Origin of the sequence: Caballeronia sp. GAFFF1 (assembly GCF_023630705.1) — a bacterium.
GTDB lineage: Bacteria > Pseudomonadota > Gammaproteobacteria > Burkholderiales > Burkholderiaceae > Caballeronia.
In genome coordinates, this window is sequence record NZ_JALQEM010000020.1 from 1 (window position 1) to 115,343 (window position 115,343).

Consider the following 115,343-nt stretch of genomic DNA (forward strand, 5'->3'; position numbering starts at 1 on the left):
CCAAGGGAACGCGGATACAAGCTGCACGACCACGCGCTCGCGCTCTACGGCGCCTCCACGAAGGAAAACTGCCCGCACCGAAAGCAGTGAGCGGCAGGCGCCCGGCCGGGCGCGCGAATGCAAAAACCGCCGTCTGTCGGCTTCGATAGACGGCGGTTTTGTTTCGTCCATTCTCGTCCCTGTGCGGCGCAATCCGATAACGACGCTCATCGCCTCTGAAACAGGCACTTCCCGCGACAGCCGCTGTCATAGCAACGGTCGCCAGCGATCACTAGCCCTCTGTGGCTTTAATCAGCTTTCCGCGGACCTGCAATCAGCGAACGTCAAAAGGAGTAACGTCAATGGACGTGCAACAACTCGTATCAGAATTTCTGTCTTCGTCGCACGGGGCGCAAGCCACGCAGGCGCTGACCGATCAGGGCTTCAGCCAGGAAGACAGTCAGCAAATGCTTAGTACGGCTGCGGAAACGGCGCACGCGCACGCCGAAGAGCAGAGCCAGGGCTTGCTGGGCGACCATCCCGGCAAGAGATTCTTTGCAGCGTTCGCGGCGGGGCTCGTGCGCGGCGACGGCTTCTTCAAGTCGCTGGAAGAAGGCGGCGAAGGCGTGCTGACCGGACGCATCGCGGAATCCATCGGCGCGCGCATGGGCATCGACCCGGGCACGGCGTCGACCGTTGCGGCTGCCGCGACGCCGTATGTCATATCGTTCCTGCGCCAGCGGTTCGCATAACGCCGCGCAAAAAACAAAGCCGCTCCGAGGAGCGGCTTTGTCGTTGCAGCGGACCGAACGTTACTTCGCGTTCGCGAGCGCGACCGCCGTATCCAGCATGCGGTTCGAGAAGCCCCACTCGTTGTCGTACCAGCTCGACACCTTCACGAGACGGCCCGACACCTTCGTGAGCGTCGCGTCGAACGTCGACGAAGCCGGGTTGTGGTTGAAGTCGACCGACACCAGCGGCGCGTCGTTGTAGCCGAGAATGCCCTTCAGCTCGCCTTCCGACGCTTCCTTCATGATCTTGTTGACTTCTTCGACCGTCGTGTCGCGCGCCGCGATGAACGACAGATCCACCACCGACACGTTGATGGTCGGCACGCGGATCGCGTAGCCGTCCAGCTTGCCGTTCAGCTCCGGCAGCACGAGGCCGACCGCCGACGCCGCGCCCGTCTTCGTCGGAATCTGGCTGTGCGTGGCCGAGCGCGCGCGGCGCAGGTCTTCGTGATACACGTCGGTCAGAACCTGGTCGTTCGTGTATGCGTGGATCGTGGTCATCAGGCCGTTGACGAGGCCGATCTTGTCGTTCAGCGGCTTGACGAGCGGCGCGAGGCAGTTCGTCGTGCACGAAGCGTTCGAGATGACCGTGTCCGATGCCTTCAGCACGTTGTGGTTCACGCCGTACACGACGGTCGCGTCCACGTCCTTGCCGCCCGGCGCGGAAATGATGACCTTCTTCGCGCCGCCCTTGATGTGCGCGCTCGCCTTTTCCTTCGTCGTGAAGAAACCGGTGCACTCCATCACCACGTCGACGTTCAGTTCGCCCCACGGCAGTTCGGCCGGGTTGCGGTTCGCCAGCACGCGAATCTTGTCGCCGTTGACGACGAGGTAGTCGCCGTCCACCGACACGTCGCCGGGGAACTTGCCGTGCGCGGTGTCGTACTGCGTCAGGTGCGCGTTCGTCTTGGCATCGCCGAGATCGTTGATGGCGACGATCTCGATGTCGTGCTTCTTGCCGTTCTCGTAGAAGGCGCGCAACGTGTTGCGGCCGATCCGGCCGTAGCCGTTGATTGCAACGCGAATCGTCATGGTCTATCTCCTTGGCTTAAAAAAACCTGCTTCGCTGCACGCGGATGCTCACGCGGCCAGAACGGCCTTCGCCGTTTCGACGACGTGCTCCACCGTGAAGCCGAAGTGCTTGAAGAGCGCACCGGCCGGCGCGGACTCTCCGAACGTGTCGATGCCGACCACGCCGCCTTCGAGGCCCACGTACTTGCGCCAGAAATCCGTCACGCCCGCTTCGATCGCTACGCGCGCCACGCCCTTCGGCAGCACGCGCTCGCGGTACTCGGCGTCTTGTTTGTCGAAGAGGTTCGTGCAGGGCATCGAGACGACGCGCGCGCCGATGCCTTCTTTCGCGAGCGCCTCGACGGCCTGCATCGCGAGCTGCACTTCCGATCCCGTGGCGATCAGGATGATTTTGCGCGCAGGAATGTCGTCGTTCCAGTCGACGAGCACGTAACCGCCCTTCGCGATGTTTGCAATCTGAATGTCGTTGCGCGGCGAGTACTGCAAGTTCTGGCGGCTGAAAATGAGCGTCGACGGGCCTTCGTGCTCGATGGCATGCGTCCACGCGACGGCCGTTTCCACAGTATCCGCCGGCCGCCACGTCTGCAACTGCGGAATCAGGCGCAGGCTGGAGACGTGCTCGACCGACTGGTGCGTCGGACCGTCTTCGCCGAGGCCGATGGAATCGTGCGTGAACACGAAGATCGAGCGCGCCTTCATCAGCGCGGCGACGCGCAGCGCGTTGCGGCTGTAGTCCGAGAACGTCAGGAACGTGCCGCCGAACGGACGGAAGCCGCCATGCAGCGCAATGCCGTTGATGGCCGCGCTCATGCCGAATTCGCGCACGCCGTAATTGATGTGATTGCCCCACTGGATGCCCGCATGGCCCGCGTTGGCGTTTTCCGCGTCGCCGGCGGCGCGCACCGCTTTCGACGCCTTCCAGTTCGTGAGATTCGAGCCGGTCAGGTCGGCCGAACCGCCGAGCAGTTCCGGCAGCGCGGCGGCGAGCCCTTCGATGGCCTGTTGCGATGCCTTGCGCGTCGCGACTGTTTCCGCACGCTGGTTCGCATCTTCGATGATCTTCGCGGCACTTGCCTTCCAGTCGGCGGGCAGTTCGCCCTTCATGCGGCGCGCGAATTCGGCGGCCTGTCCAGCGTACTTGGCGCGATAGGCGTCGAACGCCTTGTTCCACTCGCCTTCCACGCGCGCGCCCTGCTCCTTCGCGTCCCACGCTGCATAGACTTCCTGCGGAATCACGAACGGCTCGTATTGCCAGCCGATCGCGGCGCGCGTGGCCGCGATCTCGTCGCCGCCGAGCGGCGCGCCGTGCGCGTCGTGGCCGCCCGCCTTCGTCGGCGCGCCCTTGCCGATGACCGTGCGGCAGCAAATGAGCGTCGGCTTGTCGGATTGCTTCGCCTGAGCGATGGCGGCATCGACTGCGTTGACGTCATGGCCGTCCACGGCGCGAATCACATTCCAGCCGTACGCTTCGAAGCGCTTCGGCGTGTCGTCGTGGAACCAGTGCTCGACGTGGCCGTCGATGGAAATGCCGTTGTCGTCGTACAGGGCGATCAGTTTGTTCAGCTTCAGCGTGCCCGCGAGCGAACAGGCTTCGTGCGAAATGCCTTCCATCAGGCAGCCGTCGCCCAGGAACACATACGTGTAGTGATCGACGATCTTCGCGTCGGCCTTGTTGAACTCGGCGGCGAGCAGCGCTTCGGCGAGCGCCATGCCGACCGCGTTGGCGACGCCCTGGCCGAGCGGGCCGGTGGTCGTCTCGACGCCCGCCGTGATGCCCACTTCGGGATGGCCCGGCGTCTTCGAATGCAGCTGGCGGAAGTTCTTGATCTCGCTCATCGGCAGGTCGTAGCCGGTGAGGTGCAAAAGCGCGTACAGCAACATGGAGCCGTGACCGTTCGACAGAACGAAACGATCGCGGTCGAACCAGTGTGGATTCGACGGGTTGTGCTTCAGATGGCGCGACCACAGCGCGACGCCGATCTCGGCCATGCCCATGGGCATGCCGGGGTGACCGGAATTGGCTTGTTGCACGGCATCCATGGCGAGCGCGCGAATTGCGTTGGCCATGAGGGCGGTCGGGCTGGAAGTCGGGATCGTCATGTCGGGTGTCGGCGGCTACGGAAGCGTGAGGCAGTGCGTCGAGGCAGTACGTCGAGGCAGTGCTGAAATGATCCACGGTGCTTCTTGACGCTGCGTCTAGCCGGTACTTCGCACCGGACGCCGGACCCGCGGCACGCCGCGTTTTCAGTACCGGAACGACGAGAAACGACGAGGATCGGGAGGCGGTCATTCTAACAGACCGGTCCGTTCGACAGGCGTGCGACACGGCGCCGAACGTGCGGCTTCCGGCGTTCGCGGGCATGTTCCGTGCAGCCGGGCGAAGCCGTTCATCGCGTTGAAACGCCATCACGCGCCGCGGGCGGTTCGCGCCTCATGGCAAAATGCCCCTCACTGGTACGAGCAAAAGGCTTCAAGGAGTGCTTTCGATGACTGACCCTCGCCCCGCCGACGTCCCCTGGCTCACGCCCTATCTGACCGTGCGCGATGCGCGCGTGAGCATCGCGTTCTACGAGAAGGCGTTCGGCTTCGTGGTACGTGACAGCGTGAACGACGACGGCACCATCATCCACGTCGAGATGACGTATCGCGGGCAACTGATTCTGATGTTCGCGCCGGAGGGCGCGTACGGATCGCAGGCGCGCACGCCGAAGAGCACGGGCCAAATGGCGCCGCAGTCGTTCTATCTCTATGTCGACGATGTCGATGCCACCTTCGCGCATGCGCTCGCCGTCGGCGCAAAGCCGCTCATCGAGCCGCAGGACCAGTTCTGGGGCGACCGTTTCGCGCAGATCGAGGACCCGGACGGCTATCGCTGGGCGATTGCGCGCCATCTTCGTTGAACCCGCCGCAAGGCGCTATCCGCGGACAGGCGTCCGTGATCGATCTCCATGCCACGCTTTTTCGTTGACGGCCCGCTCGCGGCAGGCCAGACCATGTCTCTTCCCGACGACGTCGTGCGCCACGTGCACGTGCTGCGCTTGCAGAACGGCGACGCCATTACGCTCTTCGACGGCACCGGAGGCGAATATAACGGCGCGCTCGTCGAGATCGGCAAACGGGCGGCGCTCGCGCGCATCGACGCGCACAGCGAACGCGAAGCGGAGCCGCCGTATCGCGTGACGCTCGCGCAGGGCGTCGCGGGCGGCGACAAAATGGACTGGCTGATCGAGAAGACGGTGGAACTGGGCGTCGCGCAGATCGTGCCGCTCACGGCCGAGCGCGGCGTCGTGCGGCTCGCGGGCGAGCGCGCGTTGCGGCGTCAGGCGCACTGGCAGGCGCTCGCGCGCGCCGCTTGCGAGCAATGCGGGCGGAATCGCGTGCCCGAAGTGGCCGCGCCGCGCGACCTGAGCGCGTGGCTGGCGTCACTGCCAGCCGCTGCGGATGGCGACCTGCGGCTGCTGCTTTCGCCTCGCGCCGACGTGTCGTTCGCCGCGCTGCCCCCGGAGCCGCCGCGCGGCCGCGTCACGCTGGTGATCGGTCCGGAAGCCGGCTTTTCGCCGAAAGAAGAGCGCGAGATCGTCGCGGCGGGCTTCGCTGCGCTCGGTCTCGGGCCGCGCGTGCTGCGCACGGAAACGGCGGGAATCGCGGTGCTCGCGGCGCTGGCCGCGCGCTGGGGCGGATGGTGAATCCGCGTCCGGCCGCCACAAAAGCAAACAGCCCGATGACGGGCTGTTTTGCTCACGGCTGACGCGATGAAACGAATTCAGACGAACGAATAGAACACGCGGAACGCCACGCGCCGCTCTGCCCAGAATTCGGCGGCATCGCGGAAAACGTCGAGCAGCGTTTCGCGCCCTTCCTTGTCGAACTTCTGCGCGATGGGCAACTGCTCCAGCACGATCACGAAGCCCGGCTGCGAACCCGCGCGGTGCACGAGGTCGGTCAGGCAGTCGTAGAGCGCGTCGTAGTTCTTGCCGAAGTGCTTCGGAAACAGGAACGAGGTCGCGATGGTTTCCAGCACTTCCTGTTTGCTCTGCGCCTGGCCGAGATACGCATACAGAAAGTGCTGGCCGAGGCGATTGGCCTCGTCGGCGAGTTCCTGCACGCGAAACGCGCGGATGGACTGCACGATGTTCGGCCGCACCGTCGCAAACAGAGACTCCGACTCGTCCTGCGGATGCGCCGCCGGATGCTCGTTCGAATGATTCGGCTCGTCATCGGGTCTGTTGTCGTGTTCTGTCATGCGTAGCCGCAATACTCGCTGGAACAGGTTGCCGTCGCCGGTTGCGAAAAAATCACCCGCGACGCCGTTGTCGTGCGCGTAGATGTTGTCGCTCATGCCGTTAATCCCTCGTTATCCCGCAATGCGTTTAAAACTGGCGTAGTGGTCGTCCGAGTAGTAACAATCGTCGATCTGCCGCTTGAGGCCGCCGCATACGATCCGGCGTGGGCCGCGATCCCGCGCTCGCGGCGTGGGGACTGTGTATTCGTGGTAATAGCCGCGCGCATGCCGTGGCAGCAAGCGTTCGCGGTTGCCGAACACGACGCCGTCTTTCTCGTAAGGGAAAGGCCCGCCCGCCTGGATCAACTGCAGTGTCTCGACCGCCTGTTTCGGCAACTCCGCGACGGCCACGGTTGCGAAGTCGTCGTTGCGCGCTTGCCGGGTCTGCGCTGCGGACGACCGGCTGGCCTCCGGCGGGATCTTCGCCGAAGCGGCCTGATTCGCCGGCTTCGCGGGCATGACCGTGTCTGCCGCGCTTCGGGATTCGTCCTTGCCGCAGCCGCCCAGAAAGACGCCGAGTGCGACGATGCAGGCAAGTGCCGTAGCGCGCTTCACGAAACGATTGTCCCCGCGATGAACCGAAAAATGCGACAACCCCGAAAGATGTAAGGGTATCGCTAATGCCAAAGCGAAGCAACGTTCGGCGGGATTTCGGAAATTTTTTCTCAACTTCGCGAGCGCATGCACCGATTTGCGGAGAAAAGGCAGCTACATCTAGCCCAAATCTGAGAGACATTTCAACTGCGCAAGATAATAATTTCACGCGCTGGGAATCGAAACCCTTGGACAAGCCGCCTCACTTGTCGCCAGTTTCACGGCATGCGCTCCATGCCGGACGCCCTGCGCTTTTAGGGAACAGCAAACTTCCCCCTTGCTACTGCCCCAGCGTGCCGCCTTCGCGGCACGTTTTTTTTCGCCGAAAAAAAACGCGGCGGGAGAACCCGCCGCGTCGCGCTTGCGCTGTGAGCGATGCGCCTTAGCGCGCCGCCGATGCGTCCGCCACGAGCAGCGCCGTCATGTTCACGATGCGCCGCACCGTGGCCGAAGCCGTCAGCACGTGCACCGGCTTGGCCGCGCCGAGCAGGATCGGCCCGATCGCGATGTTGTTGCCCGCTGCCGTCTTAAGCAAGTTGTACGAGATGTTCGCCGCGTCGATGTTCGGCAGGATCAGCAGATTCGCGTCTCCTTCGAGCGTCGACTCGGGCAGCACTTCCTTGCGCAACCGCGCGTCGAGCGCCACGTCGCCGTGCATTTCGCCGTCCACGTCGAGATCGGGCGCGCGCTCTTTCAGAATGGCGAGCACGTCGCGCATCTTCTGCGCGGTCGGCGCGTTGCTCGTGCCGAAGTTCGAATGCGACAAGAGCGCGATCTTCGGCATGATGCCGAAGCGCTTCACTTCTTCCGCCGCGAGAACCGTGATTTCGGCGAGCTGCTCCGGCGTCGGGTCCACGTTCACATGCGTATCGACGATGAAAATCTGGCGGCCGGGCAGCACGAGCGCGTTCATCGCCGCGTACACGTTGCAGCCGTCCTTCTTGCCGATCACCTGATCGATGAAGTGCAGATGCCGATGCGTCGTGCTCACCGTGCCGCAAATCATGCCGTCGGCTTCGCCCTTCTTCACCAGCATGGAACCGATCAGCGTGGTCCGGCGCCGCATTTCCAGCTTCGCCATCTGCTGGCTGATGCCCTTGCGCGCCATCATCGCGTAATAGGTCTGCCAGAAGTCGCGATAACGCTCGTCGTGGTCCGTGTCGACGACCGTGAAATCGACGCCCGGCGTGAGGCGCAGGCCGAACTTCGTAATGCGCTGCTGAATGACCGCCGGACGGCCGATGAGAATGGGCTTCGCGATCTTCTCGTCCACGGCGATCTGCACCGCGCGCAGCACGCGTTCTTCCTCGCCTTCCGCAAACACGATGCGCTTTTTCTCCGGCTCCACGCTGCGCGCGAGCTGGAAGACGGGCTTCATCGTCGTGCCGCTGTGGTAGACGAACTGCTGCAAGTGCTGCTCGTAGGCGTCCATGTCTTCGATGGGACGTGTCGCCACGCCGGATTCCATCGCCGCTTTCGCCACCGCAGGCGCAATCTTCACGATGAGACGCGGATCGAACGGCTTCGGAATCAGATATTCCGGCCCGAACGACAAGTCCTGAATGCCGTACGCCGTCGCGACGATATCGCTCTGCTCCTGACGCGCGAGTTCGGCGATCGCGTTCACGGCGGCGATTTCCATTTCCTTCGTGATCGTCGTCGCGCCGGCATCCAGCGCGCCACGGAAGATGAACGGGAAGCACAGAACGTTGTTGACCTGATTCGGATAATCCGTGCGGCCGGTGGCGAGCACCGCGTCCGGACGCACTTCCAGCGCGAGCTCCGGCAGGATTTCCGGCGTCGGATTGGCGAGCGCGAGAATCAGCGGCTTCGCGGCCATGCCCTTCACCATGTCCTGCTTCAGCACGCCGCCCGCCGAGAGGCCGAGGAACACGTCCGCGCCTTCGATCACTTCGGCAAGGGTGCGCGCGCTGGTTTCGCGGGCGAAGCGTTCCTTGTCCGGGTCCATGAGTTCAACGCGGCCCCTGTAGACCACGCCCGCCAGATCCGTCACGAAGATGTTCTCGAGCTTCATGCCGAGATCGACGAGCAGGTCCAGACACGCGAGCGCCGCCGCGCCCGCGCCCGATGCAACGAGCTTCACTTCGCCGATGTTCTTTCCGACCACCTTCAGGCCGTTCGTGATGGCCGCCGCGACGACGATGGCCGTGCCGTGCTGGTCGTCATGGAAGACGGGAATCTTCATGCGCTTGCGCGCCTCGCGCTCGACGATGAAGCAGTCCGGCGCCTTGATGTCTTCCAGATTGATGCCGCCGAAAGTCGGCTCCAGCGCGGCGATCACATCGACCAGCTTGTGCGGGTCGCTTTCGTTCAGCTCGATGTCGAACACGTCGATGCCGGCGAACTTCTTGAAGAGCACGGCCTTGCCTTCCATGACCGGCTTCGAGGCGAGCGGCCCGATGTTGCCGAGCCCGAGCACCGCCGTGCCGTTCGACACGACGCCGACGAGATTGCTGCGCGCGGTGAAGCGCGCGGCGTTCAGCGGATCTTCGACGATCGCTTCGCATGCGAACGCCACGCCCGGCGAGTACGCCAGCGCGAGGTCGCGCTGGTTGATCATCTGCTTGGTCGGGGCGATCGCGATTTTGCCGGGCGTCGGAAACTCGTGATAATCGAGCGCGGCTTCGCGCAACTTCGTATTGGCGGGAGTCGTCATAAGGCGGGCTAGCAGTGCGGGAATTAGAATGGAACCTCGAACGCATTGTAGCGCCAATCAAGCCCCGCTTTTGCGCGCAGTCCATGCAATTCGGCTACAAGTGCCATGACCGGAGAATGCCTGATCGCTCGGCTGGGCAAGGCTTTCGACACATCATTCCGTTTTTTCGAGACGTGCGGCGGCGCCTGAAGGCGCGGTTGTTGCCGCGCCGTCTTTCTCTTGCACTGCACAAATAACTCACTTCCCCGACGATGCTTTCCGAGTTCTCCCTGATCGATCGATACTTCGCCCGCCGCGCCAAAGCGCCCTCGCCGAGACAAGGCGACGCGCCGCTCGGCATCGGCGACGACTGCGCGCTGATCGCGCCGCCCGCCGGCCTTCAGCTTGCGATCTCGACGGACATGCTCGTCGCCGGCCGTCACTTTTTCCCCGATGTCGATCCGTACGCGCTCGGTCACAAGGCGCTCGCGGTGAATCTGTCGGATCTCGCCGCGATGGGCGCGAAGCCGCACGCGTTCACGCTCGCGCTCGCCTTGCCGCGCGCCGACGAAGCGTGGCTCGCCGCGTTCAGCGACGGCATGTTCGCATTGGCCGAACGCTTCGACTGCGCGCTCGTCGGCGGCGACACGACAAGCGGGCCGCTCAACATCTGCATCACCGTATTCGGCGATGTCGCGCACGGCGCGGCGCTGCGGCGCGACGCAGCCAGACCCGGCGACGACATCTACGTGTCGGGCGTGCTCGGCGATGCCCGCGCGGGGCTCGGCGTCTTGCGCGACGAATGGCGCGCGCCGGACGAAGCGAGCGCATCGGCATGGAAGCAGGCGCTCGAACGCCCGGAGCCGCGCGTGGCGCTCGGGCTCGCGCTCGCCGGCATCGCGCATGCGGCGCTCGATATCTCCGACGGCCTCGCGGGCGACGTCATGCATATCCTCTCGCGCTCGGGCGTGCGAGCAACCGTCGATGCCGACGCCGTGCCGTGTTCCGACGCGGTGCGCGCGATGCCTGAAACCGCGCGCCGCCGGTGCACGCTCGCGGGCGGCGACGACTACGAGCTGTGCTTCACCGCGCCGCAGGACGCTCGCGATGCGGTGGCGCGCATCGGCGAGCGCGTGGGCGTGGCGCTCACGCGCATCGGTACAATCGACTCCGCGGGCGCGCCTGCCATCGCCTGGCGCGACGGCGCGGGCGCGCCGCTTCCCCTGACGTTGCAAGGCTTCGATCACTTTCATGCAGACTGACCCCACCGCCGCGAGCGAATCCGCGCCGCCGCGTTCGCCGTCCCCCGCCAAACCGCGCAAGGCGAGCGCGCGTTTCATGCTGACGCACCCGCTGCACATTCTGTCGCTCGGCTTCGGCAGCGGCCTTTCGCCCATTGCGCCCGGCACGGTCGGCACGCTCTTCGCGTGGGCGTCGTTCGTGCCGCTCAACCGGCATTTGACCGTGGCGGAATGGGGCGCGCTGATCGCCGTCGGCTTTATCGCCGGATGCTGGTTCTGCGGCTTCACCGCGAAGAAGATGGGCGTCGCGGACCCGTCGCCCGTCGTGTGGGACGAGATTGTCGCGTTCTGGCTCGTGCTGCTGGTCGTGACGCCCGCGACGTTCACCGGGCAGTTGTGGGCGTTCATCGTGTTCCGCTTCTTCGACATGGTGAAGCCGCCGCCGATCCGCTATTTCGACCGCCATCTGAAAGGCGGCTTTGGCATCATGTTCGATGATCTCGTCGCCGCGTTCTTCAGCCTGCTCGTGATTGCGCTGTGGCGCATGACCGTCTGACGTTTCACTCCTTCGTCTGCGAGACACCGTCATGCCAACCGATACCGTCGTTCATCAACTTGCGATCCGCGTCGGCAACAAGCTGCGCGACGAACGGCTCATGCTCGCCGCCGCCGAATCGTGCACGGGCGGCATGGTGGCGGCCGCGATCACGGACATTTCGGGCAGCAGCGCGTGGTTCGAGCGCGGCTTCGTCACGTATTCGAATCTCGCCAAAACGGAGATGATCGGCGTGCCGGCCGCGTTGATCGAGCAGCACGGCGCGGTGAGCGAGCCGGTTGCGAAAGCCATGGCCGAAGGCGCGCTGCGCAACAGCCGCGCGCAGGTGTCGGTGTCGATCACGGGCGTCGCCGGTCCCGCCGGCGGCAGCGAAGCGAAGCCGGTCGGCACCGTGTGCTTCGCCTGGAGCAATCGCCTGCATACCGCGTTCGAGACGCAGCATTTCAAAGGCGACCGCGAGCAGGTGCGCACGCAGGCGGCGGCGCACGCTTTGAGGAAGTTGCTGGAGTTTCTGGAACAGCGCGAGCGATAAACCCGCGCCGCGCTCATCACCGATACGCGTTGATCGTATCCCGCGTTTTCTTCGCGGCTTCGGCCGCCGCGTTCGCGTAATCGTCGCCCTTGCCGGCGTACAGAATGGCCCGCGACGAGTTGATGAGCATGCCCGTGCCATTCGCCGTGCCGCCTGCGCGCACGGTCGCCTCGACATCGCCGCCTTGCGCGCCGATGCCCGGAATCAGCAGCGGCATGTCGCCGACAATGCCGCGCACCGCTTCGATTTCCTTCGGAAACGTCGCGCCGACGACGAGACCCAGTTGCCCGCTCGCGTTCCACTTCTCCGCTGCCAGTTTCGCGACGACCTGATACAGCGGCTTGCCGTCCGTCGTCAGGAATTGCAGGTCTGATCCGCCCGCGTTCGACGTGCGGCACAGCACGATCACGCCCTTGCCTTCATGCGCGAGATACGGCTCGATGGAATCGAAACCCATGTACGGATTCACCGTCACGGCGTCCGCTTTGTAACGCTCGAACGCTTCCTTCGCGTATTGCTCGGCCGTGCTGCCGATATCGCCGCGCTTCGCATCGAGAATGACCGGCAGCCCCGCGTGCTTCTCGTGGATATGCGCGATCAGCGCTTCGAGCTGATCTTCCGCGCGATGCGCGGCGAAGTACGCAATCTGCGGCTTGAACGACGACGCGTACGGCGCGGTGGCATCGACGATGGTTTTGCAGAACTCGAAGATCGCGTCGGCGCGGCCCGCGAGCGCGCCCGGAAACTTCGACGGCTCCGGATCGAGGCCGACGCACAGGAGCGATTGCGTGCGCGACCACGCGGCGTTGAGCGACTGAATGAAAGACATGGGAAAAATCGGCGGAAAGGGATGCCACGCATTTTAACGTGCGCGGCATCGCTTTCCTGTTCGGGCGTTTGGCGCGTTCAGCGCGCGAGCGCCGCGCGGCCGCGCGCCTTCGCTCCCGCACGCGTGCGCGGCCGGCCGCGGCGCGCGGCCTCGCCGGTGCGCTCGACGGTGAAACGGAATTCGCGCGAGAGCCGCTCGCCGGGCGCGAGCACCGTCATGCCGTTCGCCTCGCCGCCGCCCGGCAGGTTCACCGCGTTGATCGGATGATCGACCGGCTCGAAGCAGAAGAAGTCTTCGCCGGGAGGCGCGTAAAGCACGTAGTAGTCGGTGTCGGCGGCAATCGTCAGCGAGAGACGGCGCTTCGGCCAGAGCACGCTCGTGCGTCCGCTCCAGCCGGTGAACGCGTTGTTCACCATCTCCGATGGCATCGGATACGCGACGCCGAACTGCCACGCGGGCGGCGCGGGCACGTGGCGCACCGGAAGCCAGTCGTCGCCGCAGAGCCACAGGCCGCCCGCCGCCGCCGAAAGCTCGGTATCGGCTTCGCGCATCAGAAACGGATGCAGGCCGAGACCGAAGGGCAGCGCCTCGTCGCCGGTGTTCTGCACGTCGAGCGTGACGACGAGCGTGGCTTCGTCGAGCGCATACGTCTGCGACGCTCGAAACGAGTACGGCTTGCCGTCGCTGCGCTCGAACGCGAGCCGCACGCGCGTCGCTTCTTCTTCCTCGACGCTCCACGCGCCGAGCCAGCCGTCGCCGTGCAGCGGCAGCGGCTCATCCGGGCGGTTGCGCGGCACGTCGATAGCGCGTCCGGAGAATCGAAAATGCCCGTTGCCGATGCGGTTCGAATACGGCAGCAGCGGATAACACGCGAGCTGGTCCGGATCGGTGTCGGGGCCCGGTTCCGCGCACGGCCGGAAAATCGGCACGAGCGCGCCTTCGTGACGCCAGTCGAAGCGCGTGACGCCGCCGCCGAGCGCCGGCGCGACATCGAGCCTCAAGTGCGCGTTCGCGAGGGTGATGCAGCCTTCGACGGCCGCGCCGCCGATTGCGACGACCGCCGTGCTCGGCCCCGGCCGGATCGGCGGTTCAGCGGCGGCGGCGAGCCGCGAGCGGCGCGCGTTCGCCTGCGCCGTGGACGCGGACGGCGGATTCACCCTTTGCTCATTGCGCGCAACCGTCATGACCTGTGCTCCATCGAGAGGCGAAGAACCCGGCGCGGCCGCGGCCGGGGGCTGGACGGGCGGCGCGTCGGATCGCGCGCCGCCTCGGTTTCTTATGCTCGCGGCTTGCCGGCGAAAACCGGCTCCGCGATGCCGCGCACGCCGGGCCGCGCGGTGAAGATACCGCCCGCGTGGGCGTCGGTCTTGAGCGCGTCGTCGGAAAGGCCGATGCGCGCCGTCGTTACGAAGAGCGTATCGAGCGACGCCCCGCCGAACGCCACGCAACTCGGCTGCGCGCTCGGCACCTCGATGCGCGCGGTCTCGCGGCCGTCCGGCGCGTAGCGCACCACGCGCCGCCCGCCCCACTGCGCGTTCCAGAGGCAGCCTTCTGCGTCGACCGTGGAGCCGTCGGGCGCGCCGGTATCGTCCGTCAATTCGACGAACACGCGGTCGTTCGAGAGGCTCGGGTAATCGCAGACGCGAATATGGCGCGTCGGCGTATCGCAGTAGTAGAGCGTCGTGCCGTCCGGACTGAACGCGGTGCTGTTGTTGATCGCGCACTGCCCGAGCGGCAGGCGCTCCAGCGACAAATCCAGGTTCAGCCGATAGTAACCGCCGAGCGGCTCTGCATCGTCCACGTCGTGCTTCGTGCCGAACACGAAGCGTCCTTCGCGGTCGCAGCGGCCGTCGTTCAGGCGCGTCGGCAGGCCGGCTTCCACTTCCGTGATCGTCTCGATCTTGCCCGTCGAGAACTGGAAGAACGCGAGCCGCGACGCCAGGCCGAGCAGCACGAAGTCCGGGTCCGCGCAGAGCGCGAAGCACGCGAGGCGCTCCGGCATGTCGAAGGCTTCGGTCGATCCGTCGCGCGGATCGTAGCGCAAGAACCGCTTGCCTTCGATATCCGTCCAGTAGAACCGCCCGCTCGCGGCGCACCACGTCGCGCCCTCGCCGAGCGCGCACCGGCTGTCGATCAGAAGCCGTGCCTCGGTTGCTTCGCTCGCGCCGCCTTGGTTCATTAGACCCATCCTCCGTCGATGATGATTTCCTGCGCCGTCATCATGCTGCTATCGTCCGATGCCAGAAAGAGCGCCGCGCGCGCCAGATGCTCCGGCAGCACTTCGGCGTCGATGCACTGTCCCTGCTTGAGCGCGAGCTTGCCCGCCTCGTCGAGCCACAGGCGCTTCTGCTTTTCCGTCATCACCCAGCCGGGCACCAGCGAATTCGCGCGGATGCCGAACTTGCCGAGGTCGCGCGCGAGACCGCGCGTCAAGCCCTGCACCGCCGATTTCGCCGTCACGTACACGGGCAGATTCGGGTTCTTGAGCATCCAGCTGACGGAGCCGAGATTGATGATCGAGCCGCCGCCGAGTTGCTTCATGTCGTCGACGACCGCCTGCGCCGCGAAGAACTGGTGACGGATATTCACCGCGATGCCCCAATCGAACGATTCGGGCGTGACTTCCTGAATGGTATGACGCTTGTCGTTAGCCGCGTTGTTGACGAGCACGCCGATCGGCCCGAGCGCGCCGCGCACATCCGCGATGCCTTGGCGCAATGCGTCGATGTCCGTCAGATCCACGCGCAGGAACATCGGCCGCGTGCGGTCCGCGGCGAGATCCGCGCCGAGCCGGTCGGCAAGCGCCTCGCCGGCTTCCGTGTCGATATCGAAGAACGCCACTTTCGCGCCCTGATCGAAGAAATGCTCGACGAACGCCGCGCCGATGCCGGTCGCGCCGCCCGTGATGAGCACGGTCTTGCCCGCGAGGCTCGGGTAGCGCGCGAGGGTGTTGTCGATGGATGTCATTTATTTCGCCGTCCTTTCAGTCGCGCGATCCGCGATTTTTCAACTGGTCTAGCAACACGGCAGCGAGCAGAATCGCGCCGCGCACGAGGTACTGATAGAACGCGTCGATGTTCAACAGGTTCATCACGTTCTCGACCGTGCCCATGATGAGGACGCCGATCACCACGCCGGAAATCGTCGCCCGGCCGCCGAGCAGCGAGACGCCGCCGAGCACGCACGCCGAAATCACGTTCAACTCGAAGCCTTGCGCCGCGTTCGGTTGTCCCGACGTGATCCGAGACGCAAGGATAACGCCTGCGAGCGCCGTCACCGCGCCCTGCACGAGGAAAATCCATACGCGCGTGCGTTCGACGTTGATGCCCGCGAGCCGCGACGCTTCCGGATTGCCGCCGATAGCGAGCGTGTTGCGGCCATAAACCGTCTGGTTCAGCAGCACGCCAAACACGATGAAACATGCGAGCGTGACCCAGATCGGCAGGGAAATGCCGAGCATGGTGAGGCTGCCCATTTCGATGAACGTATCCGACGACACGCCCACCGCCTGCCCGTGCGACACGATAAAGCCGAGCCCGCGCACGATTTCCATGGTCGCGAGCGTGGTGATCAGCGCGTTAATGCGCAGATACGCGATCACCGCGCCGTTCACGAAGCCGATCACCGAGCCCGCCGCCACCGCCGCGATGATCGCGATGAACGTGTTGTTCGTCGCGTTCAGCACCATCGCGCAGAGCACGCCCGCGAACGCGATGGTCGAGCCCACCGACAAGTCGAAGTCGCGCGAGGCGAGGCAGAACATCATCGTGCAGGCGACCATGCCGATCTGCGAGATCGACAGCGCGAGGCCGAGCATGTTTTCGATCGAGAAGAAGTGATCGACGGTCAGCGACATCGTGACGAACATCACGATGAAGATGACGATCAGGCTGTATTCCGTAATCTGCTGCCACCACTTCTGCTTGTCGCTTCTCTGCGGGATCAGCGCGTTCGCGACCGTCTCACTCGCCTGTCCCACGATGTTTTCTCTGGCTTCCATGATTTCTTTCCTTAGTCCCCTTGGTCTTTCTTCGTCCGCTTCGTCCTTAAGCGGCCTCGGCGACCGTCTCGGATTGCGGCAGCGCGAGGCTCAACACCGACTGTTCGTTCGCCTGCCCGCGCGGCAATTCGCCCGCGACGCGCCCTTGCCGCATCACGACGATGCGATCGGATACGCCCAGCACTTCGGGCAATTCCGACGAAATCATCACGATCGCGCAGCCGCGCTCCGCGAGCTGATAGATCACGTTGTAGATTTCGTGCTTCGCGCCGACGTCGATGCCGCGCGTCGGTTCGTCCAGAATCACGACCTTGAGATCCGGCTCCGCGAGCCAGCGCGAGAGAATCGCCTTCTGCTGATTGCCGCCCGACAGAAAGCGGATGCGCTGCCGGCGGCTCGGCGTCTTGATCTTCAGAAGCTGGATGAAGCGGTCCGCCGTCTCGGCTTCCTTCTTGCGGTCGAGGAACAACCCCGCGCGCAGATAATGACGGCGGCACGAAATGTTGATGTTCTCCGCGACGGTCGCCATCGCGACGATGCCCTCTTCCTTCCGATCTTCCGGGCACAGCACGATGCCGTGGCGAATCGCTTCGCCGGTGCTGCGAATCTTGATCGGCTGGCCGTCGAGCTGGATCGTGCCTTCCTTCTTCTTGTCCGCGCCGTAGATCAGATGCATGAGTTCGCTGCGTCCCGCGCCGACCAAGCCGAAGAATCCGACGATCTCGCCGCGCCGCACCTCGAAGCTCACCGGCGCGGAAAGCGCTTCCCCCTGCACGTTCTGCACCGCGAAGCGCACGTCGCCCAGTTTGCGCGGGCGATAGTTATAGATATCCGAGATTTCGCGGCCGACCATTTCCTGCACGAGCGTGTCGCGCGGCACTTCGGCGAGCCGCGTATGCGACGCGATCTTGCGGCCGTCGCGGAAAATGGTGCAGGCGTCGCATAGCTCGTAGATCTCGTCCATGCGGTGCGAGATATAGATGAGCGCGCGCTTGTCCGCCTTCAGGTCGCGCACGAGCTTGAACAGCACGTCGGTTTCGCGGTGCGAGAGCGACGAAGTCGGTTCATCGAGCGCGATCACGCGCGCATTGCGCAGAAGCGCCTTGCAGATTTCCACCATCTGCCGCTGCGCGATGGAGAGCTTGCGCAGTTTCGCGTTCGGATCGAGATCGACGCCCATCGCGGCGAGCCGCTCGCGCACGTGCTTTTTCGCCGCGCGCTTGTCCACCCAGCCGAGCCGGTTCGGCAGCGCGCCGAGCAGCAGGTTCTCGGACACCGTCAGGTCCGGCACGTACTGCAATTCCTGATGAATCACCGCGATACCCGACGCAATCGAAGCCGCGGCGCTTCCGAAATGCACTTCCCTGTCGCCGATGAGCACGCGCCCCGAATCGGGCTGATACTCGCCGCCGAGAATCTTGAGCAAGGTCGATTTGCCCGCGCCGTTCTCGCCCATCAGACCGTGAACTTCGCCGGCGTTGACGTCGAACGACACGCCGTCGAGCGCGCGCACGCCTGGAAACACCTTGCCGATATTGTCAAAACGCAGCGTCGCTGACACATCGCCTCCTTGTTCTCCGCGAGCCGCACGGTCATGCGGCCCGCCCTGCTTCAATGGATTTAGTTCGACGCCAGGCCCATTTGCTGACGCACCGACGACACGTTTTCACGCGTGGCGAGCATGCCCGTCGTGAGCGTGAGCGGCGGCGGCGCCTTGCCGTCCTTGATCCACGCGTACATCAGTTCGGATGTCTCTTCGCCGTGGCGCTTCGGGCTGATGATGACGGTGCCGTAGAAGCCCGTCGGGTTCGGCTTCTTGAACTCGTTCAGCGCCGAATCCGAGCCGCCGATGCCGATGCCGATCATGTTGTCCGCCTTGAAGCCGCGGCCTTCCGCCGCGCGCACCGCGCCGAGCACCGCTTCGTCGTTCAGGCCGTAGGCGACCCAGTGCTTGAACTGCGGGTTCTTCGTGAGCGCGATGTTCGCCGCGTTGAACGCATTCTCCGTGTCGGTCTTCGCTTGCGGCGCGGCGATGATGTTCGCCTTCGGGAAACCGGCGGCGAGAAGCGCGTCGGTCGCGCCGCTCGTGCGGTCGTGCGCGGTCGGCAATTGTTCGTAGGTGACGTCGATTGCACCGACATCCTTCATGTCCCAGCCGCGCTTCTTGATTTCGGCGGCGATGCCGTCGCCCACCTGCTTGCCGATGTTGTAGGCCGAAATGCCCATGTGCGGCACCGACTCGATCGGCTTGCCGGAACCATCGACGAGGCGGTCATCCACCGTCATCATCTTCAGCTTGTCGGCCTTCGCCTTCGCGACGATGCCCGGCCCGAGCTTCACGTCCGGCGTGCAGATGATGAAGCCCTGCGCCTTCTGCGCGGCGAGGTTGTCGATCGCGCTCATCACCTTTTCGCCCGACGGCGCGCCGATCTTCACGAGCGTGAAGCCCTTCTCCTTGGCGGCGGTCTCGGCGAACTTCCATTCGTCCTGGAACCACGGCTCTTCCGGCTGCTTCACGAGAAAGCCGATCTTGATGTCGTCGGCGGCCTGCGCGACGGGCGCGGCGATCATCGTGGCGCTCGTGGCCGTAGCGGCTGCGATCAGCGTGAGGAACACTCTGCGTTTCATTTTTGTCTCCCGACTTTTTCCGTTGTCTCAAAATACCCGCGTGCGGGCGGTAAAAAGCGTGTGGCCGCGTGTCTTTCTGCGTGGATGCCGCACCGCGGCCAGTGCGTCATTTCTTTTGATCCGTGCGTCTTCAGTCGTGGTACAGCGCGCTACGTCCGCCATCGACGGTGATGCAGCTTGCGTTGATGAAAGGCGCTTCGTCCGATGCGAGGAACACCGCCGTCATCGCGACTTCCTGCGGCTTGCCGATGCGCTTCATCGGCTGGAGATCGAGCGTCGCCTGCCGCGCTGCTTTCGGATCGGCTTGCGAGTCCCACCAGTCCAGCGTCAATTGCGTTTCGACGTATCCCGGCGCGATGGCATTCACGCGCACGTTGTTCGGCGCGTATTCGATGCCGAGCGCGCGCGTCAGCCCAATTACGCCGTGCTTGGCGACCGGATACGGAAAGCAGCCCGGGATGATTTTGAAGCTGTGCGTCGAGGCGATATTCACGATGCTGCCCCGGCCGCGTTCCACCATGCCGGGCAGCACCGCGCGGCAGCCGTTCCACACACCGTCGAGATCGACGGCGAAGCAGCGCCGCCAGTCGTCGTCGGTCATGGTGAGCGGGTCGCAGAACACGTTGATGCCGGCGTTGTTCACGAGCACGTCGAGCGCGCCGAGGCGTGCTTCCGTTTGCGCGACGGCGTCTTTCACCGACGCGCTTTGCGTCACGTCGGTCTGTACCGCCATGACGCGCTCGGACTGCGTTTCGTCGGCGATGCGCTTCGCCGTCTCGCGCGCTGTCTCGATGTCCAGTTCCGCGAGCGCCACCGCCGCGCCTTCGCGCGCGAACGCCAGCGCGATCGCCGCGCCGATGCCGCGGCCCGCGCCCGTGACCATCGCGACTTTGCCGGCCAGCCGGTTCATCGCTTCTCACCTTTCGCGATGGCGAGTCCATCCACGAACGCCTTCGCGTGCGATGCCGTGACGCTCACGCTTTGTCCGGGCTTGTAGAGCGCGGAGCCGAGGCCGAAGCCGTTCGCGCCCGCTGTCAGGAACGGCCCCATGTTGTCCGGCGCGATGCCGCCGACCGGCACGAGCGGCACTTCCTTCGCGATGACCGCGCGCCACGCCTTCACGATCGTCGGGCCGAGTTGCTCGGCGGGGAACATTTTCAGCACGTCCGCGCCATTCTTTAGCGCGAGAAAGCCTTCGTTCGGCGTGGCGACGCCCGGCGCGCACGCGAGTCCGTGCGCCTTCGCGGCCCGCACGACATCGCTGTCGCTGTGCGGCATCACGATCAGGTCGCCGCCCGCGTCCTTCACGTTATCGACGTAGCTCGGATGCAGCACGGTGCCCGCCCCGACGATGGCGTCGTCCGGCAGCGCCTGCCGGATCGCGGCGATGCTGTCGAACGGCTGCGGCGAATTGAGCGGCACCTCGACGATGCGAAAGCCGGCTTCGTAGAGCGCGCGGCCGTGCTCGGCGGCATCGGCGGGCGTGACGCCGCGCAGGATCGCGATCAGCGGACACTGGAAGAACGCCTTCGCGAGACCGGCGTGCATCTCGTACGGCCCCGGCAGGTTGATGTGAGGTTGCATCGTCTTGCTCCTTGCGTGTTCGGGTCCGTATGCGTTGCGTCAGGCGGCACTCGCGGGCGCATTCACGAGCCCGGCTTGCGCGGCGATTCGATACAAACCGTGTTCGGTGGCGTGCGCGACCGTCTGCGCGTCCTGGCAGTCGAAACGCGCGAGCGCGGCGCGGTAGCGGTCGCAGAGCGCATCGTTGCCGATCAGCCGCAGCGTCCTGCCCGCGAGCGACGACGCATCCCGCGCCAGCACTTCGTTCAGTCCGCGCAGCTCGTGGCCGATCAGCAGTCCCGACAAGTAATCCGGCTGCTGTTCGGGCGTCAGTTGCCCTGTGAGTCCCAGCGTACGCGTGCTGAAAATGGTCGCGAGCAGGCCGGGATGACCGGCATCGCGCGCAGTATCGACACCGCGAATGAACGCCGCTGCATCGGGCGCCGCGCCGTGCTGCATCGTGCGGCCGAGAATCGTGTGGTCGCGCAGCGCGCTGAACGTCTCGCCGGTCATGAACGTGTAGAAACGCTCGATGCGGCCGTCTTCGACGAACGCCCATTTCGCATGCGTGCCCGGCAGGCCGATCAGCGCGCCGCCCGGCGCGGACAGCGACGCGTCGGCGGAAAGCGCGCCGACGATCTGCGTTTCCTCGCCGCGCATCACGTTCGGCAGCACGCCGCGTTCGAGCACGCCCGGCACCACGCGCACGGTCACGCCGCGCGCCGCCGTCACCGTGACGATGCCCGCGACGAGCGCGTTCGCGTCGGCGGGCGTATCGACATACGGCGCTTCGATCCAGCCCTGCGCGCTGCCGATCATGCCCGCCGCGATCACGGGCAAGCGCGGATGCGCGTCGAGCCACGCGCCGCAGGTTTCCTCGAACGCCTCGTCGAAGCCGCCGGCGGGCAGCTTCATGATGCCTGCCGACGACGCGCGGGTGTCGAGCGCCGTGGCGTCGTCGCCGAGCAGATAGGCGCGCAGGGACGTGGTGCCCCAGTCGAGCGCAATGAGAGCGGGCGCGGTCATCGCTTGATCCTGCGATTGGCCTGCGGCGCGCGCCAGCCGAGTTCTTCGGAGATCGAGCGCGCTTCGCGCTGCACGACCGGAATCAGTTCTTCCATGCGTTCGTCCGGCATATAAGGAATGGTGCTCGCGACAGAAAGCGCCGCGACGATCGCGCCCGACGCATCGCGCACGGGCGCGGCGACGCAGCGAATCGACGCCTCGTTCTCTTCGAGGTCGAACGTGTAACCGCCTTGCGAATAGCGCGTCATGCGCTGAAGAAACGTATCGACGTCCGGGCGGTTCTCCGGCTTGAAGCTCGTGCGGGCGAGCGCCCGGTGCGACGCGTCGAGCAGCTTCTTCCACGCATTGGCTTCGAGGTCGAGCATCATCGCCTTGCCGATGCCCGTCGATGCGAGCGGCATGCGATGCCCGACGCGCGAACGCATTTCGAGCCCGCGCGTGCCGGGGATCTTGTCGATATAGAGCACGTCGTCGCCGTCGCGCACGCCCAGGTGAATCGTGTCGTGCGTATGCTGCGCGAGCGCCTGAAGATGCGGACGCGCGACCGCCGTGAGCGGCATCTGTTCGAGCGCGATGGTGCCGAGTTCGATCAGCTTCGGCCCGAGCAGATAGCCGCCCTGCACTTGCCGCAGATAACGCGCCTGCACGAGCGAACTCACGAGCCGGTGCGTGGTGCTGCGCGTCGTGCCGAGCGCCGCGCTGAACGAGCGCAGATCGCGTGCGCCGTTCGCGGCCGCTTCGAGAATCGCAAGGCCGCGCAACAGTGTCTGCGTGCCGGCCTGCTGCGGCGTGACATCGACGAGCGCGCTCGGCAGCGCAATGGCGTCGGCGTCGCGGCGGCCGGTTTCCCGCGCGCGGGCGTCGTTGGCGGCTACGCCGTTGTCCGTATCGGCATGCTGGAGCTTCGTCATGTCGATCACCCCTCGATGAGCGCGCAAGACGGCGCGCGCATTTCGCGTGAGGCGGATGAATCGTGCGGCGCGACCCGCGAGCGCGGGCAGGCGATCGAGTGCATGACGTGTCTCCGGTTTTGTTCTTGTTGGCGCGAGGCGTCTTGGCCTGCGCAGTGCCTTCTGACGGTGTCGTCGAAGGCTTGGACGGATTGTAGTTCCGGCTATCTCAAATCTTCAATATGTGGCCGCGCTGTTCACATAATGGGAGATAAGCTGACAACTGAAAGCGACACGCGAACAAAAAAGCCCTGACGGATCAGGGCTTTATCGAGTTTAGCGATGCCAGCTAAATCCTATTCCGGCAGTTCGGCCGCGCCCATTCGCCGCGCGATGACACGCGCTCGCATCGTCAGATACGCCGAATTGCGATGATCGTCGAAGTACTTCGGACGCGGCAGCATCACGGCGAGGCGCGCGCTCTGTCCCGCCGTCAACTTGGCCGCCGACGTCTTGTAGTAATAGCGCGCCGCCGCTTCCGCGCCGTAGACGCCGTTGCCCCACTCGACCGAATTCAAATACACCTCGAAGATGCGCTCCTTGGTCCACCAGAATTCGAGCATCCAGGTAATCACCAACTCCTGCGCCTTGCGGACATAGCTCTTCTCGCGCGACAGAAACAGATTGCGCGCGAGTTGCTGCGAAATGGTCGAGCCGCCGGCGACGATCTTTCCGCGCGACTTGTTCTTCTCCCACGCCTGCAGAATGGCGTCGGTTTCGTAGCCGTTGTTATTGACGAAGTTCGCATCTTCCGACGCGATGATCGCGCGCTTCAGATTGCGCGAAATCTGGTCGTACGGCACCCACGTGCGTTGCAGCGCGATGCCGGGATGCGTCTTCGCGAGCGTCCACGCATCCGCCCGCATAAAGGCGGTCGAGCCGGGATTCGTCACGGTCCACACGCCGATTTGAAGGAAGAAGTAGAGCTGGGTCGCGAGAATCGCGATGAAGAACACGGATACGCCGTACGCGATCCATCGCGCGGGACCGAGCCGCACCGCGCGACGCGTGGGCCGGTCGCTCGGCGACGTGCGGCTGTGGCCGGGCGCGGTGGTCATCAGGCTTTTGCCGTCAGTGTCTGACGCAGTTCGCGCAGCACCGCGCCGCCGTCCGGGCGCACGCCGCGCCAGATGAAGAACGATTCGGCGGCCTGTTCGACCAGCATGCCGAGGCCGTCGGCCGCGCGCGCGCCCAGACGCTCCGCGTGCTGCATGAAGACCGTCGGCTTGGGGCCGTACATCATGTCGTAGGCGAGCGTGGCCGCGCCGAAAGCGGCGTCGTCGCATTCGGGCAGCGCGGCGTCGAGGCTGCCGGCGGTCGCGTTCACGATCACGTCGTAGCGCGTCTTCTCGATGCTGTGGGCGCCGCCGCCCGACAGGCGCACGTTCGCCTCCTGCGCGGCCTGCGCGAACTGACCGACGAGTTGCTGCGCCTTCGCCGCCGTGCGATTGACGATGACGAGCGAAGCCGGCCGCCGGTCGAAGATCGGCAAGACGACGCCGCGCGCCGCGCCGCCCGCGCCGAGCAGCAGCACGCGCGCGCCTTCCAGACTCACGCCGAGATTCGCCTCGATGTCGCGCACGAGGCCGACGCCGTCGGTGTTGTCGCCGCGCACGCCGTCTTCCGTGAACGACAGCGTGTTGACGGCGCCGGCTGCCGCCGCGCGCGGCGACAGGGAGTCGGCGAACGCGTGCGCGTCGAGCTTGAACGGCACCGTCACGTTCATGCCACGTCCGCCCGACGCCATGAACGCTTTGACTTCATGCTCGAAGCCGCCGAGCGGCCCGAGAATGCGCCCGTATTCGACCGCTTCGCCGGTCTGTTCCGCGAAGCGCGCGTGAATCCACGGCGACTTGCTGTGCTCGACCGGATTGCCGATCACCGCGTACCGGTCGCGCGGCTGCGGCGCGTTCATGCGTTCGGCTCCTGCGAAGGCTGCGCCGACGCATCGGCCGGTGCTTCTGCCGACGTGTCCGCCGATGCCTCCGCCTGCGCTTCGGCTTCGCTCTCGGCGCTCAGGTCGTCGGCTTCGATGATTTCTTCCTCGGCTTCGTCTTCTTCGACGGGCGCGGCTGCGGACGGCGCGTCGATCACGTGCAGCAGACGGCACGACGCTTCGACGGTGAGTTCATCGATCGACACGACTTCGAGCATGACCCGCGTGCCGCGCGCATGCACGCCCAGGCCGGGCACGTGCAGGATCAGCGGAATCTCCTCGAAGCGCACGAGATCGTCCTTCACCACCGACGCCGGAACCTGCCGCTTGTTCTCCTGCTTCAGCCAGCGCAGACACCAGAAGTACTCCATGCGGCGCTGATGATCGGCGTAAGCGGTGTACGTATCGTCGAAGCCCTGCACGACGGCGAACAGGTCCGCGTCCTTCGGCTTGAACGGCGCGGCGAGCTTCGCGGTCACGCCGTGCTGCACGCACGCGAGCAGTTGCCACTGATTGACCAGATCGACGTAGCGGCGCAGCGGCGACGTGCTCCACGCATATTGCGCGACGCCCAGGCCCTCGTGCGGCGCGGGCGTCGTCTGCATGCGCGTGCGCTTGGGGCCGGGACCGCCGAAGCCGCGCTGCGAACGGTAGATGCCCGGCACGCCGTGATCGTTGAGGAACGCGCCCCACGACGAATTCGCGAGAATCGCGAGTTCGGCCACGATCAGGTCCAGCGGCGATCCGCGGCGGCGCGGCGTGATGGTGACGTGCTCGCCTTCGACATAGAAATTGAAGTCGTTGTTGCGCTGCACTTCGCGCTTGAGACCGTACGTCGCGCGTGCTTGCTGGCGCTTCTCGAAGAGCGCCTGCGCGAGCGGCCACAGCACGGCGATGTCTTCCTTGTGCGGATAATCGCCCGTGCCGGCGGCGAGGCTTTCTTCGGTCACGTGCTCGTCGAGATGGTTGTGGCGCAGATTCGACTTGATGAACACGCGCTCGGCGCGCGTTTCGCTTGCGACGATTTCCTGCGTCTCGCGATTCACGATGATGTACAGCGACAGCGCCGGCCGCAGTCCGCCCTCGCCGAGCGTGAAGACCTCGACGACGTTGTCGGGCAGCATCGTGATCTTGTCGCCGGGCATGTAGACCGTCGAAAGACGGCTGCGCGCGATCGAATCGATGGTGTCGCCGCGCGCGATGCCGAGCGCCGGCGCCGCGATATGCACGCCGATGCGCACGCGCCCGTCCGCCAGATGCTGCACGGAGAAGGCATCGTCGATTTCGGTGGTCGTCACGTCATCGATGGAAAACGCTTCGACGTCCGCTTCAGGCAAATCTTCGGGCAGCGGCGCGGGCTGCACGGAAGGGAAGCCGACGCCGTGCGGAAAGTATTCGGCGAGGAAGCGCGCTTCGTGCAATTGACGCGCGGACGCAATGCCGCCGCATTCGAGCATGAGCCGCGCCTGCGAAATGCCGCGCGCGGCCGCCGCCGCTTCGAGCGCCTTGTATTCGATGGAATTCTTGTCTGGCTTCGTCAGAAGGCCGATGGCCTTGTCCTTCAGCGCCTCGGGCAGCTTGCCCGCCTTCAGTTCTTCTTCGTAGCCCGCCTGCACGAGCGCCTGCTGGCGCTTGCGCTCCAGCGACGCGAGCGCCATTTGCAACTGCTCCTGCGGCGCGCGCTGATACTGCCCGCGCCCCTTGCGACGGAAGTACACCGGCGCGCCGTGCATGCGCAGCACGAGCGCGGCGCGCTCGCTCGGACCGAACTTGTCGCCGAAATAGTCCGCGCCGAGCGCGGCGAACGGAAACTCTTCCTCGGGCGCGCATTCCCACAGGAAATCGAGGTCGATGTCCTGCGCGATGGCGTCGGCTTCCTGCATCAGATCGGCGGCGGCAGGCTTTTCGAATTCGATCAGCACGTCTTTCGCGCGCACTTTTGCGCGGCGTCCGCCCGGCAACTCGACCTGGAACGCGTCGCCTTGTTTCGACAAGACCGAGCCGGCCTTGAAACTACCCGATTCCTCGAAGAAAACGTTCACTCAATACTCTCGTAAGACGGTGGACCGGACGCGGCATGCGCCGGTGGATGAATGAGGCGTCATGCCGCCGCGGGCGCGACGGCCGCGCGCGGCGACTGATCGCAGAACGCGAGCACGTCGCCGAGATAGTCCGCGAAGTCGCTGATCGCGTGGTTGCTGCCCTGAATCAACGTGGTGCGCACGCCGGGATAGCGCGCGAGCATGGTGCGGTAGTCGATCACTTCGTCGCCGGTCGCGGCAATCAGAAAGTACCGCTCGGGCCGCGTGATGGCATCGACGGCGAGCGCGCGCAGTTCGTCCAGATGGCGCGGCAACACGGTGATGCTGCCGCCGCCGTGCCACAACGGCTGTTCGCCCAGGTACGCGCTCAGGTCCGATTGCGGCACCACGGCGGGATTGAGCAACACCGCGCGCCAGCCGTGCTTTTCGGCGAGATACGTCGCGTAATAGCCGCCGAGCGAACTCCCGACGACGGTGACATCGTCCGACGCCGCCGTGCTCGCGATGGATTCCGCCAGCGCGATGGCGTCGCACGGAGAAACGGGCAACACCGGGCACTGCCATTCGCTCAACCGGCCAAGTTCCGCGAGGCGCGCGCGCATGGCGCGCGCCTTGAACGATTGGGGAGACGAGCGAAAGCCGTGCAGGTAGAGGATCACGCGGGGCCTCGTGTCGTGGTGCCGGACTCGCGCGCGGAAAGCGCGTCCAGCAGTTTCTGGTGCACGCCGCCGAAACCGCCGTTGCTCATGACGAGCACGTGATCGCCGGGGCGCGCGGCGGCGGTGACCGCCTTGACGAGCGGTTCGATTTGGTCGAAGGCGTGCGCCTTGTCGCCGAGCGGGGACAGCGCCTCCGCCAGATTCCAGCCGAGCTTGTCGCGGCCTTCGCGCGCGCCGTAGCCGAAGACGAGGTCCGCGCCGGCGAGGCTCGCAGGCAATTGGGCCTTCATCGTGCCGAGCTTCATGGTGTTCGAGCGCGGTTCGAGCACGGCGAGAATGCGCGCGTGGCCCGAATCGCCGATGCGCGTGCGCAATCCCGCCACCGTCGTTTCGATGGCGGTTGGATGGTGCGCGAAGTCGTCGTAGACCGTGACGCCGTCGACGCTGCCCTTCACTTCCATGCGCCGCTTCACGTTGCGAAAGCTCGCAAGCGACTTCGCCGCCTGCGCCGCCGGCACGCCGACCGAGCGCGCCGCCGCAATGGCCGCGAGCGCGTTCATGCGATTGTGCTCGCCCTGCACTTGCCAGTCGACCACGCCCTGCCGCTCGCCGTGCCAGTAGACAGCGAACTGTTCGTCGACCGTCGCACCGTCCTCGGCGGGCAGCGCCTGCCAGCCGCCCTCCACGCCGAAGCGCTCGACGCCCGACCAGCAGCCGCGCGACAGCACGCGCTCGAGCGCCGCCTCGCGCCCGTTCGTGACAATGCGGCCCACGCCCGGCACCGTGCGAACGAGGTGATGAAACTGCGTCTCGATAGCCGCGAGATCCGGGAAGATATCGGCGTGATCGAATTCCAGATTGTTGAGCACCGCCGTGCGCGGGCGGTAGTGAACGAACTTCGAACGCTTGTCGAAGAAGGCGGTGTCGTACTCGTCGGCTTCGATCACGAAGAAGCTGGAATCGGTCAGGCGCGCGGAGATGCCGAAATTCAGGGGCACGCCGCCGATCAGAAAGCTCGGATTCATGCCGGCGTCTTCCAGCAGCCACGCGAGCATGGAACTGGTCGTGGTCTTGCCGTGCGTGCCCGCGACCGCGAGCACCCATTTGCCCGCGAGCACGTGCTCGCCGAGCCATTGCGGGCCTGACGTGTACGGCAGGCCGCGGTCGAGAATGGCTTCCATGAGCGGATTGCCGCGCGACACCACATTGCCGACGACGAACAGGTCCGGCGCGAGTTCGATCTGCTCGGCCCCGAAGCCCTCGATCAGTTCGATGCCTTGTGCTTCGAGCTGGGTGCTCATCGGCGGATAGACGCCGGCGTCGCAGCCGGTGACCTTGTGTCCGGCCTCGCGCGCCAGGACGGCGAGGCCGCCCATGAACGTGCCGCAGATGCCGAGGATGTGGATGTGCATAAAGCGTGTCGCGCCGCGCGGGCGATGGAGTGCGGAAAACTGGAACGGCGCACCACGGATAAAAGCCGTGCGGGAGTGCGCCCGGAGGCGCATATTGTAACCGAGCGCGCCCGCCGCCCTTGCGCCATGCCTGCACTTCTGCCGCGCCGGCGCGCCTTGCCGGGCCCGCCCGGCGCGCCGGGCCCCGAGACGTTATCTAGTATGATGCCCCCATGGTTCGCAAATCACATATCGATCCGCAGCGCGTGCGCGAGGAAATCGCGATCGCGGCCGCGAGAATGATCGCCGAAGACGGTCTCGACTACTCCACCGCCAAGCGCAAGGCGGCGCGGCTGGTGGTCGGCGAAAGCAAGATCGGCGGCGAGTTTTTGCCCGACAACGATCAGATCGAAGAGGAAATCCGCGAGTATCAGGCGATCTTCCAGAGCGACAGCCAGCCCGCCGTGCTGCGCCGCATGCGCGAGACCGCGCTCGAGTGGATGGAGCGCCTCAAGCCCTACGATCCGTACCTGACGGGCGCGGTGCTCAACGGCACGGCCGGCGAGCATTCGGATATCCATCTGCAATGCTTTTGCGACAACCCGAAGGAAGTCGCGATCTACCTGCTCAACGCCAATATTCAATACGACGTCTCGGAGACGCGGCACTTCGCGGGGCGCGGTTATGTGGAGACATTGAGCTTTCTGCATCGCCTGCGCGGCGAGGAGCCGATCGGGGTCCACATCGCGCTCTACAACACTGTGGACCTGCGCGGCGCGGTACGCGCCGACGGGCGCGGCCGGCTCGCCCGCGCGAACGCCGCCGCCGTGCGCGCGCTGCTCGATCAATCCGACGATCCGGATCGCCCGCCGCTTTACATCGGCGAGTGAAACGGCAAGGCGCTTCCAATCTCACCTCCATGAACAGCACACGTCTCTTCGCGGCCCTGGCGGTCGCCATCGCCGCGACGGTCGGCGGCTTCTACGCAGGTCATATGTTGACCGGCAACGACACCGAAGCCGCGACGCCGCCGAGCGGCAACGCCGTCGACCAACTTTGGAAGATCACGCCGCCTGCCGCGTCCGGCACATCGCAGCCGCTTGCGGCCTACAAGGGCAAGCCGGTCGTCGTGAATTTCTGGGCGTCGTGGTGCGGACCGTGCGTCAAGGAAATGCCGACGCTCTCGGCCATGCAGCGCGAATATCAGAAGAAAGGCATCACGTTCATCGGGCTCGGCGTCGACAGCGAAAAGAACGTCAACGACTTTCTCAAGAGGGTCCCGGTCGACTATCCCGTCTACGTGACCGGCTTCGGTGGCGCGGACCTTGCGCGTAGCTTCGGGAACAACGCGGGCGGGCTGCCGTTCACCGTCGTCATCGATAGCAAGGGCATGGTTCATTCGACCAAACTGGGCGAAGTCAACGAAGCCGAACTGCGTCACACGCTCGACGCGCTGTAAAAATTCGCTGCGAATTCGGCTGACGTTCGCAGGATTAAGCAGCAAGTTGACGGCGGTTTGCTGTAACTTCTCAGTTTCGCTGCGATAATGTCGGGTCGCACGCGCGAACGAGCACGGTCTGTCGCTCGGTAAAACTAGACAAAATTCTCTAAACGGCGCTAAAGTGCGCCGAATTCCGCACAACCCGAAGCGACCATGACTATTCCGCCGGTGCAGCAAGGCCACGTAGCCGCCCGTTCCGCCGCCAGCGAAAGCGGCGTTGGCCGAGCCACCGCGCCCCATACGACAGGTTGCTACGCCGCCAGTTTCGCCGCGGGCGCGCTGCGCCGCACGCCCGCGCGCACCGGATGATGGCCGCGCCGGCACGCGGCTGACGCAGAACACACCCACAAATCAAGTCAAGCACCGGGCAGTCCCGGTCTCCAAGTATTGAAAGGGGATTTTTCGATGGACCTTCGTAAACTGAAAACGCTGATCGACCTCGTCTCGGAATCCGGCATCTCGGAGCTGGAAGTGACGGAGGGCGAAGGCAAGGTTCGCATCGTCAAGAACGCGGCGCCCGTCTATATGCAGGCGCCCCAGCAATACGCGCCGCAAGTGCAGGCGCAAGCGGCGCCGGGCGCATCCGCATCGGGCGATGCCGGCGCGAGCGCTGGCGCCGCCGCAAGCGCTGCCGCGCCGCAGGGCCACGTCGTGACGTCGCCGATGGTCGGCTCGTTCTACCGCGCGCCGTCGCCCGGCGCCGATCCTTTCGTGCAGGTCGGCGATACGGTCAAGGAAGGCCAGACGCTGTGCATCATCGAAGCCATGAAGCTTCTGAACGAAATCGAATCGGACAAGTCCGGCGTCGTGAAGGAAATTCTTGTCGAGAACGGTCAGGCGGTCGAGTACGGCCAGCCGCTCTTCGTGATCGGCGACTAAGCGCGTCGGGCCGTGCGCCGGACGCTTCGCTCCGGTCCGCCCGGCTTCACCGCGCCGGCGCGCGCCATCCGGAAGCAACCGGCTGCGCGCGCCGCCGATTCGAATCCCGAGGGCCGCTCGCGCGTGCCCGTTGATGAGCCGACCCACTGCCATGTTTGAAAAAATCCTCATTGCGAACCGCGGCGAAATCGCGCTTCGCATCCAGCGCGCGTGCCGCGAACTGGGCGTCAAGACAGTCGTCGTCTATTCCGAAGCCGACAAGGAAGCGAAGTACGTGAAGCTCGCCGACGAAGCCGTCTGTATCGGACCGGCGCCGTCGAATCTGTCGTATCTGAACATGCCCGCGCTCATCAGCGCGGCCGAAGTCACCGACGCCGAAGCCATCCATCCTGGCTACGGCTTCCTTTCCGAGAACGCGGATTTCGCCGAGCGCGTCGAGCAATCGGGCTTCACGTTCATCGGGCCGCGCCCGGAAACCATTCGCCTGATGGGCGACAAGGTCACCGCCAAGCAGACGATGATCAAGACCGGCGTGCCGTGCGTGCCGGGTTCGGAAGGCGCGTTGCCGGAAGATCCGAAAGAGATCGTCAAAATTGCGCGCGCGGTCGGTTATCCCGTCATCATCAAGGCGGCGGGCGGCGGCGGCGGGCGCGGCATGCGCGTGGTCCATACCGAAGCGGCGCTCGTCAACGCCGTGAACATGACGCGCGAAGAAGCGGGCCGCGCGTTCGGCAATCCGCAGGTCTACATGGAGAAGTTCCTGGAGAACCCGCGGCATATCGAAATTCAGGTGCTGTCGGATTCGTTCCGCAATGCGCTGTGGCTCGGCGAGCGCGACTGCTCCATGCAGCGCCGTCACCAGAAGGTGGTCGAAGAAGCGCCGGCGCCGGGCATCGCGCGGCGGCTGATCGACCGCATCGGCGATCGTTGCGCCGAAGCGTGCAAGAAGATGGGCTATCTCGGCGCTGGCACGTTCGAATTTCTGTACGAGAACAACGAGTTCTACTTCATCGAAATGAACACGCGCGTGCAGGTGGAGCATCCGGTGACGGAGCTGATCACGGGCGTCGATATCGTGCAGGAGCAGATTCGCATTGCGGCGGGCGAAAAGCTCACGTTGCGCCAGAAGGACATCCAGTTCCGCGGCCACGCGATCGAATGCCGCATCAACGCCGAAGATCCGTTCAAGTTCACGCCGTCGCCGGGACGCATCACGTCGTGGCACGCGGCGGGCGGCCCCGGCATCCGCGTCGATTCGCACGCGTACAACGGCTATTTTGTCCCGCCGAACTACGATTCGATGATCGGCAAGCTGATCTCCTACGGTGCGACGCGCGAACAGGCGATCAACCGCATGCGCATCGCGCTGTCGGAAATGGTCGTGGAAGGCATTTCGACCAACATTCCGCTGCACCGCGAATTGATGATCGACGCCAAGTTCGTCGAAGGCGGCACGAGCATCCATTACCTCGAAAACAAGCTCGCCGCGCGTCAGGCAGCGGTGGCCGAAGAGTCCTGAAGCGCCTTGGCAGAGAAACGAGCATGAGTTACCGGGAACTGATCGCCGAGCTGGACCGCGAGCACGCGGAGGCGCTGTCGGATGCGCTCCTGGACATGGGCGCGCTCTCGGTGTCCGTCGAGGACGCCGACGCCGACACGCCCGACGAGCAGCCGCTCTTCGGCGAGCCGGGGCTCACGCCCGAACGCAGCGCGTGGAAGCGTTCGCGCGTGGTCGCGCTGCTCGGCCAGGACGCGGACCCGGCCGTGCTGCTCGCCGCGGCATCCAACGACATCGGCCTGAAAGCGACGCCCGCCTTCTCGGTGCGCGAAGTCGAGGAGCAGGACTGGGTGCGTTTGACGCAGGCGCAGTTCGATCCTATCGCCATCGGTGAACGCATCTGGGTCGTGCCGTCGTGGCACGACGCACCCGATCCCGACGCCCTTGTGCTGGAACTCGATCCCGGCCTCGCGTTCGGCACGGGCAGCCATCCGACCACGCGTTTGTGCATGGAGTGGCTGGAGCAATCGGTGAAACCGGGGCAGTCGCTGCTCGACTATGGCTGCGGTTCCGGCATCCTCGCCATTCTCGCGAAGAAGTGCGGCGCGAACCCGGTCTATGGCATCGACATCGACCCGCAAGCGGTCGAGTCCGCGCGCCAGAACAGCGAACGCAATCACGCGGACGTCACCTACGGCCTGCCCGACGACTGCCCCGCCGGCGAGTTCGACATCGTGGTCGCCAATATCCTCTCGAATCCGCTGAAACTCATGGCCTCGATGCTCGCCGCGAAGGTGAAGCCGGGCGGGCGGATCGCGCTGTCGGGCATCCTCGCGCGCCAGGCCGACGAGGTCGCGGCGGTCTATGCGAAGTGGATCGACATCGGCGTCTGGCGCGAGCACGAAGGCTGGGTGTGCCTTGCCGGAACGCGGCGCGAAAGCCTTTAGAATAGCGCCATCGTCACCGTTTCGGCCGTGAGGCCGCTGGCACTTTCCACTGGCACTTCCTATGGCGCTGGCTACCCGCTGCCCACACTGCGAAACCGTTTTCAAGCTCGATCCGCATCTGCTCGCGCCGCATGACGGGCGGGTGCGTTGCGGCCATTGCCAGGAAGTTTTCGACGCCGCGCATCATCGGTTCGAGCTGCCGGACGAGTCGGCCGAAGCCGACGAGGCGCAGCACGCCGCGCTGATCGACGATGAAGTCGCGGTCGGGCCTTCGACATTCTCCTCGTCGAAGAAGGAAGCCACGAGTGTGCCGCCCACGTTGGCCGTGCCGCGTCAGCTCGATCTCGGCAACAAGTCGGCCGCGAAGCCCTTCTCGCCGCCCCCGGCGAAAGAAGACAACGATCCGACCGCGCATGCGAACGCGCCGGCGTTCGCGGGGGCGTCCATACCACCGCCGCCCGAGCGCAACGTCCCGCGCAAGGACGCCGCGAACGAGCCCGACGCCGAGCCTGTCGTCGAACCGGTTCCGCTCGGCCGGGTGAAGCCGGTCGCCGTCTCCAGCGTGCCGCTCAACGACGACGCACCCGCGCCGCCCGCCAGAAGCGAAGCGCCGAGGCGCCCGGAACCCGCGCCGCCGCCCTCGCGCTTTGTCGATCCGCTCGACGACCGCGCGGAGCCTTTCATCGGTCCGGCGCAACACCGGCCCGAACCGCCGCGCGCGCGCCCCGCCGCCACCCCGGCGCCGGCTTCCGCATGGGACGAGGACGAACCCGGCTTCGGCGCGCGGCCGTCCGGTCTCGGCACCGCGCACCCGCCGAGCGCCAACGAAGCTTTTCCGGTCTCGCGAGAACCGCGCATCGAGACAACGCAACCGGGCAAGCCTGCGCGCAAGGGCTGGCGCGCGCTCGGTACCGTCATTGCAGTCTTGCTCGCGTTGCTGTTCCTGGTCCAGTTCGCCTGGTGGCAACGCGAAACGATCATGGTGAACGTTCCTGGCTCGCACGCGTTCTACGTCAATATCTGCGACCAGATCGGCTGCACCATTTCGCCGCCGCGTTACATCTCCGGTTTGCAGATCGAGAGCTCCGGCTTGCGTCAGGTGGACGGCCCGCACAAGCTCGAACTGAAGCTCATGCTGCGCAACCGCTCGGACGTCGCGCTCGCCTATCCGGCGCTCGAACTCGCGCTGCTCGACGACAAGAGCGACGTCGCCATTCGCCGCGTGCTGTGGCCGCAGGATTACGCGCGACCGGGTACGATATTCGCCATCGGCCTTCCGCCGCAAAGCGCGCAACCGGTCGTCGTCCGGCTCGAGACGGGCGATGCCGTCGCCGCGAATTACCGGGTGCAGGTCTTCTATCCGTGACCGGATAGCGGCGCGGGCGCCCGGCTTTTCAAGACGCGACCCGGCAGCAAGAGCCGGTCGCACAGTTCCCGTCAGCATCTGACACATCCTCTGGAGCGCAACATGAGTCAAGTTACCCTCGGCGGCAACCCGATCGAAGTCAGCGGCACGTTCCCGAGCGAAGGACAGCAAGCGCCCGCGTTCACGCTCGTCGGCGCGGATCTCGGCGATATCACGCTCGCGAGCTTCGCGGGCAAGCGCAAGGTGCTGAACATCGTGCCGAGCCTCGACACGCCCACGTGCGCCACGTCGACGCGCAAATTCAACGAAGCGGCCGGCAAGCTGGACAACACCGTGGTGCTCGTCGTCTCGGGCGACCTGCCCTTCGCAGCCAAGCGTTTCTGCACGACGGAAGGCCTGGCCAATGTGGTGACGGCATCCACGTTCCGCGGCCACGAATTCGCGCAGTCGTACGGCGTCGACGTGACGAGCGGTCCGCTCAAAGGGCTGACCGCCCGCGCGGTCGTCGTGCTGGACGAAAACGACAAGGTGGTGCATGCCGAGCTCGTGCCGGAAATCAAGAACGAGCCGAACTACGATTCGGCGCTCGCCGCACTGAAGTAAAGTGCATCGACGGACCGCTGCGGCGGTCCGCATACGGGGCGCGGCGGTCCGTCAGTTCGACCGATGCCCACGCCGCCGCGCGCCGTATGCGCTACCCTTTCTTCGCGCCTAACTAATAAGGACGTTCGCCTTGGCTACGCTTATCTGCGGCTCGCTCGCCTACGACAACATCATGACCTTCCAGGGCCGCTTCGGCGACCACATCCTGCCGGATCAGGTGCACATGCTCAACATCAGCTTCCTGGTGCCGACGATGCGGCGCAACTTCGGCGGCTGCGCGGGCAATATCGCGTATGCGCTGAAGCTGCTCGGCGGCGATGCGAAGATCATGGCGACGCTCGGCGAAGCGGACGCGCAGCTCTACATCGACCGGCTGGACGCGCTCGGATTGTCGAAGGAATACGTGCGCGTGCTGCCCGGCCAGCACTCGGCGCAATGCTTCATCACGACCGACCTCGCGAACAATCAGATCACGGCCTTCCACCCCGGCGCGATGATGGAATCGCATCTGAACCGCGCGGATGAGGCGCAGGGCATTACGCTCGGCATCGTGGCGCCGGATGGCGCGGACGGCATGCGCGAGCACGCGAAGCAGTTCGCGGCGGCGGGCGTGCCGTTCATCTTCGATCCGGGTCAGGGTTTGCCCATTCTTGAAGGTGTAGAGCTTTGTCGCATGATTGAACTTGCCACATACGTGACGGTCAACGATTACGAAGCCAAGTTGTTGAGCAACAAGACCGGCTGGTCGATCGAAGACATCAAGAGCCGGGTCGAGGCGCTGGTCGTCACGCGCGGCGAACACGGCGCGCAGATTTATCATGACGACGGCGTGATGGACGTGCCGGCCGTGAAGGCGCGTCAAGTGGTGGACCCGACCGGCTGCGGCGACGCGTTTCGCGGCGGCCTGTTGTACGGCATCGAGAACAAGCTTGGCTGGGAAAAGACGGGGCGTCTCGCGAGTCTGATGGGTGCGTTGAAGATCGAGCATCAGGGCCCGCAAACTTATGCGCCGACGCGCGCCGAAATCGAAGAGCGTTTCAAGCAGGCATTCGGAAGCAGCCTGTCGTGATCGAGTGGATGAAGGGAGTGAAGGAATGAAAACGGTAAGTCGCATCGTGCTGGCAGCATCGCTCATCGGCTCAGTCGCGCTGACGGGCTGCGCCTACAACAGCAGTTCGCCCGACGTCTACACGGCGTCGCAGGCGCAGCGCGAGGAAACGGTGCGCATGGCGACCGTCGAGAGCGTGCGTGGCGTGAAGATCAGCTCGAACAACGGCCAGCCGACCGGCCTCGGCGCCATCGGCGGCGGCGCGCTCGGCGGCGTCGCGGCGGGGAGCGCGATCGGCGGCGGCAACGGGTCGATCATCGCGGGCATCATCGGTGGTCTGGCTGGCGCCGTCGCGGGCAACGCGGTCGAGAACAGCGTCGCGACGAAGAACGGGCTGGAAATCACCGTGCGTCTCGACAACGGCGACCTGCGCGCCATTACCCAGACGTCGAATGGCGAAGTGTTCCAGGCCGGCGAGCGCGTTCGGCTGCTGTCGAGCGGCGGCGTGACGCGCGTGACGCACTAGGTTCGTCAGAACTATTGAGCCGAGGATTCGCAGCCAGCCTGCGATAGGCAAAAAGAGGCGCATGCATCGAAAGAGGCATGCGCTTTTTTTCGTTCGCGGCTGGCTGGAACGGCGCGCAGTTACTTCGGGCGCCGAAGCGAACAACCCGCCGCCGGACTTGACCGGCGACGGGTCGAGGCCGGGTAGGCCTACCCGGTCGTAAGGCACATGGACGTGTGCCGCGATGCTTCGTACTGCTGCTGCCGCGACTTACGGACGGCTGCCCGTCGGGAACGGCCATGCCGCCGCCGGGTTCAGCGCCGTCTTGACCGCAGTGGCCGGAGCCGCCGGAGCGGGCGTCGACACCGTGGTAGCCGTCGTTGCGGGAGCGGCAGCCGTCGTCTTCTTTGCAGCAGCAGCCTTCTTGGCCGGCGCCTTCTTTGCAGCAGGCTCGGCTTTCTTCGCTGCGGGAGCAGGCGCGGAAGCAGCAGGCGCAGCGGGAGCAGCGGGAGCAGCGGCGGTTTTCGCCGACGCCTTCTTCGCAGGAGCCTTCTTCGCGGCAGCCTTCTTGGCGGGCGCTTTCTTCGCAGCGGCCTTCTTCGCCGCCGCTTTCTTCGCGGGCGCCTTCTTGGCGGCAGCCTTCTTCGCAGGCGCCTTCTTCGCTGCGGCCTTCTTGGCAGGCGCCTTCTTGGCTGCGGCCTTCTTGGTGGCTACCTTCTTGGTGGCAACCTTCTTCGCTGCGGCTTTCTTCGCGGGCGCCTTCTTGGCCGCTACCTTCTTCGTTGCGACCTTCTTCGCTGCTGCCTTCTTGGCCGGTGCGGCCTTCTTCGCCGCGACCTTCTTCACGGCAACTTTCTTGGCTGCAACCTTCTTCGCGGCGACCTTCTTCGCGGCTACCTTCTTGGCCGGAGCGGCGGCTTTCTTGGCGGGGGCTTTCTTTGCTGCAGCCTTTTTCGCGGCGGGTTTCTTCTTGGCAACTGCCATGGTTTTTCTCCTTCAGGTTTTCAGATGAGAGTCAGTTCAAACAACACCCTTCGTCAAAACCCGCTTCTTCGCGTGGAGGCTCTCAGGGCGCACGCTACGAAGCGGATTATTCATCGGCGTACGCTGATCCCACCTGCTTACGCTAATGAATACGGCAAGGCGCGCCGTGCCCCGAGGCACCGCGCGCCAAATTAAGTCAGCGCCCATACACGGCGCCGGCCATCGCTTGATCGAGCCAGCGAGCTTGTCGCCGGCATTTTCCGGGGGGAAGTTTGCCCATCCCATTGAAGGGAACGCAAAACGCCTGTCTTTCAATCGAACCACTCGGTCCGTCAAGTCAGTAGGCGCACTTTGCATCAGGCGACCGTTCTCCTAAACCTTGTCGGCGGGGCGCGCGCAATGACGCACGCTGCTGCCCAGCCGTCCCATCGATTTCGTCTGCAACACGTCCTGGGCTTGTTGTTATTCCCAGGTCAGCGCGCCGCCGGTTTGATACTCAATCACGCGTGTCTCGAAGAAGTTGCGTTCCTTCTTCAAGTCGATCATTTCGCTCATCCACGGGAACGGGTTTTCCTCGTTCGGGTAGAGCGGGTCCAGGCCAATCTGCTGGCAACGCCGATTGCAGATGAACCGCAAGTAGCTCTTGAACATCGACGCGTTCAGGCCGAGAACCCCGCGCGGCATGGTGTCTTCAGCGTAGCGATATTCAAGATCGACAGCTTGCTTGAAGAGCTCGCGAATCTCCGCCTTGAATTCGGCGGTCCACAGTTGCGGCTCTTCGAGCTTGATCTGGTTGATGAGGTCGATGCCGAAGTTGCAGTGCATCGATTCATCGCGGAGGATGTATTGATACTGCTCCGCCGCGCCCGTCATCTTGTTCTGGCGACCCAGCGCCAGAATCTGCGTGAAGCCCACATAGAAGAAGAGCCCTTCCATGATGCAGGCGAACACGATCAACGACTTGAGCAATTTCTGGTCCGCTTCCAGCGTCCCGGTGGTGAAGGCCGGGTCGGTCAACGTCTGGATGAACGGGATCAGGAACTCGTCCTTGTCACGGATCGACTTGACCTCGTGGTACGCGTTGAAGATCTCGCTTTCGTCGAGGCCGAGCGATTCGACGATGTACTGATACGCATGCGTGTGGATCGCCTCTTCGAACGCCTGGCGCAGCAGGAACTGGCGGCACTCCGGAGCGGTGATGTGGCGATACGTGCCGAGCACGATGTTGTTCGCGGCGAGCGAGTCGGCCGTGACGAAGAAGCCGAGGTTACGCTTGACGATGCGGCGCTCGTCGTCGGACAGACCGTTCGGGTCTTTCCACAGGGCGATGTCGCGCGACATGTTCACTTCCTGCGGCATCCAGTGATTCGCGCAGCCGGCGAGGTACTTCTCCCACGCCCACTTGTACTTGAACGGCACGAGCTGGTTGACGTCGGTCTTGCCGTTGATGATGCGCTTGTCGGCGACGTTGACGCGCGCTTCGCTCTGCGCGGCGATGGCGCCAGCGGAAGGCGTGGCGGCTGCGGGAGGCACGAAGCCATCCGAGAAGATGTTCTGCGCCTGAGCAGTCTGATGGGCGGCTTGATGATCGAACGATTGGGCAGCATGCGCTGCGCTCTGCGTACCGAAAGCCGTGCCTTGAGCGTTGCGCAACGTGTTGTGTTGCGACCCGCTCGACGGAGTTACGGCAGTGGTCTCGTCATCCCAGTTGAGCATAAATTCTCACCATCAATTTAGATCGGTTTGTACCATCTTTTCATGAGCGATAAAAGAGCTTGCTCATGAAAATTCTCGTTTTCTAGCGATTTGGATTCAGCGTTGCTACCTGCATACAACACTTGGCTCTGCGCATGGTCTTCGATGCGTGATGCGAGCAAGAGAGAGACGTGTGTGAAGCGGTCCTCATCGACTCTCTTCAAGCGTTGCGATGTGCGATTGGACTGCGTGGCTTCAACGCTTCGATCGATGCTTCGAAGCTGTCATGCGAACCCTTGGCGACAGCCCGCGATGATCGAACGACGCGAGTGCCGCGAGCGCCGCGAGCGGCACGCGATGCGATGCAAGCGAAGATGAAAGCGCGTGCTCGTTCTGGCTTCGCCCGATGACGCTCGAGCAGGCGAGCGAGGCGTCGTTGTTGCCTTCATGCGCTTCGAATTCGTTGCCGAAGTCTACCATTCGCTGCCTCGCTTTACCACTATATCTTGTGTCTTCTCTGGCGCTGCTCTACTACCTATAGCGCGCGGAGTCAACGTCTCAACGGGTCTAGCAACGAGCGCAGATTGTTGTGATCGATCTCGTGCATGAGCGCAAGCAACGCGCCGAGCTTGCCTTCAGGAAAACCCTCACGCGCGAACCACGCGAGATAGTGACCGGGCAAGTCGGCGATGAGTCTGTCCTTGTACTTGCCGTAAGGCATGGTCTGCGTCACGAGACGCTGCAGGTCTTGCGGGTCCATCGTCTCTTCACTCCTCGTTATGTTGATCGCATCACATAGCGCCCGGCGCGCGATCGCAAGCGCCTGGTATCGGTGCCATAATCGCCGCTCTTGCCGCCATGACTGATCGCATTCTCCGATGCCGCTCGCCGTCAAAGCTTTCATCGCTCCTCTCATCGTCGCGTGTGCGATGTTCATGGAAAGCGTCGACGCCAACGTCATCGTCACTGCGATCCCCGAAATGGCGCGCGCCTTCGGACGCGATCCCGTCACACTCAAGGTCGCCGTCACCAGTTACGTGCTCGGCCTGGGCGTCTTCATTCCGATCTGCGGGTGGGTGGCCGACCGCTTCGGCGCACGCGCCGTCTTTCGCGCGGCTATCGGCGTGTTCGTGGCCGGTTCGATTCTGTGCGCGGCATCGACGTCGCTCGGGCCTTTCACCGTCGCGCGTTTCATACAGGGCGTGGGCGGCGCGATGATGGTACCGGTCGGCCGCATCATCATCTTCCGTTCGGTGCGCCGCTCCGAGTTCATTCGCGCGATGAACTATCTCTCCGTTCCCGCGATGCTCGGCCCGGCCGCCGGCCCGCTGCTCGGCGGCTTCATCACGACGTATCTGCACTGGCGGCTGATCTTCTTCATCAACATTCCGATCGGCATTGCGGGCATCTACCTGACCAATCGCTACATTGCCGACTCGCGCGAAGAACATCCGGGCCGGCTCGACTGGGTCGGCTTCTTTCTCTCGGCGGGCGCCGGCGTGCTGCTGCTGCTCGGGCTGTCGCTCGTCGGCGGCGAACTGGTGCCGCAAAGCGTTGCGTTCGCGATGTGCGCGGCCGGCGCGCTGATGGCCGCGCTCTACTGTCTCTACGCGCGCCGGGCCGCGCGACCGCTGCTCGACTTGCGCTTCTTTCGCGTGCCGACGTTTCAGGCGAGCGTCTTGGGCGGCTCGCTCTTTCGCATCGGGCTCGGCGCGGTGCCGTTCCTCTTGCCGCTCGCGTTGCAGGAGGGTCTCGGCATGACGGCGTTCAAGTCCGGCGCGATCACCTGCGCATCGGCGTTCGGCGGGATGTTCATGCGTTCGCTTGCGTCGCGCGTGCTGCATCGATTCGGCTTTCGGCAGACGCTTCTCTTCAATGCGGCGTTGTCGGGCCTGGCGATTGCGGCATGCGGCACGTTCTTTCCCGGCACGCCGACTTGGGTGATCTGGACTGTGGTGCTGCTCGGCGGCTTCTTTCCGGCGCTGCAGTTCACGAGCCTCAATTCGCTCGCGTACGCGGAGATCGAAACCCGCGATGTCGGACGGGCGACGAGTCTTGCCAGCTTCGTGCAGCAGGTATCGCTCGGGCTGGGCGTCACGGTGGCGGGCATCACGCTCGAGCTCACGCAGTACCTGAATGGTCATGCGACCGTGCGGTGGTCGGACTTCTGGCCTGCGTTTGTTGTCGTCGGGTTGTTCTCGTTTCTTTCCATGCCGGTTACGGCTCGGTTGTCGCGGGATGCGGGGACGGAGATTTCTCGCGGGACGCGGGGGTAGCGGTTGGTTGCTTTTGCCTGCCGGCGGTGTCGTTGGGCTTGGTTCGCTCGACATTGCGCATTTCTTCGTGCTGGCCGCTCCCGCTTCGTTGGCCTTGCCTCGGCGTGGAACTTGTTTTCGTGTCGGTCTATTGGCGTTGCCCCTCCCCGGGGCGGGGGTCACTTTCTTTGCTGCTGCAAAGAAAGTAACCAAAGAAAGCAGCTCTTTTCTAAACCGCACGAAGCAAGAACCGTGTGGCCACTTCGCAGAAAAACGGTGGCACTCAGTTAATCAACAGCCTTGAATTACCCCCCGCGCCCGCTGAGCGCCACGTCCTCCGAGCCTCTTGGCTCGATAAAACCATGCGCCGCTTCAGGCTTCGCCCGCGGCAAGTGGTAGTCGGTAGCTGACCGATATGTTCCTGCACGCACCGGCGCACCTCTAGCCCCCCAATCTCGCGCCCAAACTCAATCTATAAACGGGGTTCTTGCATGCAAACCCGCGGTGTTGACGAGCCAAGCGGCTCGGAGGACGTGGCGCTCAGCGGGCGTGGAAGGTGGTTCAGGGTTGCTTCAAACTGAGGGCCAATGCTTTTTCTGCGAAGTGACCACACTGTTCTTGCTGCGGGCCCACAAAAGCTGCTTTCTTTGGTTACTTTCTTTGCAGCAGCAAAGAAAGTGACCCCCGCCCCGGGGAGGGGCGCACTAATAGACCGACGCGAAAACAAATTCCACGAAGATCCAAAGCCAGAAACAAAAAAGCCGGCACCGAGAAACCACCTCAGCACCGGCTTTCGCCAACAGCAGAACCTTACTCAGGCGCCAGCAAAAAACCTCACTGACATGCCTCGCACTCGTCGAACCCCGGATCGCCCGGACGCATCATGCAGACGGGACCGTCGGCTTCCGGCGCAGCCGCCTCGACCGCCGGCGTTGCAGCGGCCGCGTTGAAACCGCCACCCACGCCGCCGGCAGCAGAAGAAGCACCGCCCGACGACACCCCGAAGCCACCGCCGGCACCGGAGCCGCCCTCACCCGACGGCACCGCGTTCAGCGCGCCGTGCGCCACCGTCGATTTCTCGACGTGCGTCGCCGCCATCGTGCGGAGGTAGTACGTCGTCTTGAGGCCGCGCAGCCACGCGAGCTTGTACACCTCATCGAGCTTCTTGCCCGACGCGCCGCCCATGTAGATGTTCAGCGACTGCGCCTGGTCAATCCACTTCTGACGGCGCGACGCCGCTTCCACCAGCCACTTCGGATCCACTTCGAACGCCGTCGCGTAGATCGCGCGCAGGTCGGCCGGAACGCGGTCAATGCGCGAGAGCGTGCCGTCGAAGTACTTCAGGTCCGACACCATCACTTCGTCCCACAGGCCGCGCGCCTTCAGATCGCGCACCAGGTAGTCGTTCACGACCGTGAATTCGCCAGACAGATTCGACTTCACATACAGGTTCTGGAACGTCGGCTCGATACACGCCGAGACGCCGATGATGTTCGAGATCGTCGCCGTCGGCGCAATCGCCACGCAATTCGAGTTGCGCATGCCGTGCGTCGCGATGCGCGAACGCAGCGTCGACCAGTCCATCGACTCGGACGCATCCACTTCCACGTAACCGCCGCGCGCTTCGGCCAGCAGCTTCACCGTGTCTTGCGGGAGGATGCCGCGATCCCACAGCGAGCCGCGATAGCTCGAATAACGGCCGCGCTCTTCCGCCAGTTCCGTCGACGCGTAGTACGCGTAGTAGCAGACGGCTTCCATCGATCGATCCGCGAACTCCACCGCTTCCTGCGACGCGTACGGCGTGCGCAGCAAGTGCAGGCAGTCCTGGAAGCCCATGATGCCCATGCCCACCGGCCGATGCTTCAGGTTCGAATTACGCGCCTTCGGCACCGCGTAGTAGTTGATGTCGATCACGTTGTCGAGCATGCGCATCGCGACGCTGATGGTGCGCTTGAGCTTCGCGTGATCCAGCGCGAGCGTGCCGTCGGCCTGCTTCGTCAGGTGCGCGACGAGGTTCACCGAGCCGAGGTTACACACGGCGATTTCGGTGTCGCTCGTATTGAGCGTGATTTCCGTGCACAGGTTCGACGAATGCACCACGCCGACGTGCTGCTGCGGCGAACGCACGTTGCACGGATCCTTGAACGTGATCCACGGATGGCCGGTCTCGAACAGCATGCCGAGCATCTTGCGCCACAAGTGCTGCGCCGGCACCTTCTTGAAGAGCTTGATCTCGCCGCGCGCGGCTTTCTCTTCGTAAGCGACGTACGCCTTCTCGAAGTCCGCGCCGAAGAGGTCATGCAGGTCCGGACACGTCGACGGCGAAAACAGCGTCCATTCGCCGCCTTCCATCACGCGCTTCATGAACAGGTCGGGAATCCAGTTCGCCGTGTTCATGTCGTGCGTGCGGCGACGGTCATCGCCCGTGTTCTTGCGCAGTTCCAGGAATTCTTCGATGTCGAGGTGCCACGTCTCCAGGTACGCGCACACCGCGCCCTTGCGCTTGCCGCCCTGGTTCACCGCGACGGCGGTGTCGTTTACGACCTTCAGGAACGGCACGACGCCTTGCGACTTGCCGTTCGTGCCCTTGATGTGCGAGCCGAGCGCGCGCACGCGCGTCCAGTCGTTGCCGAGGCCGCCCGCGAACTTCGAGAGCAGCGCGTTTTCCTTGAGCGCCTCGTAGATGCCGTCGAGGTCGTCGGCCACTGTGGTCAGATAGCACGACGAAAGCTGCGAGCGATGCGTGCCCGAGTTGAAGAGCGTCGGCGTCGAGGACATGAAGTCGAACGACGACAGCACGTTATAGAACTCGATGGCGCGCGCTTCGCGGTCGATTTCGTTCAGCGACAGACCCATCGCGACGCGCATGAAGAACGCCTGCGGCAACTCGATGCGCGTGCCCTCCACGTGCAGGAAGTAGCGGTCGTACAGCGTTTGCAGGCCGAGGTAGCCGAACTGCAGGTCGCGGTTCGCGTCGAGCGCGGCGCCGAGACGCTTCAGGTCGAACTGCTGCAGCTTGTCGTCGAGCAGGCCGGCTTCGACGCCGCGCTTGATGAACTGCGGGAAGTATTCGGCGTAGCGCTCGCCCATTTCGGCTTGCGTCACTTCGCCTTCGAGAATCTCGCGGCGGATCGTGTGCAGCAGGATGCGCGCCGTGACCTGGCTGTACGCCGGGTCCTTTTCGATCATCGTGCGCGCGGCGAGAATGGCCGAATCGTAGACCTGATTCATCGGCACGCCGTCGTACAGGTTCTTCACCGTTTCCGCGACGATCGGATCAGCCGAGACGGCATCGCCCAGATTCGCGCAGGCGGAGACGATCAGCGCCTTCAGCGCGTCGAGATCGAGCGGGCGCGTGATGCCGTTGTCCGTCACGTTGATGACGCCTTCGTGCGTCTTCGCGTTCTGCGCGTGGCTGCGGTCCTGCTCGCGCTGCTGCGTGCGCTTCTCGCGATACAGCACGTAGGCGCGCGCGACGTTGTGCTCGCCGCCGCGCATCAGCGCGAGTTCGACCTGATCCTGAATGTCTTCGATATGGAACGTGCCGCCGTGCGGACGGCTGCGCAGAAGCGCGCGCACGACCGCCTGGGTCAGTTGCTCGACCTGCTCGCGCACGCGAGCGGACGCCGCGCCTTGGCCGCCGTTCACGGCGATGAACGCCTTCGTCACGGCAATCGCGATCTTCGACGGCTCGAACGACACCACGCTCCCGTTGCGACGGATGACCTTGTAGTCGGCATACGTCGTGTTCGACGCGGGCGATTGCGCGCCCTGAACGTGCGCCCCGCCAGCATGCTGCGAGGATGCGCCTTCGTAGGAAGTCGTGGCGTTGTCGGTGGTTTGCATGTGCAAAACTCCTGGTGTTCGAATGGTGCGGATGATCCGCGGATTTATCACTTATGCCGCGTGCGTCTCCTCATGAGACGCGCGTCGCGGTGTTTGACAGTGGTGCGGGCTGTGAAGACAGCAGGCCCTGAACACGAGTCGCGCGATGGCGGCCCGCACTGTCATGGCGTTGCGTGCGGTGCCCGCGTTGGCGCGCGGTGTCGGTCGACGCGACTCGCGTTCACTTGCATGCGTTCTTCACGGTGCTGCTTGCTGGCGCTCGATGCGCTGAGGGCCTCTTGATGAGACCGCTTGCGCACCGCCCCGGGCCAGCCAAACTTCTGATACGCCGGAAAGCCGACGGCGCCGGCTCGTGGGAGCGGGCGCCGCCTCTACAACACAAGATATAGTGCAAATCACGTCCTTCGGCACCAAGTATAGTGGAACTTCGCACGGTCTCAAAAAGGTTTATTTGCTTCGGAAGCGCCTGCGCGGGGTTGACTTTTGCGGCGTCGAAGCGCGGCAAGGGCTCCCGCTCGACGCTGCTGCGTCGCAGCGAGAATGACCGTAGGCGGAGGTCGGAGGTCGCGCCTTCGGCTCACGCATGGCACGGTTGAAGGCGCTGCCTGTCGCCGAACAGGACGAGATCGGTCTTACGCCGTGCGTGATGCCGAGGCGGCTGCGACGGCTCGGGTCACGTAACGCTTCGCGATGATCCGCACGGGCCCGGCGGACACCGCGTACTCGTCGAACCCCAGCTTGTCGCGCAGTCGTTGCATCGCCCCCGTTCGCAACACGACGATAGGCACGCGTGGCACGCGCGTTCATCGGAAGGGACACACGGCTTTACCTTAGTGTCGCGGTGAATCACGAAATTTCGCCGACATGCGCATGCCGCGCAGGAGATCGGACTTACGGACGCACAACCCGGAACGTCGCGCGCTAGCCGGCCGCCTGACCGAGCATGTGGCGGGCGTCAGGCCGGTGAACATCATCGAAGGGTTGCGCGCTAGGCTTCGCCCCATGAGCGCGCCTGTTCGGTGAGTAGCGCGCGCATGAATCGATGCTGAAATCGCCTAGCCGGCCGATGCTGTGGCTCACGACGAGCGCCGGCGTCTTGCCGTCAGGACGAGCCTCGAAGTTCGTCGACGGCATGCGCGCCGCGCTTCTGAGCCGGTTCTGCGCACATCAATGAAGACGTTGCGCGCGGTCGGCCCGTTCATCTGGCGTCGGAACCGCTTACACGCCGCGTCGCGCGACGCCGAGCGCGCTCGACGCAGCGCAGCGCTCTTAAGCGGCGACTATTGCTTCACTCGTCAGCGTATGTGCGCGTCGATGCCCGCAGGCAGCGCACTCATCTCGCGTCGCGCCCGCCAGGACGCGCTGCATGACGCCGCGCGTGCTCCGCGCAGCAAAAGCGCTGTCCCGCGACGGCTATGGATTCGCTCGTCGGCGTATGCACGCCGCACTGCGCGCAGCGAACGAGCGGATCAGCGAGCTGCGGCGCATCGCGGCGGGCCGCGCCGTTGCGAGCGCTCGCGCCGTCCGCCGTCGTGGATGCGCGGTTAGACGAAGCACGCGTTCCCGCCTGCTCGCGCTCGTTGGCGCGCCGGAGCTTCTTCAAGAGCCATTGCGTCACGAAGAAGAGAACGATAAGAAGAAGGAAATTTCGCATCGGCTTGAAGAAGTAAGACCGCGCTCAGACCACCGCGCGATGCAGCAGCACTTCGAACACGAAGCGGCTGCCGACATACGCAAGCAGCAGCGCCACGAACGAAGCCAGCACCCAGCGCAGCGCGGCGCGCCCGCGCCAGCCGGAGATGCGGCGCGCAGTGAGCAGCCCGCCGAACATCAGCCAGGACAGAATGGCGAAGACGGTCTTGTGATCGAAACGCAGCGCCCGATCGACCAGTTGCTCGTTGAACGCGATGCCCGACACGAGCGTGAGCGTCAGCAGCACGAAGCCCGCGCCGATCAGCCGGAACAGCAGCTTTTCGAGCGTGAGCAGCGGCGGCAAGGTGTCGAGCCAGCTCGCGAGCCAGCCGTTGCCGCCACTGTGACGCATCGCAAGGCCGCGCATGCGCTGAAGGCGTCGTTCGAGCATCAGCATCAGCACGGCATGCAGCGCGGCAATCGCAAAGAGGCCATACGCGATGTTCGCAATCAGGAAATGCAGCTTGAACATCGGCGCGGCGGAGTACGACAGCACGCGCACGCCGCCGAATGCCAGCGGCAACAGCGAAGCGACGCATGCGAGCGGCAGCACGAGCAGGCGCAGGCCGTCGAGCGGAAAGAAGAAGCTCTCGATCCAGTAGATGCCCGCGCCGAGCCAGAACATCGCGGACAACGCGAACGCGAAGCCGAAGATCATCGCGTTCTGCGGGAAGATGGTCATGTGCAGGAGAACGCCGTGCACGACCAACGCTATTAATAATAGAGCGCGTCCCATGCCGCTCATGCCCGACGCCTTCGACGGACTCGCCGGCGCGGCCCCGATGCCCGATGGCACGCCCGCCAGAACCGGCTCTACGGCCGTGTGACGATGCGCGCGCCAGCCCGCCACGGCCAGTCCGCCGTAGAGAAACGCAGTGAGGGCATACAGTACAATATCCATGTTCGAAGTTTACACTAGGCCCCGAACCCGCGACGTCTTCCCCCTTGCGCCAAAGTAGGGCGCATCGCCGCGAAACCGCCTGCGCGTCGCCGGAAACCAGGGCCCACTCTCACATTCCCATGCTCGACAACCTCACTCAACGGATGGCGCGCGTCGTCAAGACGCTGCGCGGCGAGGCCCGCCTCACCGAGGCCAACACGCAGGAGATGCTGCGCGAAGTGCGCCTCGCGCTGCTCGAAGCCGACGTGGCGCTGCCCGTCGTGCGCGAGTTCATCGCCAAGGTGAAGGAAAAGGCGCTCGGCGAGGAAGTGCTTTCGAGCCTGTCGCCGGGTCAGGCGCTCGTCGGCGTCGTTCAGCGCGAACTGACCGCCGTGATCGGCGGCGACTACGAAGGCAAGGCCGCCGAGCTGAATCTCGCCGTCACGCCGCCCGCCGTCATCCTGATGGCCGGCTTGCAGGGCGCGGGTAAAACCACGACCACCGGCAAGCTCGCGAAGTTGCTGCGCGAAAAGCAGAAGAAGAAGGTGCTGACGGTTTCCGTCGACGTGTACCGCCCCGCCGCTATCCGCCAGCTGCAAACGGTGACGGAACAGGTCGGCGCGGACTTCTTCCCGTCGGAGCCGGACCAGAAGCCCGCGGACATTGCGCGCGCGGCCATCGACTGGGCGAAGCGCCATTATCACGATGTCGTAATCGTCGATACGGCCGGCCGCCTCGGCATCGACGAAGCGATGATGAAGGAAATCAGCGAGCTGCACGCGCTGCTCAAGCCCGCTGAGACGCTTTTCGTCGTCGATGCGATGCTCGGCCAGGACGCCGTGAACACCGCGAAGGCGTTCAACGACGCACTGCCGCTCACGGGCGTCGTGCTCACGAAGCTCGACGGCGATTCGCGCGGCGGCGCGGCGCTTTCCGTGCGGCACGTCACCGGCAAGCCGATCAAGTTCGTCGGCGTCGCGGAAAAGCTCGACGGCCTCGAAGTCTTCCATCCGGATCGCATGGCGAACCGGATTCTCGGCATGGGCGACATTCTCGCGCTCGTCGAGGAAGCGCAGCGCGGCGTCGATACGCAAGCGGCGCAGAAGCTCGCCGACAAGGTCAAGAAAGGCGGCGACTTCGACCTGAACGACTTCAAGGCGCAACTCTCGCAGATGAAGAAGATGGGCGGGCTGTCGTCGCTCATGGACAAGCTGCCCGCGCAGTTCCAGCAGGCGGCGCAAGGCGCAGACATGAACAACGCCGAGAAGCAGATGCGCCGCATGGAAGGCATCATCAATTCGATGACACTTCAGGAGCGCGCGAAGCCCGAGCTCATCAAGGCGGCACGCAAGCGCCGCATCGCCGCGGGCGCGGGCGTGCATGTGCAGGAAGTCAACCGCATGCTGAACCAATATGAGCAGATGCGCGGCATGATGAAGAAGCTCAAAGGCGGCAATCTGCAAAAGATGATGCGCGGCATGAAAGGCATGATGCCGGGCATGCGCTGATTCGCGCCGCTTCGAACCCGCGCCTTCGTTCGCCCGACGCGAAAGGAACGCGGGTTTATCATATGGCGCACGCCGCCGTTTTTTCCACACTGAGTCGTCGTCTCTCCCGCCTGCCTCTATGAATCGCGAAGAAGCTCTCCACATTTTCAGCCACTCCGAAGAGATCGTCAGCGCCGATCAGGTCGATGCGTCGATCAAACGCATGGCTGCGGACATCAAGGCCGCGACGCAGGACGACTTCCCGTTGCTGCTCTCCGTCATGGGCGGCGCGGCCGTATTCACCGGCATGCTGCTGCCGCATCTGGATTTCCCGCTCGAGTTCGACTACATCCATTTGACGCGCTATCGCAACGCCATCAAGGGCGGCAGCGAGATGCAGTGGCGCGTGGCGCCGGCCGAATCGGTGAAGGACCGCGTGGTGCTCGTGCTCGACGACATTCTCGACGAAGGCGAAACGATGGCCGCCATCCGCGACCGCATCATGGCGATGGGCGCGAAGCAGTTCTTGTCGGCGGTGCTGTGCGAGAAGCTCATCCCGAAGGCGAAGCCGCTGCGCCCGGATTTCTGCGGCTTCGAAGTGCCGGACCGTTACGTGTTCGGCTGCGGGATGGATGCGAAGGGTTACTGGCGCAATCTGCCGACGATCCGGGCGTTGACGGAAGGCGCGTGAGCGCTCGCACGCACGACGAAAAAGAAAAAGCGGCCTCGGCCGCTTTTTTCACAACTGATGCACGAACGCGCGTATCCCGGTAAGAATCATCTCCACCGAGATCGCGACGAGCACGAGTCCCATCAGCCGCTCGAACGCCGTGACCGCGCGCTCGCCTAACCATTGCTGGATCTTCTCCGCGAGAATCAGCACGACCGCGCAGACGACCATCGTGACGGTAAGCGCGCCGATCCACTCGAACATCTTTCCCGGCGCCTGCGACGTCAGCAGCATCACCGTCGCGAGCGCGGACGGGCCGGCCAACGCCGGAATCGCGAGCGGCACGATCAACGGTTCGCCGCCGCGCGTGTCGCCGCCCATCGGGCCATCCGGATGCGGGAAGATCATCCGAAGCGCGATCAGAAACAGCACGATCCCGCCGCCGATGCGCAGCGACACATCCGTGAGGTTCATCGCGCGCAGGAAGCGGTCGCCGGCCAGCATGAAGATGAGCAGGATGCCGAACGCGATCGCCACTTCGCGCAAGATCACCACGCGGCGCCGCTCGGTGGCGACACCGCGCAGCGCGTTGATGAAGATCGGAATGTTGCCGAGCGGATCGGTGATCAGGAGCAGAAGGATCGTCGCCGACAGGAAGTTGTACTGCATTTACTTCCCGAGCGCGGTCCGAATCTTCGCCGTCACGACGCCCGCCGCTTCGTCCACCGGCAGCAGCGTAGCCTCGGTGTCGCGCCGCGCCTGATATTCGAGCTTGCCTTCCTTCAGCCCGCGATCGCCGATGACGATGCGATGCGGCACGCCGATCAGTTCCCAGTCAGCGAACATCACGCCGGGACGCTCGCCGCGATCGTCGAGAATCACGTCGATGCCCGCGTCCTGCAGCGTTGCGTACAGCTTGTCGGCCTGCTCGCGCACGGCGTCGCTGCGGTCGTAGCCCATCGGGCAGATCACGACTTCGAACGGCGCAATGGCTTCCGGCCAGATGATGCCCTTGTCGTCGAAATTCTGTTCGATCGCCGCGCCCAAGACGCGCGTCACGCCGATGCCGTAGCAGCCCATCTGCATCGGCGCGGGCTTGCCGCCTTCGTCGAGGAACGTCGCGCCCATCGAATCCGAATACTTCGTGCCGAGCTGGAACACGTGCCCCACTTCGATGCCGCGGCAGATTTCAAGCGTGCCACGGCCGTCCGGCGAAGGATCGCCCGCGACGACGTTGCGGATATCCGCGACTTCCGGTTCCGGCAGATCGCGGCCCCAGTTCACGCCGGTGGTGTGGTAATCGACCTCGTTCGAGCCGACGACGAAATCGCTCATGTTCGCGACCGTGCGATCCGCGATCACGCGCACCGGCTTTTTCGTGTCGATGGGACCGAGATAGCCCGGCGGCGTGCCGAACCATTCGACGATCTCGGCTTCTGTCGCAAAGCGGTAACCTTTCAGGCCCGGCAGCTTGCTGACCTTGATGTCGTTCAGCGAATGATCGCCGCGCAGCATCAAGAGCCAGATGGTCGGCTCGGCGCCTTCGTTGTCGGTCGCGAGAATGATCGACTTGATCGTGCGTTCGAGCGGAATGTTCAGCAATTGCGCGACGGCTTCGCACTTGGCCGCGCCGGGCGTCGGGGTCTTCTTCATCTCCTCGGCGGGCGCGGCGCGCTCGGCGATCAGCGGCAACGCGTCGGCCGCTTCCACATTGGCCGCGAACTCCGAGTCCGGGCAATATGCGATGTCGTCTTCGCCCGTTTCCGCAATGACGTGAAACTCGTGCGATCCGCTTCCGCCAATCGAGCCGTTGTCCGCCGCGACCGCGCGGAATTCCAGCCCGATGCGCGTGAAGATGCGCACGTAGGCGTCGTACATCTTCCTGTACGACTCGGCGAGGCCGGCTGTGTCCTTATCGAAGGAATAAGCGTCCTTCATGATGAACTCGCGGCCGCGCATGACGCCGAAGCGCGGACGAATCTCGTCGCGAAACTTCGTCTGGATCTGATAGAAGTTGACCGGCAACTGGCGATAGCTCTTGATCTCGCGCCGCGCGATGTCCGTGACCACTTCCTCGTGCGTCGGGCCGACGACGAAATCGCGTTCATGACGGTCCTTGATGCGCAGCAGTTCCGGGCCGTACTGCTCCCAGCGTCCCGATTCCTGCCACAACTCGGCCGGTTGCACGGCCGGCATCAGCAGTTCGAGCGCGCCCGCGCGATTCATCTCTTCACGCACGATGGCTTCGACCTTGCGAATGGAGCGCAGGCCGATCGGCATGTAATCGTAGATACCGCCCGCGACGCGGCGGATCATGCCGGCGCGCATCATCAGCTTGTGGCTGACGATCTCGGCGTCGGCGGGAGCTTCCTTCAGGGTGCCGATGAAGAAACGGGATGCTTTCATTCAGAAATTTTCCAAAAGCGGCGCGCGCCCACGAAACCATGTGGTTGAAGGCTGGCGAAACGGGTGAACGACGAAACGGTCGACGGCTCTGCACGAGGCCGCAATGAGACGCTCGCGCGCCACTCGCGGCCGACCGCCCTGCATGGAGCCGGAAAAGAAGATTCTGCCGACTTCCGGGTTGCCTGGCAAAGATTCCTTGCGCGAAGGCGTACGCGGAGCCCCGAAATTAGGGCTCCGACACGGGTTGGAACGGATGCGCCGAGGCCGTTATCTGTTTATAATCAAAGCAATTTTAAAGGATTCGAAGGTGGTTGTATGCTGGATCGTGAAGGCTTTCGCCCGAACGTCGGCATCATCCTCTTGAACGCGCGCAACGAAGTGTTTTGGGGCAAGCGGCTGCGTGAACATTCCTGGCAGTTTCCGCAAGGGGGTATCAAATACGGCGAAACCCCCGTGCAAGCAATGTATCGGGAGTTACACGAAGAAACCGGCCTGCTGCCTGAGCACGTGAAAGTTGTCGGTCGCACGCGCGACTGGCTGCGTTATGAGGTGCCGGATAAGTTCATCAAGCGCGAAGTGCGCGGTCATTATCGCGGTCAGAAACAGATCTGGTTTCTGCTGCGCATGGTCGGGCGCGACTGCGACATTTGCCTGCGCGCGACGGACCATCCGGAATTCGATGCCTGGCGCTGGAACGAATACTGGGTGCCGCTCGACGCGGTAATCGAGTTCAAGCGCGACGTTTATCAACTGGCTCTCACCGAGCTTTCCCGCTTCTTGCGGCGAACCAATACTCGTGGCGAACGCGGTGAGCGCGCCGCGCATCATGGGCCGCGTTATCCGCGCGTCATTCAGACCATGACGATCGAGACACCTGCCGTAACCGCCGCGGGAGCCGCGGTTCAGGCAGAATGTACGGTCAGCGAAGAAGTGCAGATCATCGCGCGGCGTTCATCGTGCGACTGACTTCGCGTTCGGTCTCGGCGTCGAGCGCGGCGATTCTTCGTTCATTCTGACACTCGGCACGTTTCATAGCCCGGCGCGGCGAGCACTGCTCGCGGCGCTGGGCGTTTCGCCGTCCGCGCATCCGTTATTCGGGAACATCGAATTGAAAGTCATCGTCTCATCCGCGGTACTCGTCGCCATGCTCGCCGCGCTTGCCGGCTGTTCCAGTTCTAAGGGCCCGTCCAATCAGGACGACGGCGTGTTCACCTATCTGCTCGACCGCAAGACCGAGTGGGTGGAGAACAAAGTGGATACGCTGCCGCCGCTGCCGCAGGCGTCGAACCTGCTGCCGTTCAATGTTTCGCAGAACACACCGCTGACCTTCGCGGTCGACAAGACCTCGCTCACGGTCGGCGATGACGGCGTCGTGCGCTACGTCGTCGTGGCGACGAGCCCGAGCGGCGCGCGCAACGTCAACTACGAAGGCATTCGCTGCGACACGTACGAATGGCGCCGCTACGCGAGCATCAACGAGGACGGCACCGGCTGGGATCGCGGCGTCGCGTTCGACTTCCGGCGCATCGAGAACGGCGAACTGAACGCGTATCAGGCAGCGCTGTATCAGGACTACTTCTGCACGAGCAAGCTGCCGGTGGGCACCGCGAAGCAGATCGTCAACAACATTCAGTACGAGCGCACGCAACGGTCCATCAACCTGCGCTGATTGCCGTTCGCGAAGTAAAAAGCCCGCTGGCCTTTCGGCTCAGCGGGCTTTGTTCATTCAGCGGGATGAGCGCCTCAGACAAGCACGAGATTGTCGCGATGGATGAGTTCCGGCTCCAGCATATACCCGAGCACGGCTTCGATCTCCGCGCTCGGCCGCCGATGAATCAGCCGCGCCTCGGCGCTGCTGTAATTCGTGATGCCGCGCGCGACTTCCTGCCCGCGGTCGTCGACGCACGCAATCACTTCCCCGCGACCGAACGCGCCTTTCACATCGACCACGCCGATCGGCAGCAGGCTCTTGCCGTCGGCGGTGAGCTTCTGCACCGCGCCAGCGTCGATCACGACGTGCCCGCGCACCTGCAAGTGATCCGCCATCCACTGCTTGCGCGCAGCCATGCGAGCGGTGCGCGCGATAAGCTGCGTGCCGATGAGCTCGCCCGACGCGAGGCGCGTGAGCACGTCGGCCTCGCGGCCGCTCGCGATCACGGTGTTCGCGCCGCTGTGCGCGGCGCGCTTGGCCGCAAGAATCTTGGTCAGCATGCCGCCGCGGCCGAGGCTCGATCCCGCGCCGCCGGCCATTGCTTCGAGTTCGGGCGTGCCGGCATCGGCCTGTTCGACGAGCGTCGCGTTCGGGTCCTTGCGCGGATCGGCGGTAAAGAGCCCGCGCTGGTCCGTGAGAATGACGAGCGCGTCGCCTTCGATCAGATTGGCGACGAGCGCGCCGAGTGTGTCGTTGTCGCCGAACTTGATCTCGTCAGTGATAACGGTGTCGTTCTCGTTGATGACAGGCACCGCGCCCAGACGCAACAGCGTGAGCAGCGTGGAGCGCGCGTTGAGATAACGCTCGCGGTCGGCGAGGTCGGCGTGCGTAAGCAGAATTTGCGCGGTGCGGATGCCGTGCGCGCCGAAGCTGCTCTCGTAGACTTGCGCGAGGCCCATTTGCCCGACGGCCGCAGCGGCCTGCAATTCGTCGATTTCGCTTGGGCGCTTGGTCCAGCCGAGCCGGTGAATGCCTTCCGCAATCGCACCCGAACTCACGAGCACCACTTCCTTGCCCGCTTCGCGCAGCGCCGCGATTTGAGCGGCCCACCGGGCGATGGCCGCGTGATCCAGTCCGCGCCCGTCGTTGGTGACGAGGCTGGACCCCACTTTCACTACGATTCGCTTCGCAGCGGCAATGACCGAACGCATCGTGCGCTTCTCTCCTCGGTGTCGCGGCCCGCGCGCGCGGGCGGCGTGTCGTTATTTGTCTTCGTCGTCCGCCTGATTTCCGGCGATGTCATCGCGAAAACGCACGTCGGCTGCGAGATCTTCCGCTTCCGCAGCGCGCGACGCGTCCGAATGCGTCGAGATGTAGTCGTAGATCGCGTAGATCAGCGCCTCGCAGCCCTGGCCGGTGAGCGCGGAAATCTCGAACACCGGGCCGTCCCACTCGAAGCGTTCGAGGAAGTCCTTCACGCGCGCCGCGCGCTCGTCTTCCGGCACCATGTCGAGCTTGTTCAGCACGAGCCAGCGCGGCTTCTCATAGAGCGACTCGTCGTACTTGCGCAATTCGTTGACGATCGCCTTCGCTTCCGCGACCGGATCGACGTTTTCATCGAACGGAGCGAGGTCCACGAGGTGCAGCAAGACGCCCGTGCGCTGCAAATGGCGCAGGAACCGGTGGCCGAGGCCCGCGCCTTCCGCCGCGCCTTCGATCAGCCCCGGAATGTCCGCGATCACGAAGCTCTTGCTCGGTCCGACGCGCACGACGCCGAGATTCGGCGCGAGCGTCGTGAACGGATAGTCCGCGATCTTCGGCCGCGCGTTCGAGACGGACGCGATGAACGTCGATTTGCCCGCGTTCGGCATGCCGAGCAGGCCGACATCCGCGAGCACCTTCAGTTCGAGCTTGAGCATGCGGCGCTCGCCCGGCTTGCCGTCGGTCTTCTGACGCGGCGCGCGGTTCGTGCTCGATTTGAAGTGCAGGTTGCCGAGACCGCCCGCGCCGCCTTGCGCGATCAAAACCTGTTGGTTGTGCTCGGTCAGGTCCGCGATGATCTCGCCCGTTTCCTGATCCGAAATGATGGTGCCGACCGGCATGCGCAGCGTGATGTCGTCGCCGCCTTTGCCGTAGCAGTCCGCACCGCGCCCGTTTTCGCCGTTGCGCGCCTGGTGCTTCTTCGCGAACCGGTAGTCGATCAGCGTGTTGATGTTGCGGTCCGCGACCGCGTAGACGCTGCCGCCGCGCCCGCCGTCGCCGCCGTCCGGCCCGCCGAACGGGACGAACTTTTCGCGGCGCATCGACGCGCTGCCATCTCCCCCGTCGCCGGCGATGACTTCGATCCTCGCTTCGTCAATGAACTTCATGCGTTGCTCCGTCCCGTGTTTCAGCGCGATGACTGCCGCGAGTCCACACTCGCTCAGTCGACACGCTATTTTGCCGTGACCGGCGCGTGCCGGGCACTCATATGCTTCGATTCTGTGGGCGCGTTTTTCGGCGCGCCAATGAAAAAGGCCCCGCGAACTTCGCGGGGCCTTTTTTGCGGTCCTGAAGCCCGTGCAGTAAACCTTACGCTGCTGCCGGGACGACGACGACCGTGTGCTTCTTCGCTGCGCCCTTCGTCGTGAACTGGACGTGGCCGTCGGTCAGCGCGAACAAGGTGTGATCCTTGCCGATGCCGACGTTTTCGCCCGGGTGCATGCGCGTGCCGCGCTGGCGAACGATGATGCCGCCTGCATTGATTGCCTGGCCGCCGTAAACCTTCACGCCGAGGCGCTTCGATTCCGAATCGCGGCCGTTGCGGGAAGACCCGCCTGCTTTTTTGTGTGCCATTTGCTATAGCTCCTTGACCGTTGCGCGACGCTTAAGCGTTGATCGCGTCGATGCGCAGTTCGGTGTAGTTCTGGCGATGGCCAGCATGCTTTTGGTAGTGCTTCCGGCGACGCATCTTGAAGATGGTCACTTTCTTGTGACGACCTTGCGACACGACGGTAGCCTTGACGGAAGCCCCACTGACCAGCGGCGTACCGAACTGAATCGATTCGCCTTCGCCTACTGCGAGAACCTGGTCGAGCGTGATTTCAGCGTCAATGTCTGCCGGTATCTGTTCTACTTTCAATTTTTCGCCAACGGCAACTTTATACTGCTTGCCGCCGGTTTTTATGACCGCGTACATTGAGAACCTCACTCAGAATTCGTTTTTCCACGCACCGCGCGGGGAAAACACGAGATTATACATAGGCTTAGACGTCGCGTCAAAAGGCATTGACATTTCGCGCAAGCGCCCGAAGCGGCCCGCCGCAGGCCGTGGCCGCCGCGTAGCCGTCCGGAAAGCGGGGCGCGAAGGACGCCGCAAAGCGCCCGGTCATTCGTCGCCGGTCCGATTCGCCTTATAATCCGCCGCATTACCTCATTTGCCGATCATGTCGTCCACCGCCACTTCCTCCCCCGACGCCGCCGCACTGCTTGCCCCGATCGCCGAGGACATGCAGCACGTCAATCGCGTCATCCGGCAGCGCCTGGCATCAGAAGTGATGCTCATTAACCAGATTTCCGAGTACATCATCGGCGCGGGCGGCAAGCGGCTGCGCCCGGCGCTCTTGCTGCTCGTGGCGGGCGCGCTGGGCGATACGACCGGGCATCGCCATGAACTGGCCGCCGTAGTCGAATTCATCCACACGGCCACGCTTCTGCACGACGACGTCGTCGACGAATCGGACCTGCGCCGCGGCCGCAAGACGGCCAATGCGCTCTTCGGCAACGCGGCGAGCGTGCTCGTCGGCGATTTCCTCTACTCGCGCTCGTTCGAGATGATGGTGAGCGTCGGCAAGATGCGCGTGATGGAAATCCTCTCGGTCGCAACCAACATTATTTCCGAAGGCGAGGTCCTGCAGCTACTCAACATGCACGATCCGGATGTGGACGAAGCGCGCTATATGCAGGTCATCCGCTACAAGACCGCGAAGCTCTTCGAGGCGGCTGCGCAACTGGGCGCCGTGCTCTCGGGTTCGGACGCGCGCACGGAAGCGGCGGCGGCGGAATTCGGCCGGCGCATCGGCACGGCGTTCCAGATCATGGACGACTGGCTCGACTACACCGGCACGCCCGAATCCATGGGCAAGAACGCCGGCGACGATCTGCGCGAAGGCAAGCCCACTCTCCCGCTCATCTATTTGATGGAGCACGGCACGGCGGAACAGGCGGCGCTCGCGCGCGAAGCGATCGAACACGGCGGCACGGATCGCTTCGACACGATCTTCCACGCCATCACCACTTCGGGCGCGTTGGACCACACACTCGAATGCGCGCGAAAAGAAGCCCAGGCAGCGGCAAACGCGATTTCTGCATTCCCCGCTTCCATTTACAAAGAGAGCCTGCTAGAATTATGTTCTTACTCGACGTCGAGGCAGTCTTGAAAGAGACTTTCAAGCCAAAAGCGTCCAAGTAACAGAATTCGGGGTGTAGCTTAGCCTGGTAGAGCGCTACGTTCGGGACGTAGAGGCCGGAGGTTCGAATCCTCTCACCCCGACCAGAATTTTTCTTGAGAAATCAAGACAAAAGCCGTCCACTCACCTGGACGGCTTTTTTGTTTTCCGGCCGTTCTGCGCCACTTCTGCGCCACCGCTTCCCGGCACATCCGGGCACGCGATGGCTAAAACCGGTCGCAACACGTGGTTTCGCTTTCACCAAGGACACCACATGGCCAGCATCGACAACCGCTCCCGCTTCATCGTGCGCGTGCAGAACCGCGACGACCTCGAACGCACCTTCCCCTACAGCAACACGAACAAGGTCACACAGTACGTCGACGACCTCAAGCGCCAGGGCTTCAAGCCTCGCGTCGAGCGGGCCAACGATGCCTACGCGGTCTGCATCCGCCGCAAAGGCTATCCGGAACTGAATCGCACGGTCGGCTCACTGCCGGAAGCCGAGGCCCTCATCAAACAGATTGAGGCGGAACGTGCACGCGGCCTGTTTATCGACTATTCCAAAGCGCACAAGGAGACGTTCGCCGACTGCGTCGTGCGCTACATCCGTGAAGAGTGCGTGCGGCACAAGGGCTTCGAGATGGAGACCTACAAGCTGAACGGCATGCTCGAGGATGCCGGCTGCGCCCGCGTGGACCTAGCGCCGGTCATCGCCGCCAACCTCGCCACCTACCCGCACCTCGAGAACATCAAGCTGCGCACGCCCACTGGCATCCAGGTCCGCAAGGGCTCGAGTGCGCTCGCTTGGCTGAACCTGCCGTTCGCGCAAGTGAAGACGACCGACATCGAAGCCTTCATTCGCGAGCGCCTGGAAGAGGTCCAACCGGCCACCGTCGACCGTGAGCTCGACCTCCTCTCGGCCATCTGCCGTGTGGCTATCCGGACCTGGGACCTGCACATTGCGAAGAACCCCATGGACGGTGTGCGCCGTCCAAAGTATTTCAACGAGCGCGACCGGCGCCTGAAGGCCGGAGAGGAGGCGCGGCTGCTGGCCTGCGCCCGCGACGAAGACCGGCTGCGCTCGATTGAACGCCTCACCGAAGCACTGATGACCGGCGCGCGGGAAGTGGCCGCACGGCTGCCCACCGTCTATCAGCGCAAGGCGCACATCAAGGCCGCGCTCGCGAACTGCCGCGCACAGGCCGAGACAGACCACACCCATGTTCCAGAACTAGAGACCTTTGTGCAGTTCCAACTGATGACGGCCGCGCGCCGTGGCGAGACGCTCAATCTCACGTGGGCGCACGTCGACCTCGACGCGCAGACCGCCTTCCTGCCGCTCACGAAGAATGGTAGGTCCCGCACGCTGCCACTGCGCGCCGAGCTCGTCGACTTGCTCAGCACGCTGCCGCGTCACAGCGACTACGTATTCAACCTCACCGTCGATGACCTTGAGAATAGCTGGACGCGCCTCTGCGCCCGTGCAGGCATTGAGGACCTCCACATCCACGACTTGCGGCATGAGGCCATTTCACGCGTCGCCGAAACCGGGCAGTTCACGCTCATCGACCTCCAGGCCTTCAGTGGCCACCGCGACGTGCGCATGTTGCTGCGCTATGCGCACCTGTGCGCGAGCCGGCTCGCCGCGAAGCTCGACGACGCGTTCCGCGCCGGGCTTGCTCATAAGGGGCGCCGGCGAACGGTCGCGGGCAGCATTTCCCTCGCGGAACTCGCAAATCCGCAGTCGGATATGCCGACGGCCGAGCTTACGGACGGCGCGCAGGAAGTGCCCGACCACCTTCCGCCGGCGCCCGCCAGCAATGTGATTCAGCTGCGCCGCCGCGCTGCATGAAGCTGCGTTGCAGCGCCCACGCCCCAACCAATACAGTTGCTAATGATTTCTTAAGCAATTGTAATTGGCTATCAAGTATCGAGAATCAATTGGACGTTCAAGTTGCGGTCGGCGACGATACGGCCTTCGACCTAAGAAGTGAGCACCGTGCATCCGTCGCCGTTCACGAATCTTCGGGGACGAATGTGGTGACGGCGTCAAGTCACCGCTCCCTTCACTCAGAGGACCATGAGCGCGAAGTGCTCGTTACGGATGACGACACCTCAGAGCAGGATGCCGTCAAGGTACTTCACATGACTGACGTCATCCCTTTGCGTCGATGACGACAACACCGAACTTCATGGCAAGTACCCGTGAGCGAGCATCACCCCGTGGATTTCCGTGGCCCTGAGATTGACGTACCTCCTTAACCACTAATCACGGCAACTCATGGATGACTTCCCAAGCCGGACCTTTTCGGCAAGTGCTTTGCGCCTCAACGCAGACGACATCGACGCTCTCCAGCTCGCGGACATCCGGAGCCACGCCGCCCGGCGCGGCGTGCCCACCGCCTATGTGGCGCCGCTTGCTATGCTGCTCCCACGCCCCGCCGGCGACGATGATGAACGGTGCGTAGTCATTGCACTGCCTCACACTGATGCGAACGATGTCGACGTCTCGGATAAGTGCGCTGCGACCATAGTCGTGGGGACGCCGGAGGGAGGCCGTGCGGCCTGCCTTCTCCTGGCGGCCAACCGGGTCGCGCTCGCCGAGCGCGCGGTCGTTGATGCGAGGCCGCTCGCTCACAAGCGTTTCATTGTCCTGTGGGCTTTCACGAACGCAACGGCCCTGCAGGTCCATGCTTACCACGATGAACTCGAGGAGGCGTTGTGGCTCGCATCGATGGCGGCTCAGAGTCACGAGCGACCCGAGGGCGACGACGAGCCCCCCGTCGATGACCCGCTCATCTGCGTATTTGATGTCTTTGACGTCGGCCTCACGAGTGAGGCTGGGCTAGCAGGCAGGCGCAGCGCGGTTTGCGGCCGGAGCCCCGGCTGACGCTGTACGGAGCATGAACGACTGCAACCGTGGACCTGCAGGCTCGTCTCGCGGATGAGCTGAGCGTCGGTGGACCGCCTCCGGCCCCTCGCGGAAACCCGCCACCGCGACACGGTGAACCGAGACGACAGTGCTCGTGCGGCCGCAGTCTTCGACGGTCAACCGTGTAAGCGCGAATATCTTCTGATTGCTTGACGAATGCGTTATCCGATACCCGCGTCCGCCCGTATAGAGACGAGAATTCTGGCCACAGCGTGGCTTCACTCCACGACAGAGCACTGATTATTGCGCGCGCGGCTACACCGGCCAAGCGGTGCGCCACTATCTGCGCACCACTGATGTGCCGCCGCCCTATCGCAGTCCTTTGAACCCGGGCTTATAAATGTTCCGGAGTGTATCGGCATTCTGGCTTAGAAGCTTGGCTTTCTTGGCACTGAAATCATATTCCGACGACACCGCCTGAGAATTTGCATTCAGATTAGTCAGGTGATACTTGGTGTTATGCAGCTTCCCCCGCGACTCAATCACCACATCTCCCGTTTTAGTCGTAAAGATTGGAATATCAAGTTCGTATAGGATGTCGCGTATTTCCTGACATGGATGTGAATATTGGTTGTCGTAATTTGAGGTGCAAATCGCAACTGTTGGGCGCACCTGTTCAAGGAATTTCTGGGTCGTGATTTTGCTAGGTGCCCCATGGTGCGGCAGCACCAGGATGTCCACCTCACGGCAAAAAATGCGGCAAGCGCGAAGATACGCACCAATTGCGCCGTCCTCAATGTCTCCGAGGCTTGCCACGTTGAACGAGCCGGCCCGGAAAAGCTTCACCGTCGAATTGTTGTTTGAGTTATTCTCGTAAATCTTCTTTGGATGATAGAGGATATTCTGATATCCGAGGTTCCGGCTTTTACCGAGCGACCCGATGTAGCCGGGGTCAACTTTGATGACCGAAACGGACTGCCTGACCGCCGACGCGTCGCGCCGGTAGTCGCGAATGAGCTTTAGGCTTTTACGCGCGCTGTCAGTATGTGGCTCATAGCCAGGGTATTCAATCTTGACTGGCTTCAGATATTGGAGAATCCATTCGAGGTCACCAGGATTGCAATGGTCAATGTCCCAGCTCGTGATATGGAGCACGTCGATTGTCTTTTTTCCGCAGATTGCTAGCTCATGCGTTAACGTCTTGTGGCTATAGGCCTCAGTCCGTCTAGCTTCAATAAGCGTGAAGTGTCCGTCTGCAAAGTAGGAATATGACGAGCCTGCCTCCCCAAGTTGGTAAGCACGGAAGCGGGTCTTGACAGATTTAAGTCCGACCGAATCTCGCACCCGGTCCACAAAAGGATTGGCACTCATAAAGTCCCCGTCATACTGCGTTAGTTCAATGATGCAGACGCCGTTTCCTTGAAAACAGCATTTCATTCCACTTGGCCGTCTCAAACCCGTGTCGTGCAATCAGGTCAAATGTTTCCGGCTTAACCCTTTTCAAGTCGGTCGCCCACGCGGCCGCCTCTTTCACTTGCATAGCTGATAACCAAGCGTCGGAAGACGCTGCTTCCCGGTCCCCGACCCATAGTCTCGATAACGATTCTTCCGGGTCTGAGCCGATTCGGTAATAGCGGCCAAGATTCGGGTTGTCGATGATTGCATTGACGTACGGGCGCACTCTCAAAGCCCGGGACTGGTCCATTAGTATTTCAAGGATGCGGGTGACGCGCGCCGGGTTCCATTGCGCCTGAAGCGAGCGAGCATGAAACGGCGCACCGGCGTCAGAAACAACTAGGTAGTCAAGTCCGGACCTCAGCGTTCGCGTTCCAGTGTCGAAGAGCGGCTCCATCCCAAGGTTGTCATACACCCCGCCATCGATGATGTGTAGGGTCCGATGTGCGGGAGCAACCGGTGTTTCGTCCGCTTCCGAGCCACCCCAGTCCGAACGCCTGTACCACTGAAACTGCGTTGCGTCGAGCCGAAGCGGCCCGACCAGCAGGGGGTAGGCAGCAGAAGCTGCCATCGCAACCGAAAGCGGGAATGCGCTGGCCGAAGCGTACCCGGCCCGGTAGTCGCCGCAGCGCCCCCGCTTGAAGCGGAAGCGGCGCCCCGTTTCGGCCGTCGTCCCGTTAATGGACCAGTCACATGCCGAATCCAGCGCATCCATATGGGTGTCGACGCCCCACGCGCGGGTGATGGCGTCGGCAAGGATGTTGGCCCGCGAAAAGAGGTACCGCCAGTTTGCTGGCCGGCCCAGCAAAAGGCGGCGCGCTTCACGCTCCAGACAAACTGTTGTCAGTAGCTCGCGCAAGCAGGGAAGCACATGGGTGAGATACCGACGCGAACTCGGCCACTTCCAATCGTTGAACCGGTAAACAAGTCCGGTGAGGAGACTTCCGCCAGACACCGATGAGATGGCGACGACCTGCTCGAGCAACATGTTCTCCGCGAGCCACTGAAGCACGCCCGCGTGGAATATCATTGCCCTCGCTCCCCCGCCCGACAGCGCCAGTCCGATTCGCTTACCCATGCCCTTGCGTCCGTGAATGATTGGCGGCCCTGCAACGCACACCATATGTTGTGTTCATTATTACTCAAAACACAACATGTTGTACAGCAATAATCTAAAGCAGCGGTCGCAATCGCTTGGCACGAAGCCGCCCGCGACATTACCGTGCATGCCCAACCTCTCGCTTTTGCTGTGCTCACGGGGCAGGTCTCGTTCGGCGGCCGCAAGAGCCGTGCAGCCGACATGCAGCGACGACGATTTGCGCCGGATACGCGTGATAGGATTCTCGCGGGGTTCGCGCGGGATGCAAATTGACAGGCTGCATCGGAGCTGATGCGTAACAGAAGCTTCAAAATTCGGGGTCTTGCGCGTCGACGGTGTCTTTCCGTCTCCCAGGAAGCAGAAAACATTAAAAAAGCGCGGAGACGGACTTCATATGCCCTTCCTTCCCTACTACGACCATATCGACCCCGGCCAAGGCGGGTCGTCAATGGTGATACCAGAATTGCCCAGGCCCGTGCTGAACCGTCAGCACGTGTTCACGTGCCCGGTCTGCCATCAGAGTTTCGCTTCATACGAGGACCGGTTTCAGCACCGGTTTGAGGCGCATCCCTATCAGCGCCCCCTGCTTGTTCTTGGGGCTCACGAAGTCACCACCCCCCGGTTTGTGGTCACCACGGCGCTCAGCCCCGAACAGATAAAAGCTGTGAATGCTGAGACGTGTCGTCTCGACGGCAAGACCATAACGGCGAAAACGCTTGCACGGCGTCTCGCAGAAGCGAAGTCGGGTTTTTTCAAAGTGGAATTGGCCGGCACACAAGGAAAAATTACGGTCAGCTACGAGATTTCAATCGAAGTCGCCTCAGATGCGCACGCGTTCCTGGTTGAGCAGGAGTTCGCCCGGCTGTACTCACCCGGCGTCGTCTCAGTCGCCAGCGTCAGCGCGTTCATCCGCGCGGCGTCCGAAGCACGCACGGCACGCAGATATGTCGATGGTCTGGCCGCCTACCTCTATGGCATCCTCGCCAAAGACCAGCGTGGAGACACTACGCTTTCACAAGAGCAGGGCCGCGCACGGCTGAACGAGGCGGGTCAGACGTTATCGGAAATTGGCCGCCCACTCGCTGCGGCCGTGGCGGGCATTGTCAGTTTCCAGTCGAACGCCTTTTCGCGAAACGAGCGGCTCGCTGCGGTCCCGCGACTGCAAAGTGCCATGAGCTGGTTTGAGTCGGTGAGGACGAGCGGTCAGCAATTGATTGTGGGCCGGGAGGACGGCCCCATAACACCAAATGCCTGCGTTCCACTCGACAGTGCGACGGACGAAATACTGGCCTGGATGGAGATGCCTCACGACCGCCTTCGCGGCCACACGAAACAGATTGCCAAGCGCGGTCAGCAGGACGACTGGCTTCCCGAGGACCGCATCAAAGCGAAGGTTCTCCTCGCCGCTATCCATGAAACTGAGGGCGACGCCGGGCAAGCGGGCAAGGTCGCCCGCGACTTCCGTCACGACCCGGTCTTCAGCCGGCTGGCCGAACGCCTTATATCTAGTGAGAAAGAGTCATCAGCATGAGCAAGCCCCACCGACACCAAGAGGGTACCCGGACCGCGAACGAGGCCTATCCGGACGGTCCCGAGAAAGACAAGAGCAGTTCGTCTCCGGACAACGCAGGTAAGCCTACCCCGGCGGGTGACGAAAACGCCAAACGGCTCTACTACCGGCCTTTGGAATTTCCGCGCAACGACGCCGCTAGCGAGGGCGCTGAAGGGCCGGACCATGATTCCGCGCACGAAGCGCAAGCGTCGGCTGGCAACGATGTAGGCATCTCACCGGACCATCGTGACGAGAAACATGCCGGCCCAAGCCCACGGCCTGCCCCGGAGCGCCGCCCGCATCACACTGAGCGAGTGACCGAAGCCTCTCCGGTGGAAGTGTCGACTTCCGGCAACAAGAACGACGGGCGCGTCGAGCCGCAGAACATAGCGGAGTTTATCGATACGTTCGTCGGCGGCAAGGCGAAGACCCTCTCGAGCGCAACGGCAAAGCGCCTGATGGGTGCGTCTACTGCCATTGAACCGGCAGTCCGGGGGCAATTGCTGCGACGGGTCCAGGAAACCGACCCAACTCTGGAGAGGACCCGCAAGCTGATGCTGCTGGCCAGAGAAAATCGAACATACAAGACATTGACTCAAGAACTCTTAGAGTTCTGCGTCGAGTGCGTCTTGCTGAATTCTGCAGTCCGTGCCACCGGGATGAAAGCGATGCTATTTCCGGGATTCGGGGACGAAAGCAGCCTCGAGGAAGCTTGGCACCGGCTTCAATCGCTAAGTGTTCCGGAGCGGCCGGAAACTTTGCAGACTGCACAATCGGAAACAGCATCTGAACGTAAGGAGCCTGCGGGTTCCTCAATCAGGACGGACGACCGCTCCGGCGGACAGCGGGGGCCGAAAGACAGCAAGGATAGAACGCCCGGAGGGAAGGCGGCCGCCAGCCGCAGCCGACGGAATGCCCTGCTCTGCTCCGCAATTTGGCGCATGCACCACGGTCAGACAACCTTTGCCGAAACCATGCGCTCCCTTCGCACAACGGTCTTTGCCCTCCGCGAGCGACCGCAGTCGCTGGAAGCCGAGGTTTTCGAAGCAATTGCCACGCTCCCTGAGAGGGAGGACGAACGCGTGGCCTACGTGCTTGAATGGTCGGTCCGCCAGCAGGCGGAGGCGCTCAACAGGCTGGCGGGCGAGACTCGGAAAGCAGAAGCATTGCAGTCCCGGGTGACGGCCACAGAGGAGCAGTTGCGAGTGGCGCTTGAGCGCGCCGAGATGCTCGGGCGGCAGTTGGAGGCCGAACGTACCGCCCGTGCTGCAGCCGACAGGGCCGTGGGCGTGGCCCAAACGCACGGGCAGGCCGACCTCGAGGAAGTTAGGGCGATGTCCCTCCGGGCCATCAGGGACGCGATTGCGCAACTTGACGTCGTGTCTGCCGCACTCAATCGGGAGTTTCCGAAAATCGACAGTGCCCGTGACAAAGTAGATGCGGTAATGGACGCGTTGAAGAACACCAATAACAAACTGGAGGAGGCCTGATGGGGATTGTGGGTTTTGATTTCGGGACGACGAACAGTGTCATGTCCATCATTTCGGGTGAGCGCTGTATCCCGATACTCGACGAGGGTTTCCCTCATCCGTCAGTTGTGTCGTATCGGGGCGGCGAGATTGTGGTCGGGCGGGAGGCGAAAAAGCAGTTGGCCAGCGCGACAGCCGGCGTCATCGGCAACACTGTGAAATCGCCGAAGACGATGCTCGGACAGGCCAGCGTGATGATTGACGGGAACCGCCATAGTCCGAAAATTCTCGTGCGCGACGTCGTCTCGCATGTCATGGCGCACGCACGCTCTGACCGGATTGCCAAACGCAGCGGCGAAGACTTTTCCCGCGCGGTCGTTACCATTCCCGTTGACATGAACGGTGCGCGGCGCCGCGAGCTACGCGAAGCGTGCCGGATGGCCGGACTCAGCGTCTACCAGTTTATTCACGAACCGCTGGCAGCTCTCTACGGTCATCTGCGCGGCCTCCCAGATTTTGCAGCGGAATTCAATCGCCTGAACCGCGAACTGGTGCTCGTGTTTGACTGGGGTGGCGGAACCCTCGACCTTACGCTGTGCCGGGTCACCGATGGCATGCTTGTCCAAGTCGTGAACGACGGTTGCAGTGATGTTGGCGGCGACGTCATAGACGATATGCTCGTCAACGAAATCGAGCGACGGGCACTGGCCAGGCGCGGCATCGTCAGTGAGGTCCGCCGACAGGTCGGTGCGGTCGCTCGACTGCGAGAGGAGGCGGAGCGGGCCAAGATTGCGCTTTCCTCGAAGGACGTCTACTCCGTGCTCGTTCTGGACTATTTCCATTCCGAAGCCGGCGACGTCGACCTCGAGTATCGTCTTACCCGCGAGGAACTGGAGCACATCGTTTCAGCGAAGGTCTCGCATGCGATTTCACGCATCGAAGCGATGCTGCGTGAGGCGTACGTCGAGCCTTCGAGCATTGAATTGTGCCTGGCAACGGGGGGCATGGTGAGCATGCCTTTGATTCAAGAACGCCTGCATGAAATTTTTGGGGCACGTCGCGTCAGAATCTCCGAGCGCGGCAATACGATAATTTCCGAAGGCGCTGCCTGGATTGCTCACGACCGTGCGCGCTTAATGCTGGCCAAGAACGTAGAGGTAGTGGTATCGAGGTCCGCGCATTTTCCCGTTATCCGGGCTGGCACACTTATGCCCCGCGAGGGCGAGGTCCAGCAACTGCCCGAACCCCTGACCCTGTATTGCTGTGACCCCACCGACGGAGTCGCCAAGTTTCAGTTGGCTGCGCCAAAGCGTACCGGAAGGAATGTCCAAGTGACCGACGAGCGAAATCTCCTCGGGCTGCTCGCGGTGACCGTAGATGCGCGTCAACCGCCATTGCTCGAGCGCCTGTTATTGGACGTCGCCATTGATGAGAACCTCATCCTGTCCGCGACCGCCAGTTCGACAATTGCCGGAAAATCGGATTCGCTGGAGCTGCACAACCTCGAATTTGGCCTTAACGTTGGCGGCGAGCCATCGACTGACGGCGCACAAAAACTTGAGAACGAACAATCGAAGGCCCGGCGCAGAGATTCGGTCGGCGCAATCCAGGTCCGCTCGAACATCGCCGCGCGCGCCAACGATTTGAGGTCTGTACCTGGCGAGGTACTCTACAAATCGAACCCGTACTATTTCGATTTGAGGAACTCGCCGCCGCGCGAGCAGGATTTCGAAAAGACCATCTATCAGCCCTGTTCCGCCTGTCGCAAGGTGTATTGCGAATGTGCAGCGCTTCGTGCCCAGACGACAGCGGGCACGACGCCCCACCGACAAGGAAAAGTCTAGACATTCATCGTGTTAGAGCATCGCACAAGTAATCGGACGACCACGGCGGCACTGCCAGCCGCCGCGTCAAAACGCTCGGTCCACACCCTCTCGCGCCCCTCGGCCGGTTCGATGACCGCTGCATTTCAGTGGGCGCGGCTCAACTCATCCCAGCGTCCGTCTTTGAATTCTGCTCGGCGCGGTCGCGTCCAAGCGCATATCCGTCGATGCGGCAGCACGTTCACTGCGCGGCGTGCTTTCGCCGTGTTGCCCAGGAGGGTCCGTCATAGGCGGCACTCCATCTCGCCTGAATCTTCCAGACCGGATGGTCGCCCAGCTCATGTCCAGCTCCCGTGAGCGGGCTATGATTGGACCGCTCCCAGCAGCGCAAGCACTTTGGCTCGAGGCGGTCAAATGCACCGCGACCTAGCATAGCGCTTCGCGCACTCCCTTGTTGATGAGCGTCCGTGAACCGCAAGGGGTCTCGCGTATGTCATAGTCAAACGGCGCCCTATGGCACGACATCGCCAGCCAAACGGATGGGGAAGACTGTATCTGGATATTTGCCAGGGCTTACGCCCCAAGACCTGCTTCCTCGACATGGTTCGGCACGCCACCTGCGTGCCATAGTGCGGTGCCTGCCACCGCTTGTAGTGGGTTGAGGGAACGGCAAAGTCCCATCAGCCAGACTTTACCCTGTTAAGACTATCTTTCTAGAGAAAGATAGAACAGCCTTCCCCGACGGGCCGCCGAGCCTTACCAGTCAAGCGATTCTTGCATTAGTCGCGTTCACGTGATGCCGGGATGTTGTGCGCTTGATGCCGGCGGCATTATATGAACGCGAGCATCGCACAGGCCAACCATTTTTGAACGGCTCGCGCCGTTCCAATGTTCTGGCAGCCAAGGCAAGACGTTTTCCCGCCAGTCACGGCCAGCGAGGAGCCCTGCTACGCAGGCCAGACCCTTACCCGTCGTGGTTATCATCAGGAAAACAGAACAATCCCTCTCGACAAGCTCACCAAAGCGGACCGGACAAGGGTCTCCTCGCTTTCGCCGCGTTCATATGATGCCGGGATTCGGTGCGCTTGACGCCCGGGGACTCATACGAACGACCAACTTAACCGCGACAGCATCGGACAGCACGTCCTCACCGCGAACTAGGCGCAGCCACCGACCGACGACTTGTGCCAACGACAGACGATTCTCTCGTGTCCGGGTGCCAACCCGGTTCTGAATATCCCGCGACGCGCCGCGTCTGTTAGTCGCCACGGAACGTCGGTTTCTTGAAGGTCGAGCCAGTGTAGGTCGAACGAAGGCGAGCAGTGGAACCCGTTGCCTGCCATTGGCAGGCGCAATCTGCGTTTGAGTCTCAAGTCGGGCGCGTTTAAGTCGGGTGAATACACATCGGGCCACGTGATGGCGACCGGACATGAAGACGGCGTTTTCGGCCCCTCCTGCTCCGGAGAACCTATCTTTTGGAGCGTATTCATGCCGTATTTGCTGTACCTACAAGAATTAGCCGAACTGCTCGGACGTAGCCACGGGACGATTAAGAAGGATTTAAGACGCAACCCCATGGCGGTACCGCCCCAGGCACATGTCCCCGGCGCACGTCTGCTGCGCTGGCGCCGGGCGGATGTCGAGTCGTTGTTTGCTGGATTCATGGTCGGAGGTGGCGAATGAACTCCTTCCCCGCCCTTAAACTCAATATCCGGCATGTCCTGACGACACCGCCGCCTGCGTTGAACCACGTCCTGCCCGGGTTGCTGGCGGGCACCGTGGGCGCACTGATTGCACCGGGCGGCGTGGGCAAGACCATGCTACTGACGCAAATCGGCTGTGCGATTGCCGCCGGACTGCCGATTCTTGGTGGAGCGCTAACCGGTTCCAATGTTGCGCCCGGCAAGGTTGTGCTATTGCTCGCCGAAGAGCCCGCAGGAGTCTTACATCACCGGCTGCACGGTGTCACCGAACAACTGAAGCAGTCCATGGCGCCCCCGAGCCACGACAAGCTGCAAGACCTCCTCACGCATTTGGATGGCAACCTGGACATTTATCCGCTGAGCGGGCGCGGGTCATTGGCCCGCTTCGGCGACGGCGCGGAGGAATACCGGCAACTGGTTGCGCTGTGCAAAGGTGCGCGCCTTGTCATTTTTGACCCTTTGCGACGCTTTCACGACAGTGACGAGAACGATACGGCGGCGATGACTGCCATCGTCAGCAAGTTCGAACGGCTCGCGCATGACACCGGCGCCGCAGTCGTTATCGCGCACCACGCCAACCGGATGTCGATGACAACCGGCGGCGGGGAGCATGCCTACGCGTCCCGAGGCTGTACAGCGCTGACGGATGGGGTACGCTGGCAGGCGAACCTTTCCCCCGTGTCGGAGGTGTTAGCCAGCGAGTTCCGCATTCCCAAATCCGAACTCCGTCAGTGTGTGCGACTGGACACCCCCAAAACCAACTACGTTGGTACTTTCGAGACGGTTGTGCTGCGCAAAGCTCAGCACTCGGGAGCCATGACGCTGTGGCAGCCCGAGGGCACACCGAAGCAGTCTTCGGCGCCACGAAAGACACGCACGTCGGGGACAACGCGATGACGCTACCAGTTCGAGACAAGCGCATCGTGCGATATGACCCGATGTTGCCGAGTACTGGACTGTTCGGCTCGGTAGGCAATGGGAACCGGCCAAAGCTGGATGTCAAATGTGCTTTCGGCGGTGTCGTTTGGCGTCTGCGCGGGCCTGACCGCCTTGGAATTCCCGAGCAGACCCTGCTGCTCGTACTTCTCGAATTGGCAGAAGAACAGTATGGCCAGGCGCAGCAAAAAATTGACGACTGGGCCCCCATCGAAACGGCGCTCTATCGCGAACCGGACGCGCATCCTCTTACCGCATTTCACCGGCAAGGTCCGCCTGCTCTAGCCACGCTGTGTGTCAGCTACGCAGAGCTGGCGCAACGCTGCGGACGCACGGCTGAGGGCGGCAGCGCTGCAAAGCAGATTCGCCGTGAGCTCATGCGAATGAGCGAGGTGACCATCTGGGCGGTGATGGGAAACCAGGAGTTCAGCTCGCGGCTGCTCCACTGGCGCCTGGGCGACGGACACGGCGCGCAGGTTATATTGAATGCGCGACTGACCGAGATTCTCATCGGCCGGCAATATTCGCCCGTTTCTCTGCAAGAGCGCCTGGACCTCAAATCGGATATTGCACGCGCATTGCATTGCGCCCTGTCGGTCCGAATCCGCCAAAAAAAGACCATGTGTTTCAAGCTCGATACACTCGCTCCCTATGTCTGGTGCGAACCGGACGTGGCCGATGCGACAGTTCGTCGGCGGCGCCAACAGTTGCGTGCCGCGTTGTGCGAACTCGACGGATTGCGCGGATGGTCAGTCCGAACGAGGTCAGGAGAGCCGTTGGAGCGGGCCGATAGCGTTCGTATCTGCCGCAAAGCGACCACGCCTGGAGGCCCGGGGCCGGCTCTTTCTCAGCGCAAGCCTACCGTGCAACAGTTGCCGAAGCCTGTCGCAAAGCCAGGCGACAAGAAACCGCAAACCATTGCGGATGTTTCGTCGCTCTTTGCATGAGTCGAACCGCCCTGTATGGGGTCGCAGCTTTCGGCAGTTCCTGCCGGCGGTTCCCGTCGTATGTCGACCTCGAGTCGATTAGCGGCGTACGCGCGTCGCAAGCGCCTTGAATATGGCGACTACTACTGACCTGATGGTTACGTCATGGTACGTGTCCGCCGTATTTACTGACTCTCCTTCGCGCGCCGGCAGGCCTCGAATGACCCTGAACCTTCGACGCGCCCACGCGCGCCGTGCCGCCCGGGCGAATGCCCTTTCAGCTTCTTGAGGCGTATCTGCGGTGATTTCTGATTCGTGGCCATCGATGTACCCGGACAGCTCATAACCCGATGGCCGTTGCGTGAGCCATGCAACATAGCCCCAGGAAAAGACTTCGGTTGCCATTGTTCGTTACCTGGTGTTCTTCACGCGGGAAAAGGCCGCCACGACAAGACGTACAACCTCGACGATGTTGTCTGCGCCGGCAACCGGAACTTCTTCCAACTCCTGCCGGAGGTCGCGGGTATGAATGAGCACACGTGCTACTTTGTCGACAATGCTCACATCCAACCGTGCCTCCTCCACGTGATTGGAATCTCCCGCCTCTCTACGCACAACAAGGACTGTAGCCGCGCCCGCACTCGGATAGGGGCTCGGCGGTGTAATGTATCCGCCAGATTCCATCGCCTCCAACGCGCGTCTCCACAGGTCAGCCCTCGGGTCAGTTTCACAGACTGCCACGTATGTCGGCTCGGGTTCTCCGAGCTCACAGAGGCCAGCGTAAATTTGCACGGAAGTACGCGACCATTCGGCGGCCCAGGCGTGCGCCATTTCGCGCAACCAGCGATAGTTCTTTTCGTCAGCTAGCGCCTCAAGCGGCGTGACATCGCCGAGGTTGCCTTGCTTTGAAGACAGGTAGTCAAGCCGACACGCTGGTGGGGCGGGAACGAGAATCCGGCAGATGGACTGCAAGCGTTTCCGGTCGACGCAGGGGTCCGCAAGTAGGGAGGGAAAATACTCGACACCATCGACGGCTATCGAGAAGGCGCTCCCGACCGCGACCATCTGTGCGACGCGCCGGCCACCTACACCCAGTCGCTCGCAGAACTCGTTTAACGTCAGCAGCTGTTTTGTTCGCACCATTTCACGACGTGCGGTTTGCGCCTGTCGGTGGATTTCCTCGCGAAACGTCATGTTTCCCTCCTGCGTCCGATTCAGGGACGCGAATATTCGCTTGACCGGACGGTCAGCAACGAACACTCAGACCATCGGCTGCTCGCCAAATCGCTCAACCAAGCGCAATTGGAACAATTCAATGGCGGCCGGGTCTCCCGTTCCAGACTCCGTCTGGCAGTGAATCAGGCGGTCGTGGTAACCGAGAACTCCATCGCGCCGGTCGTCCACGGCAAGCCATGACGCGATGTTGTGACGGCGCGCGTAGCGAAGAATCTGCACACCTCGATGACGGGTCCGCCATAACGCCGCCTCCTCGAGTTCTACCTCGTAGGTAGCGCCGGTCACGCGTCGGCGCAGACCTTCCACGCGAATCGAATCGCGTGCATGCTCAAAGCAGAGACACCAGTCGGTTGAGAGGACGGTTCCGATTTTCGAATACGACTCAAGCAGCTCGGGTAACGTCGGCGCAAAGTCGAACAGCTCAATCGTGCCAGGCGCGCTGCTTACAATGCCATGTGCAGTAACGTAGGTATCGCCTGGATTCAGTACGCCGTCGTAGTCGAGAAAAAGCACCTGTCGCATGTCAGGCCCTAGTCGCATCTGAGAACGACCGGAGCTTTTCGCGCAGCTCCTGCTCGGTCCGCTGCAGGCTCAGGCGAAACTCACGGTCGCACAGTACAAGATGGTGGACCGCAGCATCTTCGGTATGCATTCTTACCAGCCAAGTAGTTGCTGAACTCGCGCCATAACCCAACGCTGTTCCGCCGCCGACAAATCCCAGAGGCCGGTCGTCACTTTTCGTTCGACCCCTTCGCGTGTGCGTGCAAGATTGAACTTCCGCGTCCACGACGGGTTTTCCGATTCCTTGCGTGTGCAGTACGACGCAAGCTGCTCAGCTAAATCGTCGCATGCTTTATATCGCTCGAGCAGTTCTTCCTCAGTCAGCCCGGCATAGCATTTGCCGTCTATCAACCTGATGGCGAGTTTCGGATTTGCACCAGCCAACAAGGCGCGGAACAATTCACGCGGGAAATCGGCCGGAACTTTCTCGTCGGGGCACACGTTATCCTCCTACGTCTGTGATTCGCTACCAGGGTCCGCCGAAGCAAAGGAACGTCTGGTTCGGGCACCGACGAGCGCCAGTCGTCCGATGTCGGCCATTCGAACAAGACCGCCCCTTCTGGAACCGTTCGGCAATTAAGCGCCCCCGACAATATCGACGCCGGTCAACGTCGTGAAAAGAGATGACGACCTGGTACCCATGGCCTTCGCCAGGTCGGCAAGGGGAACGTAGGTTTGCCGAAACCCGAGCAGGTATTGAGGTGACACAACACGACAGGGTTGCCCGCGCAGCATGGTTTACTGAGACTCCAGCAAGCCAACGTTTTTCCAGTGAGCGATGCTCTCTCACTTCCAGCCGGCGGATTTCGCCAGCTGCTGAACCGACATGCCCGACTCGAGCAGGGGTGTACCAAAATATTCGGATATATACGCAAGAAACTCATCTGGCCGATATGACGACCGCGAACGACCACAACGATTTCGCCGGAAGTGCTTTGCAGGGTCGAGGCCGAGCGCCCCATCAAACTTTTTGGCGGCTACCTTGATGTCGATTTTCATATAAGGCTCGAATGCGCTGCCTTTGCAAATCTCGTTCCGGTTTAAATACCACTGACCTCGCAGAGTATTCAGCGTACAAGCTCCAGGTCGAGTTCATACGTACCGTGGGAATCGTACACGCGCCCTCCGCAGTTCGCGATTAGCAAAGCGTCATATCCGGCTCCCCGAGAGATACAAACTACTAATTGCAAGACGGGCGAAGAAAGCGGGGCTTATCGCCCCGCGAATCATTTACTACCTCCCGCTTACCTCCAGCACTGAGACGTGCCATTGCGTTGGGCGTGCGGCACCGGTTTCTACCCCGATGACGAACACCGTTTCCTCCTCGAACACCGGCGCTGTTTGCGAGACAAGGGCCACGACAGCTCCGGCACAGACGACTATTTTCCAGACGGACACGAATCGTGCTGGCCGGTCAACGAGCGTGATGCTCGTAAACACCCGCGACAGTACGGCCCGCGTCAATTCCACCGGTGCGTCAGCAGAAAAAAGCATCGGAATAGCATCGAGAGGACTAGCTTCTAGTTGCTTCCTGATGCTTTCGAAATCTAGCGACGCCGAATACGCGGTCAGTTGCGCCAGCTCATCCGCAAGTTGCTTGCGCTCGTCCCGCTGCTGCCTGTAGGCTTTTTCGAGAAAGTCGTCGTCGTCAGCCTCGAGTCGCCGCATTCTCTGCGCAAGACTGTCAAGCTGCCTTTCCGCGCGCGCTACTGCCAACTTCAGTTCGGCAATCCGGCTTTCATGCCCTCCGTGCAGTTTCGCTTCGAGCCGCCGCCTGAATTCCTGCACACGCCCATCGTCGAACATGAAGTTGAGCACATGCAAAAGTGCCCGTTCCAGCCCCTCCAAGGCGACGTAACTAACATGTTTCGGTGCGTCCGCCTTGGCAACTCGCCGCTGTTGTGCGCACTTGGCGCAATGCAGAGCTGGAGAAGAGCCGCCGGTCCTAACACTCATCGTCCCCAGACATATGCCACAGCTGACAAGACCGGCAAGCACATGCCTCCCACCACCACGAAATGGCCGCGAACTGGATTTCGCGTTGCACGCGTGCCATACCCTGTCCTCGACAATCCGCAGTGCCGGCCGCTGATATTCAACCGGCTCAAGCTTCCGCTTCTCCTTTATGGCCTTGGCCTTGCTAAAAGCGCTGCCGTTATAGACAAATAGGCCCCGATAGATGGTGTTACCCAGAAGCTGAAGCACGGTAGCGGGACGCCAGTATCCCCTTTCTTCGAGACGTGGAGGCCGTGGACACGCCACGCCTTCGCGATTCAGGCGTTCGGCGATGGCGTTCAGTGAGTATCCCTGGAAACGCATCTGAAAAATTTCTTTCACCCACTTCGCCGTTTCCGGTTCGACCTCCCAAGTCGTGCCACCCTCGTTGTTTTTGTCACCCAGCTTGACCGCGCGATAGCCAAACGGCGCTTTCGCTATCATGAAGCCGCGTTCGAGCTGACCTTGCATGCCTCGCACGACCCGGTGACTCGTCTCCCGCACGAAATGTGCGGCCATCAGCCCCGAGATGCCGAATTGCAATTGCCAGCCGGGAATCGAAGTATCGAGCCCGTCGCACGCGATGAGGCGCACGTGCGTGCGTTCAATACGCTGCTCGAGATAGGCGAACTCCAGGCTCGCACGAGCAAGACGAGCCAGCTCGTCGACGACGATTGCCTCGAATTCGCCCCTCTCCCATGCTGCGATGAACCGGTTGTATGCTGTCCGCTTCGCCAGTCCTTTAGCTTGCCCTGTTATTGCGGCGTCGACGTAAATGTGCTCGTCCGCAACGGTAAAACCTAGCTCCGCCGCTTTCTGTTTGGCACGACGCACCTGGTCGTCGATAGATGTCGGGCGTTGCTCTTGGTCTGAGTATCTTGCATAGATTGATGCTGGCCGCATGTGTTCCCCTGTGAGTTGGTCGCTGCGGCGAGCTCGACCAAAAGGTCAAGCAACTCAGAAATCGGGCCTGGTATATCCATTGAATATGTCCTTTACTTGCCTCAGCCCAATGTATAGCGAACGGGAAAGTGAACCTTCATAGAATCGCGTATTTACGAGCGTGAAAGGCATGGAGCCGGCTTCCGTGCCTCATACACCGGTTACACTGGCGCCCTAAAAAATAAAACGGACTCACTCGATGGATTCGACGCCAACGCTACTTCCCGATGAGCCGTCGTTAGTGGACGACCTCGGAGGAGCGCACGAAAAAATCGCGGAAACTATAGCGACCCTTGTCCGAACATCGCCCGGGGGCAGAACCATTCGACTCGACGGTACATGGGGTTCGGGTAAGTCGACTGTAATCAGGATGATTGCCCACCGACTCGAGAACACCTTGGCCAGCGATAGCGAAGACGGCAGGACGGTCGCGAGCGATTTCGCCGTTTTTCAGTACGACGCCTGGGTTCACTCGGGCGACCCCTTGCGTCGCGCGTTCCTTTCTGCGCTCGTGACAACCACATTCAAGAAAGGTTGGCTGAAGCAGTCGGATGGTCCAGCCGGTTACGCATTTTGGTCGAAGCGACTCGAGAAATTAAGCCGCAAGCTCAAGACGACTTCACGGAAAACAACGCCCGTCTTCTCGACTATGGCCAAGGTCGTCCTCTCAGGCCTGATGGCGCTCGGCGTGGTTGCGCCGATGGCCGCTGAACTCGAGCATAAGCTCACAGAGAAGCTTGGTAGTCTGGCGCTTTCCGCGCTTGTCCTGACAGTAGGCTTTGTCGCTTTCGGATTGATTCATTGGCTGACTGATGAAACCATGGGATTCGTCGTCCGCCGAGCTTCCGATGAGGAAACGGTAGAGACTCGCGACGAACCGGAGCCCACTTCTATCGAGTTTCAGGAAGCGTTTGGCGAACTCATGGAATCGGTCCTTTCGACGCCAGCGAGGCGGCTGCTCATAGTGATAGATAACCTAGACCGCATTGACCATTCGGAAACGCAGGCGGTCTGGTCGCTGTTGCGTTCGTTTCTCGACAATCCCAGTTTCAGTAGCCAGCCATGGTTTCACAGACTATGGGTAATCGTTCCAGTGGCAGAAGAAAGGAACGTCCTCGCCCAGGCTTCGTCTCTTGAACCCAGCATGACCGGTAGCAATCGCTCGTCGATGCCATCGTTCCTTGAGAAAGTCTTTCAGGTACGATTCTCCGTGCCGCCCCCGATGCTCCATTCATGGAAAAATTTCTTCAGCGCAAAACTAAACAGCACGTTCGGCACCGACTTAACGGGCGACTATGACGAAATCCTGCGCCTCTACGAAGACGAGGACTTGCGCCCAGGCGGCCCATTGACGCCACGCGGGATGGTGTCCTTCATCAACGAGTTGGTCGTCCTTCGGCTCGAATGGCAAGACGAGGTATCTTTATCCTGTCTTGCAGCCTATTTGCTCTCCAGACCGAAGCTCTCAGACATCAGCTGCAATCCGCCTGCGGCAGTGACTCGAATACTGAAGGAACCGAATCTCGTGGACACGTTCTCCATGCTTCACCTTCGTGCGAGCACCCGAAAAGAAGCGTCCTATCTTTCGTTACGGCCCAAGCTAGAGCAGGCGTTAGATAGCGCTGACACACAAGCGCTGGGGCAACTCTCCCATGAAAGTCCCGCATTCGAATATGTTCTCGACCGTTTTGTTCGAGAGGACCTCAGAAGCCTCGACGCGCAACAAGAGCGACTGCTCCAGGCGCTAAGAGCCTTGGGCCCCCTCGTTTTACCGATGGTCAGTAACGGCGAACAGCGCCCCCTCGCCGCCGGGACCGTGGCTCACTTGCAAACGGTTGCCTTCTCAACAATGTCGGCCGGTGGCAGTCTGCGACTTCTGAATGCCAAGCTCGTTCCGGGTCTATCCGCCTTCCTGGATATTGTCGCTGACCGGTCTGCGGGTGCGCGCCTGATTGTCGAAATGGTTCGAAACATTCATAGGCTGAATAAGGCCGACACCTCGCATTTCGACAAGCAAATCGCACAAGATTGGGACGCGTGGGCGTCGACACTGGGTGACGTGTTGTCAATGCCAGACGTAAAGTCTGTAATCGAAGCAACCGGGTTCACACCGATTACGCTTCCAATCGGTCCCGCACTGTGGGCTAATCTGTGCCGCGACTTCAGCGCTCTAGCGCGCAGCTGGATATTGGACCGATGCGAATGCGGCGACGGTCCGTCGAGCCGACTAGACTGGCTAAAGGAGCAGTTCACCTCGACTGAGCCTGGCGCCCCGCACATTGCAGCCCTGGAACAAGCGATAAGAAGCGGCGATATCACCTGGTTCGAAGCCGTAGCAGAGGCTGTGCGTCAGCGGTTGACAACGACGATGAACCACAGCGTCGAGTATGTTTGCAACGTCGCTGTTACCCTGCTTCGCATCGACCGACTTCGTTGGAAGCCTTACCTCCTCGAACTCGCTGACGACGGAACACTGCTACAGTATTTTGGGCTTGCCGCAGGTGCGTCAAACTCGGACGAGAACTTGGCGACGCTCGCATTTCTGATACTGTTTGCGACGAATGGCAGTCCGAAGGTGGTCATGTCAGGTACCGAGGCGGATAAGCCCAAGGCACTCGATGGCCTAGATATATTAAAGAAAACTATTCAAGGTACCGTTGGCTTGAATGGGTCTCAAATTAGGACCTATGCCGAAAAGCTCATAGACCTCGAGCTTTACGATGTGCTTACGCCCCTCACAAATCAGCAGAATGCATCGGGACTCGCTGCCTCGCTCGTATTCACGCTCGGCCACAGCAAAAGGTTCTTCAGTCATATCGCAGCGCAGGGGCACGTGAAGACCGAAGCCATAGCCTTTGCGGGAAAATACATACATAGCGAGTCCTTGCGCAAGCAGTTTGTCGACGCGCTCTTGCAAAGGGCAGTTTCCACGACTCCCGCCATGCCCCAGATTCCTGAAAACAAATAGTTCCCTGCGGGTGGTTACGTTGGGAAGACGAACGCGCAGATGACGCGCTCATCTTCGTGAGACTATTCGACCGGCTCAAGCTTCCGCTTCTCCTTCCTAGCCATTGCCTTGCTATACGCGCTGCCGTTATAGATGAATGAGCCACGATAGATGGTGTTGGCCAGAAGCTGAAGCACGGTGGCGGGACGCCAGTATCCCCTCTCCTCGTGGCGTGGGGGCCGTGGACACGCCACGCCTTGGGATTGTTGAAAATGGATGAGACGCGTCGCCGTAGCGATTACCAGAAATCAACCGTACTCGGGTTGATATAGGTTGCAGTTCCCGTTGAAAGAGTTCGGTCGCCCACTGCAAAGCGTAGCTGAGTATTGACGAACGATAGGCTACCAAAGTCCGGGGAACCAATGGCGCGTAGGGTTGAGCCACAATCGCGACGTACATCACCTAGCTCGGAACACGTTTTCACGATGGAATGCAAGGTACGGCCTGTGTGACGGCGCGATATCCGCGAGCCGCCACTGTGACCGAAAGCCAATCTGTGAAAGCGCGACAGCGTGCAACTGGTTACTTACCAGCAAATCCCCGGTGTCGGTAAACGTAATCCATCCGCCATCGAACAACGCATCAAGGTGCGGCGCCAACAACAATCCGTTGAATACGTCCAGCCGCTCATCATCGGTTTCGCAGTCGGCCCACGGTTTGATATGCGACGCCCTGAGGAGCGGCACCACGTCAAGGCCGGTCACAGCGCACCGGCCTTGCCAGTACTCAATGAGGGCGTTGCGAAAGATGCCTTGCCCGACCCGCTCCACGACGAGCCTTTCAGCTTCCGTCGACGCAGGTAGATTTCGTGTCGCAGCTTTGAACTGCGCAGGACCGTCCGAGGCAAAGAGTCGAAAAATCGTTGCCGCGCGAAACAGCAGACGATGCAAAGCATCGTAGCCGTCGATGTCGTTCACTTCGGCAGCCCAGGGCCCCGCCCGGAAGACCGCCGCGTATGAACAGTCCGCAGCCGCTTTCTGTCCCAATTCCGCGTCTGAAAATCCGACACGATAGCTTTCTCCCGACTGCAGAGAGACACCCAAGCGATACGTAAAAGAGGTTGAACGAAAAATCAGCCAGTTGCCCTCGTACAAGGTCGTCAAGTCGAAGCCCGCATCTGCGGCCGCCTTTTCGACGCGGGTCTCGCCTAGCATATCGCGCGGGTCTGCAAACGCCGTGCCGTCCGCCATATTGTTGCCGGCGTACCACCGCAGCAGCGCCCTAAGCGACGACTCGTCGGCAACCACGCAAGAAACCTGATTCGGCGCGGCGAGTTTCGATGGCTGCTGGTCTTTCACTCGCTGCCCATAATATGCATCCCCGCACGGAGCAACGCCAGGCAAAGGCGGTAACTCACATCGCTCAAGCACAATCCGCGTCTGCTGTGCTGGATGGTGTCCCGTCAGCACGTCTGTATCGCCCAACACAATTGCAAATTGCTTGCCGAGAGGTCCCCCAATCGCGAAAAGCTGCGCTTTACTCCTCTTGGGGTCGTCGAACCGATGAATATCGAGCTCCTGCTTCAGGGCACCGTCGATGACCAACAGCGCCTGATTCGCCGGATACTTGCGGTCTTCGCTCATTCGCCGCCCTCATCAGCGAGGCCGGGCAGCTGCATCTGATTTGATGCAAGTGGCATCCGGAGGGTTTCAGCGATTTCTTCCCACCGTGCACGTATCAGCTCGTGCTCATCCCGCGCCAGCGCGGCGTTACGAAGCACGTTCAACGGGTACCAACGTCCGTTCTTCTCCTGATAGAGAACCCGGTCGTATATGTTTCCCGTGTGTGACTTGCGCCACGGTTCATACTTTTCGGAAAGACGCGTAAACGCGTGATTGACGCTATCGAGTGGCGTATCCGAAACCTCGTCGGGAACCTCCACGCGGCTTGTTGCGATGCCCTTCGGTTGATTTCCCTGAACCGTCAACCAAATCCCACCAATGTCATCAGGTCGTTTCTCCCTCTGCTGTGGCGAGGGCTCCCCAATGGTCACCTCAACGAACTGCGTATCGTTTGAGCGCAACGTCTTGAGGTACTCACCCGAGAAGTTCATCGAAGTGCTCGTAAGCAGGTGCTTTTTCAACGCTTCATCCAGAGCGATGTCCGGGCGAACGGTCAGGGCGACCCGCAGTGCAGTTCCGGCGTCCAGTATCTTGTGCTCGGTCTTCCTGTTGAGTAACTCGAGAAACTTTCTGTCGGCAATGGCCTGCCGGTCAATCACGAGCTCGCCTACCGTTCCTTCGCGCGCGGGTACGGCGCCCCCATAGAAAAACTCCCACCGACCGTCAACGAGCTTGACCGGGACGCGCAACGTCGATTTCGCGAAGGCGTCCATCAGGCCCCCGTCAATCGCGCATGTCCGGCGCGGATAACCTGCGCCATCAGCGGACGCCGCGCCTGCAGGAAGCTCTGGTAGTCCATGGTCTCCCATCCCTCGGGCAAGCCATGCCACCGCCTCATATCGATGAGTTCCGCGTCAGAGAATCGTCCAGCATATTTGGGCCAGTATGTCGAAGGTGGAATATCGGAGATAGCGATGTTGTCGTCCCATTCGACGAGCGCGTAGTTGGCAATCTGATTGGTGTCCCGCAGTTCGGTTATCTCAATCTTGTGCAGAAATCGCTTAGGGAACAGATGATGGCGCTCGAGCGGCTTCTTGTTGCCAATCGCTGGCGGGTCAAGCAGGTCGGCTACCTTACTCTTCGAAAATAGCGCCTTCGCGTCGCACAGCACCAGCGCCGCATAGTAGGCGAACAGGCTCGGGCTTCTGCTTGCCGACGTCGACAACTCGAGCGGAAGTGCCTGGGTCCAGAAGTCGTTGGTCAGCGTCGCGACCTCGACGTCAATCAGTACCTTGACGAAGGCGTCAGGGTCGTTGGTCTGCGGAAGCAGCGCGAGGTCCTGTTCGTATCGCGACTCCGGTGAACTTGTGTAGCGGCCAGTCAGCAGCGACATGAACAACCATCGCGCCACCGTCTGCTTCAGCACGAAGGGCTCGACGCCAAATTCCGTACGGCCAATCAGGTACAGTTGATAAGCGAACAGGAGGGCGCCCTCGGAACTGATATAGCGCAAGTTTCGATAGCCGGCGTAACGCACCACGTTCAGAAAGTCCGCCCAGTGCGTCAGGTTGAGCACGCGACCCTGAGCTTCCCGGAGCTTCTCGAACTGCTCCGTCCTTCGCCCGGCGCTGAACTCTCCTGTGCGCAGGTCCTTACCGCGCAGGATGGAATACACGTGCTCCAGACGCCCTCGGCGGAAAGCCACACCGACGTCCACACGCAGGAGCTGGTCAGGCTCTGGTTGGAAAATCGGATTGAGCGGGCTCGCTCCGCCCCCTGGAATCGGCCTGCGTGTACCAATACTGAAGCGTTCGAGGTCAGTTCGACCCGTATCCCAGAACACCGACATCAAAGTAAGAATAAAGTCGGACTGGTTGAGCTTCTTACCCTCACTGTTGATACGCACAAAGACGTCGGCCACCTGCTCCTCGTTGGCACTCTGTGTCAGCTCCAACGCGATAAAGGGGTAGTTGGCCAAACCCGTCAGCCGCTCGATGGCGTTGCTGATGCCATCCTCTTCGTCGTCCGTCACCTCTTTGCCAGCCGCTGCGCGCGCGGCCGATAGGCGTTCAATGTAGTCCCTGATGGTCTTATGCGTGGAGCGCCCGAATACCTCCGAGATGTCGGGAATGAACTCCGGCTTTTTTTCGGTCGTGGCGTCCGGCACGGCGAACGAACCGTCGAGCGGGCTGAACGCAATTCGGATGAATTCATGCTCGAAATTGTCGCGTAGCACCGCCTCCTTGCGCAGGACGGCGTAAAGCGAGGTCAGCCGCTGCTGACCGTCGACGATAAGCAGAGACGGTGCTTTCTGCTTGGCTTCTGCGCCAATGACCTTGCTGCCAGTGTCCTCTGCGCCGGTTTGCCAGAAGAGGAAATACCCGACGGGGTAGCCCTTATACATCGAGTCGAACAGGTCCCGAACCTTGGCGTTGGGCCAGACAAAGGGGCGCTGGATATCAGGCAACCCGATGCGGCCAAGTCCAATGTCGTGGATGAGACCGCCAAGACTGTAGTGGACTTCCTTGAAAAGTGTGTCTGACATTTTGGGCCTTGATGTATTGGGTTATAGCCGTCTCTTTACCGCAAGTTGTGTCACTCCAGATTTTTGAAATATCACAACACAGCGACCGGTCGGCCCCATCGAAAGGTTTCTAAATTAGCCTGTCCCAAGCTTCGAGCACCAAGCGCCGCGTACGATATTCACCGAATTCACGGATTTCATTGCTTTTAAGCACACGGAACGTCTCGGATGGGTAGTCGTCACCCATGACGTCACTGGGGTCGAGAATGTAGAGCAACTCGTCATGGGACAGTCCATAGAGCCGCGCGTAGTAGGCATCAAGCTCGGCGCGCAAGACGGCGCGGCGGCTCGCGTCCCATGGAAAAGGCATGCCATTGAACCCGAGGTCCGCTGCCCACTCTTTCAGGTCATGCGTGGTGTATGTCAATTCAAGGACACGCGGCACGATGAAGGCGAGGTCTTCATCGTTGTAATGCCCCGGAGGTAAAATAGGAAGCTGCGATAATATAAAATAGTTAAGATGCGTGCCCCCGACCTTTTGCCGCGCGACATAATCAAAAACCAGTGCCGAAAGATTTGCCAGAAATAGCGCAAAAAATTCTTCATTTTGATGGTCTAGCAAAAACAGCGGCAACTGATTTCCCACCGCTACCCTTGGGAAGACTGACGCGATAACTGTCCGCTCATTCGTGGCGTTTGTTATATCGCGCCACCCCATAAGCCAGTTGTATTTCCACGATTTATCTTCAAACCAATTCTGCAACACTGAGGACTCAACCCAATACCGAGGTTGCACACAAAAGTCTGGCGAACTCTTTTTCGAGTCTTCTCGGTCAAGCTCTTGTTCTGTCGTCCCGTAACTCCACCAGCGATGGTCGAATTGATGAATCATCTTTGCTTCATATAAAGGTACCGACGCACCGCCAGGAGAGCTTCGAAACAAAGCGCTGTCCTCAGTCATATGAAACATCCTTAACAACCTAACTTGCCAAGGATTAGCATCCTGGATTCCCTTGCCCTTATCAGGGTTCTCCCGCAGGAGCACGGGTATTTTCCGGTAGACCTTTTTTGTCAACTCGGCGTCTACAAGGCTCCTGAATACCGGAAAAGTCAAGGTATTGGGGTTAATAAGGCGAAACTCCTCACGCGTCAGCGTAAATCGCCGACGGGCGTCCGAAAGCTGCTCAACCTGTGTGGCAAAGCAGACAAACTCGGCGCGCTCAGACCGACCCAGCGTAAGCAGACAGAACTTGAAGCTGCGATGCACTGACGGGAAAACACCACCGCGATTCTCGATATCATACAAACTCGCCAATCGCTCCCCTTGGGTTACTGCTGCGAAGTACGCTTTAGTACTGTCATCGGTAGCAATGCCTGTCGGCACAATGAAGCCTGCACGTCCTGTATCTCTCACCAGTTGTGCGAAGGTTTCGGCAAACAAAGCGTATGTATTTACGTCGCCGACACCTGTGAGTGGGTACCGGGTACTTTCTCGGGCGAAATTTTTGACAGAATCAGCAACACGTCGAGCACCGACAAACTGTGAATAAAGTTCCTGCTCCGCGACATTCGGTGGGACCAGTCCTTCGGATGCTTCGACTTCGGGGAAAAGCGTGTGCAGCAGCATGCCATGCTGAAGCAACTCTATCCGACGAACTCGTTCTGCCTTGTGCGGGGCCGCAGAAATTAATGGGCTGCGAGACGCGAAAAATTCTTCTTCGACTAGCTTGATACGCTCCCACGGCGGATTGCCCAGTAAGATATCAAATCCCCCCTTTGCCTTGACCTGCGGAAACGCTTGCCACCAGTGAAATGCTTGCGCAGAACCGGCTGTTTCCGTAGCGACCGCAGCCACGCCCGGGCGAGGGTCGCTTTCGTTTAGTACAAGCCAAAGGTCCTGACTCGTCGGCACGTAACGCTCGGTTTCCGCTGTTTTCGGAAGCACGAACGCCGCGACGAAGAGGTCCGCAGCAAGCCTACCGCGCGAATTTGCAATCCGTACCTCCGCGTCGCGGTATGCCGAGCGCTTGGCCTGCAACGCATCCAGCGTGTCATCAGGCAGTTCCTCGACGGCGGCCATTGCGCCGCCGGATTCGAATTCGAGGTTGAGCATGTGCCGCGACTGTTGGCGAGCTCTTTCAATCGCCTTAAGCGCCTCACGGTTCGACTTCTTCAGGGACTTAATGACCGCCTTGTCGTCACCGGAAAGCTCGTCGAATGCCTTGTCCGGAATACCGTTTTCGAGAATCCCAGGGTCCAGTACGCCGAGCAATGCATCACCGCAACGCAAATGGTGGTCGAGGAAGGTAAGGGGGCGGTCAGGCGTGTAGGCCTCGAGCCAGAGTGCCGTACGCGCAAGCTCCACCGCCATTGGATTTTTGTCGACGCCATAAATGCAGTGGGCCACGACATCACGCAAGGCATGGCGATAATCCTCAGGGAGCGGATTACCATCGATGGCATTAAGTCGTGCGACTTCTTCTGCGATGCGGCGGGCAGCAGCGAGCAGAAAGTGACCCGAGCCGCAGGCAGGGTCGCATACCGTCAGACCGAGCAGCGCCTTGACGGGCTCTTGCGAATTAGCCTTCAGCGTCTGCTCGATAACTGGCTCCAGGGCGCTCTTGATGAGTTCCTGTACAAGACTGTCGGGGGTGTAGTAAGAACCCGTGAGTTTACGCGCGTTGCCCTTGGTGCTGCCTTCGTCGTTATCGCCAACGAAGCCAAACGTGCGCGCCCCTGCAACCAGCGTGACCACTGGCACTAGCTCAAGCAGGCTTTCGTAGATGCTACCTAGCTCCTCGGAGTCCATATCCCGGTAGTTCACCCGAGAAAGCACGGCCCCTTCACGGAAAAAGCACAAGCTGAACAGCGCAGAGAGCAACGCCTGGTTCTCCACCTCTGCATCATCTAGGTCAGGGCATTGGCCTGCGTCGAACAGACCACCCAAGGCTGGCAAACCAAGTGCCGCTTGACCTTTCCCCAAGCTGGCGGCTGTGATGGTCAGGACTTGCCAGAGGTCGCTGTGCCGGTCATAGCTGCGTCGGCGCGCCGCGAGTTGGCGCAGGCGTTGAAGGCTGTAGCCACTCTGGTAACGGGCTTTGGCTTCCGCACTGGCATCCGGGGTGAATATCAATTCACGGTCTTCGATGGTGGCGAGGAAGATGAGACGGTAAATCAACCGCAGCAATTGCTCGAAGTAAGACTGGGCCGACAGCTGCCCCAATTCGATACGTTCTCGCAGTACACCATTGGCAGGATGGACAATGAAGCCCGTGCCGAGCGCCTGCAACGCCTCGGTCACTCCGTCCCGCAAGCGGTCGCGCGCGCGAACACCCTCTTCCTGTGCTGCGTTGCGCCAACGTTCCAGCGGGCAATCGGCTGGTTCCGCGCCTGCTTTGCCAAACCGGGTCCCGTGAGCCACCAACCACATCGCCGTGAAATCCGGATACAGTCCTTCGTCAAAGATTGCTTCGAGGTCGGCCTCGATATATACAGGGCGGGTAAGACTGAGATTGTCACGCAGAACGCGGAGTTTCAGCCCGTTACTGACGACCGCCCACAGTGACTGTTCGCTCGCGTTTAGGTACTCCTGCGCCAGCAAAAATGGCGAGCGTCGTCGAGTGCCATCACCATGACGGCTGCTTGGTTTGTCGAGCCCCTGGTCATGAGCGGCAAATATTACTGGCACCCGTCCCTCCCCCGCGCTGAAGCCAATCGGGAAGATACGTTCGTCGAGCACGACCTGCCCTACCTGTCGCAGGTCCGTAAAGCCGAGCACCTGTCGGCAAAAAGGTTCCAGAAAGTCACGCACCGTGACGGCATAGGTATCAAGGTCCGAGCGACGGCGCCTGGCTTCGAAGTCTTGCCAAAGGTTCTGGGCGATTTTCCAGTATCGACCGATTTCGTCGCGCAGCTTGAGCCCGCGCGGCACGTCGTAGTCGGCTTCCGATTGCTCCGTTGTTTCCAGGCGAGCCACCTTGTTAAGGAAGTCGGGCGCAAGCAGACCGCCTTCAATAGCGATGGCAGAGAAGGCGAGTTCTTGAGTTGAACGGCGAGCCATATTCTTCTGAATTCTTGTTTGTGGACTGGCTTCAGGCCGGGATGAGGACAAAGACACCCATGACGTCGACGGGCAGGCTGGGGGTTACGCGATATTCCCCGCGCGCATCGGAAGCCACGCGAACACGGCGATGGTCCTCGAGTAGTAAATGTGCACGCGTGCGGGCCAGGTCTTCGAGCATGGACTGCCAACCCGGCAACTGGTCAAGCGCGCGCTGGATGTGCTGGTCACGCAGCGGCGGCGGCATGTTGCGGCTGGGCTCTGCCGTCATTAACGCGTGCGCAGCGGCATCGTCGAGTAAATTGGACTCGCTGTCGGCCGGCACCCCGACAGCCAGCGTTTCTTCGCACAGCAATAATCGGGACTGTCCACGGTGGGTCACCGTAAGTTGGTGACGCAGGCGAACCAGCAGCACCGTGGTGCGGGTAGCCACTGCTTCGGTGAAGATGGCACCGGCACGCGCCACGGCCTCCGCGCCGGACTCCCGGGGACCATTACCCTCGTCCAACGCAGTTTCGAGCAGATAGTCCGCCAGCGCAGCTACCAGTGGATGGGTGCGATGGATGAATTGCGCGCCAGGCGCGGTGGGCTGGTGAAAGTCAATGTGCAACGTACCGGCGAGTCCCTCCCTTTCCAGACGCTCACGTATCCCCGATGGCGTGCTGTCAGCATGAAGTTTCCAGTGTTCGGCCCCACCTTTGGTGCTCGGCTCGAGCGCAGCACCAAGCTGCTGGGCAGAGCGTTTGACGAACCGTTCGACATCCGCTTCGCCGCCTAGCACCGCCAGGGTCCTCTGCCACTCGGGTAGCACGTCTTCCGGTTTGAGGCGACGCTGTGCAAAGAGAGTCCGGTTCTTTGAGGCCTTGTCCCGTGCCGACTGCCAGGCCGTATCAATGGCGTCTTCCGGTGCACCGAAATCCAGGCCGAGCTGAGGCATTTTCGTGGTGGTGGTTCCCTTCCTCAAAAGCACGGCGCCCACAAGTGCCTGGGTAAGCTTGCCCTCCTCGTCCGGCATCGGCACGAGCACGCCGAGTTCCTTGCGAATGCTTTCCGCCTTTCGCAGGATGACCTGCAGCACAGCGCCATCGACCGGGTTATCCTGACCGTACAGCATGGTGGTACGAACCTCGCGAGCTTTCTGACCAAAGCGGTCAACGCGGCCTTCGCGCTGCTCATGACGTGTAGGGTTCCAGGACAGGTCGTAGTGAACCACCGCCGTGAAGAGGTTCTGCAGATTAGTACCTTCGGAGAGGCAGTCCGTAGCAACGAGAATGCGCTGCTCCACCTCGCCCATTGCCTCGACGGCAGCTTCGCGCTCCGCCGGCGCAAACTCGCCCGTCACCGCCGCTACCAGATGGTTGCGGAATACCGAACGCAATTGCTCGGCGACATAGTGGGCAGTCGCAATGTAACGGCAGAAAACGACGGGCTGAAAGCCTGCCTCGATAAGTTCTTTCAGATGATTGATGAGGCGTTTGAGCTTGGGGTCGTTGGCCGCTCCTGTCAATCCGTCGGCACGGGCGACGAGCTCCGTCAGAAGCTCGCTGTCTTCGGTGTTGGCGGCAGGCTCGACGTCCTGAGTCGTCATGTCGTCTTCTGCGCCATCGAGGACCCGCTCTCTCCCCTGCTCGTCGGCCTCTTCCAGGGTCAGGGCTTCCGTCCCGTCATCCCCCGTCAGCGCCCGGCCGCGAAGTCGGGTCCGCAGGGCATTCACTGCGGCAGCGGGAGAGGAGGAAATGCATCGTAGCAACGCCAATGCCGCCCACCAGCTCATGCGCTGTTGCAACAGGTTCTGCTCTTCGGCGCGCACGACGAGCTCACGGGCGTAGTCGAGCACATCATCAAAGAGCTTGCCCCACTCGCCGGTAAGCCGGTAGGTGATTTCGGCAGTCAGGCGTTCGGGGAAGACCTGGCGGTCCTGCCACTCGTCGATGTCCGGCCGGCGACGCTGAACGAAATGACTCGCCAGCTCTTCACGCAGCGGCTTGCGACTATCCGACGGGACGTCCTTCAATGCGCGGAATTCAGGTTTCAGCAGCCCTAACAGGTTGTAGAACGCTTCTTCGTCACCAGAGTGTGGCGTAGCCGTCAGAAGCACCATGTGCCTTTGAGAGTTCTCAGCCAGCCCCTTGAGCAGCGTGTAGCGCTGCTGACGACCTTGACCACTGTAGGTGCAGGTGTGCGCCTCATCGACGATGACGCATTCCGGGCAGGCCCGCTGGAATTCGTCCCGACGACGGTCAGACTTGATGTAGTCAAGGCTGACCACCGTGAAGGGAAAAGCTTCAAAGACCGACTGATTGGCCGGCAGACCACGCTCCAGACGACTGGCAGTGGTGCTGCGCACGACCGCCGCATTGATATGAAAGCGCTCTTTCAGCTCCCGCTGCCACTGTTCGCAAAGGTGCGGCGGGCACAAGACAGAAACCCGGGAAATCTCCCCACGGTCGAGCAGTTCGCGAACGATGAGCGCTGCCTCGATGGTCTTGCCGATACCGACATCGTCGGCGACCAGCAGACGAACCACGTCCTGTTTGAGGGCCATCAGAAGCGGTACGAGCTGATAGGCACGCGGCTCGACGGCGATGTTGCCGAAACTGCGGAATGGGCCCGCTCCCGTGCGCAGCTTCAACCGAAGCGCGTCGCGCAGTAGCTGACCCGCAGCAAAATTCGACGCCTGCTCTACCCGTGGCCATGGAAAAACGGCCGGCCCAACCGGCTTCGGCTCGATGGGCAGATAGATAATTGTTGCGTCCTCTTCCGTCGCGCCGAGGGCGCGAAGGTGAAGCGTGTCGTCGGATGACTGCGGGAGAACAATCCATTCACGACCACGGGCAGCTACAAGGCTACCCGGCTGAAACGATACTTGAGTCGCCATTATTGCTGTTTTCCAGTTCCAAAGAGTGCCGCATGTGCTGCAAAAACCTCGGGCCAGCAGGTGGTTTCCTTCGGAAAGCGCACCACGTAATAGCCAGCCCCATCCAGGCAGCGGTTGATGGTCTCATCCACCTCAGCCTGCTTTGACGCATCGTGATGAGGGCCGTCGATAAAGATGGCGGCCTTCCAGTCTTCATAAAAGAAATCGGCTGTTGTCTTGCAGCATTCGATGCTTTCCTGGCCACGGTCTGGCATGCGGTAGCCGTAGGCCTCCACGTACCTGAGCCATGCGTGCTCAAGAGTGCTGCCTGAGATGCGCCCCAGTTCGCCCTGTTGAGCCTCTGGTGTCCTGCCGAAGGACCCGACAGTCCCTTGTGAACGCGTCAGTCGGCACAGGATGTCGAGTACCTTGCCGTCGTTCTCCAGGTCCTGGCGGTCGATGTGCGTGTGGTCGGGCTGGTTATAGTATGAGAGCAGGCACCGGTAACAGCCGGCCTCACAAACCGGCTTGCCATTGGCGTCGGTCTCCTGCTTTAACCCATCGGCATTCCAGCTTCCATCCTCTGACGGAATGAAGTGCATGATGGCCAGCGCTTCAGCGGCGACCCTTGCCATTGCGCCTGGCTCGGTCGCTATCCGCGTCAACACGCCGGCACCGCCCTCGGCCGATTCGTACAGCAGGATGGAACGCCGCAAATCGGCCTTGGGCAGAGGCTCCGCCATCAATTCGCTTTCTTCCAGCTGGTAGACAGCCTCGATACCCCGCTTGAGCGCGTACTGCAGCGTCGCCATCGTTTTCAGGCCGAGTTCCTCCACCGGCCGCACGATGAGGACATTCCGGCGGTCTTCGACGTACGGGACGATGCGCTGGGGCGGGGTCTTGTCCGGGGGTGTATCACCTTCCGGCTCGCCCGCCTCGTCTGCCCCGCCCATCCATTGACCGTTCACCGGATTAATCATGAAGCCGAGAAGGCTCTTTTCCTTGCGGCGTCGCCATCCCAGGTTCATGCGCCACACGGTCGCGGCTGAACCGTACTGCAGCTCAAGTACTACGCCATCGATGTCCTTAAGCTCTGCGGGTCGGACCTGCAGCTTGCCGTCCTGTTCACTGAACTGGAGGGTTGTCTGCATCTCGTACCCCTGTCGAACCCGTTCTTCCTCATTGGCCGTGATGCGCTCGGCGCGGCGCGTCGACACGTTCTCGATGCGGTAGAGGTTCTGGACGGCAACCGAATCGGCAAGCAATGCATTGCACGAGACACAGCGGTCGGCGTCGCGCTGACTGCGAAAGTGTCCGTAGCCACATACGGGGCAAATGCGTGCGACCTCTGTTGTGAGTCTTGCGCCTACAGAGACCTGGTCGTCGGCTCCCACGGACAGCATGGCCCGCGTGACGCGATACTGGCTGCCTTCGTGATAGATGAGGCTGTATGGTCCAAACTCAGACAGCGCGAGAAAACGCGGACGAGAGAGAAAGTTCTCGCGTCCAATTTTGCCCTTGCGCGCCGGAATATAGGCCATCAACGGCAGGCGCGGGAAGTTGTAGCCCGGCAGGAATCCCTGGCTGGCGAGATAACGGTAGGTGTAGAAGTCCGAGTTCGCCGAGCCCGATTCCTGTAATAGCAGGGACTGCTGGCGAAAGGCTTCGTCGTGGCGCTGTTTTGCGTCCCGACGTTCGCGCTCACTGGCGGCCGGATTGTTCATCACCTTCTGGTTAATTTCCATCTGCCGTTTGGTTGCCGCGAACAGGTCCCGCCAGCGGTCAAGCGCGCGGTTGAACGATTCAAAGGCGCGGCGATAGACCTGTTCCGCAAAGTTCTCATTGAACCAGGGGGCCTTGTCGGTCGTAAGTTCCGACGACAGCATGTCGAGCACGCGTAGACCGCGTTCGTGAGCCCTCTTTTGCGGCGCATCTGCGTCCATCGCCTGCCGATATTCATCCGTCAATGGTGCGGCCGCGTCATTCATGTCCAGCATGCCGCGCACGCTGTTGTCGAGCTTCTTGCCGGTCTCAGATAGCCAGACGGCTTGCAGGTGACTCTGGATGAGTTCACGGTTCGCCAAGTCGAGCGTGGGCGGATTCACCTGTCCATGAACCATCCTGACCGGGTCGCGGAAGAAGTATTGGTCATGCGGTGACTGGGCCGCACAGTAGGTAATGACAAGCGCTGGCTGACCCGCGCGGCCGGCGCGGCCGCTGCGCTGCGCGTAGTTTGCTGGTGTGGGAGGGACGTTGCGCAGATAGACGGTGTTAAGCGATGAGATGTCGACGCCCAGTTCCATCGTTGGAGAGCAGAACAGCACAGGCAGCCATTCCAGCGGTTTGCCTTTGCCATTAAGCCAGTCGACTCGGTCTTTCTCGGTGAAGCGAAAGCGTGCTTCGCGTTCAAGGCGGTCGTCCTGTTCAACCTGCGCCGTGTGCTCGCGTGCCTCAAAATCGTAGAGTCGATGTACTGGGCTGGCGAGCATGCCCGCGATATTGCCATATAGATTGCGGAAAAACGGGTTGTCGTCAGAAGCCTTCCTGCTTTTTCCTTCGCCCAGTATCCAGACTAGGCCGGTGCTGTTTAGCTGGTACCCAGTCATGCCGAATTCGGTCTCTTCGGACACGACCAAGCCATATGACTTCGCGGCCTTCAGCAACGCGGTCACGATTTCCTGGTAGTCGGCATCCTTGATTTTGGCCGCGTGGGGATTGTCGCTCGTCAGGCCATTATCAGCCGTCTCGCGCCAGGTTCCCGGACGCTTGATTTCCTTGCCCAGTCTGGAGCGGGCGCTGCCAGAAACCAGATACTCAATGTTCCGGGGGTCCTCATCCCGAGGCTTGCCTGTCGTAATGAACCAGCTGGCGGCAACGGGATTCTCGTCCTCCGTGAAGCCCCAAGGTTCTCGGAGGTTGGCGAAGCTGGCTGTCTTGAGTTTGTCGAGTTCGGTGCGGTCGAGGTAACGGGATGAGAGGCACAGGCCCTGTCGCATCGCGTCGAAAAGCAGCGCCAGCACACGCTTGCGCACGGTGGCTGACGCGGCCTGCAGTACCTGTGGGGCTTCGGCCCATTCGCCGGCATCTGCTGCGAGGTCATCAAGGTCCTGGTACTCGATACGTACGAGTCCAAGCTGCTCCAGGTTCGGATTATTGAAGCGCCATCCGCGACGCAGGTCGAAATACACCCGGTAGCCAAGAATCGCCCGCATGATGTCCTGCACCTGCCGACGCGCATTACCCTTGACGTCCGGCTCCTGCATATACTCTGCCCGTACGCCCGGGTCGTCGCGGTCGAAACCCAGTGCGATGAAGACCGCATGGGAGACTTCGCTTTCGGTCAGACGGCCGCCCGATTTTGCGACGGCTGACAGGAGTGCTGCCCGCTGCAGCAGCACTTGCAGGAAATCGTTGAAGTGGCCGACCTGTAACGCGGCGTCCTGCCGATTGTCGGTGAATCCGAGAACCTTTTTGGCCTCATCCTTAAGCTGTTCGTCCTCTTCGTAAAGGTAACGCAGCGCCGAGAGCGTGAGCATCGTCGTGGCCGAGCTTCGGCCCTCGCCCGAAAGACCAGTGAGGCGTAGCGATTCCTTGCCAGCCGTGTGATGCACTACACCGCAGTTGAGACAAAAACCGAAGCTGCCCGGGATATACCAGCCGGGCGTGCCGTCGGGAGTATGCCGACCATCGGTATCGACACGCACATGATGAGGTTGACGCTTCTTGTAGGTCGACTTGAGCTTCAGGTCGCCATCCTTCTTTTGCTCCAGCCAGGTCTCAGGATACCGGTCGAGCGTGTCGTCCCAGACTCCCGTGGTGTCGGGCATGAAGTAGCCGCTCCGGATTTCCTCGTCTTCGTTCGTGCGCTCTTCGATACTTCGCGGATTGAACACACGACCACTCGAACCGTTTTCATCCCAGACAGGCACATATTCCTGGCCACACTCGCGGCAGAAGTGAAGGGCGAAGAGTCGGCGCTGACGCTCTCCCGGCACGAATTGACTCCCATCGAGGGTCAGGAAACGCTTGCCCAGCGGTTCGAGCGTGCCATAGACCTTACTGCCCCCCGAGATGAACTGGTGAAGCTTGAACGCGAAGAGGCTCCGCCCCCCTTCCTCGGTGGGCTTGTCGGTCGTCCGGTAGGCCAACAGAAGGAAGTCCGCCAGCGTAGCGCGTGCCAATTCCACGGGGACGTCGGCATCATCCGCAAGGCGCTTGCTGGCTTGTTCCAGCGTGACGGGACGTGCGCGTCGCCACTTTCCTTCATCGCGTGTCACACCTAGGTTCAACTCCACCCACACAGCCAGCGGATGCTGGGCCAGCGCGTCGAATGACGGAGTCGAAGGAAGACCGACGCGAATCGCATCGCCGAGCGCAGACCGAATATGCTCAACCAGCAGATGTTCCGGTGTCACCCGCTTCAGTGTCTCGGTAATGACGTTGGCAGCGCCGATGTTTGTGCCGAACAGGCGGCTTGCGACCTCCGCGACCTTCCCGTTCTTTTCCTCCTCCGTACCTTCGGTCGCCATCGTCGCCGATGTGCCGATGCACTGAAGCTGGTCTGCAAGCGCCTCGCGGACGCGGCGGACCAATAGCGCAACGTCTGCCCCTTGCCGGCCACGGTACGTGTGCAGCTCGTCGAGGACCAGATACCGCAGTCCCTTGGCGTTCCGGATGACGGCCTTGTCCTTGTCGTCCTGACGGGTCATCAGGAGCTCAAGCATCATGAAATTGGTGAGCAGGATGTCCGGCGGATTCGAGGCCAGCCGCTGCCGTTCCTCGTCGTTTTCCTGGCCGGTGTAGCGCCCAAAAGTCACGGGGGAGTGACCACCATAGTCGGCCAAGAACTTGCCGAGCTCCTCCAGCTGGCTATTGGCGAGGGCGTTCATCGGATAGATGATGATGGCGCGCGTGCGCGGCGTGCTATCCGATGCTTTCGCTTTCAGGATGCCATCGACAATTGGAATGAAGTAGGCAAGTGACTTGCCCGACCCGGTGCCGGTTGTCAAGACATAGCTTTTGCCGCTCTGGGCAAAGCCAATGGCTTCCTCCTGATGCTTGAACAGGGTCAGCGAAACGCCGGGGTTCGAGGCCGACTTGCCAGCGCGAAAAATCCGCGCGCATTCCGCGTGAAGCCCTCCCGCCTTCACGAGAGTCTCGACGCTGTGCCCAGTCTTGAAGTTTGGATTGACCTGGACCAGCGGCGCGGGCCAGTAGCGCCCGGATTCGTAGGCTTCGTCAACAAATTCCTGGATGTCAGAGGCGCGGATGCGGGTAAAGCTGCGCGTGAAGCTTGCGTAGTCGGAAACGAGTTTTTTGCGGAACTCGAAGACGTCCATATGAGGCCTTTCCCCAATGCGGTGGGCCGAGCCTCGGCGGCATCGCGCTCTGGCAAGGCCTAGCACCACTTTATTTCATTATATTTTGCGGATTCTACCGACAAAACCAGTACGCGAGGCGAAGAAAGCGCCTAGAACGAGCACGCGTGACAACGCTAATGCCCCCGCGCGCATCACTGCCGCATGGTGGCGAGGTGTCGCCGAGCAGATATTCAAGGGACAGGATACGCATGCTCACAATATCGGATAACGCTACCCTGTCGACGGTCGATATGCCTCGTGATGCAGCCTTCAGCCTCCTACCACCGGCGTGGCAAAGATAGTTGGCCGTGTAAAAACCGCTTTTCCGGTTCACACGGCCAATTATTTGAAATCAACGACATACGTGCGGTCAGAATGCACACAATGCGCCGCGCGGACGAACCGGGGTGCGCCCCTTGTCGCTCCCCCGTGTTCAATGTTCTAACGGATGTTGTGCCCGCGTCGAAATTTGCGGCCAGTGCAGACGGTCTGGCACCCGCCGCCCGATAGCGCTCGCTAATGGGGCGGCTTAGCCGGCGTGCCTCCACGGCTCAACCATTTAGCGCGGCAAGCAGCGCTGCGTCCCGTTCCTGCACGCGCGTGGTCAGCGGCGACCGGGCGACCGACGCGGACCGTCCCGCGTTGGTACGCTTGCGCGGGACGTCCGTCGCCGGACGGGGCGGTGTAGCCGGCATGGCGGGCTCGTCCGGCTGCGCCGTAAACACCGGCAGCACGTCCTTCGGGGCGTCTGAAACGGCGTCCGGTGCCCCAAGTGCCCGATGGAGCCAGGCGTAGAACACCTCGGGGTGCCAGTACGCCCGCCGACCCAAGTGGACCGGTGCGGGCATGCGGCCATCCTGCACGTAGTGGTCAATCGTGCGAACGGAGACCGACAGGATTTGAGCGGCGTTTTCCTTCGTAATCGGGGTGAACGGAGTCGTCGACATGGTGGCTCGTGGGAAACGTAATCCACCGTGTTGACATCGGTTTTATCCGCGACCACCCGACCGACAATGGAGCCGTCTGCCCCGACGGGTCACACCCGTTGTCGGGCTTTTTCCGCCGACACCTGTTCCGGCCCCCCGACGCTCCGAATTCTGCGCCACTTCTGCGCCACTTATGCCCCGGTCGAGGCTGCACATCGTTGCGCGCAGTTGCGCAAAGCGATGGATAACCCATTGATGAAAAAGGAACCTTCGGATACTCTTTGGCGACCACGTGTACCGGTGGACGGCGTTCGGGACGTAGAGGCCGGAGGTTCGAATCCTCTCACCCCGACCAGAATTGCAAAAACCCGCATGGTTCGCCATGCGGGTTTTTTCGTTTTCGGCCGATGCCGCGCGGGCGAGGCCCAGCGGGCAGGCCCCGCAGCCCGGGAAAGCCGTCTGCTATAGTCCATCCATCACCGCCCCTACTCGATCACCGCGTGGACAACCTTCCCTTATGGGCGCAAATCTGCGCCATTTTTCTGCTGCTGTTCCTCTCCGGTTTTTTCTCCATCTCTGAAACGTCGATGATGGCGCTCAATCGCCATCGGCTAAAATTCCTGGCTAGCCAGGGCTCGTTGGGCGCGCGCACGACGCAAGGTCTGCTCGCCAAGACGGATCAGCTGCTCTCAGTCATTCTGATCGGCAACAATCTGATCAACACGATCATCCCGGTCCTGACCACCTCCATCGCGCTGCGCACGTTCGGGCACGACAACGTCGTGCTCTCGGTCACGACGGGCGTGATCGCGTTTCTCATCATCGTGTTCGCGGAAATCGCCCCCAAGATCGTGGGCGCGACGTATCCCGAAAAGGTCGCCTTGCCGGCGAGTCTCGTGCTCGCGCCGCTCATGCGCATCGCGCGGCCGCTGGTGTGGTTCGTCAACCTTTTTGCCAACGCGATTCTCGCCGCGCTGCATATCAACCTGAAGGGCAACCGCGATCAGCGTCTGTCGCCCGAAGAACTGCGCACCATCGTGCTGGAAACCGGCAGCTTCATGCCGACCAAGCACCGCAGCATTCTGCTCAATCTGTTCGATCTGGAAAATATCTCCGTCGATGACGTGATGATCCCGCGCCGCCGCATCGAGGCGCTGGACTTCGACGCGCCGTTCGACGACATCCTGCATCAGCTCGAGACGTGCTATCACAACAAGCTCGTCGTTTATCAGGGCGATATCGACCGCGTGCTCGGCGTCCTTCACGTGCGCAAGACGCTGTCGGCCCTGCATAACCAGGAACTCGAGCGCGACACGCTGCGCGAACTCCTGACGGAGCCTTACTTCGTGCCAGCCGGCACGCCTGTCTTCCAGCAGTTGCAGTACTTCCAGGAGAGCGGTCACCGCATCGCGATCGTCGTCGACGAATACGGCGAGCTGCAAGGGCTCGTCACGCCGGAAGACATCATCGAGGAACTGATCGGCGAATTTACGTCGACGATTCCGCGCGGCGCGGGCTCGCGCGGCTGGGACGAGAACGGCGAGTGCATCGTGCCGGGCAGCATGCCGCTGCGCGAACTGAACCGCTGGCTCAAGCTGACGCTGCCAACGGACGGTCCGAAGACGCTCAACGGCCTGATCCTCGAAACGCTCGAAGACATTCCGGACGGCGACGTGGCGATGCGCATCGGCGGCGTGTATCTGGAAGTCATGCGCAGCGACGATCAGGCGGTTCGCACGGTCAAGATCTTTCGTCCGGCCGCGCCGGCGAAGCGCGCGTTGCGTTAGCCATTCGGCCGAGTAGCCGGGCACGCGGGACGGCGGGATGATCGTTCATCTCGTTCCGATCCCGACCCGTTACCGCCGATGAATTCCGTTCCTCCCGCCGCGTTCCCACGCCCGGCCGACCCCGCCTTCGAGACGACGTCCGACGGGCACTCGCCCGCTGTTTCGCTCCTCGCCGACACCTTGCGCGAGGCCGCCGATCGCGGCGCGTCGGATATTCACGTCGAGCCGTCCGAACACGAATGGCGCATCCGGCTGCGCGTGGATGGCGCGCTGCACGTCCTGCGCCGTCCGCCGCCGCATTTGCGCGATGCCTTCGTCACGCGAATCAAGGTGCTCGCGCGCATGGACATCGCGGAACGTCGCGTGCCGCAGGACGGCCGTCTGCGGCTCGCCTTGCCGGGCGGCCAGACCGGCGACTATCGCGTGAGTTCACTGCCGACGCTCTTCGGCGAAAAGCTGGTCCTGCGCCGGCTCGATGCGTTGCCGCGAAACCTGTCGCTCGGCGCGCTCGGCCTCAGTGACGAGCAAAGCGGCGTCGTCGAATCCGCCATCTGCGCGCCGCATGGCCTCGTGCTGGTCACGGGTCCGACCGGCAGCGGCAAGACGCTGTCGCTGTACTGTTTTCTTCAGATGCTCAACGCCGAAGCGCGCAACATCTGCGCCGTGGAAGATCCCGCCGAGATTCAGCTTGAGGGCATCAATCAGGTCAGCGTGCGCGAGAAAGCCGGCCTGACCTTCGCCGTCGCGCTGCGCGCGTTCATGCGGCAGGACCCGGACGTCATCATGGTTGGCGAGATTCGCGACGCCGAAACCGCCGACGTCGCCGTGAAAGCCGCGCAGACCGGCCACCTCGTCCTCTCGACGCTCCACACGAACGACGCGCCCGCCGCGATCGCGCGCCTGATCGACATCGGCGTCGCGCCGTATAACCTCGCGTCGGCGTTGCGGCTCGTGACGGCCCAACGGCTCGTGCGCAAGCTCTGCGACGCGTGCCGCGCGCCGTCCGCGCTTACGCTCGCCGACGGCTTCCGTCCGTTCGAGCCGCGCGGCTGCCCGGCGTGTCACGGCATCGGATATCGGGGGCGCGTCGGCGTGCATCAGTTGATGCCGGTGTCGGACGGTATCCGCGAGTTGATCGTCGGCCGCGCGGCGACGCACGCCGTTGCCCGGCTCGCCCAGTCTGAAGGCATGCCCGCCCTGCGCGACGCCGCTTTCGCGCGCGTGCGCGAAGGCGTGACGAGCGTCGCGGAAGCTGTCGACGCGACGGAGATCGCGTGATGGCCGCCGACTTATCCGAGATGCGCGAGATGCGCTACGCGTGGCGCGGCATCGACGGGCAAGGCGCGTCGAAGCGCGGCAAGCTGATCGCGGCGGATTCCGCTTCGGCGCGCGCCTCGTTGCGGCGGGAAGGCGTGACCGTGCTGGAACTCGACGCGTTGGGAGCAGCGCCGCCGCCGAAGGCGTCGTCGGCGGAAGTCGGCGTCTTCACGCGCCAACTCGCCGGGTTGCTTCGCGCCGGATTGCCGCTCGCGAGCGCGCTCGAACTGCTCGGCAACGCGGGCGGGCGCGGCGGCTTGCCGCGCATCGTGCGTTCGTTGGCGCGCGACATCACGCGCGGCGTGCCGTTCTCGGCTGCGCTCGCGCGTCACCCGGCGTTCGGCGCGTTGTACTGTCAGTTGGTCGCGGTCGGAGAAGTAGCCGGTGCGCTGCCCGGGGTGCTGGCGAGTCTGGCCGACGATCGCGAGCGGGCCAGCGCCCAGCGCGCGAAGCTGCGCGCCGCCCTCGCCTATCCGGTCATGGTGCTGCTTCTGTCGCTCGCGATCACGGCAGGACTGCTGATCGGCGTCGTGCCGACTTTCAAGACGATCTTCGACGGCTTCGGCGCCGCGCTGCCCGCACCGACGCGCTTCGTGCTCGCGTTGTCCGATGGGGTCGCGCGTCACGGCGTGTCGTTCATCGCGGTATGCGCGTGCATGACGCTCGTCGCGGCTCGCTCGATGAAAAGATCGGCGCACGCGCGGGAGACGGCCGACCGCATCGCGCTGAAGTTGCCGATTGCCGGTCCGTTGCTCCGGTCCCTTGCTGTCGCGCGCTGGAGCCGCGCGCTCGGCACGCTGCTCGCGGCCGGCACGCCGCTTTCCGACGCGTTCGATTCGCTCTCGCAGGCCACCGGGAGTCCGGTGTTCGATAGCGCCACCGTCGAGATCGCGTCGCGCCTGCGTAACGGCGAGCGGCTCGCCGCCGCGATGCGCGCGCTCGGCTGCTTTCCGCAGGACGTGGTGCAGCCGATTGCCGTCGCCGAAGAATCCGGCTCGCTCGACTCCATGCTGCTCGATCTCGCCGCGCTCGCCGATCGTCAGGTGGACGAGCGCATCGGCGCGTTCGCGAGCCTGTGTGAGCCGCTCGTCATCGCGGTATTGGGCGCGCTCGTCGGCGGACTCGTCATCGCCATGTATCTTCCGATCATTCAGCTCGGCAACGTGGTGTAGCATCGCGGGCCAAAGACATCGCATCATGACCATGCAGCCTCCGATGACTCCGTCCGCCGCGCACCACGCGAGCCCTTATCTGGCAACGTTCGCCGCGTTGCCGGTGGCCGCGCAATACGCCTTCGCGATCGTCTTCGGGCTGATCGTCGGGAGCTTCTTGAGCGTGGTCGTGCATCGCCTGCCGGTCATGCTCGAACGTGCGTGGCGCGCGGAACTCGACGCGGCCATGCCCGATGCGCCGAAGCCGCCGCCGGACGGCTATCCGGCGCGGTTCAATCTCGCCGTCCCACGCAGCGCCTGCCCGCATTGCGGTCACGTCTTGCGCGCGTGGGAGAACATTCCGGTGATCAGCTATCTCGCGCTTCGCGGGCGCTGTTCAGCGTGCGGCGCGCGGGTGAGTCCGCGCTATCCGCTGATCGAACTGGCGACCGGCGCCTTCGCTGCGCTCTCGCTCTATGCGTTCGGTCCGGGCTGGCCCGCGCTCGCCGCATTCGGAGTCTGCGCGACGCTGCTGGCCGCAGGCGTGATCGACTACGACACGCGCTACCTCCCCGACGTGCTCACGCTGCCGCTGCTGTGGGCGGGGCTCATCGTCAATCTCGGCGACGGCGGCTTTGCGACGCTGCATGACGGCGTGATCGGCGCGATCGCGGGCTATCTGTTCCTCTGGTGCGTGTACTGGCTCTTCAAACTGGCGCGCGGCGTGGAAGGAATGGGCTACGGCGACTTCAAGCTGCTCGCGGCCATCGGCGCGTGGCTCGGCTGGGCGGCGCTCGCGCAGGTGCTGCTGATTTCCGCGGTCGCGGGCGCGCTGTTCGGTATCCTCGCCACATGGCGCGGACGCATGCGCTTCGAGGAGCCGTTGCCCTTCGGCCCGTTTCTCGCGGCCGGCGGCGCGATCACGCTTTTTATCGGGACGCCGCTCTATTCACTGTTCGGATGAGCGAAGGGAGCATCGGATGTTCAGCATCGGCTTGACGGGCGGCATTGGCAGCGGCAAAAGCACGGTCGCCGACCTCTTCGCGGCGCACGGCGTACCGCTAGTCGATACCGATCTCATCGCGCATCAGGTAAGCGCGCCGGGCGGCGTCGCGATGCCGCTGATCGCGAGCGAGTTCGGCAGCGCGTATGTCGCGCCGGACGGCTCGCTAGATCGCGCGAAGATGCGCGAGCTCGTGTTCTCCGACGACACCGCGCGCGTGCGTCTCGAAGCCATTCTTCATCCGCTGATCCGTGCGGAGACCGAGCGGCAGCGGGCAGCGGCCGCCGGCGCGTACCACATCGTCGTGGTGCCGCTGCTCGTCGAGTCGGGCAACTGGGCGTCGCGGGTATCGCGGGTGCTTGTCGTCGATTGCCCCGTCGAGACGCAGATCGCGCGCGTCAGGCGGCGCAACGGCTTTTCGCGCGAGCAGGTGCTGGCGATCGTGGCAAAGCAGGCATCGCGCGAAACCCGCCTCGCCGCAGCGGACGATATCGTGGTCAACGACGACTCGGCCACGCTCGACTCGCTGGCGCACGAAGTCGAGGCGCTGCACGCGCGATATCTGCAACTCGCGGCGCAGACCAGTCCGTGAGCAGCGCATTGCTTGCCCGAAACATCAGGAAAAGTTCCATTTATTGCCGCGAACCGCGTCAAAAGCGCCGTAAATGTGAGCGGATTTGCTAGGGTAAAGATGCGGCATTAGAATGTCCTGACTTCCGCTCATGGAAGCAACCGACCCACGCCGAGGCGAGCGCTTGATTCTTTACGAGTATCCCTTCAACGAGCGGATTCGGACGCTGCTGCGTCTCGAAGACTTGTTCGAGCGCTTCACGTTCTTCCTCACGCAGGAAGATCCCCGGGAACATCACGTTGCGCTCACCACGCTGTTCGAGATCGCGGAGGTCGCGGGCCGTACGGACCTCAAAGCCGATCTGATGAAGGAACTGGAACGGCAACGGCAGACGCTGGCGCCGTTTCGCGGCAATCCGGGCATCGAACAGGAAGCGCTGGAAGCCGTTCTCGGCGAGATCGAGCAGACGCTTGCCGGACTGACCGACATGCACGGCAAGACCGGTCAGCATCTGGCCGACAACGAATGGCTCGCGAGCATCCGCAGCCGCACGATCATTCCGGGTGGAACCTGCAAGTTCGATCTTCCGTCGTATTACGCGTGGCAGCAGTTGCCCGTCGAAGATCGCCGGCAGGACATCGCCAAATGGGTCATGCCGATGCTCGCGCTACGCGACGCCGCCGCTATCGTGCTGCGGCTCGCGCGCGAATCTGGTCAGGCGTCGAAGGTCATGGCCATGCAGGGCAGCTATCAGCAGATGCTCTCGGGCCGTACGTATCAGTTGATGCAGGTGCGCGTGTCGCCGGAAGTGCGCGTCATTCCCGAGGCAAGCGCGAACAAATACATGCTCTGGGTGCGCTTCACCGTGCAGGACGGCGATCTGAAACCGCGCGCCGTCGATGTCGACGTGCCCTTTCATCTGACGCTTTGCAGTCTTTGAACCACGCGCATCGGCCTTATATGATCGAATGTCGATCAACGCTGGCTCAATCCAAAACGTCTCGCCGTCATGACCACTGTCGTCAAATGCCCGACCTGCGCGAAGGAAGTTCGCTGGGTCCCGGAGAACCGCTTCCGTCCGTTCTGCTCCGAGCGATGCAAGCAAATCGATCTCGGCGCCTGGGCGACCGAGAAGTACCGTATCTCCGGTAACTCCCAGGAAACGCCGCCGGACGACGACTCGCACGGCGGCCTCAACTAACGCGCACTACGGCTGCGCTTCCGCCGCGAGCCACTCCAGCACGGGAATCGCGGCGGGCAACAGCGGCCCGACTTCCACCGGCAGCGTCTGCCACGCAATAGCCTGCCCTTCGCGGCCGCGCGGCGTTCCGGTCCACTCCATCACCTTGCAGAAGAAGAGCCGCACGTACGCATGCGGATAGTCGTGCTCGAGCGTGCGCCACAACGCGCACGCAGTCACGTCGATGCCGAGTTCCTCATGCAGTTCGCGCCCGAGCGCCGCTTCGACGCTTTCGCCCGGTTCCAGCTTGCCGCCCGGAAACTCCCAGTAGCCCTCGTACGGCTTGCCTTCGGGGCGCTGCGCGAGCAGATAACGGCCACCCGGCTGAACCATCACGCCGACGGCAACTTCCGTCACCTTGCGGCCATCGGGAGCGATATCCCCCGCAACATCCGACGCGCCGCTCATTGCTTGCGGCCCGACCAGTCGCGTGCGAACTGCCACGCCACGCGGCCCGAGCGCGATCCACGCTCCAGCGCCCAGACGAGCGCATCGCCGCGAGCGGCTTCAATTTCGCTCGCGTCGCAGCCGAAATGCGTGAGCCAGTGCCCGACGATCGACAGATAGTCGTCCTGCTTGAACGGATAGAAGCTGACCCACAGCCCGAAGCGTTCGGACAGCGAGATCTTCTCCTCGACCACTTCGCCGGGATGAATCTCGCCATCGGGCGTGTGCTTGTAGGTCTCGTTGTCGCTCATGTACTCGGGCAGCAGATGCCGGCGGTTCGAGGTCGCATAGATCAGCACGTTGTCCGACTGCGCCGCGACCGAGCCGTCCAGCGCCACTTTCAGCGCCTTGTAGCCAGATTCGCCCTCTTCGAACGAGAGATCGTCGCAGAACACGATGAAACGCTCGGGCCGCGTCGAGATGAGATCGACGATATCGCCGAGATCGTGCAGATCGTCCTTGTCGACTTCGATCAGGCGCAGGCCGTCCTTTGCGTACGCATTGAGGCACGCCTTGATGAGCGACGACTTGCCCGTGCCGCGCGCGCCCGTGAGCAGCACGTTGTTGGCGGGCAGATTGTTGACGAACTGCCGCGTGTTCTGCTCGATGAGCGCCTTCTGACGGTCGATGTTTTGAAGGTCGCCGAGCGAAATCTGCGAGATGGCCGGCACCGGCTGCAAAAAGCCGCGACCTTGCCGCTTGCGCCAGCGAAACGCCACGGCCGATTCCCAGTCGATTTCGGGCGCGGCCGGCGGCAGCATCCCTTCGATGCGCGCCAGCACCGCTTCGGCGCGCGTGAGAAATTGTTCGAGTTTGTCCATGTCCATTTCTGTGCGCGCCGATCGGGCGCGCTTTACGAGCGGTAATCCGCGTTGATGCTCACGTAGTCGTGCGAGAGGTCGCAGGTCCAGATGGTCGCCTGCTGCTGGCCGCGGCCGAGCAAGACGCGAATGGCGATCTCGCTCTGTTTCATCACGCGCTGACCGTCTTCCTCGCGGTAGTCGGGGTTGCGTCCGCCCGCCTTCGCGACGAGCACGTCGTCGAGATACAGGTCGATCTTGCCGACATCCAGATCCGTCACGCCCGCGTAGCCGATGGCGGCGAGAATGCGGCCCAGATTTGGGTCCGACGCGTAGAACGCCGTCTTCACGAGCGGCGAATGTCCGATTGCGTAGGCAATCTGGCGGCATTCCGCGACGTCCTTGCCGCCTTCGACCGTAATGGTCATGAACTTGGTCGCCCCTTCGCCGTCGCGCACGATCAACTGCGCGAGTTCCTGCGCCACGGACGTGACCGCGTCGCGCAGCGCGGCGTACGCGGGCGAATCGGTGGACGTGATCGCGGGCAGGCTCGACTTCCCCGACGCGATCAGGATGAACGAATCGTTGGTGGACGTATCGCCGTCGATGGTGATGCAGTTGAACGAGCGATCCGCCACGTGCCTCACCAGTTCATCGAGGACCGGCTGGGCGACGGCGGCATCGAACGCGAGAAAGCCGAGCATGGTCGCCATGTTCGGCTTGATCATGCCCGCGCCCTTGCTGATGCCCGACAGCGTGACCGTGTGGCCGTCGATCTGCACCTGACGCGACGCGGCTTTCGGCAGCGTGTCGGTGGTCATGATGGCTTGCGCGGCATCGAACCAATGCGCGGCCTGTTGATTGGCAAGCGCGGCGGGCAGCCCCGCTTTCAGACGATCGATCGGCAGCGGTTCCAGAATCACGCCGGTCGAGAAAGGCAGAATCTGCTGCGGTTCGACGCCCGCGAGACGCGCGAGCTCCGCGCAGGTCTCGCGCGCGTGCGCCAGGCCCGGCTCGCCCGTGCCGGCGTTCGCGTTGCCCGTGTTCACCACCAGCGCGCGAATGCCCTTGCCGCCCGCGCGCACCGCGTCCAGATGCTCGCGACACACCGTCACGGGCGCCGCGCAGAAGCGGTTCTGCGTGAACACGCCGGCGACCGTCGCGCCTTCATCGACGCGAATCACGAGCACGTCCTTGCGATTCGGCTTGCGAATATTCGCTTCGGCCCAGCCTAGCGTGACGCCTGAGACCGGATGAAGCGCGGCGGGATCGATCGAGGGGAAGTTGACAGCCATGTTCGCGACTCGCTGAAGGTGGCGAGTGCCGGCTCGCAGGCGCCGGCACGCTGTGAAAGACTGACGCCGCCCGGCAGGCCGGGAGCGCCTTGGAACGCCGGGCGCGCAGCGCAAGGCGCGCTCGAACCCGCAAAGACAAACGACGCATTGCTGCGTCGCTTGCCTCATTTGTCGATCGGACAGTTCGTTATACGAGCTTGCCGTGACAGTTCTTGTACTTCTTGCCGCTGCCGCACGGGCACGGGTCGTTGCGGCCGACCTTCGGCACGTCGTCGGCGGGGCGCGTGGCGACGCTGATGTCGTCGCCGCCGGCCATCGCCTGGCTGATCATCTGAGCGGTGGCCGTTGCCGCCGCTGCTGCGGGCGCAGCGGGCGCGGCCGCCGCGTTGTAGTCCGCATGCGTGAACGAGACATTCTCGACGTGGCTGCCCTTCTCTTCGTACTGCTCGGCGGCTTCTTCCAGTTGCTCCGGCGACTGGATCTGCACGTTCATCACGACGCGCGTGACTTCCTGCTTCACGGCGTCCAGCATGGCGGCGAACAGTTCGAACGCCTCGCGCTTGTATTCCTGCTTCGGATTCTTCTGCGCGTATCCGCGCAGATGGATGCCCTGACGCAGATGATCCAGCGCCGCCAGATGCTCGCGCCAGCGGCTGTCGAGCGTCTGAAGCATGATCGAACGCTCGAACGCGCTGAACGATTCGCGGCCCACGAGCGCGACCTTCGCCTCGTACGCTTCGTCGGCGGCGGCGAGAACGGCTTCGCAGATTTCCTCGGCGTCGATCGAGTTCGACTCGTTGATCATCTCCTGAATGGCGAGGTCGAGCGACCACTCGTTGCGCAGCACTTCTTCCAGCTCGGGCGCGTCCCACTGCTCTTCGATGCTGCCCGCCGGAACGAACGTGCGCACGAGGTCCGTAATCACGCTATGACGCATGGCCGCGATCGTTTCCTGCACGTCGTTCGCTTCGAGCAGTTCGTTGCGCTGCTGATAGATCACCTTGCGCTGATCGTTCGCGACGTCGTCGTATTCGAGCAGTTGCTTGCGAATGTCGAAGTTGCGCGCTTCCACCTTGCGCTGCGCGCCTTCGATGGAACGCGTCACCATGCCCGCTTCGATCGGCTCGCCTTCCGGCATCTTGAGGCGATCCATGATGGCGCGCACGCGGTCGCCCGCGAAGATGCGCAACAGCGGATCATCCAGCGAAAGGTAGAAGCGCGACGAGCCCGGATCGCCCTGACGGCCCGCGCGGCCGCGCAACTGGTTGTCGATACGGCGCGACTCGTGACGCTCGGTGCCGATGATATGCAAGCCGCCCGCCGCCTTCACGTGGTCGTGCAATGCCTGCCATTCGTCGTGCAGCTTCTGGATGCGCGCGGCTTTCTCGTTCTCGGGAATGGAGAGATCGGCTTCGATGAACGACGCCTGTTTCTCCACATTGCCGCCGAGCACGATGTCCGTGCCGCGGCCCGCCATGTTCGTCGCGATGGTGACGACGCCCGGCCGGCCCGCTTCCGCGACGATTGCCGCTTCGCGTGCGTGCTGCTTCGCGTTGAGCACTTCATGCTTGATGCCGGCTTGCATCAGCATGCCGGACAGCAGTTCGGACGCTTCGATCGACGTCGTGCCGACGAGCGTCGGCTGGCCGCGTTCGACGCAATCGCGAATGTCGCGGATGACGGCGTCGTAACGCTCCTTCGATGTCTTGTAAATCTGATCCTGCTTGTCGACGCGCTTCGGCGGACGATTCGTCGGAATCACGACCGTCTCCAGGCCGTAGATTTCCTGGAATTCGTACGCTTCCGTGTCTGCCGTGCCGGTCATGCCGGACAGCTTCGCGTACATGCGGAAGTAGTTCTGCAGCGTGATGGAGGCGAGCGTTTGATTCTCAGCCTGAATCTGCACGTGTTCTTTCGCCTCGACCGCCTGATGCAGGCCGTCCGACCAGCGGCGGCCCGTCATCATGCGGCCGGTGAATTCGTCGACGATCACGACTTCGCCGTTCTGCACCACGTAATGCTGATCGCGATGGAAAAGCGTATGCGCGCGCAGGGCGGCATAGATGTGGTGCATCAGCGTGATGTTCTGCGGCGCGTAGAGGCTCTCGCCTTCGCCGATCAGTCCCCACTCGGCGAGCAGGCGCTCGGCCTTCTCGTGGCCCGACTCGGTGAGGAACACCTGACGCGCTTTCTCGTCGAGCGTGTAGTCGCCCGGCTTTTCGACGCCCGTGCCGTCCGCCTTTTCCTCGCCGATCTGCAATTCGAGCAGCGGCGGCAGCGCGTTCATGCGGACGTAAAGTTCGGTGTGGTCTTCAGCCTGACCGGAGATGATGAGCGGCGTGCGCGCTTCGTCGATCAGAATGGAGTCCACTTCGTCGACAATGGCGAAGTTGAGCGGCCGCTGCACGCGCGCGTCGGTCTCGTAGACCATGTTGTCGCGCAGATAGTCGAAGCCGAACTCGTTGTTCGTGCCGTAGGTGATGTCCGCCGCGTACGCCTGCTGTTTCTGCGAGTGCTCCATCTGCGACAGATTCACGCCGCACGACAGCCCGAGGAAGTTGTAGAGGCGCGCCATCCATTCGGCGTCACGCTGGGCGAGGTAGTCGTTCACGGTCACCACGTGCACGCCGCGGCCCGACAGCGCGTTGAGATACGCGGCGAGCGTGGCGACGAGCGTCTTGCCTTCGCCCGTGCGCATTTCCGCGATCTTGCCGTAGTGCAGCACCATGCCGCCGATCAACTGAACGTCGAAGTGGCGCATTTTCAGCACGCGCCGGCTCGCTTCGCGGCAGACGGCGAACGCCTCCGGAAGAATCACGTCCAGCGACTCGCCGCCCGCGACGCGCTTGCGGAACTCGTCCGTCTTCGCGCGCAACTGATCGTCCGTATATTTCTCGACGGTCGGCTCGAGGGCATTGATCGCCACAACGGTCTTTTGGTACTGCTTGACCAGCCGCTGATTGCGGCTGCCAAAAATCTTCTGAAGGAAACCGGTCGTCATTGGATCAGTGTCTGCGTCGCGGCTTCGGACGGGCGCGTGTGCCAGCTGCGGCTAGCTGCGTCCGGGCTCGGAAAACCTCGGCGACTTAAGTCCATTGGGTGAAATTCGAATCGGGAATTTTAGCACGCGAGTCAAGCACATCTTGCGTCAGCGTGGGCCCTCGGGCGTCTGCGCCACGCGACAGTCAACGCGTTGAAAGCTTGGCCGCGCGGGCTTTCGCGGCGGGCGTCTACGCGAAGCGGAAGGCAGGCTCGCGGTACAATCGAGCGGTCGCATCAGGCGTCCGCTGATTAAAAAATGAGCCGCTTTTCTACAAATTCAAGGTCTGCGCCGGGGCGGTTCGATCCGCGCCGTCCGCAAGCCCTGGCCGACGTGCTGGATCGCACCGACGCGTTCCGCGCCCTGCGCGCGGGCGTCGAGCAGGTGGCGGCGCTCCAGCGCGATCTGGCCGCGCTTCTGCCCGACTATCTCGCGGCGAATGTCGAGCCCGGCTTCATCAAGGACGGCGTGCTTGCGCTTTTTGCCGCGCACAATGCGCTCGCCGCGCGCTTGCGGCATATCGAGCCGCGGCTTCTGTCGGATCTCCAGCAGCGCGGCTGGGCGGTGGATGCGCTCAAAATTCGCGTGCGTCCGCAGTCGATGAAGGAAGCGCCGCCGCCGAAGCAGGCGCGCATGTCCGTAGCGGGCGCGTCCGCGCTGCATGACCTTGCGGAGACGCTCGCGCCGTCGCCGCTACAGGAGGCGCTCGCCCGCATGGCGGCGCGTCACCAGGGGCGCGGGCAAAAAAAATGAGCGGCGCTTTCGCTGCCGCTCACCTTTCCGTCCTGCCGTGCGCCGATGATCAGGCAAACGCCGTCTGCGTATCGAATGCGAAACCGCGCGGCGCTTTCTGCGTGTCCTCGAACGTGACGATTTCGTAAGCCTCTTCGTTCGCGAGCAGTTCGCGCAGCAGCATGTTGTTCATCGCGTGACCGCCCTTGTACGCGGTGTACGACGCGAGCAGCGGATGACCCACGACGTACAGATCACCGATGGCGTCGAGCATTTTATGCTTCACGAACTCGTCGTCGTAGCGCAGGCCGTCGTTGTTCAGGATGCGGTACTCGTCGAGCACGATGGCGTTGTCCATGCTGCCGCCGCGCGCAAGACCCAGCTCGCGCATCATTTCCACTTCATGCGCGAAGCCGAACGTGCGCGCGCGAGCAATCTCTCGCACATACGACGTGGTCGCGAAATCGACTTCCAGCGCCTGGCCCGTCTTGTCGACGGCCGGATGGCGGAAATCGATGGTAAAGCTCAGTTTGAAGCCGAAATACGGTTCGAGACGCGCGAATTTATCGCCATCGCGCACTTCAACGGGCTTCTTCACCTTGATGAATTTCTTCGGCGCGTTCTGCTCTTCGATACCCGCCGACTGAATGAGAAACACGAACGAAGACGCGCTGCCGTCCATGATCGGGATTTCCTCGGCAGTGACATCGACGTAAAGATTGTCGATGCCTAAGCCCGCGCACGCCGACATCAGGTGCTCGATAGTCGACACGCGCGCGCCGTCCTTCTGAAGCACGGACGCGAGCCGCGTATCGCCGATCGCCATGGCGGACGCCGGAATGTCGACCGGCTGCGGCAGGTCGATCCGAGAAAACACGATGCCCGTTCCAACCGGTGCCGGGCGCAGCGTCAGATCGACCTTGCGGCCGGAATGAAGCCCGATTCCCACGGTTTTGACGACGGTCTTGATTGTTCGCTGCTTCAACATGATTTTTTTCCGATAGCAATTCCCAATAAAGAGAATTAATCGTTCATTGAATTTTAATAGATCGAAGTATACTCCATTCGGAGTAAGCCGTCCCAAACGAAGAGGTATCAACTGTTTCCCTGTGTTACGCCGCGACGCAGGGCCAGTCAAGTAGAACGGGCCGATGGCCGGAATGGAGGCATTTCCGGTCATCGGCCCCAAGTTGTCGCCGAATGCGAGGGCGTCTTTAGGCGTTGTACAAAGACAACGCGACGCCGCTGCGCTCAGCGCAACGTCGCCAGAATGCTGCGAGCGTCGCTGACTTCGAACTTTCCGGGCGCTTCGACAGCGAGCGTCTTGACCACGCCGTTGTCGACCACCATCGCGTAACGCTGGGAACGGATTCCCATGCCACGCTCGGATAAATCCTGATCCAGTCCGAGTGCCTGAGTGAAACGCGCACTGCCGTCCGCCATCATCCTCACCTTGCCCGCGGCTTGGAGATCGCGTCCCCACGCGTTCATGACGAACGCGTCGTTGACGGAAACGCACCAGATTTCATCGATGCCGGCGGCCCGAAACTCATCCGCCGCCTCGACATAACCCGGCACGTGCCTGGCGGAACACGTCGGCGTGAACGCGCCCGGCAATCCGAAGATCACCACGCGCTTGCCGGCGGTCCGCTCGCGCACCGCGAACCCGTTCGGTCCCACGGCACAGCCCTCGCTCGCCACTTCGATGAACTCGAAGAGACGCGCATCAGGCAACGTTTCACCCACTTCGATCATGCTCGGTCCTTCCCTCGTCAGTGCTCGAAACACCTTGCGATTGCATCGTCCCGCAGTCTCGCATCGCGCTTGATCGACGATTCAGGTTTCATTTGCTCGTCGGCAAATTCGTGGAGGTCGGCTGGCCACGACCTGGCGTCTGATGCTGACGCGGCCTTGGACAGTCGCCCCACGCGAAACCTGCGTCGCCGGCTCACGCCCGGCGCGTGCCTGCGGTGGCTGCATTGCTCTTGCTACCAGCGAGCAACGAGCACAGCGCGACCTCAGTCCGCTTGCTTGCGCAGGAACGCCGGGATGTCGTACGTATCGACGCCCTTTTCCTGCAATGCCTGCACGTGCGATGCCGCCGTTTCGCGCGACGAACGCCACACAGCCGGCGTGTCCAGCGAACCGTAATCCGTTGCCTGACCGTGCTGCGGCGCGTACGTGTTGTGCGCCGCGTGCGCGACCGGCTGGTTGTCGGTGCCCGTGCGCAGCAGCGTCATCGGCGCTTGCTGCTGCTTCTTGGCCGCGCGGCCGAGGCCCGTTGCGACCACCGTCACGCGCAGGGCGTCGCCCATTGCGTCGTCGTACACCGCGCCGAAGATCACCGTTGCGTCGTCGGCCGCGTAGCTCTTGATGGTGTTCATCACTTCGCGCGTTTCAGACAGACGCAGCGAACGGCTCGACGTGATGTTGACGAGCACGCCACGCGCACCCGACAGATCGACGCCTTCGAGCAGCGGGCTCGCCACAGCTTGCTCCGCAGCAAGCCGCGCGCGATCGACGCCGGCAACGGTTGCCGTGCCCATCATCGCCTTGCCCTGCTCGCCCATCACGGTCTTCACGTCTTCGAAGTCGACGTTCACGAGACCGTCGACGTTGATGATTTCCGCAATGCCCGCGACAGCGTTGTTCAGCACGTCGTCCGCGCACTGGAAGCACTTGTCCATCTCGGCGTCGTCGCCCATCACCTCGAAGAGCTTGTCGTTCAGCACGACGATCAGCGAATCGACGTGATCCTCCAGTTGCTGCGAGCCGGCTTCCGCCACGCGCATGCGGCGGCCGCCTTCGAATTCGAACGGCTTGCTCACGACGCCGACCGTCAGAATGCCCATTTCCTTCGCGATCTGCGCGACCACCGGCGCCGCGCCCGTGCCCGTGCCGCCGCCCATGCCCGCGGTGATGAACACCATGTGCGCGCCGCGCAGTGCATCGGCGATACGCTCGCGCGCATCTTCAGCCGCTTCCTTGCCCTTCTCCGGCTTGGCGCCCGCGCCCAGACCGGTCATGCCCAACTGCAACACCTGCGGCGCGCGCGAACGTGCGAGCGCCTGTGCGTCGGTGTTCATTACGATGAAGTCGACGCCCTGCACACCCCGGTTGATCATGTGCTGGACGGCATTGCCGCCCGCACCACCAACTCCGACCACCTTGATGATCGTTCCGTTGGTTTCCGTTTCCAGCATTTCGAAATCCATGTTGCCTCCGTCAAGAATGAAGATCGGCGTTATCCGGAGAGAGATCGGGCAACCTCTCGCCGCGCGCTAGCCGCCGGTACCGGCGCGAATTATATTCATTACTTAAATACGTTTGTTTCGTACTGCTCTGTTCCGCGCAAGCTTCAGAAGTTTCCGAGGAACCAGTCTTTCATTCGTGTGAGCACTTGCCCCATCGACCCGTTCTGCACCGCGACCTTGCGACCGCGCATGCGCTGAGAGCGTCCTTCGGCGAGCAAGCCCATGGCGGTGGAATAGCGCGGGTTGCGCACGACGTCCGCGAGACCGCCGGCGTACTCGGGCACGCCGATGCGCACCGGTTTCAGGAAAATGTCTTCGCCGAGTTCGACCATGCCGGGCATCATCGCCGCGCCGCCGGTCAGCACGACGCCGCTCGACAGCAACTCTTCGTAGCCGGATTCGCGCACGACCTGCTGCACGAGCGAGAAGAGTTCTTCGACGCGCGGCTCGACCACCGCCGCCAGCGCCTGACGCGACAGCGTGCGCGGACCGCGTTCGCCAAGACCCGGCACTTCGATCATCTCGTCGGGGTCCGCGAGCGCCTGCTTCGCGATGCCGTACGTCACCTTGATGTCTTCCGCGTCCGGCGTCGGGGTGCGCAGCGCCATGGCGACGTCGCTCGTGATCTGGTCGCCGGCGATCGGAATCACCGCCGTATGACGGATCGCGCCTTCGCTGAAGATGGCGATGTCGGTGGTGCCGCCGCCGATATCGACGAGCACGACGCCCAGTTCCTTTTCGTCCTCGGTCAGCACCGCGAGCGACGACGCGAGCGGCTGCAAGATGAGGTCGTTCACTTCGAGCCCGCAGC

Annotated in this window: 96 protein-coding genes, 1 tRNA gene and 2 pseudogenes (1 of these 99 running past the window's edge); 41 read left to right on the top strand and 58 right to left on the bottom strand. The window is 62.6% G+C overall.

All coding sequences use genetic code 11. From position 1 onward, the window contains the following. Both NCR37_RS11030 and NCR37_RS11035 read left to right on the top strand, forming a co-directional pair. A pseudogene (locus tag NCR37_RS11030) lies at window positions 1-90 on the top strand (transcriptional repressor); the annotation flags it as partial. Window positions 91-341: 251 nt separating this feature from the next. After that, window positions 342-731: a hypothetical protein gene (locus tag NCR37_RS11035; RefSeq protein ID WP_250473040.1), complete on the top strand. Its 390-nt coding sequence runs from the start codon at window positions 342-344 to the stop codon at window positions 729-731. A gap of 60 nt (window positions 732-791) precedes the next feature. On the opposite strand, the gene gap is transcribed toward NCR37_RS11035, so the two are convergent. Continuing rightward, entirely contained in the window at window positions 792-1,802 is a 1,011-nt protein-coding gene (gap, locus tag NCR37_RS11040) for a type I glyceraldehyde-3-phosphate dehydrogenase (RefSeq protein ID WP_244847225.1), read from the bottom strand. 48 nt (window positions 1,803-1,850) lie between these two features. Beyond that, window positions 1,851-3,902: a transketolase gene (gene tkt, locus NCR37_RS11045; protein ID WP_250473041.1), complete on the bottom strand. Its 2,052-nt coding sequence runs from the start codon at window positions 3,900-3,902 to the stop codon at window positions 1,851-1,853. Between the two features lie 386 nt (window positions 3,903-4,288). Between tkt and NCR37_RS11050 the strand changes: the two genes are divergently transcribed. Next, entirely contained in the window at window positions 4,289-4,702 is a 414-nt protein-coding gene (locus NCR37_RS11050; protein ID WP_250473042.1) for a VOC family protein, read from the top strand. A gap of 48 nt (window positions 4,703-4,750) precedes the next feature. Next, the gene (locus NCR37_RS11055) at window positions 4,751-5,488 is read left to right on the top strand and encodes a 16S rRNA (uracil(1498)-N(3))-methyltransferase (RefSeq protein WP_250473043.1); all 738 of its coding nucleotides are present in this window, start codon (window positions 4,751-4,753) and stop codon (window positions 5,486-5,488) included. A gap of 77 nt (window positions 5,489-5,565) precedes the next feature. On the opposite strand, the gene NCR37_RS11060 is transcribed toward NCR37_RS11055, so the two are convergent. The 3 genes from NCR37_RS11060 to NCR37_RS11070 form a co-directional block, all read right to left on the bottom strand. Continuing rightward, the gene (locus tag NCR37_RS11060) at window positions 5,566-6,141 is read right to left on the bottom strand and encodes a barstar family protein (protein ID WP_250473044.1); all 576 of its coding nucleotides are present in this window, start codon (window positions 6,139-6,141) and stop codon (window positions 5,566-5,568) included. Between the two features lie 15 nt (window positions 6,142-6,156). Beyond that, window positions 6,157-6,771 (bottom strand): ribonuclease, encoded by a 615-nt coding sequence (locus tag NCR37_RS11065; protein ID WP_502800511.1) that lies wholly within the window; start codon window positions 6,769-6,771, stop codon window positions 6,157-6,159. 289 nt (window positions 6,772-7,060) lie between these two features. After that, window positions 7,061-9,355, bottom strand: a complete 2,295-nt coding sequence (locus tag NCR37_RS11070; protein WP_250473045.1) for an NADP-dependent malic enzyme — start codon at window positions 9,353-9,355, stop codon at window positions 7,061-7,063. Between the two features lie 251 nt (window positions 9,356-9,606). On the opposite strand from NCR37_RS11070, the gene thiL reads away from it, so the two are divergent. From thiL to NCR37_RS11085, 3 genes are read left to right on the top strand one after another with little or no spacing between them, the layout of a single operon-like run. Continuing rightward, window positions 9,607-10,596, top strand: coding sequence for a thiamine-phosphate kinase (thiL, locus tag NCR37_RS11075; RefSeq protein WP_250473046.1), 990 nt, complete (start codon window positions 9,607-9,609; stop codon window positions 10,594-10,596). Continuing rightward, entirely contained in the window at window positions 10,586-11,131 is a 546-nt protein-coding gene (locus NCR37_RS11080; protein WP_175945069.1) for a phosphatidylglycerophosphatase A family protein, read from the top strand. Before thiL ends, NCR37_RS11080 begins: the two co-directional genes overlap by 11 nt. 31 nt (window positions 11,132-11,162) lie before the next feature. Further along, a complete protein-coding gene (locus NCR37_RS11085; RefSeq protein WP_175945071.1) occupies window positions 11,163-11,663 on the top strand; it encodes a CinA family protein in 501 nt (166 codons plus the stop codon). Window positions 11,664-11,679: 16 nt separating this feature from the next. Here NCR37_RS11085 and pyrF read toward each other — a convergent pair whose 3' ends face one another. The 16 genes from pyrF to mpl all read right to left on the bottom strand — a co-directional run bounded on the left by pyrF (window position 11,680) and on the right by mpl (window position 28,708). Further along, a complete protein-coding gene (pyrF, locus tag NCR37_RS11090) occupies window positions 11,680-12,492 on the bottom strand; it encodes an orotidine-5'-phosphate decarboxylase (protein WP_250473047.1) in 813 nt (270 codons plus the stop codon). 77 nt (window positions 12,493-12,569) lie between these two features. Continuing rightward, on the bottom strand, window positions 12,570-13,676 hold the full coding sequence (locus NCR37_RS11095; protein ID WP_250473048.1) for an aldose 1-epimerase: 1,107 nt from the start codon (window positions 13,674-13,676) through the stop codon (window positions 12,570-12,572). Window positions 13,677-13,768: 92 nt separating this feature from the next. After that, window positions 13,769-14,680, bottom strand: a complete 912-nt coding sequence (locus NCR37_RS11100; protein ID WP_250473049.1) for an SMP-30/gluconolactonase/LRE family protein — start codon at window positions 14,678-14,680, stop codon at window positions 13,769-13,771. Then, window positions 14,671-15,459, bottom strand: a complete 789-nt coding sequence (locus NCR37_RS11105; RefSeq protein WP_250473050.1) for an SDR family NAD(P)-dependent oxidoreductase — start codon at window positions 15,457-15,459, stop codon at window positions 14,671-14,673. Before NCR37_RS11105 ends, NCR37_RS11100 begins: the two co-directional genes overlap by 10 nt. A gap of 16 nt (window positions 15,460-15,475) precedes the next feature. Then, window positions 15,476-16,492 (bottom strand): L-arabinose ABC transporter permease AraH, encoded by a 1,017-nt coding sequence (gene araH / locus NCR37_RS11110; RefSeq protein WP_175945080.1) that lies wholly within the window; start codon window positions 16,490-16,492, stop codon window positions 15,476-15,478. Between the two features lie 46 nt (window positions 16,493-16,538). Further along, complete coding sequence (gene araG / locus NCR37_RS11115) at window positions 16,539-18,053, bottom strand: L-arabinose ABC transporter ATP-binding protein AraG (protein WP_250473051.1); 1,515 nt, start codon at window positions 18,051-18,053, stop codon at window positions 16,539-16,541. A gap of 59 nt (window positions 18,054-18,112) precedes the next feature. Further along, a complete protein-coding gene (locus NCR37_RS11120) occupies window positions 18,113-19,120 on the bottom strand; it encodes an arabinose ABC transporter substrate-binding protein (protein WP_250473052.1) in 1,008 nt (335 codons plus the stop codon). A gap of 130 nt (window positions 19,121-19,250) precedes the next feature. Further along, window positions 19,251-20,030 carry an SDR family oxidoreductase gene (locus tag NCR37_RS11125; protein WP_250473053.1) on the bottom strand — a complete coding sequence of 260 codons (780 nt, stop codon included), beginning with the start codon at window positions 20,028-20,030 and terminating at the stop codon, window positions 19,251-19,253. Further along, window positions 20,027-20,704 (bottom strand): 2-dehydro-3-deoxy-6-phosphogalactonate aldolase, encoded by a 678-nt coding sequence (locus tag NCR37_RS11130; protein WP_250473054.1) that lies wholly within the window; start codon window positions 20,702-20,704, stop codon window positions 20,027-20,029. The genes NCR37_RS11125 and NCR37_RS11130 overlap by 4 nt, the downstream gene beginning before the upstream one ends. 39 nt (window positions 20,705-20,743) lie before the next feature. Then, complete coding sequence (locus tag NCR37_RS11135; protein WP_250473055.1) at window positions 20,744-21,709, bottom strand: 2-dehydro-3-deoxygalactonokinase; 966 nt, start codon at window positions 21,707-21,709, stop codon at window positions 20,744-20,746. After that, window positions 21,706-22,620: an IclR family transcriptional regulator gene (locus tag NCR37_RS11140; RefSeq protein ID WP_250473056.1), complete on the bottom strand. Its 915-nt coding sequence runs from the start codon at window positions 22,618-22,620 to the stop codon at window positions 21,706-21,708. Before NCR37_RS11140 ends, NCR37_RS11135 begins: the two co-directional genes overlap by 4 nt. 335 nt (window positions 22,621-22,955) lie before the next feature. Then, window positions 22,956-23,717 (bottom strand): monofunctional biosynthetic peptidoglycan transglycosylase, encoded by a 762-nt coding sequence (mtgA, locus tag NCR37_RS11145; protein ID WP_250473057.1) that lies wholly within the window; start codon window positions 23,715-23,717, stop codon window positions 22,956-22,958. Continuing rightward, window positions 23,717-24,574, bottom strand: coding sequence for a shikimate dehydrogenase (aroE, locus tag NCR37_RS11150; RefSeq protein ID WP_250473058.1), 858 nt, complete (start codon window positions 24,572-24,574; stop codon window positions 23,717-23,719). Before aroE ends, mtgA begins: the two co-directional genes overlap by 1 nt. Beyond that, complete coding sequence (locus tag NCR37_RS11155) at window positions 24,571-26,637, bottom strand: ribonuclease catalytic domain-containing protein (protein ID WP_250473059.1); 2,067 nt, start codon at window positions 26,635-26,637, stop codon at window positions 24,571-24,573. Before NCR37_RS11155 ends, aroE begins: the two co-directional genes overlap by 4 nt. Before the next feature lie 59 nt (window positions 26,638-26,696). Next, a complete protein-coding gene (locus NCR37_RS11160) occupies window positions 26,697-27,296 on the bottom strand; it encodes a YqiA/YcfP family alpha/beta fold hydrolase (RefSeq protein WP_250473060.1) in 600 nt (199 codons plus the stop codon). Further along, a complete protein-coding gene (gene mpl / locus NCR37_RS11165; protein ID WP_250473061.1) occupies window positions 27,293-28,708 on the bottom strand; it encodes a UDP-N-acetylmuramate:L-alanyl-gamma-D-glutamyl-meso-diaminopimelate ligase in 1,416 nt (471 codons plus the stop codon). The genes NCR37_RS11160 and mpl overlap by 4 nt, the downstream gene beginning before the upstream one ends. A 212-nt stretch (window positions 28,709-28,920) precedes the next feature. Here mpl and NCR37_RS11170 point away from each other — a divergent pair, with 212 nt between their 5' ends. The 10 genes from NCR37_RS11170 to NCR37_RS11215 all read left to right on the top strand — a co-directional run bounded on the left by NCR37_RS11170 (window position 28,921) and on the right by NCR37_RS11215 (window position 37,055). Continuing rightward, window positions 28,921-29,577: a UDP-N-acetylmuramate--alanine ligase gene (locus NCR37_RS11170; protein WP_244847249.1), complete on the top strand. Its 657-nt coding sequence runs from the start codon at window positions 28,921-28,923 to the stop codon at window positions 29,575-29,577. Between the two features lie 29 nt (window positions 29,578-29,606). Further along, entirely contained in the window at window positions 29,607-30,146 is a 540-nt protein-coding gene (locus NCR37_RS11175) for a TlpA family protein disulfide reductase (protein ID WP_250473062.1), read from the top strand. Window positions 30,147-30,341: 195 nt separating this feature from the next. Next, a complete protein-coding gene (locus NCR37_RS11180) occupies window positions 30,342-30,497 on the top strand; it encodes a hypothetical protein (RefSeq protein ID WP_250473063.1) in 156 nt (51 codons plus the stop codon). A gap of 96 nt (window positions 30,498-30,593) precedes the next feature. Next, the gene (gene accB / locus NCR37_RS11185; protein ID WP_250473064.1) at window positions 30,594-31,067 is read left to right on the top strand and encodes an acetyl-CoA carboxylase biotin carboxyl carrier protein; all 474 of its coding nucleotides are present in this window, start codon (window positions 30,594-30,596) and stop codon (window positions 31,065-31,067) included. A 151-nt stretch (window positions 31,068-31,218) separates the two neighbouring features. After that, window positions 31,219-32,586 (top strand): acetyl-CoA carboxylase biotin carboxylase subunit, encoded by a 1,368-nt coding sequence (accC, locus tag NCR37_RS11190; protein WP_250473065.1) that lies wholly within the window; start codon window positions 31,219-31,221, stop codon window positions 32,584-32,586. A gap of 23 nt (window positions 32,587-32,609) precedes the next feature. Further along, window positions 32,610-33,512 carry a 50S ribosomal protein L11 methyltransferase gene (gene prmA, locus NCR37_RS11195; RefSeq protein ID WP_250473066.1) on the top strand — a complete coding sequence of 301 codons (903 nt, stop codon included), beginning with the start codon at window positions 32,610-32,612 and terminating at the stop codon, window positions 33,510-33,512. A 61-nt stretch (window positions 33,513-33,573) separates the two neighbouring features. Then, window positions 33,574-34,878 carry a DUF3426 domain-containing protein gene (locus tag NCR37_RS11200; RefSeq protein WP_250473067.1) on the top strand — a complete coding sequence of 435 codons (1,305 nt, stop codon included), beginning with the start codon at window positions 33,574-33,576 and terminating at the stop codon, window positions 34,876-34,878. A gap of 102 nt (window positions 34,879-34,980) precedes the next feature. After that, a complete protein-coding gene (gene tpx, locus NCR37_RS11205) occupies window positions 34,981-35,481 on the top strand; it encodes a thiol peroxidase (RefSeq protein ID WP_175945115.1) in 501 nt (166 codons plus the stop codon). 130 nt (window positions 35,482-35,611) lie between these two features. Then, complete coding sequence (locus tag NCR37_RS11210; protein ID WP_250473068.1) at window positions 35,612-36,550, top strand: carbohydrate kinase family protein; 939 nt, start codon at window positions 35,612-35,614, stop codon at window positions 36,548-36,550. Window positions 36,551-36,575: 25 nt separating this feature from the next. After that, the gene (locus NCR37_RS11215) at window positions 36,576-37,055 is read left to right on the top strand and encodes an outer membrane lipoprotein (protein ID WP_248320525.1); all 480 of its coding nucleotides are present in this window, start codon (window positions 36,576-36,578) and stop codon (window positions 37,053-37,055) included. Window positions 37,056-37,304: 249 nt separating this feature from the next. Here NCR37_RS11215 and NCR37_RS11220 read toward each other — a convergent pair whose 3' ends face one another. The 5 genes and pseudogenes from NCR37_RS11220 to NCR37_RS11240 all read right to left on the bottom strand — a co-directional run bounded on the left by NCR37_RS11220 (window position 37,305) and on the right by NCR37_RS11240 (window position 40,473). Then, a complete protein-coding gene (locus NCR37_RS11220; protein WP_250473069.1) occupies window positions 37,305-38,018 on the bottom strand; it encodes a histone H1-like DNA-binding protein in 714 nt (237 codons plus the stop codon). Between the two features lie 31 nt (window positions 38,019-38,049). Further along, window positions 38,050-38,375 (bottom strand): annotated as a pseudogene (locus NCR37_RS11225) (hypothetical protein). Window positions 38,376-38,480: 105 nt separating this feature from the next. Further along, window positions 38,481-39,734, bottom strand: a complete 1,254-nt coding sequence (locus tag NCR37_RS11230) for a ribonucleotide-diphosphate reductase subunit beta (RefSeq protein WP_244847259.1) — start codon at window positions 39,732-39,734, stop codon at window positions 38,481-38,483. Between the two features lie 234 nt (window positions 39,735-39,968). Further along, window positions 39,969-40,193 carry a hypothetical protein gene (locus NCR37_RS11235; protein ID WP_250473070.1) on the bottom strand — a complete coding sequence of 75 codons (225 nt, stop codon included), beginning with the start codon at window positions 40,191-40,193 and terminating at the stop codon, window positions 39,969-39,971. Window positions 40,194-40,263: 70 nt separating this feature from the next. After that, on the bottom strand, window positions 40,264-40,473 hold the full coding sequence (locus NCR37_RS11240; RefSeq protein WP_250473071.1) for a DUF3820 family protein: 210 nt from the start codon (window positions 40,471-40,473) through the stop codon (window positions 40,264-40,266). A gap of 118 nt (window positions 40,474-40,591) precedes the next feature. Here NCR37_RS11240 and NCR37_RS11245 point away from each other — a divergent pair, with 118 nt between their 5' ends. After that, window positions 40,592-41,989 (top strand): MFS transporter, encoded by a 1,398-nt coding sequence (locus NCR37_RS11245; protein ID WP_250473072.1) that lies wholly within the window; start codon window positions 40,592-40,594, stop codon window positions 41,987-41,989. Window positions 41,990-42,802: 813 nt separating this feature from the next. Here NCR37_RS11245 and NCR37_RS11250 read toward each other — a convergent pair. The 3 genes from NCR37_RS11250 to NCR37_RS11260 all read right to left on the bottom strand — a co-directional run bounded on the left by NCR37_RS11250 (window position 42,803) and on the right by NCR37_RS11260 (window position 48,407). Then, window positions 42,803-45,814 carry a ribonucleoside-diphosphate reductase subunit alpha gene (locus tag NCR37_RS11250; RefSeq protein ID WP_250473073.1) on the bottom strand — a complete coding sequence of 1,004 codons (3,012 nt, stop codon included), beginning with the start codon at window positions 45,812-45,814 and terminating at the stop codon, window positions 42,803-42,805. A gap of 1,333 nt (window positions 45,815-47,147) precedes the next feature. Continuing rightward, window positions 47,148-47,468, bottom strand: a complete 321-nt coding sequence (locus NCR37_RS11255; protein WP_250473074.1) for a PP0621 family protein — start codon at window positions 47,466-47,468, stop codon at window positions 47,148-47,150. Between the two features lie 24 nt (window positions 47,469-47,492). Further along, a complete protein-coding gene (locus tag NCR37_RS11260; RefSeq protein ID WP_175945132.1) occupies window positions 47,493-48,407 on the bottom strand; it encodes a cytochrome C assembly family protein in 915 nt (304 codons plus the stop codon). 119 nt (window positions 48,408-48,526) lie between these two features. On the opposite strand from NCR37_RS11260, the gene ffh reads away from it, so the two are divergent. Together ffh and NCR37_RS11270 are read left to right on the top strand one after the other, a co-directional pair. Further along, a complete protein-coding gene (gene ffh / locus NCR37_RS11265; RefSeq protein ID WP_175945134.1) occupies window positions 48,527-49,894 on the top strand; it encodes a signal recognition particle protein in 1,368 nt (455 codons plus the stop codon). A gap of 118 nt (window positions 49,895-50,012) precedes the next feature. Then, entirely contained in the window at window positions 50,013-50,564 is a 552-nt protein-coding gene (locus tag NCR37_RS11270; protein WP_244847266.1) for a hypoxanthine-guanine phosphoribosyltransferase, read from the top strand. A gap of 48 nt (window positions 50,565-50,612) precedes the next feature. Here NCR37_RS11270 and NCR37_RS11275 read toward each other — a convergent pair whose 3' ends face one another. Beyond that, window positions 50,613-51,212: a MarC family protein gene (locus tag NCR37_RS11275; RefSeq protein WP_159837009.1), complete on the bottom strand. Its 600-nt coding sequence runs from the start codon at window positions 51,210-51,212 to the stop codon at window positions 50,613-50,615. Further along, window positions 51,213-52,949 carry a proline--tRNA ligase gene (locus tag NCR37_RS11280; protein WP_250473075.1) on the bottom strand — a complete coding sequence of 579 codons (1,737 nt, stop codon included), beginning with the start codon at window positions 52,947-52,949 and terminating at the stop codon, window positions 51,213-51,215. A 315-nt stretch (window positions 52,950-53,264) separates the two neighbouring features. Here NCR37_RS11280 and NCR37_RS11285 point away from each other — a divergent pair, with 315 nt between their 5' ends. Both NCR37_RS11285 and NCR37_RS11290 read left to right on the top strand, forming a co-directional pair. Then, on the top strand, window positions 53,265-53,915 hold the full coding sequence (locus NCR37_RS11285) for an RNA pyrophosphohydrolase (protein ID WP_175945142.1): 651 nt from the start codon (window positions 53,265-53,267) through the stop codon (window positions 53,913-53,915). Window positions 53,916-54,093: 178 nt separating this feature from the next. Further along, a complete protein-coding gene (locus NCR37_RS11290) occupies window positions 54,094-54,618 on the top strand; it encodes a CNP1-like family protein (protein ID WP_244849160.1) in 525 nt (174 codons plus the stop codon). 74 nt (window positions 54,619-54,692) lie between these two features. Here NCR37_RS11290 and proB read toward each other — a convergent pair whose 3' ends face one another. The 4 genes from proB to rplU form a co-directional block, all read right to left on the bottom strand. After that, entirely contained in the window at window positions 54,693-55,811 is a 1,119-nt protein-coding gene (proB, locus tag NCR37_RS11295) for a glutamate 5-kinase (RefSeq protein WP_250473076.1), read from the bottom strand. A gap of 51 nt (window positions 55,812-55,862) precedes the next feature. Continuing rightward, entirely contained in the window at window positions 55,863-56,969 is a 1,107-nt protein-coding gene (gene cgtA, locus NCR37_RS11300; protein WP_250473077.1) for an Obg family GTPase CgtA, read from the bottom strand. Between the two features lie 202 nt (window positions 56,970-57,171). After that, entirely contained in the window at window positions 57,172-57,435 is a 264-nt protein-coding gene (gene rpmA / locus NCR37_RS11305) for a 50S ribosomal protein L27 (protein ID WP_175945147.1), read from the bottom strand. 31 nt (window positions 57,436-57,466) lie between these two features. After that, entirely contained in the window at window positions 57,467-57,778 is a 312-nt protein-coding gene (gene rplU, locus NCR37_RS11310; protein WP_008342953.1) for a 50S ribosomal protein L21, read from the bottom strand. A 247-nt stretch (window positions 57,779-58,025) separates the two neighbouring features. On the opposite strand from rplU, the gene NCR37_RS11315 reads away from it, so the two are divergent. From NCR37_RS11315 to NCR37_RS11330, 4 genes are all read left to right on the top strand, one after another. After that, window positions 58,026-59,018: a polyprenyl synthetase family protein gene (locus NCR37_RS11315; RefSeq protein ID WP_250473078.1), complete on the top strand. Its 993-nt coding sequence runs from the start codon at window positions 58,026-58,028 to the stop codon at window positions 59,016-59,018. A 39-nt stretch (window positions 59,019-59,057) separates the two neighbouring features. Further along, window positions 59,058-59,134: transfer RNA gene (locus NCR37_RS11320), tRNA-Pro, on the top strand. 167 nt (window positions 59,135-59,301) lie between these two features. Next, complete coding sequence (locus NCR37_RS11325) at window positions 59,302-60,882, top strand: site-specific integrase (protein ID WP_250473079.1); 1,581 nt, start codon at window positions 59,302-59,304, stop codon at window positions 60,880-60,882. A 429-nt stretch (window positions 60,883-61,311) separates the two neighbouring features. Further along, window positions 61,312-61,920 carry a hypothetical protein gene (locus NCR37_RS11330; protein WP_250473080.1) on the top strand — a complete coding sequence of 203 codons (609 nt, stop codon included), beginning with the start codon at window positions 61,312-61,314 and terminating at the stop codon, window positions 61,918-61,920. Between the two features lie 351 nt (window positions 61,921-62,271). Here NCR37_RS11330 and NCR37_RS11335 read toward each other — a convergent pair whose 3' ends face one another. Both NCR37_RS11335 and NCR37_RS11340 read right to left on the bottom strand, forming a co-directional pair. Beyond that, window positions 62,272-63,273 carry a ComEC/Rec2 family competence protein gene (locus NCR37_RS11335; RefSeq protein ID WP_250473081.1) on the bottom strand — a complete coding sequence of 334 codons (1,002 nt, stop codon included), beginning with the start codon at window positions 63,271-63,273 and terminating at the stop codon, window positions 62,272-62,274. A gap of 25 nt (window positions 63,274-63,298) precedes the next feature. After that, window positions 63,299-64,435: a patatin-like phospholipase family protein gene (locus tag NCR37_RS11340; protein ID WP_250473082.1), complete on the bottom strand. Its 1,137-nt coding sequence runs from the start codon at window positions 64,433-64,435 to the stop codon at window positions 63,299-63,301. Window positions 64,436-64,850: 415 nt separating this feature from the next. Here NCR37_RS11340 and NCR37_RS11345 point away from each other — a divergent pair, with 415 nt between their 5' ends. The 6 genes from NCR37_RS11345 (at window position 64,851) to repC (ending at window position 72,886) form a co-directional block, all read left to right on the top strand. Then, entirely contained in the window at window positions 64,851-65,987 is a 1,137-nt protein-coding gene (locus NCR37_RS11345; protein WP_250473083.1) for a hypothetical protein, read from the top strand. Continuing rightward, the gene (locus NCR37_RS11350) at window positions 65,984-67,498 is read left to right on the top strand and encodes a hypothetical protein (protein WP_250473084.1); all 1,515 of its coding nucleotides are present in this window, start codon (window positions 65,984-65,986) and stop codon (window positions 67,496-67,498) included. The genes NCR37_RS11345 and NCR37_RS11350 overlap by 4 nt, the downstream gene beginning before the upstream one ends. After that, a complete protein-coding gene (locus tag NCR37_RS11355; RefSeq protein WP_284506846.1) occupies window positions 67,498-69,321 on the top strand; it encodes an Hsp70 family protein in 1,824 nt (607 codons plus the stop codon). The genes NCR37_RS11350 and NCR37_RS11355 overlap by 1 nt, the downstream gene beginning before the upstream one ends. A 1,467-nt stretch (window positions 69,322-70,788) precedes the next feature. Then, complete coding sequence (locus NCR37_RS11360) at window positions 70,789-70,983, top strand: helix-turn-helix transcriptional regulator (protein ID WP_250473086.1); 195 nt, start codon at window positions 70,789-70,791, stop codon at window positions 70,981-70,983. After that, entirely contained in the window at window positions 70,980-71,900 is a 921-nt protein-coding gene (locus NCR37_RS11365; RefSeq protein WP_250473087.1) for a helicase RepA family protein, read from the top strand. The genes NCR37_RS11360 and NCR37_RS11365 overlap by 4 nt, the downstream gene beginning before the upstream one ends. Next, on the top strand, window positions 71,897-72,886 hold the full coding sequence (gene repC / locus NCR37_RS11370; protein ID WP_250473088.1) for a replication protein C, IncQ-type: 990 nt from the start codon (window positions 71,897-71,899) through the stop codon (window positions 72,884-72,886). The genes NCR37_RS11365 and repC overlap by 4 nt, the downstream gene beginning before the upstream one ends. Window positions 72,887-73,276: 390 nt before the next feature. Here repC and NCR37_RS11375 read toward each other — a convergent pair whose 3' ends face one another. The 5 genes from NCR37_RS11375 to NCR37_RS11395 all read right to left on the bottom strand — a co-directional run bounded on the left by NCR37_RS11375 (window position 73,277) and on the right by NCR37_RS11395 (window position 77,560). Then, window positions 73,277-74,059 (bottom strand): hypothetical protein, encoded by a 783-nt coding sequence (locus NCR37_RS11375; RefSeq protein ID WP_250473089.1) that lies wholly within the window; start codon window positions 74,057-74,059, stop codon window positions 73,277-73,279. 66 nt (window positions 74,060-74,125) lie between these two features. After that, window positions 74,126-74,623: an HAD domain-containing protein gene (locus NCR37_RS11380; protein WP_250473090.1), complete on the bottom strand. Its 498-nt coding sequence runs from the start codon at window positions 74,621-74,623 to the stop codon at window positions 74,126-74,128. A 132-nt stretch (window positions 74,624-74,755) separates the two neighbouring features. Then, on the bottom strand, window positions 74,756-75,103 hold the full coding sequence (locus NCR37_RS11385) for a hypothetical protein (protein WP_250473091.1): 348 nt from the start codon (window positions 75,101-75,103) through the stop codon (window positions 74,756-74,758). A gap of 345 nt (window positions 75,104-75,448) precedes the next feature. Further along, window positions 75,449-75,661 carry a hypothetical protein gene (locus NCR37_RS11390; protein WP_250473092.1) on the bottom strand — a complete coding sequence of 71 codons (213 nt, stop codon included), beginning with the start codon at window positions 75,659-75,661 and terminating at the stop codon, window positions 75,449-75,451. Window positions 75,662-75,895: 234 nt separating this feature from the next. Next, window positions 75,896-77,560, bottom strand: a complete 1,665-nt coding sequence (locus NCR37_RS11395) for a recombinase family protein (RefSeq protein ID WP_284506847.1) — start codon at window positions 77,558-77,560, stop codon at window positions 75,896-75,898. Window positions 77,561-77,798: 238 nt separating this feature from the next. Here NCR37_RS11395 and NCR37_RS11400 point away from each other — a divergent pair, with 238 nt between their 5' ends. Next, entirely contained in the window at window positions 77,799-80,567 is a 2,769-nt protein-coding gene (locus NCR37_RS11400) for a KAP family P-loop NTPase fold protein (RefSeq protein ID WP_250473094.1), read from the top strand. Window positions 80,568-80,629: 62 nt separating this feature from the next. On the opposite strand, the gene NCR37_RS28520 is transcribed toward NCR37_RS11400, so the two are convergent. From NCR37_RS28520 to NCR37_RS11435, 8 genes are all read right to left on the bottom strand, one after another. Beyond that, entirely contained in the window at window positions 80,630-80,800 is a 171-nt protein-coding gene (locus NCR37_RS28520; RefSeq protein ID WP_350029058.1) for a recombinase family protein, read from the bottom strand. A gap of 204 nt (window positions 80,801-81,004) precedes the next feature. Continuing rightward, window positions 81,005-82,189, bottom strand: coding sequence for an HNH endonuclease (locus NCR37_RS11405; RefSeq protein WP_250473095.1), 1,185 nt, complete (start codon window positions 82,187-82,189; stop codon window positions 81,005-81,007). Then, window positions 82,186-82,941 (bottom strand): hypothetical protein, encoded by a 756-nt coding sequence (locus NCR37_RS11410; RefSeq protein WP_250473096.1) that lies wholly within the window; start codon window positions 82,939-82,941, stop codon window positions 82,186-82,188. Before NCR37_RS11410 ends, NCR37_RS11405 begins: the two co-directional genes overlap by 4 nt. Further along, window positions 82,941-84,713: a GmrSD restriction endonuclease domain-containing protein gene (locus NCR37_RS11415; RefSeq protein WP_250473097.1), complete on the bottom strand. Its 1,773-nt coding sequence runs from the start codon at window positions 84,711-84,713 to the stop codon at window positions 82,941-82,943. The genes NCR37_RS11410 and NCR37_RS11415 overlap by 1 nt, the downstream gene beginning before the upstream one ends. Before the next feature lie 109 nt (window positions 84,714-84,822). Further along, complete coding sequence (locus tag NCR37_RS11420; RefSeq protein WP_250473098.1) at window positions 84,823-88,752, bottom strand: Eco57I restriction-modification methylase domain-containing protein; 3,930 nt, start codon at window positions 88,750-88,752, stop codon at window positions 84,823-84,825. A gap of 31 nt (window positions 88,753-88,783) precedes the next feature. Next, window positions 88,784-91,630 carry a DUF8741 domain-containing protein gene (locus NCR37_RS11425; protein WP_250473099.1) on the bottom strand — a complete coding sequence of 949 codons (2,847 nt, stop codon included), beginning with the start codon at window positions 91,628-91,630 and terminating at the stop codon, window positions 88,784-88,786. After that, window positions 91,630-96,948, bottom strand: a complete 5,319-nt coding sequence (locus NCR37_RS11430) for a DEAD/DEAH box helicase (RefSeq protein ID WP_250473100.1) — start codon at window positions 96,946-96,948, stop codon at window positions 91,630-91,632. The genes NCR37_RS11425 and NCR37_RS11430 overlap by 1 nt, the downstream gene beginning before the upstream one ends. 572 nt (window positions 96,949-97,520) lie before the next feature. Further along, entirely contained in the window at window positions 97,521-97,916 is a 396-nt protein-coding gene (locus NCR37_RS11435; RefSeq protein WP_250473101.1) for a helix-turn-helix transcriptional regulator, read from the bottom strand. A gap of 479 nt (window positions 97,917-98,395) precedes the next feature. Here NCR37_RS11435 and NCR37_RS11440 point away from each other — a divergent pair, with 479 nt between their 5' ends. The 7 genes from NCR37_RS11440 (at window position 98,396) to NCR37_RS11470 (ending at window position 104,925) form a co-directional block, all read left to right on the top strand. Continuing rightward, complete coding sequence (locus NCR37_RS11440; protein WP_206467060.1) at window positions 98,396-99,682, top strand: HlyC/CorC family transporter; 1,287 nt, start codon at window positions 98,396-98,398, stop codon at window positions 99,680-99,682. A 78-nt stretch (window positions 99,683-99,760) separates the two neighbouring features. After that, window positions 99,761-100,960: a GspE/PulE family protein gene (locus NCR37_RS11445; protein WP_250473102.1), complete on the top strand. Its 1,200-nt coding sequence runs from the start codon at window positions 99,761-99,763 to the stop codon at window positions 100,958-100,960. Further along, window positions 100,960-102,171: a type II secretion system F family protein gene (locus tag NCR37_RS11450; protein WP_250473103.1), complete on the top strand. Its 1,212-nt coding sequence runs from the start codon at window positions 100,960-100,962 to the stop codon at window positions 102,169-102,171. The genes NCR37_RS11445 and NCR37_RS11450 overlap by 1 nt, the downstream gene beginning before the upstream one ends. 25 nt (window positions 102,172-102,196) lie before the next feature. Further along, on the top strand, window positions 102,197-103,114 hold the full coding sequence (locus tag NCR37_RS11455; protein ID WP_250473104.1) for a prepilin peptidase: 918 nt from the start codon (window positions 102,197-102,199) through the stop codon (window positions 103,112-103,114). A gap of 16 nt (window positions 103,115-103,130) precedes the next feature. Then, entirely contained in the window at window positions 103,131-103,745 is a 615-nt protein-coding gene (gene coaE, locus NCR37_RS11460; protein ID WP_250473105.1) for a dephospho-CoA kinase, read from the top strand. 163 nt (window positions 103,746-103,908) lie between these two features. After that, window positions 103,909-104,664: a cell division protein ZapD gene (zapD, locus tag NCR37_RS11465; RefSeq protein WP_175945315.1), complete on the top strand. Its 756-nt coding sequence runs from the start codon at window positions 103,909-103,911 to the stop codon at window positions 104,662-104,664. Between the two features lie 69 nt (window positions 104,665-104,733). Continuing rightward, a complete protein-coding gene (locus NCR37_RS11470; protein WP_175945160.1) occupies window positions 104,734-104,925 on the top strand; it encodes a DNA gyrase inhibitor YacG in 192 nt (63 codons plus the stop codon). A 6-nt stretch (window positions 104,926-104,931) separates the two neighbouring features. Here the strand turns inward: NCR37_RS11470 and NCR37_RS11475 are convergent, their stop codons facing one another. From NCR37_RS11475 to secA, 4 genes are all read right to left on the bottom strand, one after another. Further along, window positions 104,932-105,372 (bottom strand): NUDIX domain-containing protein, encoded by a 441-nt coding sequence (locus NCR37_RS11475; RefSeq protein WP_250473106.1) that lies wholly within the window; start codon window positions 105,370-105,372, stop codon window positions 104,932-104,934. Then, window positions 105,369-106,232: an ATP-binding protein gene (locus tag NCR37_RS11480; RefSeq protein WP_250473107.1), complete on the bottom strand. Its 864-nt coding sequence runs from the start codon at window positions 106,230-106,232 to the stop codon at window positions 105,369-105,371. Before NCR37_RS11480 ends, NCR37_RS11475 begins: the two co-directional genes overlap by 4 nt. Window positions 106,233-106,264: 32 nt before the next feature. Beyond that, the gene (argJ, locus tag NCR37_RS11485; RefSeq protein WP_250473108.1) at window positions 106,265-107,506 is read right to left on the bottom strand and encodes a bifunctional glutamate N-acetyltransferase/amino-acid acetyltransferase ArgJ; all 1,242 of its coding nucleotides are present in this window, start codon (window positions 107,504-107,506) and stop codon (window positions 106,265-106,267) included. 187 nt (window positions 107,507-107,693) lie between these two features. Beyond that, window positions 107,694-110,507 (bottom strand): preprotein translocase subunit SecA, encoded by a 2,814-nt coding sequence (gene secA, locus NCR37_RS11495; RefSeq protein ID WP_284506849.1) that lies wholly within the window; start codon window positions 110,505-110,507, stop codon window positions 107,694-107,696. Window positions 110,508-110,804: 297 nt separating this feature from the next. On the opposite strand from secA, the gene NCR37_RS11500 reads away from it, so the two are divergent. Then, the gene (locus NCR37_RS11500; RefSeq protein WP_250473109.1) at window positions 110,805-111,299 is read left to right on the top strand and encodes a DciA family protein; all 495 of its coding nucleotides are present in this window, start codon (window positions 110,805-110,807) and stop codon (window positions 111,297-111,299) included. A 49-nt stretch (window positions 111,300-111,348) separates the two neighbouring features. Here NCR37_RS11500 and lpxC read toward each other — a convergent pair whose 3' ends face one another. The 4 genes from lpxC to ftsA form a co-directional block, all read right to left on the bottom strand. Further along, the gene (gene lpxC / locus NCR37_RS11505; RefSeq protein ID WP_206467069.1) at window positions 111,349-112,266 is read right to left on the bottom strand and encodes a UDP-3-O-acyl-N-acetylglucosamine deacetylase; all 918 of its coding nucleotides are present in this window, start codon (window positions 112,264-112,266) and stop codon (window positions 111,349-111,351) included. 263 nt (window positions 112,267-112,529) lie between these two features. Continuing rightward, on the bottom strand, window positions 112,530-113,033 hold the full coding sequence (locus NCR37_RS11510; protein ID WP_206467070.1) for a peroxiredoxin: 504 nt from the start codon (window positions 113,031-113,033) through the stop codon (window positions 112,530-112,532). A gap of 263 nt (window positions 113,034-113,296) precedes the next feature. After that, complete coding sequence (gene ftsZ / locus NCR37_RS11515; protein WP_250473110.1) at window positions 113,297-114,493, bottom strand: cell division protein FtsZ; 1,197 nt, start codon at window positions 114,491-114,493, stop codon at window positions 113,297-113,299. A 143-nt stretch (window positions 114,494-114,636) separates the two neighbouring features. Continuing rightward, window positions 114,637-115,343: the 3' portion of a cell division protein FtsA gene (gene ftsA, locus NCR37_RS11520; RefSeq protein ID WP_159837031.1), read on the bottom strand. 526 nt of this gene lie beyond the right edge of the window; only the last 707 of its 1,233 coding nucleotides appear in the window; its start codon lies off the right edge, out of view; its stop codon occupies window positions 114,637-114,639.

Excerpts from the sequence above, each read along its gene's own strand:
- NCR37_RS11035 (WP_250473040.1), top strand. The coding sequence starts at position 342 with ATGGACGTGCAACAACTCGTATCAGAATTTCTGTCTTCGTCGCACGGG.
- gap (WP_244847225.1), bottom strand. The coding sequence starts at position 1,802 with ATGACGATTCGCGTTGCAATCAACGGCTACGGCCGGATCGGCCGCAAC.
- tkt (WP_250473041.1), bottom strand. The coding sequence starts at position 3,902 with ATGACGATCCCGACTTCCAGCCCGACCGCCCTCATGGCCAACGCAATT.
- NCR37_RS11050 (WP_250473042.1), top strand. The coding sequence starts at position 4,289 with ATGACTGACCCTCGCCCCGCCGACGTCCCCTGGCTCACGCCCTATCTG.
- NCR37_RS11055 (WP_250473043.1), top strand. The coding sequence starts at position 4,751 with ATGCCACGCTTTTTCGTTGACGGCCCGCTCGCGGCAGGCCAGACCATG.
- NCR37_RS11060 (WP_250473044.1), bottom strand. The coding sequence starts at position 6,141 with ATGAGCGACAACATCTACGCGCACGACAACGGCGTCGCGGGTGATTTT.
- NCR37_RS11070 (WP_250473045.1), bottom strand. The coding sequence starts at position 9,355 with ATGACGACTCCCGCCAATACGAAGTTGCGCGAAGCCGCGCTCGATTAT.
- thiL (WP_250473046.1), top strand. The coding sequence starts at position 9,607 with ATGCTTTCCGAGTTCTCCCTGATCGATCGATACTTCGCCCGCCGCGCC.
- NCR37_RS11080 (WP_175945069.1), top strand. The coding sequence starts at position 10,586 with ATGCAGACTGACCCCACCGCCGCGAGCGAATCCGCGCCGCCGCGTTCG.
- NCR37_RS11085 (WP_175945071.1), top strand. The coding sequence starts at position 11,163 with ATGCCAACCGATACCGTCGTTCATCAACTTGCGATCCGCGTCGGCAAC.
- pyrF (WP_250473047.1), bottom strand. The coding sequence starts at position 12,492 with ATGTCTTTCATTCAGTCGCTCAACGCCGCGTGGTCGCGCACGCAATCG.
- NCR37_RS11095 (WP_250473048.1), bottom strand. The coding sequence starts at position 13,676 with ATGACGGTTGCGCGCAATGAGCAAAGGGTGAATCCGCCGTCCGCGTCC.
- NCR37_RS11100 (WP_250473049.1), bottom strand. The coding sequence starts at position 14,680 with ATGGGTCTAATGAACCAAGGCGGCGCGAGCGAAGCAACCGAGGCACGG.
- NCR37_RS11105 (WP_250473050.1), bottom strand. The coding sequence starts at position 15,459 with ATGACATCCATCGACAACACCCTCGCGCGCTACCCGAGCCTCGCGGGC.
- araH (WP_175945080.1), bottom strand. The coding sequence starts at position 16,492 with ATGGAAGCCAGAGAAAACATCGTGGGACAGGCGAGTGAGACGGTCGCG.
- NCR37_RS11120 (WP_250473052.1), bottom strand. The coding sequence starts at position 19,120 with ATGAAACGCAGAGTGTTCCTCACGCTGATCGCAGCCGCTACGGCCACG.
- NCR37_RS11125 (WP_250473053.1), bottom strand. The coding sequence starts at position 20,030 with ATGAACCGGCTGGCCGGCAAAGTCGCGATGGTCACGGGCGCGGGCCGC.
- NCR37_RS11130 (WP_250473054.1), bottom strand. The coding sequence starts at position 20,704 with ATGCAACCTCACATCAACCTGCCGGGGCCGTACGAGATGCACGCCGGT.
- NCR37_RS11135 (WP_250473055.1), bottom strand. The coding sequence starts at position 21,709 with ATGACCGCGCCCGCTCTCATTGCGCTCGACTGGGGCACCACGTCCCTG.
- NCR37_RS11140 (WP_250473056.1), bottom strand. The coding sequence starts at position 22,620 with ATGACGAAGCTCCAGCATGCCGATACGGACAACGGCGTAGCCGCCAAC.
- mtgA (WP_250473057.1), bottom strand. The coding sequence starts at position 23,717 with ATGACCACCGCGCCCGGCCACAGCCGCACGTCGCCGAGCGACCGGCCC.
- aroE (WP_250473058.1), bottom strand. The coding sequence starts at position 24,574 with ATGAACGCGCCGCAGCCGCGCGACCGGTACGCGGTGATCGGCAATCCG.
- mpl (WP_250473061.1), bottom strand. The coding sequence starts at position 28,708 with ATGCACATCCACATCCTCGGCATCTGCGGCACGTTCATGGGCGGCCTC.
- NCR37_RS11170 (WP_244847249.1), top strand. The coding sequence starts at position 28,921 with ATGGTTCGCAAATCACATATCGATCCGCAGCGCGTGCGCGAGGAAATC.
- NCR37_RS11175 (WP_250473062.1), top strand. The coding sequence starts at position 29,607 with ATGAACAGCACACGTCTCTTCGCGGCCCTGGCGGTCGCCATCGCCGCG.
- NCR37_RS11180 (WP_250473063.1), top strand. The coding sequence starts at position 30,342 with ATGACTATTCCGCCGGTGCAGCAAGGCCACGTAGCCGCCCGTTCCGCC.
- accB (WP_250473064.1), top strand. The coding sequence starts at position 30,594 with ATGGACCTTCGTAAACTGAAAACGCTGATCGACCTCGTCTCGGAATCC.
- accC (WP_250473065.1), top strand. The coding sequence starts at position 31,219 with ATGTTTGAAAAAATCCTCATTGCGAACCGCGGCGAAATCGCGCTTCGC.
- prmA (WP_250473066.1), top strand. The coding sequence starts at position 32,610 with ATGAGTTACCGGGAACTGATCGCCGAGCTGGACCGCGAGCACGCGGAG.
- NCR37_RS11200 (WP_250473067.1), top strand. The coding sequence starts at position 33,574 with ATGGCGCTGGCTACCCGCTGCCCACACTGCGAAACCGTTTTCAAGCTC.
- tpx (WP_175945115.1), top strand. The coding sequence starts at position 34,981 with ATGAGTCAAGTTACCCTCGGCGGCAACCCGATCGAAGTCAGCGGCACG.
- NCR37_RS11215 (WP_248320525.1), top strand. The coding sequence starts at position 36,576 with ATGAAAACGGTAAGTCGCATCGTGCTGGCAGCATCGCTCATCGGCTCA.
- NCR37_RS11220 (WP_250473069.1), bottom strand. The coding sequence starts at position 38,018 with ATGGCAGTTGCCAAGAAGAAACCCGCCGCGAAAAAGGCTGCAGCAAAG.
- NCR37_RS11230 (WP_244847259.1), bottom strand. The coding sequence starts at position 39,734 with ATGCTCAACTGGGATGACGAGACCACTGCCGTAACTCCGTCGAGCGGG.
- NCR37_RS11235 (WP_250473070.1), bottom strand. The coding sequence starts at position 40,193 with ATGGTAGACTTCGGCAACGAATTCGAAGCGCATGAAGGCAACAACGAC.
- NCR37_RS11240 (WP_250473071.1), bottom strand. The coding sequence starts at position 40,473 with ATGGACCCGCAAGACCTGCAGCGTCTCGTGACGCAGACCATGCCTTAC.
- NCR37_RS11245 (WP_250473072.1), top strand. The coding sequence starts at position 40,592 with ATGCCGCTCGCCGTCAAAGCTTTCATCGCTCCTCTCATCGTCGCGTGT.
- NCR37_RS11250 (WP_250473073.1), bottom strand. The coding sequence starts at position 45,814 with ATGCAAACCACCGACAACGCCACGACTTCCTACGAAGGCGCATCCTCG.
- NCR37_RS11255 (WP_250473074.1), bottom strand. The coding sequence starts at position 47,468 with ATGCGAAATTTCCTTCTTCTTATCGTTCTCTTCTTCGTGACGCAATGG.
- NCR37_RS11260 (WP_175945132.1), bottom strand. The coding sequence starts at position 48,407 with ATGGATATTGTACTGTATGCCCTCACTGCGTTTCTCTACGGCGGACTG.
- ffh (WP_175945134.1), top strand. The coding sequence starts at position 48,527 with ATGCTCGACAACCTCACTCAACGGATGGCGCGCGTCGTCAAGACGCTG.
- NCR37_RS11270 (WP_244847266.1), top strand. The coding sequence starts at position 50,013 with ATGAATCGCGAAGAAGCTCTCCACATTTTCAGCCACTCCGAAGAGATC.
- NCR37_RS11275 (WP_159837009.1), bottom strand. The coding sequence starts at position 51,212 with ATGCAGTACAACTTCCTGTCGGCGACGATCCTTCTGCTCCTGATCACC.
- NCR37_RS11280 (WP_250473075.1), bottom strand. The coding sequence starts at position 52,949 with ATGAAAGCATCCCGTTTCTTCATCGGCACCCTGAAGGAAGCTCCCGCC.
- NCR37_RS11285 (WP_175945142.1), top strand. The coding sequence starts at position 53,265 with ATGCTGGATCGTGAAGGCTTTCGCCCGAACGTCGGCATCATCCTCTTG.
- NCR37_RS11290 (WP_244849160.1), top strand. The coding sequence starts at position 54,094 with ATGCTCGCCGCGCTTGCCGGCTGTTCCAGTTCTAAGGGCCCGTCCAAT.
- proB (WP_250473076.1), bottom strand. The coding sequence starts at position 55,811 with ATGCGTTCGGTCATTGCCGCTGCGAAGCGAATCGTAGTGAAAGTGGGG.
- cgtA (WP_250473077.1), bottom strand. The coding sequence starts at position 56,969 with ATGAAGTTCATTGACGAAGCGAGGATCGAAGTCATCGCCGGCGACGGG.
- rpmA (WP_175945147.1), bottom strand. The coding sequence starts at position 57,435 with ATGGCACACAAAAAAGCAGGCGGGTCTTCCCGCAACGGCCGCGATTCG.
- rplU (WP_008342953.1), bottom strand. The coding sequence starts at position 57,778 with ATGTACGCGGTCATAAAAACCGGCGGCAAGCAGTATAAAGTTGCCGTT.
- NCR37_RS11315 (WP_250473078.1), top strand. The coding sequence starts at position 58,026 with ATGTCGTCCACCGCCACTTCCTCCCCCGACGCCGCCGCACTGCTTGCC.
- NCR37_RS11325 (WP_250473079.1), top strand. The coding sequence starts at position 59,302 with ATGGCCAGCATCGACAACCGCTCCCGCTTCATCGTGCGCGTGCAGAAC.
- NCR37_RS11330 (WP_250473080.1), top strand. The coding sequence starts at position 61,312 with ATGGATGACTTCCCAAGCCGGACCTTTTCGGCAAGTGCTTTGCGCCTC.
- NCR37_RS11335 (WP_250473081.1), bottom strand. The coding sequence starts at position 63,273 with ATGAGTGCCAATCCTTTTGTGGACCGGGTGCGAGATTCGGTCGGACTT.
- NCR37_RS11340 (WP_250473082.1), bottom strand. The coding sequence starts at position 64,435 with ATGGGTAAGCGAATCGGACTGGCGCTGTCGGGCGGGGGAGCGAGGGCA.
- NCR37_RS11345 (WP_250473083.1), top strand. The coding sequence starts at position 64,851 with ATGCCCTTCCTTCCCTACTACGACCATATCGACCCCGGCCAAGGCGGG.
- NCR37_RS11350 (WP_250473084.1), top strand. The coding sequence starts at position 65,984 with ATGAGCAAGCCCCACCGACACCAAGAGGGTACCCGGACCGCGAACGAG.
- NCR37_RS11355 (WP_284506846.1), top strand. The coding sequence starts at position 67,498 with ATGGGGATTGTGGGTTTTGATTTCGGGACGACGAACAGTGTCATGTCC.
- NCR37_RS11360 (WP_250473086.1), top strand. The coding sequence starts at position 70,789 with ATGCCGTATTTGCTGTACCTACAAGAATTAGCCGAACTGCTCGGACGT.
- NCR37_RS11365 (WP_250473087.1), top strand. The coding sequence starts at position 70,980 with ATGAACTCCTTCCCCGCCCTTAAACTCAATATCCGGCATGTCCTGACG.
- repC (WP_250473088.1), top strand. The coding sequence starts at position 71,897 with ATGACGCTACCAGTTCGAGACAAGCGCATCGTGCGATATGACCCGATG.
- NCR37_RS11375 (WP_250473089.1), bottom strand. The coding sequence starts at position 74,059 with ATGACGTTTCGCGAGGAAATCCACCGACAGGCGCAAACCGCACGTCGT.
- NCR37_RS11380 (WP_250473090.1), bottom strand. The coding sequence starts at position 74,623 with ATGCGACAGGTGCTTTTTCTCGACTACGACGGCGTACTGAATCCAGGC.
- NCR37_RS11390 (WP_250473092.1), bottom strand. The coding sequence starts at position 75,661 with ATGAAAATCGACATCAAGGTAGCCGCCAAAAAGTTTGATGGGGCGCTC.
- NCR37_RS11395 (WP_284506847.1), bottom strand. The coding sequence starts at position 77,560 with ATGCGGCCAGCATCAATCTATGCAAGATACTCAGACCAAGAGCAACGC.
- NCR37_RS11400 (WP_250473094.1), top strand. The coding sequence starts at position 77,799 with ATGGATTCGACGCCAACGCTACTTCCCGATGAGCCGTCGTTAGTGGAC.
- NCR37_RS11405 (WP_250473095.1), bottom strand. The coding sequence starts at position 82,189 with ATGAGCGAAGACCGCAAGTATCCGGCGAATCAGGCGCTGTTGGTCATC.
- NCR37_RS11410 (WP_250473096.1), bottom strand. The coding sequence starts at position 82,941 with ATGGACGCCTTCGCGAAATCGACGTTGCGCGTCCCGGTCAAGCTCGTT.
- NCR37_RS11415 (WP_250473097.1), bottom strand. The coding sequence starts at position 84,713 with ATGTCAGACACACTTTTCAAGGAAGTCCACTACAGTCTTGGCGGTCTC.
- NCR37_RS11420 (WP_250473098.1), bottom strand. The coding sequence starts at position 88,752 with ATGGCTCGCCGTTCAACTCAAGAACTCGCCTTCTCTGCCATCGCTATT.
- NCR37_RS11425 (WP_250473099.1), bottom strand. The coding sequence starts at position 91,630 with ATGGCGACTCAAGTATCGTTTCAGCCGGGTAGCCTTGTAGCTGCCCGT.
- NCR37_RS11430 (WP_250473100.1), bottom strand. The coding sequence starts at position 96,948 with ATGGACGTCTTCGAGTTCCGCAAAAAACTCGTTTCCGACTACGCAAGC.
- NCR37_RS11435 (WP_250473101.1), bottom strand. The coding sequence starts at position 97,916 with ATGTCGACGACTCCGTTCACCCCGATTACGAAGGAAAACGCCGCTCAA.
- NCR37_RS11445 (WP_250473102.1), top strand. The coding sequence starts at position 99,761 with ATGAATTCCGTTCCTCCCGCCGCGTTCCCACGCCCGGCCGACCCCGCC.
- NCR37_RS11450 (WP_250473103.1), top strand. The coding sequence starts at position 100,960 with ATGGCCGCCGACTTATCCGAGATGCGCGAGATGCGCTACGCGTGGCGC.
- NCR37_RS11455 (WP_250473104.1), top strand. The coding sequence starts at position 102,197 with ATGACCATGCAGCCTCCGATGACTCCGTCCGCCGCGCACCACGCGAGC.
- coaE (WP_250473105.1), top strand. The coding sequence starts at position 103,131 with ATGTTCAGCATCGGCTTGACGGGCGGCATTGGCAGCGGCAAAAGCACG.
- NCR37_RS11470 (WP_175945160.1), top strand. The coding sequence starts at position 104,734 with ATGACCACTGTCGTCAAATGCCCGACCTGCGCGAAGGAAGTTCGCTGG.
- NCR37_RS11475 (WP_250473106.1), bottom strand. The coding sequence starts at position 105,372 with ATGAGCGGCGCGTCGGATGTTGCGGGGGATATCGCTCCCGATGGCCGC.
- NCR37_RS11480 (WP_250473107.1), bottom strand. The coding sequence starts at position 106,232 with ATGGACAAACTCGAACAATTTCTCACGCGCGCCGAAGCGGTGCTGGCG.
- argJ (WP_250473108.1), bottom strand. The coding sequence starts at position 107,506 with ATGGCTGTCAACTTCCCCTCGATCGATCCCGCCGCGCTTCATCCGGTC.
- secA (WP_284506849.1), bottom strand. The coding sequence starts at position 110,507 with ATGACGACCGGTTTCCTTCAGAAGATTTTTGGCAGCCGCAATCAGCGG.
- NCR37_RS11500 (WP_250473109.1), top strand. The coding sequence starts at position 110,805 with ATGAGCCGCTTTTCTACAAATTCAAGGTCTGCGCCGGGGCGGTTCGAT.
- lpxC (WP_206467069.1), bottom strand. The coding sequence starts at position 112,266 with ATGTTGAAGCAGCGAACAATCAAGACCGTCGTCAAAACCGTGGGAATC.
- NCR37_RS11510 (WP_206467070.1), bottom strand. The coding sequence starts at position 113,033 with ATGATCGAAGTGGGTGAAACGTTGCCTGATGCGCGTCTCTTCGAGTTC.
- ftsZ (WP_250473110.1), bottom strand. The coding sequence starts at position 114,493 with ATGGATTTCGAAATGCTGGAAACGGAAACCAACGGAACGATCATCAAG.